Source organism: Streptomyces sp. NPDC004838 (genome assembly GCF_053600955.1).
In genome coordinates, this window is the sequence record NZ_JBSGAW010000013.1 from 1 (window position 1) to 115,343 (window position 115,343).

Sequence of the window (115,343 nt, forward strand, 5' to 3'; positions counted from 1 at the left end):
CGCTGACACGACGTGCTCTGTCTGCCACGGAAACCCCGGCACCATGCCTGACCAGCGACAACACGGCGATCAAGTGCGGAAAGACAACAGCTTCTCAGATGGGCACTCCCGCCCTGCGGACGCCACCGGGCCACCCCGCCTCTTACCGTCCCCCGGTCGCCCGTGGTCCGAATAGAGCCGTGGACGACTCCGCTACCCGCCCATGTCCTCGAACGGCTCGTCCCGCTCAGGGGCGAGGACATCCCCCTCGTCCGCCCGTACGCACCGCTGGACGACACCCTGCGGCTTCGTGCCGTGCAACAGCCGCGGCGACGGGTGCTCGTACAGACGGGCAGTGCGCTCGAACTCTCCTGTGTTCCCCTCACTTACGGAGCCGACCTGTGACCCCCGACGCGCTCACCTCGCCTCCACCCACAGCCTTCACAGCCACCTGCGTCGGCTGCGGGTCCGCGACGGCCGCCCCGGTGAGCGTTCGCTGGATTCCCAGCATCAGCGGGTCCGGAACAACTCTGTACGCGTGCCCCCGCTGCGCACCGACGCTCAGCCACGGACCCACCCCCGGCGAAGAGGCTCTGCGCAGGTACCGCGCGCCGAGCACGGAGTAGGACCCTCGTTCCGGGCCTTCCTGCACTCGATGAGCGAAGGAATGGGCCGGAGCGATCACCCCTCGGGCCGGTGTCGGTATCCACCGGACCGGGGAAGGAGGGGCACCCGTCCTCTCACGGCCCCGGTCGCCCGAGCCCCCGCAGCGGCGACCGGGGCCACATCACGTACTCATCCACGAGACGTTGAAGCGGTGACCCCCTGCCCTCGTTCCCCAGCGCGGCCCTTGCCGCCCGGTCGGGACCGGCGCCCCAGCGCCGCAGCCCGAACCGGACGGCAAGGGCCCGTTGCCTGACCTGGTGTTTAGAAGACGCGTGCGGGGGTTTTCACCACCCGGACTCCGGCTGTTCGTACGGTCGTGGCTGGCCGTGGGCGGTTGTCGCTGTCCGGGCTCGTAGCCCACCTGTCACGGTTTTGTCGCCAGTGGTCACCCGTGAGCGGCCTCGCCCGGCCCAGGAACGGCCCAGTCCGGGGACGCCCAGGAGACGGCTATCAGCGCTAGCCTCAGCCAGTGAGCCAATCGACAATACAGCTCCTTCTCGCAGCCCTTGGGGTGGGCGGAACGCTGACAGCAGCGATCTTGACGCAAGTCCTACAGAAGAGGGCCGAACGCGAACGGAGAACCGCCGAAGACCTCCGAAGATGGCATGCTGAACGGTTCCGTGTCGCGAAGGAGCTGCTTTACAAGATCAAGGAGACAGAACGCATTCTCTGGAGCGCGTGTGCCAGTCTTCCCAATGAAGATGAGTATTCGAGACTTCGGCGGGCCGGGCATACGACGCTGTTGAACGTTCCCCAGACCGATGTTCCTCCAGACTCCGACGATCCGGTGATCTTTGATGTCATTCACTTGGAAATCGTTCGAGAAGCGCTTACGCAGGCGTTCGGACTCCTTGAAGCAGCAGAGCATCTAACAGCCGAGATCTCTATCCTCTCTGATGGGGCTACACCGACTGCGGCAGCGGTCATGTTCGAGGCGGCGTGGGATGCGGTCGGTGCTGTAGAAACAACACGCGGCACACAAGACGCGGCGTTCGAAGCGGTCTTGGCTGTGAAGGAGCCAATAGCCAGGTTTCAGGCGGCCGTGCGGGACGAGCTTGGCGTAACCGGTCCGACTGTAGTTCGGTCCGGTCGTGGTCGGTTGGCTCGGTAGCCCCTAGATCAACTCATCACTCACCCCTGCTCCCATCCCGTCCGCCTTCGACCCACACACCGTGGAGCGGTCGTGGTTCAGGGCGTCAAGGTGGAGCGCGCCACTGCACGAACGACCTTGACGCCCTGGGCCGCGACTGCTCGGCTCTGCCTGGGGCGAAGGTGGTCGGGATGGGAGCTCCCGCGACGCTCGCCATGCTCCGGCGTGCACTTGCGAGCGGTGCCCCGTCCATCCCGGAGTCTGAGCGCCCCCGCCGGAGGCGTCGTCTTGGAGCCGCGGGTTTGGTTCTCGTCTCATGCCTCCGGGCCTATCCAGTTGTGGGCGCGCGTCGGCGGGGCAGCGCCGAGCGGGCCGAAGGCAGGAGCGCGGGCGCAGCCAGAGCCGGGAAGCGCGCCCGGCGGAGCGGAGCGCAGCCGGGTGCCTTGATGAAGTGAAGAAGGTTTGAACCGCCCAACGGGCGTGACGGAATATCAGAAGTCTGTTCCGCCCCCATCCCGTCTCACAGTGGGTACGAGACCTCCAGGTTCTCCCCGGGAAGGTGGAACTCTTCCAGCGCGAGCGGTTTGCCGTCCTCGGTGGTCGTGACCCGGAGGATGTGGAGTAGGGGTACGCCTTCCCCGAGTCGTAGTGCCTGGGCCTGGTCGGGGAGTGGCATTCGGGGGCGGACGTGTTCGGTGAAGCGGAGTTCGTGGCCCATGTCGGCGAGCGCCTGGTATAGCTCGGGCGTTGCGGGCAGGGGCTTGTCCTCGTACGCCGTGCCCACGAGGACCGAGAACGGGACGTAGGTCCTGTGGAGTTGGCGGAGTCGGCCCTGGTCGGCGGTCTGCAAGGCGTCGTGCGTGAGCATGGGCTCGCCCGGGGGGATACGCAGGAGGTCCGCGAGAGCGAGTGGGGCGTCTGTGCGGGTGATCGTCGAGTCTTCCGCGTCGGTCCAGCGGATGCCGTCGGCCTCGACGTACGCGCCATCAGGGGTGCGGCGGACTCCGCGTCGGCGGGTGAGGGTCGGGCGGTTGTGGGGGGAGCGGACGAAGGTGCCCCGGCCCATGATCGCTTCGACGAGACCGGATGCGCGTAGCTCAGTGATGCCCTGGCGCACGGTGGGTCGGGTCACGCTGAACTGCTTGGCGAGAGCTTCTTCCGAGGGGAGCGGCTGGCCCGCGGGGAAGGTGCCGTTGAGGATGCCTTCGCGCAGGTAGTCGGCGATCTGCCGGTACTTCGGCTGCGTCTTCTTCGGCGGCATACGGGCCCTCCGTGCCGTGGCGACTGCTCGGGTGTTCGTCCGGTTGGGCAGGTTGCCCAACGTCGTGGACAGCCTCGCTCATTACCTGCCGCTTGACAACCCGTAGTACGGGATGCACCCTTGAGCCTCAACCCGTACTACGGGTGGTCAGGCAACCCGAAGGGACGACCTTCAGGGTGTGACAGCAGAGGAGTTCAGCAAGTGGCAACCCTTCCGATCGACACTGCGAAGTTCACGGGGATGATCTGCGCGGTCGCGCCGTCCCCGCGTGTCGCCAACCGCGAGACCGGACAGCTCAAGATCGACCGCGAGACCGGCAAGACGATGTATCAGGTCGGCCTGTGCCTCATGAGCGGGGCGACGGCCGAGGTCGTGAACGTGAGCGTTCCCGGCGAGCCGACCGGCGTGCAGCTCGGTATGCCCGTGCAGGTGCGGAACCTCGTCGCCATGCCGTGGGAGAACGACGGACGGCACGGGATCGCCTTCCGGGCCGAAGAGATCAAGCCCCTTTCCGCTGCGGCCGGGAAGGGGGCCGGACAGTGACCGTCCTGGCCACCGACCACGATGCCGGTCCTGTCTGGCTGAGCTGGGTTCTGCTGGTGGCCGTGGTGTCGGGGGCGGGTCTGCTCATCGCGGGCCCGGCCCTGCGCCGCCGCTACCCGATCGGCTGGTGGCTGGTGTTCGGCTACCCGGTCGCCTGCCTTCGGGTCGTACGGACCTGGCGGGCGCTCATGGCCGGGTGCGGCCTGGCCGTGAGCCGCAAGGCCGCGCTGATCGTGGTCTCCGGGCTCGTCGGCAAGGGAGCGCCCCCACCCCAGCCGCACGTCCCCCGGCACGGAATCATCCGGCCGACCGGTGTGGGCTTCTGGATGCTGGTCCGGCTGCTGCCCGGCCAGACCCCGGAGGACTTCGTCAAGGCCGCGCCCGCCATGGCACACGCCTGGGAGGTGCACGCGGTGCGCGTGACCGTGTGGAAGCCCGGTGTCGTACGGATCGCGGCGTCCGCGACCGACCCGCTGCAAGCACCCCGAATAGCCAAACGAGCCGGTGACGGAAGGCTGTTACGTGTCGCCGTCGGAGCCCTGGAGACTGGCGCTCAGTGGGTCGTCGACCTGCGCCGCGTTCCTCACTGGCTGATCGTCGGTGCCACCCGGTCCGGGAAGTCGACGCTCGTCAACGCCTTGGTGGCCGGCCTGGCTCCGCAGCCTGTCGCCCTGGTGGGGATCGACTGCAAGGGCGGGATGGAACTCTCGCTCTACGGTCCCCGGCTCTCCGCACTGGCGACCAACCGTGCGCAGGCGGTCAAGCTCCTGTCGGCGCTCGTGGACCTGACCCTCGACCGGATGGCGGTCTGCCGTGCCGCGCACGTCCGGAACGTCTGGGGCCTGCCGGACACCACGCGGCCGGTCCCGGTGGTTGTGATCGTGGACGAGATCGCCGAACTCTTCCTCATCGCGAGCCGCAGCGAGAAGGACGAAGCGCAGGCGGCGGCCACCGCCCTCATCCGCCTCGCCCAACTCGGCGCGGCCCTCGGGGTCTTCCTCATCGTCGCCGGGCAGCGCGTCGGCTCCGACATGGGCCCCGGAGTCACCGCCCTGCGCGCCCAGCTCGCCGGTCGTGTCTGTCACCGGGTGTCCGATCCGGGCACGGCGGAGATGGCGCTCGGGGACCTCAACCCGGACGCGCTCAAGGCTGCTCAGGCGATCACGCCCGAACAGGCCGGTACGGCGGTCCTCGCCTCCGGCGACGGCTGGGAACGGGCCCGGTCCTTCCTCATCTCGGAAGCGGACGCGGAAGCCATCGCCGCTGAGAACGCGCACCTGACCCCGTGCCTGCCGCAACTGATCGACGCCATGGGCGGAACCCCTGACAGCCCGGATGTCCGTATCGAACGGATCGACCGCCCCGACGGCGAAACCGGCACAGGGGATGCGCCGTGCTGATCACCATGTCGGCCGTGCTCCTGCTCGGCCTGCTGATCTGGTTCCTCCTCCGCATCCGCTATCTGCGGCTGCCCGACGTCCTGATCTCCGGACTCTTCGGCTTCCTGCTGGCCACGACCGCAGCCGCGCCCGTCGTCCAGACGGCCATCGACGGAGTGAGCGGTCTCCTTGCTCAGCTCCGTTTCTGATCAACCACAGCACAGAAAGGAGAGGGGATCCATGCCCCCGTACACCATCCGCTCCGGTGACCGGAACGCGTTCATCACCGGACTCCGGGAGCTGGCGGACTACCTGACCACCCACCCCGGGGTGCTCGTCCCGCGTAACCCGTCCTTCGCCGTCCTGGTCCAAGCCGCTGACACCGCAGCGCGGGAAGAGGGCGCGAACTGGATCGCCATCCCGCTCGGCGTTCCGGTCGACGACATCGGCGAGGGCTACTACACGGCGTGCCGCGACTTCGGGCCGATCGCGTACCGCGTGTACGCGACTCCGCCCGGGGCACGGCAGTGACCGCGATCAAGACAGGTTCCCGACGGGGCGCGAAGTCGCCAAACCCGACCCCGTCAGGAACCCACTCCATCCGCCACGTACGCAGTGAAAGGAGTCGACACACATTGTCCACCAGGAAGCACCCGCGTACGCCCGTGTGCGGGCTGCGCGATGAAGAACGCGCGATGTGCGACGGCCGGGAACAGGTCGTCCTCGTCGCCCTCGACGGCACGGAACAGCGTCTCTGCCCGGCGCACGCTGCCGCGCTCTGGCTGACCGATCCGACGCTCCGCTTCAGCGCCAAGACACGTCCGCAGGCGATCGCTGCCGTCATGGGGCAGGCGTTCGGGGGTCCGCGATGACCGATCCCGTACGCCTTCCCCAGGGCGTGGCCGCTCTCGTCGAGCGCGCGACCACACCCGAGTTCGACGCCTGGCGGCGGAACGTCGTCGCACTCGGCGGCTGCACCAACCCGGTCCATCTCGTCGGCGAGACGGCCGTGTTCGACACGGCCACGGGTCAAGCACTGCTTACCTACTCCTCCGGAACCTACGGCGGTCGGCTGCTGGTCACCTGCGGCAACCGGCGGTCGGCGGTCTGCCCGGCCTGCGCTCATGTGTACCGGGGGGACACGTACCAACTGATCCGGGCCGGGCTCGTCGGCGGCAAGGGCGTCACGGAAGCGGTCGCCGGGCATCCGCAGGTGTTCGCCACGCTGACCGCACCCGGCTTCGGCCCGGTCCACGTACGACGTGACCGCAACGGCCGAGTGCACGCCTGCCGTCCCCGCTCGTCGGCGGACCGCTGCCCCCACGGTCGCCCGGCGGGGTGCCACACCCGGCACGAGCCCAATGACCCTCGGCTCGGCGAGCCGCTGTGCCCGCGCTGCTACGACTACGCCGGAGCCGTGCTCTGGCAGTCCCACGCAGGGCGGCTCTGGCACCGCTTCACCATCGAACTCCGCCGCGACCTGGCCCGGCAGGCAGGCATCTCCCGTACGGACTTCGCAGGGGCGGCCCGGCTCTCGTACGCCAAAGTCGCCGAGTACCAGCGGCGCGGCCTGGTCCACTTCCACGCGGTCGTACGCCTCGACGGCCCGGACGGCCCACACCAGGAGCCGCCCACCTGGGCCACGTACGAACTCCTCGCCGAAGCGGTCCGGACGGCGGCCGAACGAGTACGCCTGACCGCCCCCGGGCCCGGCATCATCGGTCCCCGCGTCCTCCGCTTCGGCGTCCAGACCGACGTACGGCCGATCACCGGCACCGGCAAGGTCGCCGGGTACATCGCCAAGTACGCCACGAAAGGAGCCGAAGCGGCCGGGGCGGTCGACGGCCGTATCCACTCCGGCAGAGACCTCGTCCTACTGCCGGTACGGGCCCATGCGCTCCGCATGATCGGTACCTGCTGGTGGCTCGGCGCACTCCAGCCCTTCGCGCCTCTTCAGCTCCGCCGCTGGGCACACATGCTCGGCTACCGCGGCCACTTCTCCACCAAATCCCGCGCCTACTCCACCACCCTGACCGCCCTCCGCAACGCCCGCACCGAACACCGCGCCCAACGTCAACGCGAAGCCCTCGGCCTGAGCGACCACTCCACCATCACGGTCGGCCACTGGCGCTACGCCGGACGCGGCTACACCCCCGAAGCCGCCCTCATCGCACCCCCGGCACCGCACACGAAGGGGGCCGTTCGATGACGCACACCGTGATCGCACGGAAGTGGCACACCACCGCCGAGGTCGCCGCCATGCTCGGCTTCGGCCTCTCCAAGACCAAGACCCTCGTCCTCACCGGAGAGATCCGCTCCGTCAAGGTCGGCCGCAACCGCCGCATCCTGGCGGCCTGGGTCGACGACTACATCCAGCGCGTCACGACCGACACCGAAGGGGCGCTGGCATGAGCGGCAAGCGTGGAAACGGCGAGGGCTCCATCTACCCGTACAAGAACGGCTACGCGGCCTACGTCTGGGTCACCAAACCGGACGGCACGCGGGCCCGGAAGTACGTCTACGGCAAGACCCGCGATGAGGTCCACAGCAAGTGGATCAAGCTTCACGCGGAGTCCAAGAAGGGGCCGGTGGCGACCTCGACACCGACGCTCGCGACGTACCTCGCCTACTGGCTGCGGGACGTGGTCGAGCCCAACCTCCGGCCGCTGACGGCGGCGACGTACGAGACGGCCGTACGGCTCTACATCGTGCCCTTCCTCGGCTCCCGGCGTCTCGACCGGCTGACCGTGCAGGACATGAGGAGCTGGCTCAACAAGCTCGCCGAAGCCTGCCAGTGCTGCGCACAGGGCAAGGACGAACGTCGGCCCGAGGAGAAGCGCAGGTGCTGCGCCATCGGGAAGTGCTGCCGGGGGACCCTCGCCAAGCGGTCCGTCAACGACGCGAGGACGGTCCTCCGGAGTGCCCTCACCAATGCCGTGGTGGAGGAGCGGATCTCCCGGAACGTCGCCCAGCTCGTCAAGGTCCAGCGTGCCCGGCGCAGGAAGCCCGACCCGTGGTCGGTGGAGGAGGCGTGCGCCTTCCTGGCGAATGCCCAGACCTGGCGGGACAGCCTCTACGCGGCGTACTCCCTGATCCTCGTTCTGGGCCTGCGCAAGGGCGAGGTACTGGGTCTGACCTGGTCGGATGTCGATCTCGAAGCGGGTGAGCTGCGGATCCGGCATCAGCTCCAGAGGGTCCGCCGACGTCTGATCCACACCGACACGGCCAAGACCGAGGCGTCCGAAGCGGTCCTCCCGCTGCCGGGTATCTGCCTGGCTGCCCTGCGGCTCCGCCGACAGGCACAGGAAGCCGCCCGGCTGAAGGCGGGGGAGCTGTGGGCGGAGTCGGATCTCGTCTTCACGACGCGGTACGGCACTCCGGTCGAGCCGCGTAACTTCAACCGCGAGTTCAACCGGCGGTGCGGTCGCGCCGAGGTGCGGATCATCCGCGTCCATGACACCCGGCACACCTGCGCCTCGCTTCTGGCGGCGCTCGATGTCCACCCGCGCATCGCCATGCAGATCCTCCGGCACTCGGAGATCGCGGTGACCATGGAGGTCTATACGCACGTTCCCTCCGCTGCGACCCGGAAGGCGCTCCGGAAGCTCGGCAAGGCCCTGGACGGCAGCAAGCCGAAGCCTGGGAAGGGCAAGGAGAAGAAGATCAAGAAGCGGCCAGGCGGTCGCCGGGAGCCGTAGCGGTTGCTGTACTCCGCTGCTGTATAGACACTCAGAGGGCCTAGCGAATGATCTCGCTAGGCCCTCTGACCAGTGTCGGGGTGGCGGGATTTGAACCCACGACCTCTTCGTCCCGAACGAAGCGCGCTGCCAAGCTGCGCTACACCCCGATGTCACCGGCTTCACGGCGACAACGATTACTTTAGCCCACCCGCGGCCCCAGGCGAAATCCGGTTTTCGTGGGCTGGAGCCGGTCCGGAAGGGGGCTACTCCCTCTCGACCAGGGTCAGGAGGGTCGCCTCAGGGGGGCAGGCGAAGCGGACGGGGGTGTAGCGGTTGGTGCCGCAGCCGGCGGAGACGTGGAGGTAGGCGGTGTTGCCCGATGCGTGGTGGTTGGAGAGGCCACGGGCGCGGTCCGTGTCGAGGTCACAGTTGGTGACGAGGGCGCCGTAGAAGGGGATGCGGAGCTGGCCGCCGTGGGTGTGACCCGCAAGGATCAGGGGGTAGCCGTCGGTGGTGAAGGCATCGAGGGTACGGAGGTACGGGGCGTGGACGACGGCCAGGGAGAGGGCCGCGTCGGGCTCGGGGCCGCCCGCGACCTTCTCGTACCGGTCGCGCTTGATGTGGGGGTCGTCAAGGCCGGTGAACGCGACCTCGCCGGCGTCCAGCTTCAGGCGGCCGCGGGTGTTGCTCAAGCCGACCCAGCCCGCGGCGTCGAACGCGTCCCGGATCTCCTGCCAGGGGTTGTGGACGGCGCCGACCGCGGGAGCGTTGCCGTTCAGGCCGTGGCGGCCCTGGGCCTTCTCCAGCAGGTAGCGGGCCGGGTTGCGGAGCTTGGGGCCGTAGTAGTCGTTGGAGCCGAACACGTACACCCCCGGGAACTCCATCAGCGGGCCCAGCGCGTCCAGGACCTCCGGGACGCCCTCCGGGTCGGAGAGGTTGTCGCCCGTGTTCACGACGAAATCGGGGCGCAGACCCGCGAGGGACTGGAGCCAGGCGCGCTTTTTGCGCTGGCCGCCGACCATGTGGATGTCGGAGACCTGGAGAACGCGGAGGGGGCGCATCCCCGTCGGGAGCACGGGGACCGTCAGCCGTCGGAGCCGGAAGGAACGGGCCTCGAAGGCGGCGGCGTAGGCGATGCCGGCTGCGCCGACTGCCGTGATTCCCAGGGGTACTCCGTAGCGTGCGCGCATGTGTCCATCGTCGCAGACCCGGAAGCCCCGGAAGAGCCAGGAGGCGGACGGGCGTTCGCCCGGCCCGGACGGTTGAGGCGCCAACGTCGAGTGCATGGCCTGGCGGGTCGTGGGAGCCGCGCCAAGTCCGTGCCGGCCGGATGCGGGCGCGATGCGGACCGGGCGGATGCGGACCGGGCCGGATTTTGTACCGGGCGGATGTGGGCCTGGCCCGATTCGTACCGGTCGGATGCGGGTCGCTCGGATCCGCGTCCACGGTTCACGCCCGCTGAGCCCGTGCTCGGACCGTCGGCCGCGTTCTCCGTTCGTACGGTCTTCTGGACCATTCAGGTCGGGGCCGGCCGGCCCCGTGTCGCACCGCCGGGTGGTCCCGCACCGGTCAGCCCGAGTCCCAAGGCGCACATACGGACGCCCCCGCCCGAAATGGTCGGGCGTTCCCGTCTCCCCACCTGCCACACTCCCTGTATGACTACGCTCAAGGCCAAGCTCAAGGAAGACCTCACCGAGGCGATCAGGGCGCGCGACGAACTGCGTTCGTCGACGCTCCGGCTGACCCTCTCCGCCATCACGAAGGAGGAGGTCGCGGGCAAGACGGCCCGCGAGCTGTCCGACGAGGAGGTGCAGAAGGTGATCGCCAAGGAGGCGAAGAAGCGCCGTGAGGCGGCCGACGCGTTCGCCCAAGGCGGCCGGGCCGAGCAGGCCGAGCGGGAGAAGGCGGAGGGGGTTCTCCTTGACGCGTACCTTCCGCAGCAGCTCAGCGACGACGAACTGCGCCAGATCGTGGCCGGGGCCGTCGAGGAGGCTCGGGCGGCCGGTGCGGAGGGGCCGCGGGCCATGGGGGCCGTCATGAAGATCGTCAACCCGAAGGTCGCGGGCCGTGCGGAAGGCGGCCGGGTGGCCGCGGCCGTGAAGCAGCTGCTCGCGGGCTGACGGATTCCGAGCGGCACCTCCATCCGCCGCGCGCATTCGCAGAGCGCACATCCGCAGGCAGGCAGGCAGACCGCACGACCGGAAGGCCAGGCTCCCGGAGATCCCCGAGAACCCGGAGATCTGGCCGAGACGCCGGGTGCCGGGACGCCGAGGCGGCTGGATCCGGGAGCCGATCCGCCCGACCCCGAGTTCCCGGCTCGCCCCGCGCCCCGCGCCCCGCGCCCCGCGCCCCGCGCCGCGAGCGCCGCGCCGCGAGCACCGCGCCGCGAGCACCGCGCCGCTCCGACGCCGAGGGGCCCAGGTCATCTCTCCCGACCCGGGCCCCTCCGCCGTTCTCCGCTTCAAGCCGCGCTCGTCACCGCTGAGCGCCGTCACCTTCGGTGACCGCGGCGCCGATCACCGTCACGGTTCGAAACCGCCGCCGCCGTCCCGGCCCACGCCGCCGGTGAGCAAGCCGCCGGTGGCGCTCGGTCCGCCGTCAGGGGTGCCTGAACCGCCGCCGCCGGTGGGGCCCTGAGCGCCGCCGTTGTCGCCGCCGCCGAGCAGGCCCGGTGCCGTGGAGATGCCGGGGATCGGGTTCTCGCCGGCGCCGCCGTTGCCCCTGTTGCCCCGGCCGCCCTCGCCGTCTCCGTCGCCCTCGCCGTCGCCCCTGTCACCGGGCTTGCCGTCGTCCGGGCGGTCCTCTTCCTCCGGCTGCGGAGGCTGCGGGATCGAGACGCTGTTGAAGGAAGGGGCCTCCTTGCCCGCGAGCGCGCCGGTCATCATGCTCCGCCAGATCGAGCCGGGGACCTCACCACCGAAGACCTTCGGCTTGTACCTGCCGCCGATGGTGATGTTCTCCATCTTCACCTGCTGGCTGGCGCTGCCCACCCAGACCGCTCCGGCGAGGTTCGGGGTGTAGCCGACGAACCAGGCGTTGCGCCGCTCGTCCGTCGTACCGGTCTTGCCCGCGTTGTCACGACCGGTCAGACCGGCCCTCTGGCCCGTACCGGAGTCGATCACATCGCGCAGCAGCGTGTTGATCGAGTCGGCCGTCCGCTCGCTCATCGCCCTCGTGCAGCTGCTCTTGGGCACTTCGAGGTTCTTGCCGTCCGCCGTACGGATCGACTCGATGGCGACCGGGGTGCAGTACGTGCCGCGGTTGGCGAAGGTCGCGTACGCGTTCGCCATGGTGAGCGGGGAGATGCCCCGCGAGCCGAGCGACATGGCCGCGGGCGAGACGGGCAGCTTCTCGCCGTCACCCTGCAGCACGCCGAGTTTGTCGGTCATGTTCACGACTGGGCAGAGACCGATGTCCGCGATCATCTGCACGAAGTACGTGTTGACCGACAGCGCCATCGCTTCCTGGAGCGGGTACGGCCCCTTCTCCGACTCCAGCTCGTTCTCCAGCTTGCTGCCCTCGGAGTTCACCCACGGTTTGCCGCTGTCACACGTCTGGATAGGGCTGGGGTACGGCATGGAGTACGGCGCCGCGTACGACTGGTTCACCGGCTTGCCCTGCTCCAGGGCCGCGGCCGCCACGAACGGCTTGAAGGTCGAGCCGACCGGGAAGCCGTAGTTCGACCCCTCCATCTTCTTGTCGACGGAGTAGTTGATCTGGGTCTCGTTCTTCCCGAAGCCGTACGGCTTGGACTGGCCCATCGCGAGAACCTTGCCGGTCCCCGGCTGGACCATGGTCACCGCGGTGGCGACCTTGTCCCCCTGGTACACGTACTCCTTGATCGCTTTCTGTGCAGACTCCTGCGCCTTCGGGTCCAGCGTGGTCTTGATTGTCAGGCCGCCCTGGTTCCAGAGCTTGACCCGATCCTGCCTGGTCTTGCCGAAGACCGGGTCGGACAGGAAGGTCGCGCGTACGTAGTCGCAGAAGAAGCCCGCGCCCCTGACCGCCGTGATGCAGCCGTTCTTCGGCTCGGTCTTCTTGAGCTGGATCGGGGTGGCCTTCGCCTTGTCCGCCTCGTCCTGCGAGATGTCACGGACGTCGGCCATGCGCTGGAGCACGATGTTCCGGCGCTTGGTCGCCTCCTCCGTGTCGTTGACGGGGTCGTAGCGGCTGGGGGACTGGACGAGGCCCGCGAGCATCGCCGCCTCCTCCAGCTTCAGGTCCTTGGCCTTCTTGGAGAAGTAGCGCTGGGACGCGGCCTCGACGCCGTACGCCTGCTGGCCGAAGAAGGTGATGTTGAGATAGTTCTCCAGGATCTTCTTCTTGCCCAGCTCCTCCTCGACCTGGATCGCGTACTTCAGCTCCTGGATCTTGCGGCCGAGTGTCTGCTGAGTGGCCTGGGCGACCTTGTCGGGGTCGTCGCCGGCCTCCTCCACGAAGACGTTCTTGACGTACTGCTGCGTCAGCGTCGACGCGCCCTGGGCGACACCGCCGGACTGGGCGTTGCGGTTGAGAGCACGGAGCACGCCCTTGAGGTCGATCGCGCCGTGCTCGTAGAAGCGCGAGTCCTCGATCGCGACGATCGCCTTCTGCATGTACGGCGAGATCTGGTCGAGGGGGACCACCGTGCGGTCGCGGCTGTAGACCGTGGCGATCTGGCCTCCGTTGGCGTCCAGGACGGTGGTGCGCTGGCTCAGCGGGGGCGTCTTGAGGTTCGCGGGGATCTCGTCGAACCCCTGGACCGTTCCCTTGGCCGCGAGCCCCAGCGCGCCGGCGGCGGGCAGGGCGATGCCCGCGAGCACCGCTCCCGAGAGCACGCTGACACCGAGGAACTTGGCGGCTTGCTGGGTCCCGGTCAGACCCCCACCCGAGCGCTTCTTCGACATGTAGTGCAGCCTACGTTCTCATTCGCCGGACATAGGTATAGGCCATGGCCTAAGCTGCTATCAACTGTCACAGCAGTGCGGTTGCGTATCAAGGCGATCCCGGAATCCACAGCAAGTTCGTGGCGTGTCCCATAGTCATCGGACGCCTGCGGCAGGGAAAGTGGAATCAAGCCTTCCGTGCCCGAATTCAAGCCGAATCCGCATTTTGTCTCACCCGATGTCTGCTGTGACTCGGCTGGTACGCCCCGAATTGTCGGGAAAGTTCGCTATGCCCTCAGCTCACTCCCCTGGGTGATCTGCCGCGTACCCATAGTCCGTTCGGGCCATTCGAGATTGGGCACGCAGGGGGTGTTGTACCGCGCCCGCCTTCCGTAACGTCCTCAACTGGCAGCGGTGAATATGCCGATGCCGCCGTGGGGGAGCCTCGATTCGGGAGAGGACGGCAGCCGGGATGGGCTGGGTAACCGACTGGAGTGCGCAGGCAGCCTGCCGCACTACCGATCCAGATGAACTGTTCGTACAAGGGGCGGCTCAGAACAGGGCCAAGGCGGTGTGCACCGGATGTCCGGTGCGGACCGAGTGCCTTGCTGATGCCCTCGACAACCGCGTGGAGTTCGGCGTTTGGGGGGGAATGACCGAAAGGGAGCGGCGTGCGCTGTTGCGCAGGCGTCCCACGGTCACTTCCTGGCGCAGACTTCTCGAAACAGCGCGAACGGAGTATGAGCGGAGCGCGGGCATCCTGCCCGTGGGCCTCGACGACGACGAGACGTACGAGGCATACGCGGCTGTGGGATAGCTCACACGGTCGTGAGGTGGTTCAGGGGCTCGTCCGGGGACGGCGCAGGGCCCTGTGGACCGCGTGGGGCGTGCGTATGGGGGCGTACGTACGCCAAGGTCGTCCATGCCCGTGTGTGCACATGGGGCGGGCAGCGGTAACGCGCGACGCGAAGTGGGGCCGTCGAGAGGCGGCGAACACGGGCGTACGCGGCGGTCGTCATGCCCGCGTGGCCGCACGCCCTTGTGCGACATCGTGTTCTGCCGTGACTTCGGGTTTCGCCCGGCGCGGCTTTCTCCGGCCCTGGCTGTGGGCTTGGGCTGCCTTGTCTGTCAACTGCCCTGCCCGCGCCCGTGCCTGTGAACCTGCCCTGACCGCGGGTTCGCGGCGCCCCGCTGGTCGGCGCCCCGGCCTGCCTCGAAGCGGCTGCTGACGAGGGGGCCGCCTTCGCGGTGTCCGAAGGAGCCTGGGTGCCGTGCGGTGTCCGACGGTGTTCTGTACGGCTCGGCCGAGACGGACCGGCCGTCGCCTAGCCGGTAGCGCTCCTGCCGCCGGTCGCCAACTGATCGCCGATGGCCCGCAGACCCGCCAGATCGTGTACGTCGCCTGGCAGGGCGGCTACTTGAGCCACCGCCACTTCGGGGTGGAGCGCGGTGAAGCGGTCGCGCGTCCGCTGCTCGCGCGCGAGCACCTGCATCCGTTCGGCGTGCAGGCGCAGCAGACCGGCCGTCAGCTGTTCAGTGGAGTGTCCGGTGTGATCCTCGGGGTCTTCCGGGTGTTCCAGGTGTTCAGGGGGCTCGGGGGTGCGGCGAAGTTCGGGAGAGTGGTGCGGGGAAGGGCTCACGGACGGGGTTTCGGGAGAGGCGCCCGTGGCCTCACGAACACCAGTCTTCCCCGGCCCCTGATCCACAATGCGGCCCCGTGCAAGATTTTCTGTGGCAGCCGGTGTGGCGTCCGTCTCCTCGTCCGTCGCGTTGCCGGTCGCGTCGTCCGTCGCGTCGTCCGTCTCTTCAGCCGTCGTCTGTACGTCTGTTTCTCCGGCCGGTTGGGCGGCAGGCGCGTCGGTCGCCGCATCGGCCGGTTCCCCGGCGGTCAGCGTCTCCGCGGCCGAGAGCGCCCGTTCGGCGGAGAGCCGGGCGGCGCCGCTGCCGTGGACCCGGTTGAGGACCAGACCGGCCAGGGGCATCCCCTCGTCGGCCAGCCGTTCCACGAAGTACGCCGCCTCCCGCAGCGCGTCCCGCTCCGGTGCCGCCACCACGAGGAAGGCCGTGCCGGGGGCCTGGAGGAGCCGATAGGTGGCGTCTGCCCTGGTGCGGAAGCCGCCGAACATCGTGTCCATCGCGGTGACGAAGGTCTGTACGTCACGCAGCAGTTGGCCGCCGAGAAGCTTGCCGAGCGTTCCCGTCATCATCGACATGCCGACGTTGAGGAACTTCATCCCCGCCCGGCCGCCCATCTTCGCCGGGGTCATCAGCAGCTTGATGAACTTCCCGTCCAGAAACGACCCCAGCCGCTTGGGCGCGTCCAGGAAGTCCAGCGCGCTGCGCGACGGGGGAGTGTCGACGATGATCAGGTCCCACTCGTCGCGGGCCCGCAGCTGGCCCAGCTTCTCCATCGCCATGTACTCCTGCGTGCCCGCGAAACCGGCCGACAGGGACTGGTAGAAGGGGTTCTCCAGAATCGCGCGGGCGCGTTCCGCGTCCGCGTGGGCCTCGACGATCTCGTCGAAGGTCCGTTTCATGTCGAGCATCATGGCGTGCAGTTCGCCCCCCGACCCTTGACCGTCGGCTTCTATGCCCTTGACCCGGCGCGGGGTGTTGTCGAGGGAGTCGATGCCGAGGGACTGGGCCAGCCGGCGCGCGGGGTCGATGGTCAGCACGACGACATGACGGCCGCGCTCGGCGGCTCGTACGCCGAGGGCGGCGGCGGTCGTCGTCTTGCCGACCCCGCCCGAGCCGCAGCACACGATGATGCGGGTGGCCGGATCGTCGATGAGCGGGTCGACTTCGAGGGGCGTGGCCGACGCGTCCAGGGTCATGAACCGGTCCCTTGCTTCCCTTGCTCGATCGCTTGCGGGTTCCCTTGCTTCTGCTGGTCCTGCTTCTGCTTCTGCGTCTGGTCCTGCGTCTCGTTCTGTTCCGGTGTCCGCGCTCGGTTCGGCGTGCGACTCCGTGTCTGCTGTGCCTGGTGCGTCGTTTGGCTGCGGAGTTCCCTCGCCAGCCGGTAGAGCCCCGCGAGGTCCACTCCCTCGCTCAGCAGCGGCAGTTCGTACGACGGCAGATCGAGGCGGTCCAGTGCGGAGCGCTGCTCGCGCTCCAGCTCGACGCGCCGGGCGTGGTCGGCGGCCTGGTGCAGCAGCGGGGTGACGAGCCTGGCCGCGCCGCTCACCCCGGCTCCGGTGAGCGCCTTGGCGATCTCCGTACGCCGGTCGCCCGCGGCGCTGCGTACAGCCTCCTCGTCGAGGATGTGCGGGCGGACCATGTTCACGATCACCCGGCCGACGGGGAGGTCGGCGGCGCGCAGTTCGGCGACGCCGTCCGCGGTCTCCTGGACCGGCATCTCCTCCAGCAGCGTCACCAGATGGACGGCTGTCTGGGGAGACTTGAGCACCCGCATCACGGCCTGGGCCTGATTGTGTATCGGGCCGAACTTCGCGAGCCCGGCCACCTCGTCGTTCACATTGAGGAACCGCGTGATCCGGCCGGTGGGCGGGGCGTCCATGATGACGTAGTCGTACACGTACGAACCCTGCTTCGTCCGCCGCCGCACGGCCTCGCACGCCTTGCCGGTCAGCAGCACATCGCGCACTCCGGGCGCGATGGTCGTCGCGAAGTCGATCGCGCCGAGCTTTTTGAGGGCACGTCCGGCGCTGCCGAGTTTGTAGAACATCTGGAGGTAGTCGAGAAGGGCGCGCTCGGCGTCGATGGCCAGGGCGAAGACCTCTCCACCGCCCGACGCGACGGCGATTTTCCGCTCCTCGTAGGGGAGCGCTTCCGTCTCGAAGAGCTGTGCGATGCCTTGCCTCCCCTCGACCTCGACGAGAAGAGTCCGCTTTCCCTCGGTCGCGAGGGCGAGCGCGAGGGCGGCGGCGACCGTCGTCTTACCGGTGCCACCCTTGCCGCTGACGACCTGGAGCCTGCTCACGCTTTCGAGCCTAACCAGTCGGGCCGCGCGCTACGCACGTGGTCGCGTGCGGGCTGCGTCACTCGGTGCCAGGTAGGTGACGGTGCAGGGGGGGAGGTACTGGGGAGGGGCGGCGCGGGGTTGGCGGGGTCGGGGACGACCGGGAGACGACGGGACCCGACCGCTGCCGGCCCGGCAGCGTCAGGTGACGGACCGCTGTCGGGGCCGGGCTGCGTCATGGGTCCGTCCGGTCCTACGGCTACAGTCGCCCCATGACCAAGTGGGAATACGCGACTGTGCCCCTTCTCGTGCACGCGACCAAGCAGATTCTGGACACCTGGGGCGAGGACGGGTGGGAGCTCGTCCAGGTCGTTCCCGGGCCCAACAACCCCGAGCAGCTCGTGGCGTACCTGAAGCGGGAGAAGTCCTGATGAGCGGAGTCGTCGACGCCAAGCTCGCCGAGTTGGGGCTGACGCTGCCGGAGGTCGTGCCTCCGCTGGCCGCGTACCAGCCGGCCGTGGTCTCGGGGCCGTACGTCTTCACGGCCGGGCAGCTCCCGATGGTGGAGGGAAAGCTCCCTGTCACCGGGAAGGTGGGCGCCGAGGTCACCGCCGAAGAGGCCAAGGATCTCGCCCGCGTCTGCGCGCTCAACGGCCTGGCCGCCGTGAAGTCGGTCATCGGTGATCTGGACCGGATCGCCCGCGTGGTGAAGGTCGTCGGCTTCGTGGCCTCCGCGAGCGACTTCACCGGGCAGCCCGGTGTCCTCAACGGCGCGAGCGAACTGCTGGGCGAGGTGCTCGGCGACAAGGGCGTGCACGCGCGCAGCGCCGTGGGCGTCGCGGTGCTCCCGCTGGACGCGCCGGTCGAGGTCGAGTTCCAGGTCGAGCTGGTCCAGGACTGATCCCGTACCGCCGGCGCCGAGTCGTCGGTCGGCACAAGGAGGTGTGAGGCGGCCGGGTCTCCCGGCCGCCTCACACCTGTAGTTCCTCGGTCTGGCCCGCCGCGTCCATCAGGCCCAATCCACCTGCATGGGCCATCTTCGTTCCACGTGAAACCGGGCGCCCCTCGAACATCTCGGCGGATTTGCATAGCATCCGGCCATGTCCAATGGTCAGTGGTATCCCCCGGAGTGGCCCGACAGGATTCGCGCGCTCGCGGCCGGTGAACTCACTCCCGCGCCGGCGAAACGGGCCGCGACCGTGCTGTTGCTGCGCGACACGACGGACGGCCCCGCCGTTCATATGCTGCGCCGCCGCGCCTCCATGGCCTTTGCCGGAGGTGCGTACGCCTATCCGGGTGGCGGCGTGGACGACCGCGACTCCCGGCCGGTCCGCTGGGCGGGTCCCTCGCGTACGGAGTGGGCAGCCCGGCTCGGTGTGGACGAGGCGTCCGCCCAGGCCATCGTGTGCGCGGCGGTCAGAGAGACCTACGAGGAGGCGGGCGTCCTCCTCGCGGGCCTCACCCCGGACACGGTCGTGGGGGACACGACAGGCGATGACTGGGAGGCCGACCGGCAGGCCCTGGTCGACCGCGAGCTGTCCTTCGCCGACTTTCTGGACCGTCGCGGTCTGGCTCTGCGCTCGGATCTGCTGGGGGCATGGGCCCGCTGGATCACCCCCGAGTTCGAGCCCCGCCGCTATGACACCTGGTTTTTTGTGGCGGCCCTCCCCGAGGGGCAGCGCACCCGGAACGCCTCCACCGAGGCCGACCGCACGGTGTGGATCCGTCCTGCCGACGCGACGGCCGGATACGACAAGGGCGAGCTGCTGATGATGCCGCCGACCGTCGCCACGCTGCGGGCCGTCGCCCCATACGCCACGGCCGCCGACGCGCTCGCCGCGGCGGAGGAGCAGGATCTGGCTCCCGTACTGGCCAGTGCCCGGGTGGAGGCGGGGAGCGGAGAAGTGGTGCTGAGCTGGCCGGGGCACGAGGAGTTCACCAAACACATCCCGAAGGGAGCGAAAGGAGCGACGGAACCTGTACGCCCCCGGGAAGCCGCAGGACATCCGGCAGCCGCAGGACCCCCGGCGCCGACGGGTCCTCTCGGGGGATCAGCAGGGCCGGCAGGGGGTTCGCGATGACCGATGCCGCCTCCCTGCCCGGACAGCCGCGCGGCGGTGCGCTCTCCGGCCCCGCCACCCCCCGCGCGGTCAACATCCTCGCGCCGAACCCGTCGGCGATGACGCTCGACGGCACCAACACCTGGCTCGTCTCCGAGCCGGACTCCGAACTGGCCGTCGTCATCGATCCCGGACCGCTCGACGACGTACATCTCCGTCATGTCATCGACACCGCCGAGCGCGCGGGCAAACGGATCGCGCTCACCCTGCTCACCCACGGCCACCCCGACCACGCCGAGGGAGCGGGCCGCTTCGCCGAGCTGACCCGTACGAACGTCCGCGCGCTCGACCCCCGGCTCCGGCTCGGCGACGAGGGCCTCGTGGCGGGGGCGTCGATCCGCGTCGGCGGCCTGGAGCTGCGAGTCGTCCCCACGCCCGGCCACACCGCGGACTCGCTCTGCTTCCATCTGCCCGCCGACCGCGCCGTACTGTCCGGGGACACCGTCCTCGGCCGCGGCACGACCGTGGTTGCCCACCCGGACGGGCGGCTCGGCGACTACCTCGACTCCCTGCGTCGGCTCCGCTCGCTGACGGTCGACGACGGCGTCCATACGATCCTGCCGGGCCATGGCCCCGTCCTCGACGACGCCCAAGGCGCGATCGAGTTCTATCTCGCCCACCGCGCCCACCGGCTCGCCCAGGTCGAGACGGCGGTCGAGAACGGCCACCGCGCTCCGGCCGACGTGGTGGCCCATGTGTACGCGGACGTCGACCGGTCCCTCTGGCCGGCCGCAGAGCTTTCGGTACGGGCCCAGCTGGAGTACCTCGGGGAGCACGGCCTCATCTGATTCCGCCCCCTCTCGGGAGGGAACCGCTCTCGGCCCCCCCGGCGTCGGAAGCCGCGAACCGTGTCTTACGCTCCGCCTACATCCGGCATTCGTCATGGGGGGCCACCATCGTGTTCGTACTCTTCATCCTGCTCATCATCGCCGCGGCCGTGCTGTACTTCGTGGGCCGGAGCAATGGGAGCGGGAAATTCAGGCTCGGTGCCCTGGGCGCGCTGATAGCGGGCCTCTTCTCCGGGATAGCCAGCTGTGTCCACGTCATCAGCGCCTATGAGGTCGGCGTCCCGGTCACTTTCGGCAAGGTCGGTTCGCCGATGACGTCCGGACTGAATGTGACCTCGCCGTTCACCAACGTCACCACCTTCTCCACCCGTCCCGTAGACCTCAATCTCTCCGACAAGGACGTGGTCGAGGTCCGGTCCCAGCAGGGCGGGGTGATGCATGTGGAGGTCACCGTGAAATGGGCGGTGACCCCGGCCAAGGCCGTCGAGCTGTACCGGCTCGCCGGCAGCGAGGACGCCATCCAGCAGCGGCTGGTCTTCCCGGACAGCCGGGAGATCATCCGTAACGTCTTCGCCCGCCACACCAGCGAGGAGGGCTACTCCTCCGCACGCGAGAAGATCAACACCGAGATCGCGGATCTGGTCAAGGAGCGACTGGCCCCGCGCGGTATCGCCGTCACCACGGTCAATCTGCGCAATGTGAAGCCGTCCGAACAGCTCCAGGAGCAGATCGACCGTAAGATCCAGCAGCAGCAGGCCACCGAGCGGGCCACGGAGGCGGCCCGCACCGCGAAGGCGGAGGCCGAGCGCCGCAGGATCGAGGCCGAGGGCATCGCCAAGGCGAACAGGATCCTCAACGAATCGCTCAGCGACAAGGTCCTGGCGAACCAGTGCATCGAGGCGTTCAAGGAGGCCGCGGCCAAGAACCCGGTGTACGCAGTGCCGTGCGGCAGTGGCGGCGGCAACCCGGTGATCGTGGACGGCAGCAAGCGGAACTGAGCCCCGCCGACCACGAGAGGGCGTCGACAACGAGAGGGCGTCCCCGGTGACCACCGGGGACGCCCTCTCGTACGTAAGTGCCCTCTCGTACGTACGCGATGTGGCGGCACGTACGCGGTTACGGCACGGTCTGTCGGCTGCCGCGCTGTCGGCTATCGCGCGGCCCGGCGGGCGCGCCTTCTCCGGCGTTCCGGTCCGGGTCAGCGCGAGCGCTTGGCCAGGCGTTCCACGTCCAGCAGGATCACGGCACGGGCCTCCAGCCGCAGCCAGCCGCGCTGCGCGAAGTCGGCCAGTGCCTTGTTCACGGTCTCGCGGGAGGCGCCGACCAGCTGGGCCAGCTCTTCCTGGGTCAGATCGTGGACGACGTGGATGCCCTCCTCCGACTGCACGCCGAAGCGGCGCGACAGATCGAGGAGCGCGCGGGCGACCCGGCCCGGAACGTCGGAGAAGACCAGGTCGGACATCTGGTCGTTGGTCTTGCGCAGTCGGCGGGCGACGGCGCGCAGCAGTGCGGTGGCCACCTCGGGCCGGGCGTTCAGCCAGGGCTGGAGATCGCCGTGGCCGAGGCCGAGGAGCTTCACCTCGGTCAGCGCGGTGGCGGTCGCCGTGCGCGGGCCCGGGTCGAACAGGGACAGTTCGCCGATCAGCTCGCCAGGACCGAGGACGGCGAGCATGTTCTCGCGCCCGTCGGGTGAGGTGCGGTGGAGCTTGACCTTGCCCTCGGTGACCACATAGAGGCGGTCACCGGGGTCGCCCTCGTGGAAGAGCGCGTCACCTCGGGCGAGTGTCACCTCGCTCATCGAGCCGCGCAGCTCCGCGGCCTGCTCGTCATCGAGCGCCGCGAAGAGCGGGGCGCGCCGCAGAACGTCGTCCACGAGTTCTCTCCTTGTCGACCTGCTCAGGGACCGTGGCCCCATGATGCCGGACCGCACCGCGCCCGTCCGGGGGACACCGCGTACGAGAGCTTCGTCGCGACGGGCCGGGCACGTAAATGTTCGTGCGATCAATCACAACAAGTTTGACGTACTGGAGTACCTGTTCGTGCGGCAGGGGCTCTATTGGGGCCGGATTGATCGTGGCCGGGGCGGATGTCAGCGGCGGACCGTAGGGTGGCCGGGTGTCCAATTCGCCGGTGAGAGCGCAGGCCAAGGGGGCCGAACGAGTGTCCGGAAAGCAGAGTTCCGCTGTGGGCGAACAGCTGTCAAATGATGCCCGAAATGCCGCAAAACAGACAAAAGTGTCGGCGCGGTTCGGGAAACCCGCGAAGCCCGAATCGCGGCTGGCGATGGTCCGCCGCGCCCGCCGGATCAATCGCGAGCTGGCCGAGGTCTATCCGTACGCCCACCCGGAGCTGGACTTCCGCAACCCCTTCGAGCTGCTGGTCGCCACGGTCCTGTCGGCCCAGACGACCGATCTGAGGGTGAACCAGACGACGCCCGCGCTCTTCGCGAAGTACCCCACGCCCGAGGACATGGCCGCCGCCGTGCCGGAGGAGCTGGAGGCGGTCATCCGCCCCACCGGCTTCTTCCGGGCCAAGGCCAAATCGCTCATAGGACTCTCCACCGCCCTCCGGGACACCTACGGGGGAGAGGTCCCCGGACGGCTGAAAGACCTGGTGACCCTGCCGGGCGTCGGCCGCAAGACGGCGTTCGTCGTCCTCGGCAATGCCTTCGGGGTCCCCGGCATCACCGTCGACACCCATTTCGGCCGACTGGTCCGCCGCTGGAAGTGGACCGAGCAGGAGGACCCCGAGAAGGTCGAGGCGGAGGTCGCCGCGATCTTCCCGAAGTCGGAGTGGACGATGCTCTCGCACCGGGTGATCTTCCACGGCCGCCGTGTCTGCCACTCCCGCAAGCCCGCGTGCGGCGCCTGTCCGATCGCGCATCTGTGCCCGTCGTACGGGGAGGGCGAGACCGACCCGGAGAAGGCGAAGCGGCTCCTCAAGTACGAGCTGGGCGGTCAGCCCGGCCAGCGGCTGAACCCGCCCCCGGACTATCCGGGCGAACCCGCCCCGGCGCTGGGGGAGTCGGCCGCACGGGAAACCGGGTGACGGAACGATCCGTGCGCCCTGGCGCGTTGTGGTACGAGGGGGGTGCCCATGCGGGCAGGAGACGACACGTACGAGAAGTCGTACCGCAGGATCTGTGAGGCCGAAGTGCACAACAGTCAGGTGTACGGCGCGACCGCGCCCGACGGCGGCCCGCGCGGCCATGAGGCGCGGCAGAGCGGTGGCGGTGCGCACGGGCCACAGGGCGGTGCGCAGGGACTTCACGAGGGTGCGCGAGGGTTTCCGGGCGGTCTCCACGGCCTTCCGGACACCGGGCGTCCGGAGACCGCGCACGCGCTTCGGCAGGGTGAGCAGGGCCGACGGGTTCCGCTGGGCCCGCCCCGGCCCTACAGCAGCGGGCACGGTCCGGAGGTGACGGTCTCGGCCGACGGGCTGCCGGGCTGGCTCGACCCGGTCGTACGGGTCATGGACACCGTCGAGCCCGCGCAGCTCAGCCGATTTCTGCCGCCCAAGGGCGGCGGCGGTCGGCAGTCCGCCGTTCTCATCCTCTTCGGCGAGGGCGTGGCCGGCCCCGAGCTGCTGCTGATGGAGCGCGCGGGCAGCCTGCGCTCGCACGCGGGGCAGCCCGCATTCCCCGGCGGTGCGCTCGACCCCGAGGACGGCGACCCGGCCACCACGGGACCGCTCAGGGCGGCGCTGCGGGAGGCCGAGGAGGAGACCGGGCTCGACCCGGCCGGCGTCCAGCTCTTCGGCGCGCTGCCCAAGCTGTACATCCCGGTGAGCAGTTTCGTCGTCACGCCCGTACTGGGTTGGTGGCGCACCCCGAGCCCCGTCGACGCGGTCGACCCCGCGGAGACGGCCCGCGTCTTCACCGTGCCCGTGGCGGATCTCACGGATCCGGCCAACCGTGCCACGACCGTGCACCCGAGCGGTCACCAGGGCCCGGCTTTCACGGTCGAGAACGCGTTGGTCTGGGGTTTCACGGCCGGCGTGATCGACCGCATCCTGCACTACGCCGGCTGGGAGCGGCCATGGGACCGTGCCAGGCAGCTCCCGCTGGACTGGCGTGCATGACAGGCTGACAACCCGGCCCGGCCCGGCCGGAGCGAACCCGGCAAGGAACCGGATCGATCATCCGGAGATGAAAGTACGAGGCGAACGACGGTGAACGTGCTGGACATCCTGTTGCTGGTCGCCGCCGTGTGGTTCGCGATCGTCGGCTACCGCCAGGGCTTCGTCGTCGGCATCCTGTCGGTGATCGGCTTTCTCGGCGGCGGACTGGTCGCGGTCTATCTGCTGCCGGTGATCTGGGCCGAGCTGACCGACGACTCCGAGGTCTCCACCACGGCCGCGGTCGTGGCCGTCGTCCTGGTGATCGTCTGCGCCTCGGTGGGCCAGGCGTTCACCACGCACCTCGGCAACAAACTCCGCCGGCACATCACCTGGTCACCCGCCCGAGCCCTCGACGCCACCGGGGGCGCGCTGGTCAACGTGGTCGCCATGCTGCTGGTCGCCTGGCTGATCGGCTCCGCGCTCGCCGGGACCGCCCTGCCCACCCTCGGCAAGGAGGTCCGCAGCTCCAAGGTGCTGCTCGGCGTGTCGCGTGTGATGCCGAACCAGGCGTCCACCTGGTTCACGGACTTCTCCTCCGTCCTCGCGCAGAACGGCTTCCCGCAGGTCTTCAGCCCGTTCTCCAACGAGCCCATCACCAATGTCCAGGCCCCCGACCCCGCGCTGGCGGGCAGCCCGGTCGCGGCCCGCGCCCAGCGGTCCATCGTCAAGGTCGTCGGCACGGCCAACAGCTGCGGCAAGGTCCTCGAAGGCACCGGATTCGTCTTCGGTGAGCGCCGGGTCATGACCAACGCGCATGTCGTCGGCGGCGTCGACGAACCGACCGTGCAGATAGGCGGTGTGGGCAGGCTGTACGACGCGAAGGTCGTGCTCTACGACTGGCAGCGCGACATCGCCGTACTGGACGTCCCCGACCTCAAGGCCACGCCGCTCGACTTCGCCGAAGCCGACGCGCGTACGGGAGACAGCGCGATCGTCGCGGGCTTCCCGGAGAACGGCGCGTACGACGTGCGCTCGGCCCGCGTCCGCGGCCGGATCGACGCCACCGGCCCGGACATCTACCGCCGGGGCACGGTCGGCCGCGACGTCTACTCCCTCTTCGCCACGGTCCGGCAGGGCAACTCCGGCGGCCCGCTGCTCACACCGGACGGCAAGGTGTACGGGGTCATCTTCGCCAGGTCGCTCGACGACCCGAACACGGGCTACGCGCTCACGGTGGACGAGATCACCGAGGATATCTCGGCCGGCCTGTCGGCGAACCAGGAGGTCGACACCCAGGGATGCGCGCTGTAGCCCTGCGGCGGCAAGCCCGGTGAGATGACCGCGGCCCGGTCCGGCCGCGCCGGGAATATGAAGGAGGCGTCACCCGTGAGGGTGGCCGCCCGTCAGCCGCGGGTATGCCGCAATCGAGCGGAAACCCAGCGTGCGCGACGCCTCAGGATCCGGGGAATCCCGATCCCCTGCGCAGGATGATCATGACCCTGGCCCTGCGGGCCATCGCTGTCATGGGTGCTCGGCCCATTGGCCGAGCGACGGTTGCGTGTCGCGTCACCATAGTCGTACGTCCAGCCCATACCGGGACGTCTGCCCGTGGCCCAAGGTCGGTAACCGTGTCAGGGGCGGCCAATTGGCCTATGCGCCAGGCACTTGGCTGTTCGTAGTACAAGTGTTCCCTGGGGGCTCCGGGGCGCGGGCGGTCGTATGTGTCACACCACGCGGTTCCTGTTCGGGGGCTTTTCGACCTGCCGCCGGTTGCTGACCTCCGGGTAACGATGGCCGGTTGCGGACCACCGGATATCAGCCACTGATCGTCGCTCATCGGCCGCGGGCCGACTTCCGGCCCCCAGCCACGGCCTCCCGCACCTCCGGTCACGGCTACCGGCCTTCCGCCTCCGGACGAGGCGCGGCCTCCGGTGTGCGGCAGCCACCAGCCGAGGGACGACGCGCGGCGGCCCATGCCCGTACGGCAGACGGCTACCGGTCCGGCTCGGGGTCCTTCAGCCAGTTCACCAGCTCCGCCGAGAACGCCACCGGATCCTCTTCGTGCGGGAAGTGACCGAGGCCGTCGAACAGCCGCCAGCGGTACGGCGCTTCCACGTACTCGCCCGAGCCCGCGGCGCTCCGGGTCCGCATCGCCGGGTCCAGAGAGCCGTGCAGATGCAGCGTCGGCACCCGTACCGGCCGTTTCATCCGGCGGTTGAACTGGATTCCGTCGGGCCGTGCCATCGACCGGACCATCCACCGGTACGGCTCGATCGAGCAGTGCGCCGTCGAGGGGATGCTCATCGCCCGCCGGTAGGCGTCCAGCGCGAACTCGTCCGGCGGCTTGGGGCCGGACCACTCCTGGATCAGCTCGCCCACCAGCGCCGCGTCGTCCGCGACGAGCCGGCGCTCCGGCAGCCACGGCCGCTGGAAGCCCCAGACGTACGCCCCCGCGCGCGTCTGCGAGAAGTCGGAGAGCATGGCCGAGCGCCAGCGCCGGGGATGCGGCATCGAGGAGACCGCGAGCCTGCGCACCAGCTTCGGCCGCATCACCGCCGCCGTCCAGGCCAGATAGCCACCCAGGTCATGACCGACGAGCGCCGCGTCCGGCTCCCCGAGCGAGCGCACCACCCCGGTGATGTCGAGCGCGAGGTTGGCGGGGTCGTAACCCCTGGGCGTACGGTCGCTGCCGCCCACGCCCCGCAGATCCATCGCCACCGCCCGGAACCCCGCCTCCGCGAGCGCCGGCAGCTGATGCCGCCAGGTCCACCAGAACTGCGGGAAGCCGTGCAGGAACAGCACCAGCGGTCCATCGCCCATTTCGGCGATGTGGAAGCGCGCGCCGTTGGCCGCCACGTCGCGATGGGTCCAGGGACCGTCGATGCGTACGGGGCTTCCGGTACCGGTATCAGGGGCCGTCATGTTCACGAGCGTGCCACACGGATGCCCCTCGTGTTCGCCGACGCCCGTCCGGCCGGTCGGGGCCGGATCGCCTTACGAGCCCGTACAGGACGGCTACGGGAAACCGGCACGGGAAACCGGAACGGGAATCGCGCGGGACGCGTGCCCACGCCGTACTCCCGCGTGTTCACCCGCCATTATTCGGCCCCGCCCGATGTTCACCGGTTCGTGTTCACCGGTTGGTGTTCACCGCTTCGTGAGCGCCGGGGGCTCGATCGCGAGCTGCTTCTGCGGTGTACGGGGACGCGGTTTGACGGTCTGGAGTACGGCCGCCGTCTCCTTGGCCGAGGCGATGGACTTCTCCGGCGGCTTGACCTGCTTGAACTTGGCGCGGGCCAGTAGCGCCAGCAGCCCCGCCAGCAGCAGAAACGCGACGCCCACGATCAGGAACGACCAGGCGAGGCCGAGCCCCAGATTGTGAATCCCGTACGCCGCCGCGAAGCTGAGCACCGGGAGGGAGAACAGGCCGAACACACCCGCGATGCCGATGGCGATTCCGCCCGTCGCACCGCGCTTGACGTCCTGCCGCAGTTCCGCTTTCGCCAGGGCGATTTCATCGTGCACCAGTCCGGACATCTCGGCGGTCGCCGAGGCAACCAGCTCGCCGAGGCTACGCTCGGCGCTGCTGCCGGGGTCGCTCATCGCTGTTCCCTCTCCTCTGAGGTCTCTCCTGAGGTCCGACACTTCATCTGAACGCGTCATTCCCGCAGCTGCTGAATGATCTGGACCAACGCAATCAACTGATCACCAAAGTCTGACATCAGATCATGCCGGACCTTGGCCATCCGCGCGCGACGCCCCCGCGACTTCCGCGAGACGGCGGTGCTCGGCCGCCTTCTTCTCGTAGATGGCCGCCATCCGCAAGTGGTACGCGGGATTGTCCTGCTCGTAGACGTCGGGGATGCCGTCCTGGTCCTCGTCGCGTTCCTCGTCGTCGCAGAGCGCCCGATAGGTGCGTACGCGCAGCTTGAGCAGCACTCCGGCCAGTACGGCGGCGATCAGCGAGCCCATCAGCACCGCGGCCTTGATCTCGTCCGTGAGCGCCGGGTCGTCGGCGAAGGCGAGTTCGCCGATCAGAAGCGAGACGGTGAAGCCGATTCCGGCGAGGGTGGCGACGGCGAAGACGTCGGGCCAGGCCAGTTCCTCGTTCAGCTCCGCGCGGGTGAAGCGGGCCGTCAGCCAGGTGCCGCAGAAGACGCCGACGGCCTTGCCGACCACCAGCCCGAGGACGACTCCGAGGGTCTCGGGCTGGGTGAAGACACCGCCGATGGCCTTGCCGGAGAGGGAGACACCGGCCGAGAAGAGCGCGAACAGCGGCACGGCGAAGCCCGCGGAGACGGGGCGTACCAGATGCTCGATGTGTTCGCCGGGGGAGCGGTCCTCGCCGTCGCGGCGGTGGCAGCGGAGCATCAGGCCCATGGCGACACCGGCGATGGTGGCGTGGACACCGCTGTTGTACATCAGCCCCCAGATAGTGAGGGCCAGCGGGACGTAGACGTACCAGCCCCGGACGCCCTTTCTGAGCAGCACCCAGAAGACGACGAGGCCGATGACCGCGCCGCCGAGCGCGGCGAAGTTCAGATCGCTCGTGAAGAAGATCGCGATGATCAGGATCGCGAAAAGGTCGTCGACGACGGCGAGCGTGAGCAGGAACGCGCGCAGCGCGGACGGCAGCGAGGTGCCGATGACCGCGAGAACGGCCAGTGCGAAGGCGATGTCCGTGGCGGTGGGGACCGCCCAGCCGCCTGTGTCGCCGCCGCCGACCGTGGTGACGACGAGATAGACGAGTGCGGGCACCGCCATGCCGCAGATCGCGGCGATGACGGGGAGCGCGGCGGCGCGGCGGTCGCGCAGCTCACCGGCGACCAGCTCGCGCTTCAGCTCGATGCCGGCGACGAAGAAGAAGATCGCGAGCAGTCCGTCGGCGGCCCAGTGCTGGACGGACAGGTCCAGGCCGAGGGACTCCGGGCCTATGTGGAAGGACCGCACGGACTCGTAACTGTCGCCCAGCGGGGTGTTCGCCCAGATCAGCGCGGCGATCGCGGCGACTAGGAGCAGTACGCCGCCCACGGTCTCGGTCCGCAGCGCATCCGCCACGAACGTCCGTTCGGGCAGGGAGAGGCGTCCGAGGAATTTACGGGGGCTGGGCGCGGGCATGTCGGGAAACCTCCGGTCGGTCGGGCAGCGCGTAGCACATGCCGACCAGACTTCCCGGCGCACCTAGGTCTTCTTGTCGCGTCCTTGACGCGGCCATTACCTTACCCAAGGTACGCACATGGTTATCCGGCTGCCTCCACTTTAGGGCGTCGCGGACATCGGGCACGTTGAACGCGGAACGGGCATCCGGTCGATCGCACCGGATGCCCGTACACGCTTCAGTCGCCGCTCGCCGCTCGCCGCCCGCTCGCTTGCCGCACGTCGGCTGTCTGGCCGCCTGCCGGCTCTCAGCCGGTCGGCTGCCTGCCGACTGTCGAATGCCGACAGCCGCTCTGGGAGATCAGTCCTCGGAGGCAGCGCCCGGCAGGCGGGACTGGATCAGGTCCATCACCGAGGAGTCGGTGAGGGTGGTGACATCGCCCATCTGGCGGTTCTCCGCCACATCGCGCAGCAGCCGCCGCATGATCTTGCCGGAGCGGGTCTTCGGCAGCTCGGCCACGGGCAGGATCCGCTTCGGCTTCGCGATCGGCCCGAGGGTGGCGCCTACGTGGTTGCGCAGCTCCGCAACCAGACCTTCGTCCTCGGACGCCGTGCCGCGCAGGATGACGAACGCCACGATCGCCTGACCGGTCGTCTCATCGGTGGCGCCAACGACCGCCGCCTCGGCGACCTTGGGGTGCGAGACCAGCGCGGACTCGACCTCGGTGGTCGAGATGTTGTGGCCCGAGACGAGCATGACGTCGTCGACCCGGCCGAGGAGCCAGATGTCGCCGTCCTCGTCCTTCTTCGCACCGTCGCCCGCGAAGTAGCGCCCTTCGAAGCGTGACCAGTAGGTGTCGAGGAACCGCTGGTCGTCGCCCCAGATGGTGCGCAGCATGGCGGGCCACGGCTCCGTGAGGACGAGATAGCCGCCTCCGCCGTTCGGGACCTCGGCGGCCTCGTCGTCGACGACGGTCGCGGAGATGCCGGGCAGCGCGCGCTGCGCGGAGCCGGGCTTGGTCTCGGTGACACCCGGCAGCGGTGCGATCATCATCGCGCCGGTCTCGGTCTGCCACCAGGTGTCCACGATGGGCGTCTTGCCCGCGCCGATGTGCTCCCGGTACCAGATCCACGCCTCCGGGTTGATCGGCTCACCGACCGAGCCGAGGACGCGCAGGCTGGACAGGTCGAACTTGGCGGGGATGTCGTCGCCCCACTTCATGAACGTACGGATCGCGGTCGGAGCCGTGTAGAGCAGCGTGACGCCGTACTTCTGCACGATCTCCCAGAACCGACCCTGGTGCGGGGTGTCGGGCGTGCCCTCGTACATGACCTGCGTCGCACCGTTGGCCAGCGGCCCGTACACGATGTACGAGTGGCCGGTCACCCAGCCGATGTCGGCGGTGCACCAGTAGACGTCCGACTCCGGCTTGAGGTCGAAGACGGCGTGGTGGGTGTACGCGGTCTGGGTGAGGTAGCCGCCGGAGGTGTGCAGGATGCCCTTCGGCTTACCGGTGGTGCCGGAGGTGTAGAGGATGAACAGCGGATGCTCGGCCTCGAACGCCTCGGGGGTGTGCTCGGTGGACTGGCGGTCGACGATGTCGTGCCACCACACGTCCCGCCCCTCGGTGACGGCCGTGTCCTCGCCCGTACGCCGTACGACCAGCACATGCTCGATCTGCGGACACTTGGCGACGGCCTCGTCGATCGCGGGCTTCAGCGCGCTCGGCTTGCCACGCCGGTAGCCGCCGTCGGCGGTGATGACGAGCTTGGCGTCGGCGTCCTGGATACGGGAGGCGACGGCGTCGGCGGAGAAGCCGCCGAAGACCACCGAGTGGGCCGCTCCGATACGGGCGCAGGCCAGCATCGCCACCACGGCCTCGGGGATCATCGGCAGATAGACGGCGACCCGGTCGCCCTTGGTGACCCCCAGCTCGGTGAGAGCGTTCGCCGCGCGTGAGACCTCGTCCTTGAGCTCCGCGTAGGTGATGGACCGGCTGTCGCCGGGCTCGCCCTCGAAGTGGATCGCGACGCGATCGCCGTTTCCGGCCTCGACGTGACGGTCGACACAGTTGTACGCGACATTCAGCTTCCCGTCCGCGAACCACTTCGCGAAGGGCGGGTTGCTCCAGTCGAGGGTCTCGGTCGGCTCGGTGGCCCATGTGAGCCTCCGCGCCTGCTCGGCCCAGAAGCCAAGCCTGTCCGCCTTGGCCTGCTCATACGCCTCCGCCGTGACATTGGCGTTCGCGGCCAGCTCGGCGGGCGGCGCGAACCGCCGCTCCTCACGAAGCAGGTTGGCCAGGCTTTCGTTGCTCACGACATCTCCCTTTCCCAGGGCGTCCTATGTGCCTATGTATCCCAGGCCATAGCTCACCAGCCGAAGGGCCGGGTGACAAGTGCCTTCCGGTAAATGGTTTAGACCTTTCGAGGTTTGACCGGCGGAGACTCGGGAGCTATGGGCGGCCCCTCTTTCCCGGGCGGCGGGAACGAGGGGCCATACCTTCCCACGGACAGCGCGAAGGATCGGTTCAGCCACATTCGCCGAGATCTGTCCCCGGCCGGTTCCCGGCTTGCTCCGACTCTGCCCGGCGCCCTGCCCTGCCGCCCAGCCGGGACACCTGTTCCCGGCTTGTTCCGGACCCGCTCGGGGCTTGTCCTCGGCCGGTTCCCGGCCTGGTCCCGGCTTGCTCCGGCCCGGTCCGCCCTCTGGGATCCTGCTCGGGGCCTTCCTCGGTACCTGTTCCGGAGCTGCGCCGGGCCCGCGAGCGTGGGACGCGGACCCGGCACGGTGAGGGGACGAGCCCGTGAGCGTGGGACGGGCCCTGCGGGCCGGCTCGGGCGCGAGGTTCACCCGCGCCCGACGGCGGGCGGACGGCGATCTCTCAGGCGCTGGATCCGGCGCCTCGCCGACCGTCTTCCGGTTGCCCGTTCACACCAAGGACTGCGCCAGGGGCGACCCCGAGGGCACGACCCGGTCGAAGACCGCGTCGAACGCGAGCTCGTCGCTGCTCGCGAGCAGATACGCCTGGGCCTCCCCGACGTGGAAGTACATGCCGTGCAGCTCAAGCGTGCCTTCGGCAAGCCGCCGGGCGACCGATTCATGGGCGCGCAGATGCTCCAGCTGCTGCACCACATTGGTCAGGCAGAGCTGTTCCATCGCATCGGCGGGCAGCCGCCCGGAGATCCTCGCCCAGGAACGGTGCCGGCTCCCCATCCGCTCCAGGCTCGGCAGTCCATGCCGCAGCCATCGCCACAACGGGGTCTGCCCTTCGGCGAGCGGAGTGCTCAGCAGCGCTTGCATCGCGCCACAGCCCGAGTGCCCGCAAATAGTGATTGATCCCACTTCCAGCACGTCGACGGCGTACTCGATGGCCGCCGCCACCGAGTCCTCACCGCTCTCCGCGCCCGGCAGAGGCACCAGATTGCCCAAATTGCGCACGGTGAACAGATCGCCGGGACCGCTGGCCGTGATCATGCTGGTGACCAGCCGGGAGTCGGCGCAGGTGAGGAAGAGCTGTGAAGGGCGCTGTCCGTCCCGGGCCAGTCGCGCCAGCTCGTCCCGTACCAGCGGAGCGGTATTGCGCTGGAAGGAGCTGACACCGTTCGCGAGCCGGTGTGCCGTGCTGGGCTCGGGCCGGTCGTCGCAGTGATGGTTGCGCCATGGCGTCCAGGGCCGGCAGCAGCCGTGTGTCTCCGAGGCGGGCTCGCTGATACGTCCCCCGGACCGGCCGGTGAACTCCACCGTCCCGCCCCTCGCCACATGCGACGACTGCCAGTCGTGCAGCGCCTCGTAGGCGGCATGATCCATGAAGGACCCGTCCAGCTCGACGACACAGTGGGAGTCCTGGGGCACGAGCCCCAGTGCCCTGGTCAGCCGGGGAACGGCGAGGAACGTCAACTGGCCGCGGACCCGCACCCGGTGCACGCCCTCGTGCTGCTCCTCGGTGATCCGGGTCCTGGTCAGCCGGTGCAGGGCGACGGCGACCGCCACCGCGATCCCGATGACGACGCCCTCCAGCACCCCGGTGGCGACGACGGAGCCCAGCGTCACCGCGTACACCAGCATCTCGCGGTTCCGTCGGACGGTGCGCATATGCGTGAGGCTGACCATCTGGATGCCGACGAACATCACCAGCGCGGCGAGCGCGGCCAGCGGAATCAGATCGAGCACGGATACCAGCAGCAGCGCCGCGAGCACGATCCACAGGCCGTGGAGCATGGTGGAGTGGCGGCTCACCGCCCCCGCGGAGACATTCGCCGAACTGCGCACGGCCACCCCGGTGATGGGCAGCCCGCCCAGCGCGCCGGAGACCACATTGGCCGCGCCCTGTCCGGCCAGCTCCCGGTCCAGATCGGCGCGCGGAATGCGTACGTCCGGCGGGTCTTTGCGGGCTGCGACCAGTTTGTCGACGGCCACCGCCGACAGGAGCGACTCCACACTGCCGACCAGGGTGATGGTCAGGACCGCGGCGATCAGGCCGAGCACCGGACCCTCGGGCATCGCGGGCAGTGCGTGGCTGGACCACGAAGGAAGATCGACGCGCGGGAGCTGGAGCGCGGCCACCACCGCCAGTGCGGTCGCCGTCGTCACCGCGGCGAGCGCGGCCGGGACCTTCCGGAGGATCCGGCCCGTGCGCCCGGGGATGCGCGGCCAGATCAGCAGCACGGCGATGGTCAGAGCACTGGCCGAGACCGCGTCCGTGTGGAGGCTGGTGAGCTGGGCGGGCAGCGCCTGGATGTTGTCCAGGGCGGAGCTCTGCGGGGTGCCGCCGAGCACGATGTGGAGTTGTGCCAGGGCGATGGTGACGCCGATGCCGGCGAGCATCCCGTGCACGATCGCCGGGCTCACGGCGAGGGCCGAACGTGCCACCCGCAGGGCGGCGAGCCCGAGTTGGGCGAATCCGGCGAGGACGGTGATGGCGCAGGTGATGCGCCAGCCGTACTGCTGGATCAGATCGGCGGTGACGACGGTGAGTCCCGCCGCCGGGCCGCTCACCTGGAGCGGGGACCCGCCGAACCGGCCGACGACGAGGCCGCCGACGGCCGCCGCCACCAGCCCGGCCTGAAGGGGGGCGCCGGTGGCGAGTGCGATGCCGAGGGAGAGCGGCAGCGCGATCAGGAACACGGAGACCGACGCGGAGAAATCGGTGCTCGCGATGCGGAAGCGGCGGCTGCCGCTTCCGCCGGGTGGGGGGCTGTGTGGTCGGCCCTGACGGGTCTTGCGGGGTCTGCGGGGCTTTCGGGATTTTTCGGGTGGGGTGTCGGTGCGGGTGGGGACGCAGGCGGACATGGTTCCCGTCTCCTCCGGGGCAGCGCGGTCGCGGAAAGTGGGGGGACGCGGCCGTGGGTCACGGCGTGCAGCGGCGGGATCATCAACTCTCAGTAAATTGATCGTAATGGAGAGTAAAGATCGAGTGGGAACCGGCCAGGCAAATAGGGCAATCTTTCACTCATTCCAGTGATTAGTGCGGTTTTATGCGGCCCGTCGCACATCTCTCTCCGCTATGCAATGCGACCTTTTCGATTCGGTTCATGCCGGTCGTAAAAGCGCAAGGTCGTATGAAAGTTGGTGGGCGGATGAAGGCCGTCACAAAACGGGTCGCCGTCGGCGCGGTCGCCACGGCACTGATCGTGGGACTGGCGGGCTGCTCAGGCTCCTCTGGCCAGGAAGCGAAGGAAGCAAAAGAACCGAAGGAAGCCAGGGAAGTCGCGCCCAAGGGCGAGAAGGGGCCCGCCCCCAAGGTCATGCCACAGCTCATCGGCGACGGCTCCACCTCGTTCACCGGGGCCCAGCCCGGCCAGCTCAAGCCGGAACGGCTGAAGCCCGGTCAGAAGCCGCCGCAGTTCGTGGTGTTCTCATGGGACGGGGCCGGTGAGGACAGCCAGAAGCTGTTCTCCCACTTCCGCAAGGTCGGCAAGAAGTACGACATGACCATGACCTACTTCCTCAGCGGCGTCTACGTTCTCCCTGAGAACAAGGCGTCCCTCTACCGTCCGCCGAAGCACGCCGCCGGCCGTTCCGACATCGGTTTCAACGACACCGAGGGCATCAAGAACACCGTGCGGGAACTGCGCGGCGCCTGGCTGGAGGGCAATGAGATCGGCACCCACCTCAACGGCCACTTCTGCGGCAAGGACGGCGGCGGGGACTGGTCCGTCGACGAGTGGAAGAGCGAGATCGGCCAGGCCAAGACCTTCGTGAAGAACTGGAAGACGAATTCCGGTCTGACGGCCGAGCAGCCGTTGCCGTTCGACTACGACAAGGAACTCATCGGTGCCCGCACCCCCTGTCTGGAGGGCCGGACGAACTTCGTGAAGGCCGCCTCCCAGCTGGGCTTCCGCTATGACACCAGCGGCGTCAACAACCAGGTCTGGCCCAAGAAGGACTCCGGCATCTGGGATCTGTCGCTCCAGATGGTCCCGTTTCCGGGCCGAGCCTTCGAGACCCTGTCGATGGACTACAACTTCATGGTCAACCAGTCCGGGACGGTCAAGGGCGACCCCGCCCAGCACCAGTACTGGGGCAACCAGATGCGTGACGGTCTCGTGCGGGCCTTCGACCGCTCCTACACCGGGAACCGGGCCCCGCTGATCATCGGCAACCACTTCGAGTCCTGGAACGGCGGCACGTACATGCGCGCCATCGAGGAAACGATCGCCACCGTCTGTGTGAAGGAGGACGTGAAGTGCGTGTCCTTCAAGCAGCTCGCGGACTGGCTCGACGCCCAGGATCCGCAGGTCCTGGCGAAACTGCGCACACTCAAGATCGGCCAGACGCCGAACGGGGGCTGGTCGACCCTCTTCGACGTGCAGCCGGCGGGTGCGGCCGGCCAGCCCGCCCAGCCTTCGGCCGAGCCGACGACGTCCCCCGAGGGTGAACCGTCGGCGAGCCCCGAGGCCGATCCGACGTCGGGCTCTGAAGGCGTACCGTCGGCGGGCTCCGAGGGCGTACCGGAGACCGGGCCCGGCACCGGGTCCGAGTCCGGGAAGCAGCCCGAGTCCCTCACCGGTTCGGGCGCCGAGTCCGAGGCATCACCGGCGACGGACCCCGGGAGCGCGCCGGAGGCCAGGAATCCCGTTCAGCCCCGGCAGGTCGACTGACACGGCCGAGCCCCCGTCCCGGCCGTGCGGTCCGCGGCCTCGGCCGTCCCGTCCGGAGTCAGGCCGGAAGCGGAGCGCTGACGTCCGCGGCCCACTCCCCGAGTACGAAGGCGGGGTCGACCTGCGCTGCCAGGTCGACCCCCGTCTTCGCGTTCCCCCAGCTCTCCGCGTTCTTCAGATGGAAGTGCACCATCTGACGCGTGTACCGCTCCCAGTCGCGCCGCTCGTACATGTCCTCCGCCGCGTCCTGGAGCGTCTGGAGCGACATCCGGTTCTCCGCCTCCAGCAGCTCGAAGCGCTGCGGCCGACCCTTCTCCATCGCCTTCACCCAGTCGGAGTGCCCGACGGTGACGAGCAGGTCCTCGCCGACCTCGTCCCGTAGGAAGTCCAGGTCGTCCCGGCTCTGCACCTTGTTGCCGACGACCTTCAGCGTGACGCCGAAGTCCCGGGCGTACTCCTTGTACTGGCGGTAGACGGAGACGCCCTTGCGGGTCGGCTCGGCCACCAGGAACGTCATGTCGAAGCGGGTGAACATCCCGGAGGCGAAGGAGTCGGAGCCGGCGGTCATATCGACCACCACGTACTCGTCGGGCCCGTCCACCATGTGGTTGAGGCACAGCTCCACCGCGCCGACCTTGGAGTGGTAGCAGGCGACCCCGAGATCCGAATCGGTGAAGGGGCCGGTCGCCATGAGACGGATGTCCTCGTCGTCGAGGCGGACCGTACGCGCACAGGCGTCGTAGACCGGGTTGTTCTCCTGAACGCGCAGCAGCCGGGACCCCTCGCCGGGAGGCGTGGTCTTGATCATCGTCTCGGCGGACGCGATCCGGGGATTGGAACCCCGCAGATAGTCCTTGATCAGCGGCAGATGCGCGCCCATGGCGGGCATCGCGGCGGCCTCGGCGTCGTCGAGCCCGAGTGCGGCCCCCAGGTGCTGATTGATGTCCGCGTCCACCGCGACGACAGGGGCTTCATTGGCGGCCAGATGGCGGATGAAGAGCGAGGACAGCGTGGTCTTGCCGCTGCCGCCCTTCCCTACGAAAGCGATCTTCATGTTCATCTACGGTAGCGGTTCGATCGCCGAGGATGGCCTAGGTGCGTGAAGAAGACCACTCCAAGGTGGGGTGTGCACCGAGGGCGCGTAGCCTCGCTGCCTATGAGCACGAACGCCACTCCCGCCTCGTCCGCCTCGCCGGACGACCCGCTCGCGGCTCTCGGCGCGCTGCCGGGTGTCGCCGACTCCGTGGACTCCGTACGCAAGGCGGTGGACCGCGTCTACGGGCACCGGATCATGCGCAGACGGAGCAACGAGATCACCGCGGAGGCGGCCCTGCGCGGGGCGCGCGGCTCGGCGGCGCTCTCCGGCGCGGACTGGGCTCTGGAGGAGGTCCGCAGGCGCACCGACTTCAGCAGTGACCCCGAGGCCCGGACGCTCGGTGCCGCCCTGCGCCTCACGGCCGAGGCCGGTCAACTTCTCTCCGTCTGGCGGCAGTCGCCGCAGCGCGTGCTGGCGAGGCTGCATCTGGTCGCGGCGGGCGGGGTCGGGGACGACGAGACCGTGGGCCGTCCGAGACTGGCGGGTGAGACGGTCACCGAGCCGCTGATCGAGGCCCCGCTGCCGGACGTGGCCGAGATGAACGGCCGGCTGGAGGGTCTGACCGGGCTGATCGTCGAGGGCGGTTCCGCCCCGGCGCTGGTGAGCGCGGCCGTGGTGCACGGCGAACTGCTGGCGCTGCGCCCCTTCGGTTCGTACAACGGCCTGGTCGCGCGTGCCGCCGAGCGGATCGTCCTGATCGGCAGCGGGCTCGATCCGAAGGCGATCTGCCCTGCGGAGGTCGGGCACGCCGAGCAGGGCAGGGCGGCGTATGCGGCGGCCTTCGACGGGTATCTGTCGGGGACCCCCCAGGGCATGGCCGCGTGGATCGCGTACTGCGGTCGTTCGGTGGAACTGGGGGTCCGGGAGTCGACCGCGGTCTGCGAGGCGCTTCAGCGCGGGGCCGCCTGACGGTGCCTCGGGTTCCCTCGGCCGTCGGCGCGGCGGTTTTCCGCCGACTGCCTCGGCTGTCTGCTTCTTCCCGACTGCTTCCGGCGTGATTTTCCCCGGGTGGTCGCGCCGCGACTCGGCCGGGGACTCCACCTGGGCCTCGATGGGGGCTCCGCTGGCTGGCGGTCAGCCAATGGGCCGGGCGGGCTTCGGTGGGCAGGCGGTCAGAGGCTGAACAGGGTTGCGGCGGTACCGGAATTGGTACCGCCGCTGGCATGTCCACCGAGTTACCAAGCGTCCTCGAACTTATGCCCATCAGGCCGGGAACTTCAGCCCGTAACCTGGTGCGGCTGGCCCGTATTCGACGGGTCGACGTCGCGTGGGTGCTCAGTTTCCATGCTCGGTCCGTGGGGCCTTCTTGCGTGTATTAGGTGATCCTTTCGGATGTCCTTGGTCTCGCGGGCCGTTGAATCCTTTGTACTCCAGCGCACAGGGAAGCGGAAGCCCTCCCTGCACTTCTTTACTTTTAGGTTCAAATACGGGCGAGATGCTCCAGGGTCTGGCCGATGGCCCGCGACGCTCCTGTCCGAGCCGCGGCGTTCCTCCGGCGGCTGGCGTACCAGACGAGGCCCGCGGTCGCGGCGGCCGCGCCCACGGCCGCGGCCGCCACCAGCGCGGGGCGCGGTGGCAGGGAGAAGGCGGGCAGCCGCTGCTTCAGCCGAACCGGCCGGTTGAAGACGAGAATCGGCCAGTCCCGCGCGGTCGCCTCACGTCGCAGCGCGCGATCCGGATTCACGGCGTACGGATGACCGACGGATTCCAGCATCGGCACATCGGTGACGGAGTCGCTGTAGGCAAAGCAGCGCGAAAGGTCGTATCCCTCGGACTCCGCCAGTTCCGCGATGGCTTCCGCTTTCGTCGGCCCGTATGCGTAGTACTCCACTTCGCCGGTGAAGCAGCCGTCGTCGCCGACGACCATGCGTGTAGCCACCACCCGGTCCGCGCCGAGAAGCTCGCCGATCGGCTCGACCACCTCCGCGCCCGAGGTGGAGACGATGACGACATCGCGGCCCGCGGTGTGATGTTCCTCGATGAGGGACGCGGCCTCGTCGTAGATGATCGGGTCGATCAGATCGTGAAGGGTCTCGGCGACGATCTCCTTCACCTGCTGGACGTTCCAGCCCTTGCAGAGAGCGGAGAGGTACTCGCGCATCCGCTCCATCTGATCGTGGTCGGCGCCGCCGGCGAGAAACACGAACTGGGCATAGGCGGTGCGCAGTACGGCCCGGCGGTTGATCAGACCGCCTTGGTAGAAGGACTTGCTGAAGGTCAGCGTCGAGGACTTCGCAATGACCGTCTTGTCCAGGTCAAAGAACGCGGCTGTGCGAGGCAAGGAGTGGTTTTCCACGAGCAGAGCATAGGTGGCCGCCATTCGGCGTACGCTGGGGCGTGTGGGTTTGCCTGAGAAGGCTCTCGGGTACACCATGGAAGTCACGGATCGTTCGCGACCGTGCTAACCCGGTCCGGCTCCTCCCCCCCCGAGTCGGCCGGAGAGACGACCCCCGCTCTCCCCCCCGGCGGGGGTCGTCGCATGTCCGGACCGGTTTCCGTCCTCCGGGCGAGATCCACTTCGATCGCACTCCCTTCCGCGGGTTCCGCTTGCAGTGATCTCCCACCACTCTGCATCGTCACTGTGAGTAGCGGAAGGGGTGCTCTCCGGGAGTCACTGGTATGAGCTACGGAGATATTCACAAGTAGCCGGTTGTCCACAGTTTTTCAGCAAGATCCACATGATTTTCCAGTGCGCTGCACCGTGATTCCAGCCGCGTAGTTCGCGGAAGCCGGGAATCACCGATCTCGCGACGAAGCGAGATCGCAGATAGCGAGGAGCGGAGATCGTGGCCGGATCCATCACATCGAAGAGGGACTCCGTCGTCGAAGGGCGGCGGGACGGACCTCTGATCGTCACCGAGGACATGGAACTGCTCGACGATCTGCTGCGGCTGTGCGCCGCCGCGGGAGCCGAGCCGGACGTCCACCACCGGGTGCCGGAGCAGAGGGGCAGCTGGGAGGACGCGCCCTTGATCCTGGTCGGCGACGACGCCGCGGCGCGCTGCCGTGGAGCCACTCGCAGGCGCGGGGTGCTGCTCGTCGGACGGGACCAGGACGACCCCGACGTCTGGCGGCACGCCGTGGAGATCGGGGCCGATTCCGTATTACGGCTGCCCGACGCGGAGAGCTGGCTCGTCGACCGTATCGCCGATGTCGTCGAAGGCGTCGGGGAGCAGGCGCTCACCGTCGGGGTGATCGGCGGCCGGGGCGGGGCCGGAGCGTCCACGCTGGCCTGTGCCCTGGCCGTGACCGCCGCACGGACCGGCCGACGGACCATGCTCGTCGACGGGGACCCGCTCGGCGGGGGCATCGACGTCCTGCTCGGCGGCGAGCGGGCCGAGGGCAGGAGGTGGCCGGATTTCGCCGCCTCCAAAGGGCGTGTGGCGGGCGGGGCGCTGGAGGAGTCCCTGCCCGAACTCCACCGGCTGCGGGTGCTCAGTTGGGACCGGGGCGACTCGGTCGTCGTTCCGCCGGAAGCCATGCGGTCGGTCCTGGCCGCGGCCCGCAGGCGGGGAGGAGCCGTCGTCGTCGATCTGCCGCGCCGGGTGGACGAGGGCGTGGCGGAGGCGCTGGCCCAGCTGGATCTCGGGCTGCTGGTGGTGCCGGGCGAGCTGAGAGCGGTCGCCGCGGCCAACCGGGTGGCTTCCCTGGCGGGCATGGTCCTTCAGGACCTGCGTGTCGTGACCCGGGGCCCGTATGCCGCCGGGCTGGACGACCAGTGGGTCGCCGCCGCTCTGGGGCTGCCGCTCGCGGGTGAACTTCCCTGGGAGACGGGACTGTTGTCCGCCCAGGACGAGGGTGCGCCGCCGGGTGCCGCGCGGGGACCGCTGGCGAGGTTCTGCACGGCCTTCTGGGAGCGTGCGCTGGCGGGAGGCGCGGTCTCATGAGCACCGGACTGCTGGACGCCGTGCGGCAGCGCCTGGCCGAGAGCGGAGCCGAGCCCACTCCCGCACGGGTCGCGGCAGCCCTGCGGGCGCAGGGGCGGCTGCTGGGGGACGCCGAAGTCCTCGGCGGCACCGAGAGGCTCCGCTGCGAGCTGGTGGGGACGGGACCGCTGGAGCCTCTGCTGGCCGATCCGTCCGTGACGGACGTCCTGGTGTCCGCGCCCGACCGGGTGTGGGTGGACCGGGGCCGAGGGCTCGAACGGGCCGGGGTGACGTTCGCCGACGCGGCGTCCGTTCGCAGGCTGGCCCAACGGCTCGCCGCTGTGGCGGGCCGGAGACTGGACGATGCCCGGCCGTGGGTGGACGCCCGACTGCCGGACGGCACCCGTATGCACGCCGTGATTCCCCCGGTGGCGGTCGATTCGACCTGCCTGTCGCTGCGGGTGGTGCGACCCAGGGCGTTCTCCCTGGAGGAGTTGGAGGCCGCGGGGACGATTCCGCCCGGTGGCGACCGGGTGCTGCGGGCGCTGATCGACGCCCGGTTGTCGTTTCTGATCGGCGGCGGTACCGGGACGGGGAAGACCACACTGCTGTCGTGTCTGCTCGGGCTCGTGGGGGAGCGTGAGCGGATCGTCCTGGCCGAGGACTCTGCGGAGCTGCGGCCGGACCACCCGCATGTGGTGCGGCTGGAGTCCCGCACGGCGAACCAGGAGGGCGCGGGCCGGGTCACCCTGCGGGATCTGGTGCGCCAGGCCCTGCGGATGCGACCGGACCGGCTGGTCGTAGGCGAGGTCCGCGGCCCTGAGGTGACCGAACTCCTCAGCGCCCTGAACACGGGTCACGAAGGAGGCTCCGGGACCGTCCACGCGAACGCGGCGGCGGACGTCCCGGCCCGGCTGGAAGCCCTCGGAACCGCCGCCGGCCTCGACCGGGCCGCCCTTCACAGCCAGTTGGCGGCAGCCCTCTCGGTGGTGATCCATCTGGTGCGGGACCGGACCGGCCGTCGGCGGATCGCCGAGGTCCATGTGCTGGAGCGGGACCCGGCGGGAGTGGTGGTGACGATGCCGGCGCTCCGCTGGGACGCTGACGGCTTCGCGCGGGAGCAGGGCTGGGAGCGGCTGCGCGCCCTCCTCGGAGGTGCGCTGTGATCCCCAGAGAGCCGATGTACGCGGCGGCCGTGTGCGTGGGAGCGGCGGCCTGGCTCACCGCCGGCCGGGAACGGGGCCTGACGCGCGCGACGCTCCTCCTCGCCGACGGCGGGGCGCGGGAAGCGCCGCGATGGTCGTGGGAGCGGCTCGTGCCGCTGGTGCGCCTGCGGCGGGAGTGGCTGAGTCTGCCGGTTTCCGTGCTCCTCGCCGTGCTGGGGAAGTCGGTGCTGCCGCTGATCGCCGGCGCGGCCGCGGTCCCCCTGCTGAGGCGATGGCTGCTGGCCCGCGAGCGGACGCGCGACCGGGAGCGACGGGCCGAAGCGGTGATCACCCTGTGCGCGGGGATCGCGGGGGAGCTGAGAGCGGGTCTCCAGCCGGGACAGGCGCTGGTCGCCGCCGCCGGAGCAGCCGGAGCAGCCGGAGCGCTGGGCCCTGCCGAAGGAGCCGTGATCGCGGCGGCCCGCTTCGGCGGCGATGTGCCCCGGACACTTCGGGTGGCGGCCCGGGAGCCGGGCGCTGAAGGACTGGCCGGAGTCGCGGCCTGCTGGCGGGTGGCCGTGGACAGCGGGGCGGGACTGGCGGCGGGGCTCGACCGCCTGGAGGCGGCCCTCCAGGCGGAGCGGGACCAACAGAACGACATGTCGGCCCAGTTGGCGGGCGCGCGGTCCACGATCGTCCTGCTGGCGCTGCTCCCCGTCGCGGCCCTGGCCATGGGCTGGGCCATGGGCGCCGATCCGCTGCGGATCCTGCTGCACACTCCCGCCGGCCTGGTGTGCCTGTCGATCGGCGGGGCACTGGAAGCCGCAGGGCTCTGCTGGGCCGCGCGGATCGTGAAGAGCGGAACGAGCCGATGACCGGGGACCTCCTCCACCGGCTGGGGCTGGTGGCCCTCCTACTGGCGCTGATCGCCTGCCTGGTCTTCACCGTCGCTGTACGACGCTGCGAACACCGGGTACGCCGACGCGTCGAGCTCCTCCTGGCCATGGAGCGGACCCGCCGCCGGTGGCGACCGCGCTCCGGGAAGCGGGCCTCACGCTGGGCGCTTCCGCTGGGCGCGGCGATCACCGGCTACGTCCTCGTCGGAGGGGTGCTCGGCCTGGTCGCGGGGGTGGTGGCGGCTTATGGCGTACGGCGTAGGCAGGGCAGGCGTGGACCAGCCCTCACGCCTGCGGACGACGACCGTCAGCTGGCCCTCGCGGCCGACCTGCTCGCGGCCTGCCTCTGGGCGGGGGCGGGCCCCCGTGAGGCGGCGGAGGCGGTTGGCGAGTCGCTGGGAGGCCGGGTCGGCCGACAGTTGGTGAGAGCGGCGGCCGAACTGCGGCTCGGCGGCGAACCGACGCATGCGTGGGGCGAGTTCGCCCGGATCCCGGGCGCGTCGGAACTGGCCCGCTGCCTGGAGCGGGCGGACTCCACCGGCGCTCCGGCCGGGGAGCCGGTGTCACGGCTGGCCACCCGGCTGCGGGCCGCCCGGTCCCGTGCGGCGGCGGCACGGGCCCGCAGGACCCAGGTTCTGATCACGGCTCCGGTGGGGCTGTGTTTCCTGCCCGCGTTCCTGGCGGTCGGTGTGGCCCCCGTCGTGATCGGGCTCGCCGGCGGACTGCTCAACGGCGACTGAACGAGAACCGAGAGATCCCGAGAGATCCCGAGAAACCTGAGAAACCTGAGAAACACGGAGGTCGGAATGCTCAATTCGGTACGGAATCCGGTACGGACATGGCTTCGCGCGCTCGCTCGCAGGGCGCGTGGCCAGGACGCGGGGATGACCACGTCCGAGTACGCGATGGGAACGATCGCCGCATGCGCCTTCGCGGCGGTTCTGTACAAGGTCGTCACCAGTGGGGCGGTCTCGGACGCGCTCCAGTCGTTGATCGGGAAGGCGCTCGATGCGCAGTTCTGAGGCCGCGGACCGGGGATCCGTGACGGCGGAGGCGGCCGTCGCGGTACCGGCCCTGGTGGTCTTCGCCATGGCGTTGGTGTGGGCGCTGATGGCCGCCTCGGCCCAGATCCGGTGCGTGGACGCCGCGAGTGCCGGTGCGCGGGCGGCGGCGAGGTCCGAGCCGCACGAGACGGCCCTGGCCGCTGCCCGCTCGGCCGCCCCCGAGGGCGCCCGTGTCTCTCTGCGGCGCGAGGAGGATCTCTGGCGAGTCCGGGTGGAGGCCCCGGCTCCGGGCCCCGGCGCCCTCGCTCTGACCCTGACCGCCGAGGCGGCGGCCGTCGCGGAAGAGGTATCGCCATGACCCGTCGCTCCGATCGCGGTTCGGCGACCGTGTGGGTGGCCATGGCGGCTACCGCCCTGTCCGCCGTGTTCGCAACGATCCTGATCATGGGTCAGGTGGTGGTGGCTCGTCACCGGGCCGGCTCCGCGGCCGACTTGGCGGCACTCGCCGCCGCCGACAGCGCCCTCGGCGGCCCGCTCGCCGCGTGCGCGAAGGCGACGAGTGTGGCCCGTGCCCAGGGCGCGACGATCGTGCGCTGCACGGTCCACGGCGAGGTCGCGGAGGTGACGGCCCGTTTCCGCCTCGGCCCCTACGGACCGACGGTCAGATCCAGAGCGGGTCCTCCAGACCTCCTGAACCCCGCTGTACCGTCCCCTCAGCCCCTTCCGGGCCAACGGGGCGGCCCCGCTCCTCCCAAGCCCCTGACGGCCACGGAGCCCTCCGTCCAGCCGCCTCCTGCCCCTGGCCCCTCCCCATCCGACACCCGAATGCCCCACTCACAGCCCGCCAGGGCCCTCACGCCTCCGACTCCAGCTCCCGAATCCGGCGAAAGAGCCCCTGAATCCCGCGGAAACCGGAAGGCCGAAACGCCCCCGCCTTCCCGTGCGAAGGCCCCGGCCGACCCGCGGCCACGAACCCGACCAGGGGCCCGGGTCTCGCGGGGCGCCGGAAAGCCCGAGGCCGCAGCGGTCTCGCTCGGCCTCCGGGCCCGAGCGTCGCGTTCCGACAGGTCCTTCGAGTCCTTGCGGGACACCGCACCATATGCGACGACAGGGCACCCCGCGCCCGAACGGACGCCGACCGACCCGCGGCACGCGCCCCGGACCGTACGCCCGGCGACACCGTCTGCGGCGAGCGGCAGCCCGCCCCTACCGCGCCGCTTCCCTCAGCAGTTCCGTCAGCAGCCGTACCGCTCCCCGCTTGTGCAGCGGCTCGTTGCCGTTGCCGCACTTGGGGGACTGGATGCAGGACGGGCAGCCCGCCTCGCACTCGCACGCGGCGATGGCCTCACGCGTCGCGGTCAGCCATTCGCGGGCCGTGCGGAAGGCCCGCTCGGCGAAGCCCGCGCCGCCCGGATGGCCGTCGTACACGAAGACCGTCGGCAGCAGGGTGTCCGGGTGCAGGGGCACGGAGACCCCGCCGATGTCCCAGCGGTCGCAGGTCGCGAAGAGCGGAAGCATCCCGATCGAGGCGTGCTCGGCGGCATGGAGGGCGCCGCCCAGCTGCTCAGGGTTGATCCGTGCGGAGTCCAGCTGGTCCTCGGTGACCGTCCACCAGACGGCCTTGGTGCGCAGCGTGCGCGGCGGCAGATCGAGTTTGGTCTCACCGAGCACCTCGCCCGTCATGAGCTTGCGGCGGAGGAAGGAGACGACCTGATTGGTGACCTCGACGGATCCGTAGCAGAGGCGTCCGTCGCCCCACGGGATCTCGGTGTCGGTTTCGATGACGGAGACGGAGGTGGTGTCACGGGCGGTCGTGGAGTACGGCGGGACGGCCTCCTCGACCAGGGCGACCGGGCCATGGGGATCGTCGAGATCCAGCTTCCGGACGAGATACGTACGGCCTTGGTGGAGGTGGACGGCCCCTTCGTGGACGGTGGTGTGGGAGGCCGGCTCGTCCACGGTGCCCAGCAGCCGGCCGGTCGCTTCCTCGACGATCTGTACGGGACGGCCGCCGCCGCCCCGGATGTCGGTCAGGTCGGCGGCCCGTTCTCGGCGGGTCCAGTGCCAGCCCGACGGCCGCCGCCGCAGCAGCTTGGCGGCCTCCAGCTGGGGCATGAGGTCGCCGGTCGCGGGGCCGAAGAGTTCGAGGTCGGCCTCGGTGAGAGGCAGCTCGGCCGCGGCGGCGCACAGATGGGGGGCGAGGACATACGGATTGTCGGGGTCGAGGACCGTGGACTCCACGGGCCGCTGGAACAGGGCCTCCGGGTGGTGGACGAGGAAGGTGTCCAGCGGATCGTCACGGGCGACGAGGACGGCCAGGGCGCCCCGGCCGGAGCGTCCGGCGCGGCCGGCCTGCTGCCACAGGGAGGCCCGGGTCCCCGGATACCCGGCGATCAGTACCGCGTCGAGGCCCGAGACGTCCACGCCCAGTTCCAGGGCGGTGGTGGCGGCCATGCCCAGGAGTTCGCCGGAGTGCAGGGCCCGTTCCAGCGCGCGGCGCTCCTCGGGGAGGTAGCCGCCGCGGTAGGCGGCGACGCGCCGGGGCAGGGAGCGGTCCACCTCGGCCAGTCGCTCCTTGCTGATGACGGAGACCAGTTCGGCACCTCTGCGGGAACGTACGAAGGCCACGGTGCGGACGCCCTGGACGGTCAGATCGGTGAGGAGGTCGGCGGTCTCCGCGGTGGCCGTGCGGCGGACGGGCGCGCCCTTCTCGCCGTGGAGTTCGGTGAGCGGGGGCTCCCACAGGGCGAAGACGAGTTCACCGCGCGGCGAGGCGTCGTCGGCGACCTCGCGGACGGGCAGCCCGGTCAGCCGGCCCGCGGACACGGCGGGTTCCGCGGAGGTGGCGGAGGCGAGGAGGAAGGCGGGATTCGCGCCGTAGCGGGCGCATATACGGCGAAGGCGGCGCAGTACCTGGGCGACATGGGAGCCGAAGACCCCCCGGTAGGTGTGGCACTCGTCGATGACGACATAGCGCAGGGCGCGCAGAAAGGAGGCCCAGCGGGGGTGCGAGGGCAGGATCCCCCGGTGGAGCATGTCCGGGTTGGTGAGGACGTACGTGGCGTACTGGCGGACCCACTCGCGCTCCTCGACGGGGGTGTCGCCGTCGTAGACGGCGGGCCGGATCCGGTTGCCCAGCGGCGCGGCGAGTTCTTTCACGGCGCGGCACTGGTCCGCGGCGAGGGCCTTGGTCGGGGCGAGATAGAGGGCGGTCGCGCCGCGCCCGTTCGGGGCCTCGGCGCCGTCGAGGAGGGTGGTGAGCACGGGGGCGAGATAGGCCAGTGACTTGCCCGACGCGGTTCCGGTGGCGATGACGACCGAATCGCCGTCCAGGGCGTGCTCGGCGGCGACCGCCTGGTGGACCCAGGGATGGTCGACACCGGTCCGCTCGATGGCGTCGATGACTTCCGGCCGGATGCGATCGGGCCAGACGGCATGGCGGCCGGGTCTCGGGGGCAAGTGCTCCGTATGAGTGATGCGCGCAGCCCGGTTCGCCCTCGCGGCGAGCTGGTTGAGGACCGCACCGGGGGAGGGGCGGGTTTCCTCGCTCTCGGGCGGTCGTCCGGGACGGAGATTCTTGGCCATCGGCACCGAGTGTGTCACTGGAGTGACGGACAATGGTCCCAAGGCGTCGTGCATGGCTGTTGGTAAGTGATTGAATGCCATCGCGGCTGGCGACCGTCCTCCGCTCCGCCGGGGAGACCTGAGGGGGCGGCCGCTCGATAGCAAGGTGCTGGAGGATCCGTGGACCTGTCCCTGTCGACTCGCAATGTATCCGGACCTGGTGGCGACCGTACGGTCGTCGAGGTCGGTGGCGAGATTGATGTGTATACCGCGCCCAAGCTGCGCGAGCAGTTGGTCGAGTTGGTGAACGACGGCAGCTACCACCTGGTTGTCGACATGGAGGGCGTGGACTTCCTCGACTCCACCGGACTCGGTGTGCTGGTGGGCGGCCTGAAGCGCGTGCGCGCGCATGAGGGTTCGCTGCGCCTGGTCTGCAATCAGGAGCGCATTCTCAAGATCTTCCGGATCACGGGGCTCACCAAGGTGTTCCCGATCCACACCACGGTCGACGATGCCGTCGCGGCCACCGACTGAGGTCGGCCCGAGACTGTCGAAGACCGCCGGAAGAGGAGGGGTCCGGGCATCCAGCCCGGGGCCCCGGAGATGCACGCCCGTACGTCCGAGGGGGATGGTATGACCACCGTCGAACTTCGTTTCAGCGCTCAGCCCGAGCACGTGAGGACGGCCCGATTGGTGGCCGCTGCCGTGGCGCGCCGGGCCGGGGTCGACGAGGCCGTGCTGGACGAGGTCCGGCTCGCGGTCGGTGAGGCGTGCAGCCGGGCGGTGGGGCTGCATCGCAGTCATGGCCTCACGGCCCCCATCAAGGTCGTGCTGACCGAGGAGGACAAGACGTTCTCCATCGAGGTGGCCGACGAAGTTCCCGGCACGGGTGCCGACGGGTCCCGCGATGGATCCGGGCACGCCGACGCCGACGAGGAGACCGAGGGCGAGGATGAGATGGGCCTCGCGGTGATCAGCGGTCTCGTCGACGACATGGAGGTCTCCTCCAGCGACGAGGGCGGCGTGATCCGGATGAGTTGGCCGTCGGCGCCGGTCAGCATGCTCCCCTGACGGACCTCGATAGATCCCGACGGAATCCTGACGGACTCAGACGGCCCCAGACGGACCGAGTTGGATCGCGACTGCGCCCGACTGGCCCGGATCGGCCTCGACCGTCGTTGCTCGCCCTGTTTCACCTGTTCGGCTCCTCGGGCTTGTTCGGGCCTCCGCCCCGCCGCCGTCCTCGCGCGGCGGTCCGGTCGGCGATCCGAATAGCGTCCCCATGGTGAAGAGGCCCTGCTCAGCAGGGCCTCTTTCTTTTATCGCCAGATCATTTCATAGATCATCGATCATGTGTCAATGCCTTTGCCCCGTTACTTCTTCCAGGGGTATTTTCGAAACCTGATCATTTGCCGGATGGCAACCGAAGGTCAATTGTATTTGTCGCGCACTGTTTAGATCAGGTTTCCACTACCTACAATCCGTCCACATCTTGAGCTCTGAACGACGTCAAGGAGGACGAATGGCGGGGCTCTTCAGTTCGGAAATGATCGATCACCCGACTTCCCTCTCGGCCGCGGTACTGACAACCGACAATCGACTGATCGTCGTCGTCATCGCCGTGGTGGCGCTGTCGGCGCTCGTCGTGGCCCAGCTGCTGGTACGCCAGGTGCTGGCGGCGGACGAGGGCACCGACTCCATGAAGAAGATCGCGGCGGCGGTGCAGGAAGGCGCCAATGCCTATCTCGCCCGGCAGCTGCGCACTCTCGGCGTCTTCGCCGTCGTGGTGTTCTTCCTGTTGATGCTGCTGCCCGCCGACGACTGGTCGCAACGCGCCGGACGTTCCGTGTTCTTCCTGGTGGGTGCTCTTTTCTCGGCGGCCACCGGATACATCGGCATGCGCCTCGCCGTACGGGCCAATGTACGTGTGGCGGCAGCCGCGCGTGAGGCGACTGTTCCGGACGAGCCGACTGTTCCCGACGGGCAGGCTGTTTCCGGCGGGCAGGAAAGGGATCTGACGGCCGTCGCGCACAAGGCCATGAGAATCGCATTCCGTACGGGCGGCGTGGTCGGCATGTTCACGGTGGGCCTCGGTCTGCTGGGCGCCTCCTGCGTCGTCCTCGTCTACGCCGCCGACGCCCCCAAGGTCCTCGAGGGCTTCGGTCTCGGCGCCGCGCTGATCGCCATGTTCATGCGAGTCGGCGGCGGTATCTTCACCAAGGCGGCCGATGTCGGCGCCGACCTCGTCGGCAAGGTCGAACAGGGCATCCCCGAGGACGACCCGCGCAATGCCGCGACCATCGCCGACAACGTGGGCGACAACGTCGGCGACTGCGCGGGCATGGCGGCCGACCTCTTCGAGTCCTACGCCGTGACCCTGGTCGCGGCGCTCATCCTCGGCAAGGCGGCCTTCGGCGACGCCGGACTCGCCTTCCCGCTGATCGTCCCGGCCATCGGCGTGATCACCGCGATGATCGGCATCTTCGCGGTCGCCCCGCGGCGCGCCGACCGCAGCGGTATGACCGCCATCAACCGCGGATTCTTCATCTCCGCGGCGATCTCCCTGGCCTTGGTGGCCACGGCGGTCTTCGTGTACCTCCCCTCCTCCTACGCCGACCTGAAGGGCGTCGGCGAGGCCGCCATCCGCACCCACAGCGGCGACCCGCGGATACTGGCACTCGTCGCCGTGGCCATCGGCATCGTGCTGGCGGCCCTGATCCAGCAGCTGACCGGGTACTTCACCGAGACGAGCCGCCGCCCCGTCAAGGACATCGGCAAGTCCTCGCTGACCGGACCGGCCACCGTCGTCCTCGCCGGCATCTCCATCGGCCTGGAGTCCGCGGTCTACACCGCGCTGCTGATCGGCCTCAGCGTGTACGGCGCGTTCCTCCTCGGCGGCACGTCGATCATGCTGGCCCTGTTCGCCGTGGCGCTGGCCGGCACCGGACTGCTCACCACCGTCGGCGTCATCGTCGCCATGGACACCTTCGGGCCCGTCTCCGACAACGCCCAGGGCATCGCCGAGATGTCCGGCGACGTCCAGGGCGCGGGCGCGCAGGTGCTCACCGACCTGGACGCCGTCGGCAACACCACCAAGGCCATCACCAAGGGGATCGCCATCGCCACCGCCGTACTGGCGGCGGCGGCGCTGTTCGGCTCGTATCGCGACGCCATCGCGATCGCGGCGGACAAGGTCGGCGAGAAGGTCGGCGAAGGCGGACCCATGAACCTGGTCATGGACATCTCCCAGCCCAACAATCTGGTGGGCCTCGTCCTCGGCGCGGCGGTCGTCTTCCTCTTCTCGGGTCTGGCGATCAACGCCGTGTCGCGTTCGGCGGGCGCGGTGGTCTACGAGGTGCGGCGGCAGTTCCGCGAGCACCCGGGGATCATGGACTACAGCGAGAAGCCGGAGTACGGCCGGGTCGTCGACATCTGTACCAAGGACGCACTGCGGGAACTCGCCACTCCGGGTCTCCTCGCCGTGCTGACCCCGATCGCCGTCGGGTTCTCGCTCGGCGTCGGGGCGCTCGGCGCGTTCCTGGCGGGCGCGATCGGCACCGGCACCCTGATGGCAGTCTTCCTCGCCAACTCCGGAGGCGCGTGGGACAACGCCAAGAAGCTCGTCGAGGACGGGCACCACGGCGGCAAGGGCAGCGAGGCCCATGCCGCCACTGTGATCGGCGACACCGTCGGAGACCCGTTCAAGGACACCGCGGGACCCGCGATCAACCCGCTGCTCAAGGTCATGAACCTGGTGGCGCTGCTGATCGCGCCCGCCGTGGTCCAGTTCAGCTACGGCGACGACGCGAGCGCCGGGATCAGGGCCGTCGTCGCGATCCTCGCCATGCTGATCATCATCGGAGCCGTGTACATCTCCAAGCGGCGGGGTGTCACCGTCGGTGACGACGAACCCGACTCCGCCGAACGCAACGCGCAATCACCCGACCCGGCGGTGGTGTCCTAACCCCCTGCTCCACACATCTTTTCCATCGTCAGACCTGCTCAGGATGTTGACGGACGGCGTGTGCTGATACGCCGTCCGTCTCCCTTTCCCGGCTCGGGTGAGCCTTCTCTCCCTTGGTGCAAATGGCTACAACAGTGCGTGAACCGGCTGCCCGGCATGCGTTCGCCGCCCGGTCGACGTGTATGTTCCGGGGCGCAGGGAGCCTTGGAAGGGACCGATCCGGTGAACAAGAAGCTTGCGGCCGCACTCTCCGGCGGCGCGGTACTGGTGCTGGCGATGTCCGGTTGCGGCAGTGGCGACGACAAGGAGTCGGTCGACGACTGGGCCAAGAAGTACTGCGACCTGGCCAAGCCGCAGATCCAGAAGCAGGCCGACGTCGAACAGCTCATCCGTTCGACCGCCACGGACGGCAAGCCGGGCGATATCCAGGCCGCCGACTCCAAGGCGTTCCAGGATCTCTCCGCCGTGAACAAGGCATTCGCCGCCGCCCTCAGGGGCGCGGGGCAAACACCCGTCGAGGGCGACCGGAAGCTGGTCGAGGCCAACGCCGTCGAGCTCGACGCCAACTCCAAGGCGTACCTCGATCTCAAGAAGCAGATCGACGCGCTCGACGCCCAGAACCAGCAGAAGTTCGCCGACGGTCTCGACCCCGTGGTCGAAGGGCTGACGAAGATCGAGCAGAACCAGAACGCGTCGAAGAAACTGCGGGCCAGTGACACGGGCAAGGCGATGGCGAAGCAGGCGGGCTGCAAGCCGGTGACGGCGTCGACGCCCGTGCCGGGGCCCTCCGCCTGACCCCTTCGTCCGTCCTGCCCCCTTCGTCCGTAGGCCGCCACGCGTGCCGCGTACGCGTCAGGCCGCCTCGGGGACGGCTCCGCGGAGCCCTCGGGGACGCGTTCGCGCAGGGGCGGCCCGCATGCTCTCGCGGCCGGACCCCTACACCCTCGGGGACGGCTTCGCGGACCACCCGCGATCACGCCCGATCGCCTCGCCTCGCACCGGTTCTCGGTGACGCCGCACGGATGACTCGCCGCCCCCGGACCCGGGTACTCCCGGACCGGGGGCGGCGGGCGTTTCCGGAGCGTCGGGCCGGGGCGGCGATTGTCAGTGGCGGCGGCCACAATGGGCGGGTGAGTACGACCAGCGCCACCCCAGGCATCCCCTCGCCCGACCAAGCGCCACGGCTGCGCGAGTCCTTTCTCGCCGGCGACTTCACCGCCGACGGGCTCCTCGACCTGCTCGGCGCCTCCGCGTACGCGGCCCTGGCCCGCAGCGAGACCGTGCCCGCCCTGCGTGCCACGCGCGGAGACGGCGTTCTCGACACGCTGGTGCGGCTGTTCCTGCTCCAGCAGCCGGTCGCGTACGGGAGAGCCGGCGCCGCCCTGCCGCTGGACGCGGCCCTCGCCGACGGCTGGGTGGTGCGGGACGGCGACTCGGTCCGCGCCACCGTGGATGTGCGGCCCTATGGGGGGCCCGAGGGTCAGGACTGGTTCATCGTCTCCGACCTCGGCTTCGCCGTCGGCGGCGCGTCGGGCGCGGGCGGCCAGGACGAAGCGGTCGTCCTCGGCGTCGGCGGCGCCTCCACCACCCTCGCCGGTATCACCGTCCGCTCGCCGGTGGCCTCCGCGCTCGACCTCGGCAGCGGCTCGGGAATCCAGGCGCTGCACGCGGCACAGCACGCGACCCGCGTCACGGCCACCGACCTGAATCCGCGCGCCCTCGGCTTCACCCGTCTCACCCTCGCGCTCTCCGACGCCCCGGAGCCCGATCTGCGGGAGGGCTCCCTCTTCGAGCCGGCCGGCCAGGACACGTACGACCTGATCGTGTCGAATCCGCCGTTCGTGATCTCTCCGGGCGCCCGCCTGACGTACCGGGACGGCGGAATGGGCGGGGACGACCTGTGCCGCTCACTCGTCCAGCAGGCCGGAGACCGGCTGAACCACGGGGGATACGCCCACTTCCTCGCCAACTGGCAGCAGGTCGAGGGGGAGGAGTGGCAGGACCGGCTCCGCTCCTGGGTGCCGCGCGGCTGCGACGCCTGGATCGTGCGGCGCGAGGTGCAGGACGTCACGCAGTACGCGGAGCTGTGGCTGCGCGACAGCGGCGACCACCGCGGCGACCCCCGGGAGTACGCGGCGCGGTACGAGGCATGGCTGGACGAGTTCGAGGCGCGTAAGACCAAGGCGGTCGGCTTCGGCTGGATCACCCTGCGGAAGTCGGATTCCGAGCGGCCCTCGATCGTCACGGAGGAGTGGCCGCACCCGGTGGAGCAGCCGCTCGGCGAGAGCGTACGGGCGCACTTCGCCCGTCAGGACTATCTGCGGACGCACGACGACGCGGCCCTGCTCGCCGACCACTTCACCCTCGCCGCCGAGGTCGTGCAGGAGCAGGTCGGGCTGCCGGGGGCTGAGCACCCCGAGCATGTCGTGCTCCGGCAGAACCGGGGGATGCGGCGGGCGACGAAGGTCGACACGGTCGGCGCGGGGTTCGCCGGGGCGTGTGACGGGACGCTGAGCGCGGGCCGCATCCTGGACGCGATCGCCCAGCTCATCGACGAGGACCCGGTCCTGCTCCGGGACCGCACCCCGCAGGCGCTCCGGCTCCTGGTGGGGGAGGGCTTCCTGGAGCCGGTGCGGTAGGGCGGGGCATGGACGAGGCGCTCGGGCGGGCGGCGGGGGTGGTGCGCCCGTGCGGGGCGTGCGTGCGGGCGCCGGGTGCGGCTCCTTGCCGGGGCTCCACCCCGGACTCCGCGCCTCGAACGTTGGTGGGGCCGGATGTGCGGGGCTGGGTGGCACACGGGGGTGGTCGGCGGGGCTGGATTCGCGGGCGGACCTCGCTCCTCCTGTGCTGGAGCCGGTGGGGTGCCCGTCGGTCGGAGGGCAGCGGTTCGAGCCCTGCCATGGGGTGAAATCGGCCAATGTTCGGTTTACGTGCCTTATGCAGCCCGAGGCAGTCCGTCCGGGCTGCCGGGTCGGCCCCTCGTCCTATGCGGTCGGCCTATGCGGTCGGCCTGGCTCTCGCCGTAATGGCTCACCGCGTCATGGCTCGCTCGTCCCGGTGCTTCCCGGTGCTTTCCGGTGCTTCGCGGGTTCCCCGTCGGCCCGCTGCCCCGGTCCCGCCGCTCAGCGCTTTGCGCGTCCCGGCCGAGTCCCCTGCCCGCTCGCCGTGGCCCCTTGCCGTGCCCGCGCCCTCCGGCCCCTTGCCGTGACGCGTACCGCCCCTGCCCGCTCGCCGGGCCCGATCCGCTCCGCGTGGGTGAACCCACGCGGCGTTCACCCGGAATTCGTGTCTCCGATGCTCGGATCTGTCAGCCTCGGCCTCCGGGGAGAACCCCGTATCGCCTCGGCGTCGACGAAGGTCAGAGAAGGACGGGTGCGGCTGTGGAGAGCGGGCCAGCGATCTTCGCCGGAGTGGCGTTCGCACTGTTCGGAGCCGGGCTGCTGCTGTGGACGGGAGTGCGCGTGATGCACCGCGCACCGGTCGCCCAGGGAGTGAGTCCCGCCACGGCCATCACCCTCACCGCGTTCGCCGGAGTGGCCTTCCTCGCACTCGGCGTGTGGTGCTTCGGCCGCATCTGAGCGGGGTTCTCGGGCATCGTCGTGCCGGTCCGGGCGGCAGGAATGCCCGGACTCGGGTTACCGTTCGAGTGGCCGTTGCGGGCTTTTGCCGTTTGACACGGGGGCGGGTTGTACCGTCACACTCCGCAGCGGCAGCACCACCACGCAGAAGCACCACACGGAATCTGCGGCACCACGGCAGCGTTCACAGCAGTGAGCGCGACCCGCGCCGTACCCCCGTGTCTGCCCACCGAGCGTCGACCGGAGAGAAGAGCGAAGTTGTCCCCGACCAGCGAGACCGCACAGGGCGGCCGCCGACTCGTGATCGTCGAGTCGCCTGCCAAGGCGAAGACGATCAAGGGGTACCTCGGCCCCGGCTATGTCGTCGAGGCGAGCGTCGGGCACATCCGCGACCTGCCCAACGGCGCCGCCGAGGTCCCCGAGAAGTACACCGGTGAGGTCCGCCGCCTCGGTGTCGACGTCGAGCGTGACTTCCAGCCCGTCTATGTCGTCAACGCCGACAAGAAGGCCCAGGTCAAGAAGCTCAAAGAGCAGCTGGCCGCCTCCGACGAGCTCTACCTCGCCACCGATGAGGACCGTGAGGGCGAGGCCATCGCCTGGCATCTGCTCGAAGTCCTCAAGCCCAAGGTCCCCGTCCACCGGATGGTCTTCCACGAGATCACCAAGGACGCGATCCGCGACGCCGTCGCCAACCCGCGCGAGCTGAACAAGCGCATGGTCGACGCCCAGGAGACCCGCCGGATCCTCGACCGTCTCTACGGTTATGAGGTCTCGCCGGTCCTGTGGAAGAAGGTCATGCCCCGGCTCTCCGCGGGCCGGGTCCAGTCCGTCGCGACCCGGCTCGTCGTCGAGCGGGAGCGCGAGCGCATCGCGTTCCGCTCCGCCGAGTACTGGGATCTGACCGGCACGTTCTCCACCGGCCGCGCCGGAGACCCGTCCGACCCCCCGTCGCTGAGGGCCCGCCTCAACACGGTCGACGGACAGCGCGTCGCCCAGGGCCGCGACTTCGGCTCCGACGGCCTGCTCAAGTCCGGCCAGGTGCTGCACCTGAACGAGGCGAACGCCCGTGCCCTGGCCGCCGCGCTGGAGCACGCCTCGTTCGGCGTCCGCTCGGTCGAGTCCAAGCCGTACCGCCGCTCGCCGTACGCCCCGTTCCGTACGACGACGCTCCAGCAGGAGGCGTCCCGCAAGCTGGGCTTCGGGGCCAAGGCCACCATGCAGATCGCGCAGAAGCTGTACGAGAACGGCTTCATCACCTATATGCGTACGGACTCCACGACGCTCTCCGACACCGCGGTGTCGGCGGCCCGTGCGCAGGTCACGCAGTTGTACGGGTCGGACTACCTGCCCGACAAGCCGCGGGTGTACGCGGGCAAGGTCAAGAACGCGCAGGAGGCGCACGAGGCGATCCGGCCCTCGGGTGATCGTTTCCGCACCCCCGGCGAGACGGGTCTCAGCGGCGACCAGCTCAGGCTGTACGAGCTGATCTGGAAGCGGACCGTCGCCTCCCAGATGAAGGACGCGGTCGGCAACTCGGTCACGGTGAAGATCGCCGGCACGGCGTCGGACGGCCGGGACGTGGAGTTCACCGCGTCCGGCAAGACGATCACGTTCCACGGCTTCATGAAGGCGTACGTGGAGGGGGCCGACGACCCGAACGCGGAGCTGGACGACCGCGAGCGCCGGCTGCCGCAGGTCGCCGAGGGCGACGCGCTCGCCGCCGAGGAGATCGCGGTGGACGGCCACGCCACCAAGCCGCCCGCCCGCTACACCGAAGCCTCGCTGGTCAAGGAGCTGGAAGAGCGCGAGATCGGCCGCCCTTCCACATACGCCTCGATCATCGGCACCATCCTCGACCGCGGTTATGTGTTCAAGAAGGGGACGGCGCTGGTGCCGTCGTTCCTGAGCTTCGCCGTGGTCAATCTGCTGGAGACGCACTTCGGCAGGCTCGTCGACTACGACTTCACCGCCAAGATGGAGGACGACCTCGACTGCATCGCGCGGGGCGAGGCACAGGCGGTGCCGTGGCTGAAGCGCTTCTACTTCGGCGCGGGCGACGACAGCGGAACCACGGCTTCCGGGTCCTCCGGCGCTTCCGGAGGAAATGACGGCGGCGACCACCTCAGCGGTCTCAAGGCCCTGGTGACCGACCTGGGCGCGATCGACGCCCGTGAGATCTCCAGCTTCCCCGTCGGGGAGGGGATCGTGCTGCGCGTCGGCCGGTACGGCCCGTACATCGAGCGCGGCGAGAAGGACACGGACGGCCATCAGCGCGCCGATGTGCCCGACGACCTCGCGCCCGACGAGCTGACCGTCGAGTACGCGGAGGAACTGCTGGCCAAGCCGAGCGGGGACTTCGCGCTGGGCACGGACCCGGTGTCGGGGAACGAGATCGTCGCGAAGGACGGGCGGTACGGCCCGTATGTCACCGAGATCCTGCCCGAGGGCACCCCGAAGACCGGCAAGAACGCGGTCAAACCGCGTACGGCCTCCCTCTTCAAGTCGATGTCGCTGGACACCGTCACCCTGGACGACGCGCTCAAGCTGATGTCCTTGCCCAGGATCGTCGGCACCGACGCCGAGGGCGTGGAGATCACCGCGCAGAACGGCCGGTACGGCCCGTATCTGAAGAAGGGCACGGACTCACGCTCTCTGGAGACCGAGGACCAGCTCTTCGGCATCACGCTGGAGCAGGCGCTCGCGATCTACGCGCAGCCCAAGCAGCGTGGGCGTGCCGCGGCCAAGCCGCCGCTGAAGGAGCTGGGGACCGACCCGGTGAGCGAGCGGCCGGTGGTCGTCAAGGACGGCCGATTCGGTCCGTATGTCACCGACGGCGAGACGAACGCGACTCTGCGGACCGGCGACAGCGTGGAGGAGATCACTCCGGAGCGCGGGTACGAGCTGCTCGCCGAGAAGCGGGCGAAGACACCGGCCAAGAAGACAGCCAAGAAGACGGTGAAGAAGACGGCGGCGAAGAAGGCTCCGGCCAAGAAGGCCGCGCCCGCCAAGAAGGCCGCTCCGGCGAAGAAGACGGCCGCGAAGACGACGGCCGCGAAGAAGGCCGTGGCCAAGAAGGCTGTGGCGAAGAAGACCGCGGCCGGGAAGACGGCGACTGTCGGCGACGAGTAGGTCGACGGAACCCCCGTCGCCGAACGTTACCTGCGAGTACATGCGGTTGCGCCGGGCGCACTACGGGCGCTCTGTGGAGAGGGCAGGGAGCCTCTGTGCAGAGCGTCCGTATGTTCGGACGGCCCTTCGGGGAGTCCGGCGCTCCGGATAGGCTGGGCGGATGACGCGAGCCGAGCAGCCAGCCGAGCAGCAGGGGGTCGTGAGCACCGCCTCAGAGACTGCCTCGGACTCCGGCGCATCTGCACCCCCTGCCTCACGCGCCTCACATGACCCTCATGACGATCTGGTCGCGGAGTCCCGTGAGCGCGCCCTGCGCGCCCTGTTGCGCTTCCCGCCGCTGAAGCGGCTGTGGAACGCGCAGGTGGTGGGAGGCATCGGAGACGCCCTCGCCGTGTTCGTGCTGCTGCTGCTGACCTTGCAGGCGGCGGTGACCGAGGGAACCTTCGGGGACGGCTACCGGGGAGCGGCCTTCGCCGTGGCCGCCGTGCTCGGGGCCAGGGTTCTCGCCACCCTGCTCTTCGGGGCCGTGCTCCTCGGCCCGCTGATCTCGCTGACCTCGCCCAAGGGGCCGCTCGACCGCCGCTGGACCATGATCGGGGCCGACGGGCTACGGCTCGTACTGCTCATCGTGGCACCGCTGTGGATCGACTGGACGCCCGGCAACGCGCCCTTGATCCTGCTGATCACGGTGTTCGTCACCGGAGCCGCGGAACGTTTCTGGACCGTCTCCCGCGATGGCGCCGCGCCCGCGCTGCTGCCCGCCCCGCCGCCGGAGGGCACGTCCGTACGCCCCCTGCCGGACCATCTGGACGCGCTGCGCCGCCTCTGGCTGCGCACCTCCTTCGCGGTGATCCCCCTCGGGGCCGTCGTCCTGCTCGTCTCCGCGCTCCTCGGCGAACTGCTCGGCAAGGGCGTCGACTGGTTCTCGCTGCACCAGGCGGCCCTCGGGTCGTACATCGCGGCCGGTCTCTTCGCGGCCTCCATCTCGGTGCTGTACTTCATCGAACTGCCGAACTCGCCGACCCCGAGGCCGCGCTCGCCGCTCGAAGGACTGCGGAGGCCCTCCGTGGGCGCTCCTGTCGGCACGGACCAGGGCGGTGCCCCGGAGCGCGGCACGGACCAGGCCCGCCCGGGCAAGGGTGGCGCTCCGGGTAAGAACCGCGGTCCGGACAAGGGGCGTGATTCCGGCAAGAAGCGCACATCCGACAAGGGCCGTACGGGTGCCGTGCCCCTGCTCGTCATCGGCTGCGCGGCGGTCGCGGGCGCGATCTCGTCGGCCGTCGCCGTCTCCGTACTGCACGCCATCGACCTCGGAGGCGGACCCGCCGCTTTCGCTCTGCTCGTCATCGCGCTGACCGGCGGTACGGCACTCGGCATCCGTGGCGCCGCGTCCGTCCTGCCGGCGCTGTCCCGCAGGCGGCTGCTGGCGCTCGCCCTCGCGTTCACCGGGGTCGCGCTGCTCGCGATGGGGCTCGTGCCGGACACGGCGACCGTGCTGTTCATCGCGCTCGTCGCCGGTGTCTCCGCGGGCGTCGCCGCGAGCACCGGGCATGTACTCATCGACCAGGAGACGGAGGAGTTCCGGCGTGGCCGGATGACCGACCACCTCCAGGCGACCGTACGTCTCACCATCGGCCTCGGCGCGATCGCCGCGCCACTGCTCGCCGCGGCGATCGGGCCGCACCGTCTGGCCAGCGGTGACTTCGTCTTCGCCCACGGCGGGGCGGCGTTCACCCTGATGCTGGTGGGCGCGCTGCTGCTGCCCGTCGCCGCGGTCGTCCTCGCGAAGACGGACGACCGGTCGGGCGTGCCGCTGAGGCGCGACCTCGGCGACGCCCTGCGCGGTGGCGCCGATCCGGCGCAGGCTCCCGCGCCGACCGGGTTCTTCATCGCCATAGAGGGCGGCGACGGTTCCGGGAAGTCCACCCAGGTCGAGGCGCTCGCCGAGTGGATCCGGGCCAAGGGCCACGAGGTCGTCGTCACCCGTGAGCCGGGTGCGACGCCCGTCGGAAAGCGGCTGAGGTCGATCCTGCTCGATGTCTCGTCCGCCGGGCTGTCCAACCGCGCCGAGGCGCTGCTGTACGCCGCCGACCGCGCCGAGCACGTCAGTTCGGTCGTCCTGCCCGCCCTGGAGCGCGGTGCGATCGTCATCTCCGACCGGTACATCGACTCGTCCGTCGCCTACCAGGGCGCCGGGCGCGATCTGGCCCCGACGGAGATCGCCCGTATCTCGCGGTGGGCCACGGGTGGACTCGTACCGCATCTGACGGTGCTGCTGGACGTCGCGCCGGAGACCGCGCGCGAACGCTTCACGGAGGCGCCGGACCGGCTGGAGTCCGAGCCCGCGGAATTCCACCGGCGGGTGCGCGCGGGCTATCTGACCCTGGCGGCCGGCGATCCGGGCCGGTATCTGGTCGTGGACGCGGGCCAGGAGCCCGAGGCCGTCACCACCGTCGTACGCCACCGGCTCGACCAGTTGCTCCCGCTCTCCGCCGCCGAGGTGAAGGCGCAGGAGGAAGCCCGGCGCAAGGCCGAGGAGGAGGCGCGGCGCAAGGCGGAGGAAGAGGCGGCGCGCAAGGCGGAGGAGGAGCGCCTTGAGCGTGAGCGCGAGGCGCAGCTCGCGAAGCTCCGCGCCGAGGAGGAGGCCCGTCGCAAGGCCGAGGAGGAGGCCGCGCGCCAGCGGGAGGCCGAGCGGCAGGCGGAGGAAGCCCGTCAGCGCGCCGAGGAGGCGCGCCGGCTCGCGGAGGAGGAGCGCCGCAAGCGGGAGGCGGAGGAGAAGGCGCACAGGGAGGAACAGGAGCGCCTGCGGAAGCTCGCCGAGGAGCAGGCCCGACTGCGCGCCGAGGCGGAGGAACGCCGCTTGGAGAAGCAGCGCAAGGCGGAGGAGGCGCTGCTGAAGGCGGAGGAGGCGCGCCGGGCTGAGGCGGCCGCGGCTGCTGCTGCCGCTGCGGCGGAGGCTGCTGCTTCGGCCTCGGACGCGGTTTCCGCCGACGAAGAGACGGTCGTGACGCCTGTCGTGCGCCCGGACGAGGTGACTCAGGAGGTTCCGAAGGTCTCGCCGCCGCCGCAGCCGTCCCAGCAGCCGCGGTCGCCCGGGTCGTCTCAGCAGAAGCGCCCGCCGTCGCAGACGCCGTCGTCGCAGTCGCCGTCGTCGGACGTGGCCGAGACGGCGGTTCTGCCACAGGTCCCGGAGGACGCCGACAAGCCGGCGAACCCCACGGGCTCGGCGAATCCAGCCACGGCGGAGACGGCAGTCCTGCCACCGGTCCGTGACGAGTCTCCGGCGGACAGGGTCCCGCCGGGCATCTTCCGTGAGGAGCGGACGGGAGCCTCGGGCGCTTCAGGTCCCTTGGGCGCTTCAGGTCCTGTCGGCTCCGGTGGCCCTGCCGGTGCTTCGGGCTCCGCTGGGTCGTCTCGTTCCGACGGCTCCCCCGGTCTCGTCGGCCCGAACGACCGTACGCGGGAACTCCCGCAGGTGGACCCGAGCACAGGTCGCCCCCGCCGCCGCTCGGACTGGGCGGAGGAGACCCCGCTGGACGACCTCCCGACTCTGGCGGACGAACTGCTGGGCCCGCACGACGAGGACGACGAGGGGCGCAGGAGAAGGCGCTGAGACCGTAGGAACGGACCTGGGGTACGGGTCCGGGCGCGCACGGACCCGTACCCGTCCGGACCCGGACCCGTCTCGGGAAGACCGTCCGCCGCCACGAGGCGAGAAGCCGGCCTCGCGACGCGATGAGGCCGTCGCCCGCTCGCCCCCGCGGGGTCGGGAACCTCCGTTGTCACACCCCTGCCCCACAATGGGACTCCAGCACAGAAGCCAGAGGCACCAGAGGCAGGTGACGGCGTATGGCCGTATGGGACGACCTCGTCGGGCAGGAGCGCGTCCAGGCGCAGCTCGCTGCCGCCGCCCGGGACGCGGACGCCCTCGTCACCGCGGTTGAGCAGGGGGAGGACCTCCCGGACGCCTCCAAGATGACGCACGCCTGGCTCTTCACCGGCCCGCCGGGCTCCGGGCGCTCCACCGCCGCCCGCGCCTTCGCCGCCGCGCTGCAGTGCGTCAGCCCCGACAGAGCCCTCGGCGGCGCGCCGGGCTGCGGATTCTGCGACGGCTGCCATACCGCGCTCGTGGGGACGCACGCCGATGTGCAGGTCGTCCGTACCGACCTGCTCTCCATCGGCGTCAAGGAGACCCGCGACCTCGTCCGCCGCGCCCAGCTGTCCCCGGCGGTCGGACGCTGGCAGGTGATCATCCTGGAGGACGCCGACCGTCTCACGGAGGGCGCGGGCAACGTCATCCTGAAGGCCGTCGAGGAGCCCGCGCCCCGCACCGTATGGCTCCTGTGCGCCCCGTCGCTGGAGGACGTGCTGCCGACGATCCGTTCGCGCTGCCGTCATCTCACGCTGCGTACGCCGTCCGTCGCGGCGGTCGCCGACGTACTGATCCGGAGGGACGGCATCGAGCCCGACGTGGCCGCGGCAGCGGCCCGGGCCACACAGGGCCACATCGGCAGAGCCCGCCGGCTGGCGACCGACGAGCGGGCCCGCGCGCGGCGGGCGGCCGTGCTGAAGCTGCCGCTGCGGGTCGACGACATCGGCGGCTGCCTCAAGGCCGCGCAGGAGCTGATCGACGCCGCGGCCGACGACGCCAGACAGGGCGCCGAGGAGATCGACGCGAAGGAGACGGATGACCTGAAGGCGGCGCTCGGCGCGTCGCAGGGCGGCCGGATGCCGCGAGGGACGGCCGGGGCGATGAAGGAGCTGGAGGACAGGCAGAAGCGTCGCAGGACGCGCACCCAGCGCGACAGCCTGGACTTGGCGCTCAGCGATCTGACCGGGTTCTACCGCGATGTGCTCGCCCTCCAGCTGGGCAGCGAGGTCGCGCTCGCCAACGGCGACGTACGGGACTCGCTCGACCGCATCGCCCGCGCCTCGACCCCCGAGGGAACCCTGCGCCGGATAGAGGCTGTGGTCGCCTGCAGAGGCGCCCTGGAGGCGAATGTCGCTCCGCTGCTGGCGGTCGAGGCGATGACGGTGGCCCTGCGCGCGGGGTGACTCCTTCGTGATCGACCGTGTACGGATGGGCGTTCTTCCGTGCCGTCGCCTACGCTCCGGGAATGGACCCAAGGCGCCTGCTCCGAAGCTCCGCCCTCGCACTGGCCGCGACCGCCGTGCTGATCTCAGGCTGCACCGGCGCGGGGTCGCCGCCCAGCGCCGCCGCGTCCTCGTCGGGCGGTTCGGGCGCCGGGGCCACAACGGCGCCGACGGCCGGGCTGAAGCCGTACTACGCGCAGAAGTTGTCGTGGCGGGACTGCGGTGCGCCCGGTTTCCAGTGCTCCACGCTGAAGGCCCCGCTCGACTACGACAAGCCGGGCGGCGACTCCGTTCAGCTCGCCGTCGCCCGCAAGAAGGCCACCGGCCCCGGTAAGCGCCTCGGGTCGCTCCAGGTCAACCCCGGCGGCCCCGGAGGTTCGGCCGTCGGCTACCTCCAGGCGTACGCGGGCATCGGTTATCCGGCCCCGGTCCGCGCCCGCTACGACATGGTCGCGATGGACCCGCGCGGTGTCGCCCGCAGCGAGCCCGTCGAATGTCTCGGCGGGAAGGAGATGGACGCGTACACGCAGATCGACCAGACCCCCGACGACGCCGCCGAGACGACCCGTCTCACGACCGCGCTCAAGGACTTCGCGGCGGGCTGCCAGAAGCGTTCGGGCAAGGTCCTGCCGCATGTCTCGACCGTCGACGCGGCCCGTGACATGGACATCCTGCGCGCGGTGCTGGGCGACGAGAAGCTGTCGTATGTGGGCGCTTCGTACGGCACGTTCCTGGGCGCGACCTACGCCGAACTCTTCCCTAGCCGCACCGGCCGCCTCGTACTCGACGGCGCGCTGGACCCCTCCCTCCCGGCCCGGGAGCTGAATCGCGACCAGACGGAGGGGTTCGAGACGGCGTTCAAGGCGTTCGCGGCGGACTGCGTCAAGCAGCGGGACTGTCCCCTCGGCACCGCCACCACGGCGGATGCCTCCGACCGACTCAAGACCTTCTTCGCCGAACTGGACGCGAAACCCGTCCCCACCGGCAGCCGTCCGCTGGGCGAATCCCTGGCCACCACCGGAGTCCTCACCGCGATGTACGACGAGGGCGCCTGGCCCGGGCTCCGCACCGCCCTGACGAGCGCCATGAACGGCGACGGCGCCCCACTCCTCGCTCTGGCCGACAGCTACTACGAGCGCGAGAGCGACGGCACGTACTCCAATCTGATGATGGCCAACGCGGCCGTGAACTGCCTGGACGCGCCCCCCGCTTTCACCGGCCCGGACGCCGTGCGATCCGCGCTTGCCGAGTTCGAGCAGGTGTCACCGGTCTTCGGCCGGAACTTCGCCTGGGCCGCCCTCAACTGCGCCTACTGGCCCACCCCGGCCACCGGTACCCCCCACCGCATCGAGGCCAACGGCACACCCCCCATCCTCGTGGTCGGCACCACCCGCGACCCCGCGACCCCCTACAAGTGGTCCCAGTCGCTGGCCGGCCAGCTCTCCTCCGGCCGCCTGCTGACCTACGAGGGCGACGGCCACACGGCGTACGGCCGGGGCAGCGACTGCGTCGACACCGCGATCAACACCTTCCTCCTCGACGGCACCCCTCCACCGAACGGCAAACGCTGCCGCTGACCCCCCTCCCCACCCCTCGCGCGCGCCATCCCGCACCCGGACGGCTCAGGGTGCGGGATGGTCCGGGGCACCCGGATCAACCCTGTAGACTTGGCGCCGCTGCTGATGCGAACGTGTTCTCGGGAGGACGCGTATATCCGCAGCTCGCCGCCTTAGCTCAGTTGGCCAGAGCAACGCACTCGTAATGCGTAGGTCTCGGGTTCGAATCCCGAAGGCGGCTCATCCGGAGCCCAGCTCAGACCGTGTCTGAGCTGGGCTTCTTCGTTCAGCGGATGCGTCGTCGGCGTCGGGCGCGGGCTGTGCGGGTGTCGGTGGTCTCGGTTCTGGTCTCAGGTGGCGGTTCGGGGCGGGGCATGAAGGTGACTCCCATGCGGCGCATGGCGTCCCTGGTGAGGGTGGAGCGTCCTTTGACTTACCGCCGTGTCTGGCTGATCTGGGTGTGCCGCAGGAATGGCGAAGATCAGGCATCGTGCGGTGGCCCATAGGACGGACCGAAGTGGGACCACCAGGCGGGCCCCTACCTACAGCAACCCGCACCGCGGGATGGAGCTCGCGGACCAGCTCGTCAAGCGCGTGAAGGTTCACGACGTCGGCCTGTTCGTGACGATCTCGACGTGCAAGACCGACCAGAGCGGCAAGGACACCGGCCGTTTCATCCAGGGCCGGACAATAGCCACCAGTGTGACAACGCCAGGTCGTGCCGCCGAGGCTCCGGCGTTGGGTCCGCTGACCCTGGCCGGTCTGGGCGACGGCGAAGTTCCAGGTCGCTGACCTGTGGCTTCGTGCACGCAATGGAGGCTGACCTCAAGCCCGGATCTCGATGGTGAGGCGGGCCCGGGTGCCCTGGGCGAGCCAGCGATGGACGACCTGCTCGTTGACGGTCACCACCTGCTGGGTTGCCCCTTGGGCGGTCTCCCGGTCGGGATAGGAGGCGGTACGGGTCAGCACGGGGACATCCTCTCAAATGACCTGGTCAGGAACTACGTCCGCAGGGGATCGAGATCAGCAGCCGGGTCACAGGCCGTTGAAGTTCCAGAACAGGCCGACCTCGGTGTCCGAGACGACGACGAGACCGCAATCCTCAGTGAAGACGCTCATCGGGCTGTATCCCAGGCTCTCCAGAGTGAAGTCGAGTGTGCCGGGCGCGCTGCCCGCCATCGCCCTCAAGTCGTCCGCATACTCGTCGAAGTACCCGAGGTTGGACAGGGTGCAGCCGCCCCCGGTGAGGGCCAGGAGCAGATCCTCGGCACTGTCCCGGTCGATCTTCTTGAGACGGGGCGCGACGTACTCCGGGGGGTGGATGGCGAAGGGCCACATGGGGTTCCCCAGGCGCTCGGGGTCCTCCTCCGCGTCGTCGACGCGGGCCCAGCCCCAGGGGTCCGGCATGGCCCGGGCCATCAGCGCGAGGACATCGAGCATCCAGTCCTCGTGGCGGCGCGGGCCGGTGGCGATGTACGCGAACGCGTCCCTGTACAGGTGGCGTACCGCGGCTTTCCAGGAGGTCTGGTCGACGGACATATGGTGCTGGCTTTTGCTCGGTGGACGCTAGGACTTGGAGGGCATCGACGTCATGACGGTGAACGGCGGGTTCGGCTGCTGTCGTACCGGATCCGCGTGTCGATGCCGGTGCTGTCGTACGCCTTGGCGTTCATGCCGCCCTGCTTGTCCCCGGAGAGCGGGTCGTTCGGGTCCATCGGCTGCTTGCTCACGCTGCGGCCGCTGGTCTCGCCGTTCGGCGCGGTCGAATGGGAGCCTTTGACGTCTCCCTCTCCCGGCGGCGGCGGGCCCTTGAGCCACGCCTCGATGGCGGCCCGGTTCTTGTTGAGGTTGTACTTGGTCAGGTCCTCCGCCCGCTGGTAGTCAGGGAAGGCCGAAGTGCTGCTCGGGTACGGCTTGCCGTACGGCCAGGCATGGTTCGGCCCGTTCGTCTGCTGGTCACGCAGGCGCTGCGCGAGCTGTTCGTCCGTCTTGCCGACGTGCTTGTCCAGGCCGTCGGCCGCCAGCGTGTCAGCGGCGTACGCCTCCAGCGGCCACGTTGGGCGTGCGCGCGGTGAACACCCAGATGCCGTGCGACTGCGTTGCCCCCATTACCCGACCCTTGGTCAGTAGCCACGGACTGTCCTTCTGGAACGGTGCGAAGTTGTCGTTGGAGACGATGACTCCGCCCACTTCCTCGGCGATGCTGATGACGAGTGCGTCTCCTCGTCCCTCTGTGCCCGCCGGAGGCTGTACGACGTGGCCGTCCGCGATGGCCTCTTCGACGAGGGGGCGTTCCTCCGCGCTGACTTGGTGTCTCAGAGAGGCATCCACGACGACGTGGATGTCGCGCTGTGGATGCTTGAAGCGCAGTGCTGTCACGGCGGCCTGGAGTGCCGTGAAGCTCGGCTGTCCGCCCTTGTGCCGCGGTGGCCTTCCGTTCCATGCCAGGTTGGATCCGTCCACGACGAGCGGTTCGGTGGGACCGCCCGACCGAGGGAGGCGAGAGGACGGCTGCTGAGGGTGTGTCGGTTTCGGTGTGGGGCGTGTGGCTGGGGCGAGGGCGAGAAGCCGCTCGAGTTCCTTCTTCACTTCCGGCTCCACGGCTCCGTCGCCAAACACCTTGATCTCGCCGTTGAGGACGGGCTCGCCGGTTCGCTGCAAGGTTGCCTTGACCGACAGCAGTCCTTCCTTGCTGTAGGTGAACTCGAGGTCGAAGACGCCCTCATTCCTGTCCTTGCAAGGCTCGGGGTAGCGCAGTTCAAGTTCGGTCAGTTTGACGTTGTCCGGGTGGTCGACCGGTCGATCGGGGGTTCCTTCCCATACCTCCACCGTCAGTTTGGAGACGTTGTCCTTGTTCGGCTCATAGGCCTTCACACGCTGCTGTGGGAGCCGGAGATTGCGCGGGATCAGGGTGCTGAACTGCCTCTTGCCATCCCGTCCCGTGGTGACCGTTCCAAGCGCGTGCGTGTTGACGACGCGGATGATGCTGGTCAGTTCGCCCGCCATGGCGGCCGCGCAGATGGCCGCACCCTCGGCGACGACGGTCATGGGGTCGAACGCGTCGACGGAAACCAGCTCTCGGTCGAGAGCCTCGGCGACGGCGGCGCGGACGGCCGGAATCTGGCTGCTGCCTCCGATCATCAATACGGCGGCCAGGTCCTCCGGCTCGATGCGGGCCTGCGCAAGGCACTTTTCCACGGGTTCCAGCGCGCGAGTGATGAGGTCCTGGATCTCGTACGAGAATTCGTGCTGGCCGATCTCGATCGGTATGCCGTCCGGAGTGATCACGTTGACGGACTCCTGCTGGGAGAGCAGGATCTTGCTGCGTTCGATGTCGAGCCGGAACTGACGTTTCTCCGAATCGGTCCAGGGTCGCTGGGCGGGTGCCCGGTCTAGGACCATGCGCCGCAGCCGTTCGTCGATCTCTAGGCCGCCGAGCCGGTTGACACCGCGGCTGGCCTTCTCGTCAAAGAAGCCGTCGTCGTGGAGAAGGAGGGTGGCGTCCATGGTGCCGCCGCCCCAGTCGAAGACCAGGAACTCACCCTCTTTTTCCAGGTAGTGAGCGTAGGCGATTGCCGCTGAGGTGGGCTCGTTGAGCAGGGTGCGCACGGTGATTCCGGCGGCACGCGCCGCTTCCCGTGTGCGGAACCGGGCTGCGCCGGTGGCGTTGGCGGGTACGGTGATGACTGCTTCGTCGATGTCCGTAGCCGCCTCGTCCTGTGCGGCGAGAACCATCGAACGGAAGACAGCTGCTGCGGCAGTGGTGGCGGCGAAGCGTTCGCCTCCGATGGTGACGAGGGGTTCCTCGCGCAGCATGCGCTTGCACGCCTCGACGGCGCGCTCGGAGCGGAGCTTGGCCTCCCAGCCGAACAACGTGCTGGCGCGCAGGGAGCTGGTTCCAACCACCGATGGGTACAGGCGCTCGAAGCCCGGGCGTCTCCAGTTGGCGTCCAGGCCCTGGCTGCCGATTTCGAGGACCTCCGCGAACTCGCCGCCATTCCACTGTGCGGCGACCGAGTTCGTGGTTCCGAAGTCGATCCCGGTGGCCGTCATGCTTCTTCTCCCGTGTGGTTCTGTGCACGATCCGCGGCGATCCGGCGGAGTTGCCCGGCCAGGATGACCTTGCCAGTGAGGTCGTCGACGTAGGCGGGGCTGAGAAGTTCGAACGCCTCGCCGACGCCTTCGGTGACGACGAACGCGTCTGCGTTCGCGGGTGTTTCGAGCCGGTGGATGCCAAGTGCGCTCAGATGGTCCGCCATGGCGGTGCGTACGGCTGGCCCAATACGGTCCGGCTGTGTCCACAGCACGGCATCGATCTCGGCGAGTCGGCCGACGAAAGTGGCGCGAGTGCGGAACTCCTCTAGTACGGCCTTCCGTACGGCGGCGGTGAACTGGGCGGGCAAGAGCGGACTGTCATCGTGACGCATACCGAGCGCGGCTGGGAGGCGCTCGACGATTCCCTTGACCAGGGTTGGGGCGTCCACCGGTTCACGCGCAGGTGCTGACGTGGCATCGGCTGTTGCTGAGCGTTCGTCGCCGTCCGTAGCACGGGCGGCGGCTGCGCGTGTTGCCCCTTGACGTGAACGCAGGCCGGTGGGCCTGTGCGTCTTGGCGCGCTTCTGCGCCCCGGGCTGGATACCACCGCATGCCGGGCAGATTCGGCCGGGACGATCGGCTTTCACCACCTTTTTTCTGGTTTTGGCCTTCTTCGGCGACGCCCTCTTGCCAGGCGGCCGGCCTTGGGAGTCGGATGATCGCGCTGGTTGCATTCCGGGAGACATGGCAGACGGTTACCTATGGGGATGAGGAGGGGCAGGGGAGAGGCATCAGGCCCGTTGGCCGTGGTGGCGGTCGAGGCGTGGGGGAGTGGTCCGCAGGTCGTCGAGAAGTTCGACGGCGGCGCGCGCCCGGATCTGCTCCAACTGCTCGCCGCTGAGGGAGGGAGTGCGGCGGGCCAGTCCTTTGACGGGCGGCACGAGCGTCGTGGGAACCGTGTCCGGCATCAAATACCGCTCCGGCTCCAGAGGGATGCGGAAGAACACCGAGAAGCCTGCGTCACCGCCCTGCGCCGCGCGGATTCGCCCCTCGGCTTCGTTGATCCATGCCTGCAGTGCTTGATCGCCCTCTGCCTGGCGGAATAGTTCTCTGCAGTACTTCTCCCAGCGGAACGAGGCGTGGTCCAGGCCGAGTTCAATGAACGGATTGGTCGCCCGATCACGCCGGTTCTTCGGCGTGGCCTTCCAGGAACGCACCAGCGCGACGTTGGGTGCGGCCTGCTCTCCGAGGCCGGCGGCAGCCCGTGCGTGGGTATCCGCGGTGTCGAGGTTGCCCTCTACCGCGGCGACGTAGGCCCGTATGGTGAGCGCCTCCTGGCGGATTCCCGCGTCGGCCCGCCTGCCGGTCGCGCCCTTCTCGAACCGCTCTGTCTGCTTGGCCGCTTGCTCCAGTCGGCCCGCCTTGAGCAGGTCGTATGCCCGGTTGAGCGCCACCAGGGCGTGAAGGGGGCTGAGCTGAGGATTCACGCTCTGCTGTGGCTGCCAGAGGGTGGCCATCAGCAGCCACAGTCCGTTGTCCACGACGGTCTCACGAGGCCACTCGCCGTTGACAGCGCCGGACCTGATGTCCCGGAGCTGGATCTGCTGAGTGCGGGGTAAGAGAGCGTCCAGTTCGTTGATGCGCGTAATGTTCCCGTCCGCGACGACGTCATACAACAGGTCCCACACGTCTGCGGGCTCCAGCCGTTCGAGACGCGCGCCGTTCAGGAAAGCCTCGCGTCGAAGGTAGTCGGCCCACTCCAACGTGATCGCTTCCTCGGACGAGATCGTTTCCGGCGCGAGGCGTGCGCGCAGATACAGGGCCTCGTCCTCGTCCCGCCGTTCCCAGGGAGTGTCCTCGGGCAGTAGTCCACCGTGGTCGACGAGATCGTCGAGGGCGGACATCGGTGCCCAGAGCAGAATCTCTGGCAGGTGGCGTGTGGGCACGGGCACGGCGCCTTGCGTAGCTGCAGCGGCGAAAAGAGAGAAGGCCGGTCCGCCGGACACGCCTCGCGACCTGCCGCTGACGAGCAGGAGACTCGGCGCGCTGGAACAGATCACCCGGGAGCGCTCCGCGCCGGCGGCTGTCAGCCAGGGAATCCCGACCTCCCACATACTCCGTATCTGCGCGAGAACCTCCTGGGGAGTCATGCGCTCCAGAGCGGCCCGCACAGCTGGCAGCAGCGCCTCGCGATCGAGGGTGCCGGCCGCAGCCGCCCGCAGAACGGCCCGCGGCTCCTCGGCGAGACCGTCGGCGCGGAAGAGTTCGTCGAGGATGCCGTGGATGGCGGTGACGGCGTCGTCGCCGTCCACTCCCAGCCAGCCCCACTTCCGGCGGAGGAAGCCACTGACAGCCGTGCGGCCTCGGGACTCGCGCCGTTCACGGTCGCGCGCCAGACGGTCCCTTTCTACGGCGATCGCGGCGCGTCTGCGCGCCACGGGGTCCTCAAGCTCGAACTCCTCGTACACCCCGGCAGAGTAACCGTGAGCACTGACATCAGCCACAAGTCCGCCAGTTTCCCCAACAGTTCGGTATTTTGCGGGGCGCATGTATCAGGCGGCCTGCTGCGGAAGAGAGGGACGTGTGTACACCGGGCTGACGCCTCCTCCTGGCGCTCTGTGAGCGATGGTGAGTGCGTCTGGCGACTCGTGGGGTGGTGTAGGGGCCGTGACGCCGGGGAGGAAGCGATCGAAAGCGACGTACGGGCATTTCCAGGTCCGGGGCAGAAGCGCAGCTGGTCGCTGGGGTGAGGTGCTGCAAGGGCAGGGTCCACGGAGGAACTGCCCGGACCGCGCGGCCGGCGCTGCTGCCGATCGGAAGCTGCGGAGATTGTGCACGCTGCGGGGGCCCATCTCGCGGTACGCTCCGATGGTTGTCCTGACCCCCGTGAAGCTGTACAGGCACACGGATACGCACTGCTGGTCCGACCGTTCTTACCCGTCCAACGGGCAGCGGGCTACTCGTCTTCGGGCAGGGGGGCTCCCGCCGCCCGCAACTGCTCGCGGACGCCCCAGCCGTAGGTATCAGCCAGGTCCTCGCCCGCATAGTTCAGCACTTCTTCGCCGTCGTATGCGCCCTCGCATGCGGCGAGTCCGTCAAGCACGCCCAGAGCGATCTGGCGGGCCGCACCGGTAAGCCCGAGGCCCAGGCGGCGTGTGATGTCGTGCTGGTACGGCTCGAGGGCTTCTCCCACCATGCTGCCCGCCGCCTCGTGCACGTCGACGTATCCGAATCCCGGCTGGTATCCGGTACGAAGGGCGCCGATCTCCAGTCCCCGGAGGGCGTCTTCGACCGTGACCGCGGTCTCCCGCCGCAGTTCTTCCGCGTCCACCCGCCGCCCACGGCCGTGCCGTGCCGAGCCGGGGCTGTCGAGAAGGGCGACCGCCAGGCGCCCCACGTCCGCCTGCAGCCCAGGCTGCTCGGCGAGCAGGGACTCGAGTACCCGCCCCTTCTCGGCCACGGTCAACTGACCGTACGCGTCCTGCGGATCGACCGTGTCTGCGTCCCGCGCGGGAGCCGGCGCCCAGCGGAAACCGGAGGCGATGGCGTCGAGGGCGAGTGCCACCGCGTGCGGGCAGAGCGTGGTGGCCCTGGCATCCGTGCAGCGGCATTCGCCGGTCAGGCGGTGGTTGACCACGCCTACCCAGACGTCGTATTTTCCCTCGTTCGTGGTCACCGAGCCGCTCGTGCCGCCGTCGTCGGCCACGCTGTCGGAGACCGTGTCCGCGTCCCGCAGCCGCTCCCCGGCGCGGAAGAAATCGCTCGTTGTGGACGCCTTCACGACTGGCTCGTTCACTACTGCTGCCATGTCCGCCATTCAACAACACCGACATCGCGCGACGCTATCGTGCCCGGTGCCCAGAGCATGACGATGCGAAGTGTGTCGGTGGAAGTCCCGGGGTCGGAGCCGACCGCGTTCCGCCGCTGCGATTCCGGTGGACGCCTCGCGGGCCCTGCGGCTCGTTCTGCTACGGCTGCGTGCGCGAGCACGGCAACAGTTCCTACTACCCGCCCCTGGACCGGAGCTTGGCCGTGCGACTGTCGGACCTGCTCACCGGCGCCGGTTTTGGCCTTGCCGTAGACGACGAATACGCGCTCAATCGCGCCCAGGAGTCCACCGGCAGCTTCTCGCACTGGATGCCGTGTGTCATCGACGGTCTCCCCGTCCTGACTGAGAAGAAGCATGAGGACGTCGCTGTCATGGGTGAGTTCGAGGGCCTGAGCACGTTGTCGAGCTGAGGAACTCGGCCGGCAAGTGGCTGCGATGGCGGTACTACCGTCGCGGCCGACGCTCCGGCGTCGGCCGCCGACCTCCGGCCCGCCGCTGGACCCTGCCGCCGCGAATGTGACCAGAGCCGGCGGCCTGGGAGGCTTGCGCGCTTGATCTGGACGACGCCGGGCACACAGTAGTGCTGCGCGAGAACCCGAACTCCCGCGGTGCCGGTCCTCGCTGCCACGGCGAGGATGATGACCCTCTGCCGCGATGGCGAGATGACGCTCCTTTCAATAAGTGTTCTTCTGTGCGCCGGTAGGTTGGCGGGATGTCTGATGGAATTGGATGGATTGGCGAGTACGCCTATAAGGCCCCGTCCGGGCATGGTCCGGGGATGCTCGGAAGGATCTCGCTGACGGCGGCTCGTGGTGTGGAGCCGGAGGAGTTCCTGGTCCGTCTCGGTGCGGACCGCGAGCAGCTCCTGTGCCAGGACTTGTTCAAGGATCGGTTGGAGCTGGCCCTGTCCCCCGGTTCGGGGCATGCCAGTTGGGCGATGTACGGCGTCTGCGGGGACTGGGTGTACGTGCTGGAGAACGATTTCGCCGCCACCTGGTTCTTCGGCTACCGGGGCGTTCCGGAGATGGCGCCCCTCGTCGGCGAGGAGATCATCTGCCTCACGCTGAACCGCCATGACGCGCCCCCTCTGATCCTCCATGCTCCCGGGGACGACGGGCGGACGTGGGAGGCCGAGTTCCGCGACGGCGCGGACTGGTCGCCGGAGCTGGACGCCGCGCTGCGGGCGGCGGGGGCGGTGTTCCCGTCCCCGTACGACGGAGTGTCCACCGCGGAGGAGGCGGAGCTGTACTTCGAGGAGCATGCGCACGAGATCCCGGCACGTGTGTTCACCGGCGTCGGCCGCTACAGCGGCCTCACGATCGACCGCGTCACGGTGGAGGCCGGACTGCTCCCGCTGGCCCTCCTCCCCATGCCGGTGACCTGACCCGGTGGCCGGTGGGGGACGCCACCCGTCCGTTCCACCCAAGCCAAGCGAGTGTCGACATCGCCCACCACGTTCATGGACGTCCACGGTCTTTGAGCAGCTGATGGATCTCATCCTCGAAGTCACAAGCGGCTTCCGCCCTCCAGCCGGCGTGTGAGAACACCTCCAGCATCGAGGCGACGGCGGAGACGATCGAGGGTGGGGCGGCTCCGCTGAGAGCTTCGCACTCAAGAACCGTCGGCCAGTCGAGGAAGGCGGGTGCATCTCCGCGGAGACTGCCTTCATAGTCGTTGTGCGCCACATAGGCCAATATCTCTCCATACCGCAGCAGGCCGTCACTCGTCCTGGACGCGCCACTCCTTTCCAGGACCCCTGTGACGTCTTCACGGTCTGCGCGGTTCACGTAGATCGAACAGTCGGAATAAGCATTCAGGGGTTTGTCCGAGCTGAATGAATGGTCCATTGTCAAAGGCTCCTCCCATCTGGATCACGGATGCGTCGACAGACCCCACAGTGTCACCGAGGATCGCTTCGATGTCTGTTCGGGGAGGACTCGGTTTCGGTCGTGTGTCACCGGTAGTTGTTTTTGCCTTTTCCATGGCGTGTGCCGGGCTGGGGGCGGTGGGGGAGCCGGTCAGGGGGAGTTCTGGTGTCCCGTGCGGGAGCGGCGCGTGGACGGGGCTGGGCTGGGGTGGTGGGGATGGGCGGCGCATCGGGGCGTGTTCGCGGTGTCCGGGAGCAGTTGTGCGGCGGGAAATTTCCACTCGGGCTTATGACGCAGCTCACAGAGCGGCACAATGTTGCTGTCTGCGTGAGCACTTGGCTACGCAAGGGGATCAACAGGGGGGCGGGTGGCCATGTCGCCGACCGGCGGTGAGGACGGGGCGGTGTACGCGCGGGCGAGTGATCTGCACCGCCGGGGACGGCCGGAGGAAGCGTTACCTCTGTTGGAGGAGCTCCTGCGGCAAGAGCCCGACCATGTCGCCGCGCGCTACGCGTACGGGATCTGCCTGACCGACACAGGCAGGCACGGCGAAGCGCGAGTGCAGTTCCGACGCATCCTGGACGGTGATCCGCGGCACTACGAGGCCGCGTACCGCCTCGGTCGGCTCCTCCAGGCCGACGCCGATCCGCAGGGGGCGGCGGAGGCGTACCGCAAAGTCCTCGACGCCGCCCAGCGAGTCCTGGGAGTCGCGGAGTTCCGCGACACGGCGATCCGGCTGAGGGCCTGTCAGGAAGCTGACGGCGCCATCGCTCCCGTGCCTCCGGCTGCCGCCGCGGTTCAGCCTGTCGTCGGCAGGCCCATCACTCCGGGTCCGCCGACTCTGAGGGCCCAGTCCGACACCCACCGTGCCGCCGACCGGGGTGCGCCGAAGTTCGAGGTCAGACTCAAGGCACGGCACTTGCTGTCCATGCTTGCCAAGCGCTTCCTGATCGCCGCCGTACTGACGCTGGCCGTGCCGCTGGTCGCCACACACGTCGGCCTCCTGGGGGAGGCCGTGCTCATGGTGGTTCCCGCGTTCGTGGCGTGGATCTTCTTTCTCTCCTCCCTCGTCCTCCTGCTGGTGAGGCCACGGACCGACGGCGCGGACTTCTACGAGTACGGAGTCGACGTGAAGTCCGGCTTCATCCGGCGCAAGGTCCAGTTCGTCTGGTACTACCAGATCGTCGAATCACCCAGCTATGTACGGACGTTCGGCACCTACTTCACCCATACGGCCTCGCTCGGCCTGCGCTACAACGAGTCGGGGGCCTACTCCACGGCATACGTGGAGCTGCCCGGCATCGGCTCTCCGGAGCAGGTCAGGGAGATCGGCCGGTACGTCGAATCGCGGATCTTCCCCGAGCGTTACGACGTCCGGAGGTTCGTGACCTGATCCGAACGAGAGGCCCTACGCCATCGTCTCGGGTGGGGCGACAGCGGCGAAGCTCTCGAAGCCGCCCGCTCCGGCGTCACCGTCCGGGGCGGCGGCGCCGTCCGCACCGGCATCCGCGAGCGGTGCGTCGGGCAGCCCTCCGTCGAAGTCGAACGCGATCGCTCCGAAATCCGCCCCGGGGAGATGGTGCCCGGCCTGCGCGCTGTCGCCGGACGCGGAGGGCTGCTGGGCCGATTCTTCGGTCTTGCCCGGCTGAGCCGTGGAGGGGGCGGAGTCCGTCTTCTCGGCCGAGATGACAGGGACCCACGTCCCGCCCACCGGCACGAAATCCTCCGGTCCCTGCCCCGCGTCTCCGCTCCCGTCGGTAACGGCGGCGTCGGGACCAGCGGGCACGGCGGCACCGGGACCAGCCGGAGCCGGGACCGTGCTTGCGTCGCCTTGCGAGGCATCGCTCTCTTCCGCCTCTTCCGCCGCCGGATCCGTGCCGTCCGCGTTGTCGGAAGCGGCTCCCTGGGAGGCGTGGTGTGAAGCGGGGGATGGCGGCTTCGAGGGGGGTCCTCCTGCCGTGCCGGCGTGTCCCCCGTCGTGTGGGGGCTGCTGGGAGTCGTGTGGCGCTCCCTGGACCATCGGAGCCTTGGCCGGTACGGCATACGGGTGCGCCGCCCCTGAAGCATTCGTCTCCGTGGCGGCGTCGCCGTGCGGGTGCGCCGTCTCCTTGCCCGGCACCGCATGCGGCGTCTTCTCCGGCCATTGCGTCGCGGATTCCTGCATCATCTTGATCGTCGGCCCTTTGGGGTGCGCGGGAGCCGTCGGCGGAGCGCCGGGCGCCGGGGTTTTCGTGCCGGCGTCCGCCCCGGGCGCACCCGCGTCCTGGGGCTGCGGGAGGGGTTGCCGCGCCGCACCGCTCACGCCCTCGCCGGGGCCGGCGTCCGGGTGGGAAGGCGGAGAGTGATCGCCGGGCGCGCCGCCACCGCCTTGCGGGGTCGGGCCGTTGTGAAACGTGGCGGCGTTGACATCCCAGACGGAGCCCGTACCGGCCCCGGCATGCGGGTGGCCCACGCCGTCTCCGTCACCCCTGCCCGAACCATGTCCGGGCGGTGTGGATCCCGTGCCCTGGCTCGGTGCGTTACCGGTCCCCTCCGCTCCTCGCGGCCGGGGGCCGAAGAACGGGCCGCGACGGCCTCCCGACCCGCCTCGCCTGAGCCCTGGGAGCCGCCAGCGCCCCGACGGCCCCGCGCCACCGGAACCGCCCCGTCGCCGTCCGGACGACCCCGAGCCCCGGTTGCCGTCCTGCGGCCCTCCGCCCATCGACCCCACCCCCGGTGATACGCCTCTCTGACTGCTCATCCCAATTGTCGTAAGCGCGAACCGAGTTGTCACCACGGCGCACAGCGCACACCGCGACCCGCGAGGAGCACGCCCGGAGCGACCCGGCTGTCCGGCGGAGGCGCTGAAGGACGGCAGGGCCGTGGTGTCGGGTTCTGCCGGCGGCTCGGCCGGATCACCCCCGTCACATCGCTCCCGTCACTACGGCAGCACGGTCCACCACGTGCTCCCCGCCCAGGTTCTGGGCGCGGTCCCGGATGGCCGACAGGGGATCACCGCAATGGGTCCGCACGACGTGCCGTCGAGCGAGCGTCGGTCTCAGGGTGGTGTCTGACACGCGGTTTTTCCCGTTCCGTACCTCCCTCAGGAGGAACCCCATGAGCGCACCTTCACCGGCCGTCGCGACCTCGCGGGACAGCGGCCCTGCCGAGGACCAGTCACCGATCCACATTCTGTGGATCAACGCCGGGCTCAGCTGCGACGGCGACTCGGTCGCGCTGACCGCCGCGACCCAGCCGAGCATCGAGGAGATCGCCCTCAGCGCCCTTCCGGGCCTGCCGAAGATCGCCGTGCACTGGCCCCTGATCGATTTCGAGAGCGGGCCGGTGCAGGGCGCGGACGTGTTCATCGAGTGGTTCTTCAAGGGGGAGCGAGGGGAGATCGACCCGTTCGTTCTGGTGATCGAGGGTTCCGTCCCCAACGAGGCGATCAAGGCCGAGGGCTACTGGTGCGGCTTCGGCGACGACCCCGAGACCGGTCAGCCGATCACCACCAGCGAGTGGATCGACCGGCTCGCGCCCAAGGCCCTCGCCGTCGTCGCGATCGGCACCTGTGCCACGTACGGCGGCATCCACGCGATGGCGGGCAACCCCACGGGCGCGATGGGAGTGCCCGACTACCTGGGGTGGGACTGGAAGTCCAAGGCCGGCATCCCGATCGTCTGTGTGCCGGGGTGTCCGATCCAGCCGGACAACTTCTCGGAGACCCTGGTGTATCTGCTCCACCAGGCGGCCGGCGCCGCCCCGATGATCCCCCTCGACGAGCATCTGCGTCCGGCGTGGCTGTTCGGCGCCACCGTGCACGAGGGCTGCGACCGGGCCGGGTACTACGAGCAGGGGCAGTTCGCGTCCACGTACGACTCGCCCAAGTGCCTGGTCAAGCTGGGCTGCTGGGGTCCGGTCGTCAAGTGCAACGTGCCCAAGCGCGGCTGGATGAACGGCATCGGCGGCTGTCCGAACGTCGGCGGGATCTGCATCGCCTGCACGATGCCCGGCTTCCCCGACAAGTTCATGCCGTTCATGGACGAGCCTCCGGGCGGCAAGGTGTCCAGCACGCTCAGCGAGGTGTACGGCTCGGTCATCCGCAGGCTGCGTCTGGTGACCGAGCACACCGCGGACCGGGAGCCGAAGTGGCGGCGGCGCGGGGAGGCGCTGACCACCGGCTACCGGCCGCCCTGGTGACCCGGTACCGGCCGCCGCCGTGGCGGCCGGATACCGCCCGACCTCTCAGCAGAATCCCCCTCCCGTACGACGAAGGGCTCGGCAGACACCATGAGTTCCCCGACGACGAAGGCCGCCCGCGACGACAGCGGCCTCGTGGAGATGGCCTGGGACCCGATCACCCGGATCGTGGGCAGCCTGGGCATCCATACGAAGATCGACTTCAAGCGGAAGAAGGTCGCGGAGTGTTACAGCACCTCCTCGGTCTTCCGCGGCTACAGCGTCTTCATGCGCGGCAAGGATCCGCGTGACGCGCACTTCATCACCAGCCGGATCTGCGGAATCTGCGGCGACAACCACGCCACCTGCTCGGTGTACACGCAGAACATGGCCTATGGCGTGAAGCCGCCGAACCTCGGCGAGTGGATCATCAACCTGGGCGAGTCGGCGGAGTACATGTTCGACCACAACATCTTCCAGGAGAACCTGGTCGGAGTGGACTACTGCGAGCGGATGGTCCGCGAGACCAATCCCGGTGTGCTCGAACTCGCCGAACGCACCGAGGCCCCGCACGCCGGTGAGCACGGCTACCGCACGATCGCCGACATCATGCGGTCGCTCAACCCGCTCGAAGGCGAGTTCTACCGCGAGGCGCTCCAAGTCAGCCGGTACACACGGGAGATGTTCTGCCTGATGGAGGGGCGCCATGTGCATCCCTCCACCCTCTATCCGGGCGGCGTCGGAACCGTCGCCTCCGTCCAGCTCTTCACGGACTACCTCAGCCGGCTCATGCGGTACGTGGAGTTCATGAAGCGGGTCGTCCCGCTCCACGACGATCTGTTCGACTTCTTCTACGAGGCCCTCCCCGGCTACGAGGAGGTCGGCCGACGTCGCGTCCTGCTCGGCTGCTGGGGCGCGCTCAACGACCCCGAGTACTGCGACTTCACGTACCGCAACATGACGGACTGGGGCCGGCGGATGTTCGTCACGCCCGGCATCATCGTGGACGGCAAGCTGGTCACCAACGATCTCACCGAGATCAACCTCGGCATCCGGATCCTGCTGGGCAGCTCCTACTACCAGGACTGGGAGGGCAAGGAGCAGTTCGTCACGCAGGACCCGCTCGGCAACCCGGTCGACCCGCGCCACCCGTGGAACCAGCACACCATCCCCGCCCCGCAGAAGCGCGACTTCGACGACAAGTACAGCTGGGTGATGTCCCCGCGCTGGTTCGACGGCAAGGAGCATCTGGCGCTGGACACCGGCGGCGGACCCCTCGCCCGGCTCTGGTCCACGGCGCTGTCGGGACTGGTCGACATCGGCTACGTCAAGGCGACCGGTCACAGCGTGGTGATCAACCTGCCCAGGAGCCTGACCAAGCCCGAGACCAGCTTCGAGTGGAAGATCCCGAAGTGGAGCAACGCGCTCGAACGCAACCGCGCGCGCACCTACTTCCAGGCGTACTCCGCCGCCGTCGCCCTGCACTTCGCGGAGAAGGGGCTTGAGGAGGTCCGCGCCGGACGCACCCAGACCTGGGAGAAGTTCGAGGTACCGGACGAAGGGATCGGCGTCGGCTTCACCGAGGCGGTCCGCGGCATCCTCTCGCACCACATGGTGATCAGGGACGGCAAGATCGCCAACTACCATCCGTATCCGCCGACTCCGTGGAACGCCAGCACCCGCGACACGTTCGGCACTCCGGGCCCGTACGAGGACGCCGTCCAGAACACGCCGATCTTCGAGGAGAACACCCCGGACGACTTCAAGGGCATCGACATCATGCGCGCGGTACGCAGCTTCGACCCCTGTCTGCCCTGTGGCGTGCACATGTACGTCGGCGGCGGCAAGACCGTGCGGACGATGCACGTGCCCACCGGTCTGAGCGGAATGGGCGGATGAGCGCCGGGACGACGGCGCTCGACGCCGAACAGGCCGGCCGGCGGGTCGAAGAGGTGCTGGACCGGCTGGCTGCCTCCGGCGACCGGGAGGTCTGCGGGGCGGCCGAGGAACTGGTGCACGCCCTGATGGAGTTCTACGGAGCCGGGCTGGCCCGGATCGTGGCGCTGCTGCTGCGAACCGAGCCCAGGGCGCTGGAACGGCTGCTGTGCGACGAACCGGTGTCGGGGATGCTGGTCCTGCACGATCTGCACCCGGATCCCCTCGAAACCCGGATCGGCCGCGCGCTGGAGCGTCTGCCCGGACGTCCCGTCGAGCTGGTCGGCTTCGAACCGGACACCGGCGTTCTGCGGGTGCGTTCCACTGCCGCGGGCGGCTGCGGCTGTCCCAGTACGAACGAGGCGGCGCGGAAGTCCGTGGAGGAGGCCCTGGCCTGCTTCACCACCGAGGTCAGCTCGGTGGAGCTCGAACCGTCCAGGGCCTCCGGCGAGCCGACGCTGCTTCAGATCTCCTCGCGCCGGGACGCGGTGGACGCGCCGTGAGCGGGCAGCGGGGCGGGGGCGGGGGCGCAAGGGTGGGGGTGGGTTTGGGGGTGGTACCGGGGGGCGGGTTGGGTGCGGGTGCGGGTGCCGTTGTCGGTTTGGGTGGCGGTACGGGTTCGGGCGGCGGTACGGGTTTGGGTGCGCGTTTCGGTGCGGGTTCGGGTTCGGGTGTCGGTTTGGGTGCCGGTGCGGGTACGGGGTCGGGTGCCGGTGCGGGTTCAGGCCGGGCCGCTGGGGCGGGGCCGGGGCGGACCGGGCTGCGGCGGTTCGTGGGGCCGGTGCCGCCCAGGCCCGAGCGATGCGAGCTGTGCGCCGTGGAAGTGCCGCCGGGCGATCACCGCCACCTGGTGGACACCGAGAAGCGCGCGCTGGCCTGTGCCTGCACACCGTGCGCCCTGCTCTTCGACGGGCCGGGAGGCGTGGGCGGACGGTTCAGGGCCGTACCGGACCGGTATCTGACCGACGCCGGGCACGGCCTGGACGACCGTGCGTGGGAGCGGTTGCAGATCCCGGTCGGTGTGGCCTTCCTCTTCCGCAACGCCTCCTTGGACCGCCTGGTCGCGCTCTATCCGAGCCCCGCGGGCGCCACGGAAAGCGAACTGGACCCCACGACCTGGGACGACGTCCTCGGCGCCAGCCCGCTCACCGAACTGCTCCGGCCGGACGTGGAGGCCCTGCTGCTGCGCAAGACGGACGGCGGATACGAGTGCTTCCTGGTGCCGATCGACATCTGTTACGAACTGGTCGGCCGGATGCGGCTGCACTGGCAGGGGTTCGACGGCGGAGCCGAGGCGCGCGCCGACCTGGCGGAGTTCTTCGCACGGGTCGCCCGGCGGGCCCGGCCGGTCGCGGAGGGCGAGCGGGCGGGCGCGCCCGTTCCGGAGAGGGAGCGGTCGGCGCACCTGGTCGCGGAGGGTGAGCGGTCGGCGCACTCGGGCGCGGAGGGGGAGCGGTCATGACGGAGTTTGCGTTCTCCTGCGACGCCGTGCGCGCCGACCGGTACGCGGTCGGTCCCACCCTCGTCTTCCGGCTGCGCATCACGGCGACACCGGGCGTGCGGGTGCACGCCATCGCCCTGCGCTGCCAGATCCGCATCGAGCCGGCCCGCCGCGGCTACGGCCCCTCCGAGGCCGACGGCCTGGCCGATCTCTTCGGCGAGCGGGCCCGCTGGGGCAGCACGATGCTGCCGTTGCAGTTCGCCCAGGTCTCCCTGGTGGTACCGGGGTTCACCGACGAGACGGAAGTGGACCTCCCGGTTCCCTGTACATACGACCTGGACATCGCGGCCACCCGGTACTTCCACGCCCTCGACGAGGGAGAGGTGCCGCTGCTGATGCTCTTCTCCGGTACGGCCTTCACCGGCGCCGGCGGATTCCATGTCGAACCGGTGCCCTGGGACCGCGAAGCCTCGTACCGGATGCCGGTCGCGGTCTGGCGGGAGATGGTCGAGCAGCACTTTCCCGGCTGCGGCTGGCTGAGGCTGCCCCGCGACACCATGGACCGGCTTCTCGCCTTCCGCTCGCGGCGGGCCCTGCCCTCCTGGGACGCGACCGTTCGGGAGCTCTTGCACAGCGCGGGGCCGCCGGGGCTGCCGGAGTCGGGGGAGGTGGGGGAGCCGGGGGAGGCGTCGGCGGGCGTTGAATGCGCTGAGGCCGTGGAGCCCCCTGAGCCCGGTGAGTGTGCTGAGTCCGCTGATCCGGTTGATCCAGGCGGGTCCGCCAGGTCCACCAGGTCCGTCGGGTGCGTCGGGGCTGCCGAGCGCGTGGGCCGTGCCGGGCCCGCCGAGCGACTCCGCGGGCCCGCTCTGACACCCGACAGGACGATCCCGTGACGACATCCGCTCTCCCGCCCGCGTTCGAGGCCCGTTTCGCCGCCGCCCGCAAGGTCGCGGACGCCGTGCTCTTCGAGGGCTATGTGCTGTACCCGTACCGTGCGTCGGCCGCGAAGAACCGGCTGCGCTGGCAGTTCGGCGTGCTCGTACCCCCCGACTGGGGTACGGACAGCGGTGAGCACTCCTTTCAGCGCACCGAGTGCCTGATGGAACCCCGACGCGAGGCGACGCTGCTGGTGGAGCTGCGTTTTCTGCACACCCAGCGGAGGATCGTGCAGGAAGTCCGTGCCGACGGCGGCCATCTGACCGTTCCCCGGCTCGAACTCGCCGACCGGGTCCTCACTCCCTGGGACGAGGGCGTCGAGGAGCGCGTTCAGCTGGCCGTGCCGGTCGATGAGCTGATGGGCCAACCGATCGGTGAACGGGGCGGTGAGCGGGTCGGTGAACCGGAGGGCGAAGGGCTGGAGTTCCCGTTCGCCGTCGCCGCGCGCGATGCCACCGAAACGGTACGGGACGAGGCCGGGCGGCCGGTCGGGCGGCTGCTCCTCCGCCGTGAGGCGGTGAGCGGCCTGATCCGGCTGACGGCGACCGCGCTGCCGGGCCCCTATGCCGTACAGCGCCTCACCGCCGTGGTGGAGAACACCAGCGCCTGGCCCTCCCGCCCGGTGGACGCCGATCGGGAGGCGGCGCTGCCGCGCTCCCTGGTCTCCGCCCACCTGGTGCTCGGCCTCAGCGCCGGGTCCTTCCTCTCCATGGCCGATCCGCCCGAGTGGGCCAGGGCCGCCGCCGCGGAGTGCCGGAACCTGCGCACCTGGCCGGTGCTGGCCGGCGAGGACGGCCGCCCGGATGTGATGCTCTCGTCCCCGATCATCCTGGAGGACCACCCCGCCATCGCTCCGGAGAGCCCCGGCGCGCTCTACGACGCGCTGGAGATCGACGAGATCCTGACGCTGCGGACCTCCGCCCTCACGGATGAGGAGAAGCGCGAGGCCAGAGGAACCGATCCACGGGCCGCCGCCGTGATCGACCTCGCCGACACGATGCCGCCGGAGGTGCTGGAGCGCCTGCACGGTGCCGTACGGTCCCTGCGGGAGATCACCGGAACGACACCGACGCCGACACCGTCGTTCTCGTTGTCGCCGTCGTCGTCACCGCCTCGGCCGAACGACCTGGCGGGCCTTCCCGGCCTTCCCGGCACCGGAGACTCTCCGGACTTTCCGGACTCCGTGGGCTTCGCGGACCGTGCCGAGGAGCCGATGAGGCCGGAGAAGCCCTGGTGGGACCCGGAGAGCGACGGCGGCTTCGACCCCGACCGGGACCGGGTCGTGGTGGACGGGCGGCCGGTGGGCGCGGGCAGCCGTGTCCTGCTCCGTCCGGGGCTGCGCCGTACCGACGCGCAGGATCTCTTTCTGCACGGCCGCAACGCCCTGGTCGAAGCGGTCCTGCACGATGTGGACGGCGGAGTGCACCTCGCCGTCACGGTGGAGGGCGATCCGGGCGCGGACGTCCGGCGGGAGCAGGGCAGATTCCTCTACTTCCGGCCCGACGAGGTCACTCCGCTGCCCGACGGGACTACTGGGCTGTCCGACGGGGTCACTCCGTTGGAGGACGCGTGAACACCCCCGTACAGCCTCGGCGGACCCTGGTGGCCGGAGTCGGCAACATCCTTCTCGGCGACGACGGCTTCGGCGTGGAGACCGTACGCCGACTGACCGCCGAACCCCTGCCGGAGCACGTCGAAGCCGTGGACATCGGGGTACGCGGCGTGCATCTCGCGTACCGACTCCTCGACGGATACGACACCTTCGTGCTGGTCGACGCCACCGCTCGGGGCGGCGACCCCGGAACGCTCTATCTGATCGACGCGAGCGGCCCCGGCACGGCCGGGACCGCGGAGACCGCGACGGGACAGGCACTCCTCGACGGGCACCGGATGTCTCCGGACGCCGTACTCGCGCTGCTCGGCGACCTGTGCGCCGGTACGGGTGGCGCCCCGCCGCGTCGGACGCTGGTCGTGGGCTGCGAACCCGCCTGCGTCGAGGAGGGCATCGGACTCAGCGCCCCGGTCGCGGCGGCGGTGCCGGACGCCGTACGGCTCGTACTGAGCGTGCTCGAAGAATCGCGAGAACCGCGAGAACCCCGGGATCCGGGGGCCACCCAGGAGAGGAACACATCACCATGCTGAAGAAGATCGTCGTTGCCGGGGCCGTGGTGGCCGTCGGTGCGCTCGTGGCGCAGATGCTGCCGGATCTCAGGCGCTACCTGCGGATTCGCGCCATGTGAACCGCCGCCGTCACGGGCTCCGCCGCTGTGTGCCGTCGCTGTGTGCCGTCGCCGTGTGCGCTGACGGCACGGACCTTCTCGGACCTTTTCGGACCGTTTCGGACCGGCGCGGGTCGCCGTGGACCGGTGTGGACCGCCGATCCACCGATCGAGTCACCGCTGTGCGGCCCGGCGGCGTGCCGGTACGGAGCCCACCGGCGTACCGCTGTTAATGGAGCCGGGCCCAACCGACAGCCGGGAAGAGGACGAGGCGATGCACGAGATGTCCATCGCGCTGGCGGTCGTCGGCCAAGTGGAGGACGCGGCGCGGACCGCGGGCGCCACGACCGTACGGTCCGTGCGCCTGCGGGTGGGAGAACTCGCCGGAGTCGTCCCCGACTCACTCGCCTTCTGCTTCGAACTGGCCTGCGCAGGAACGGTTCTGGAAGGCGCGGAACTCATCACCGTACCGGTGCCCGCCCGTGCGCGTTGCGAACCCTGCGCGGACGAGTGGGCGGTCGGGATGCCACCGGACCTGTGCTGTCCGGCCTGTGGCACGGCGACCGCCGAGCTGCTGGCCGGGCGTGAACTCCAGATCGCCGGTGTGCGGTGGGACGAGGGACTCCCGCCCGGATCGGACCAGGGACCCCCGCCCGGATCCAGCCGCTTACCCCAACCCGAGGAGCGCTGAACCATGTGTCGTGTGGCCGATCTGCAACAGGCCGTACTCGCCAAGAACGACGACTGCGCACACCGGTTGCGGGCCGACCTCACGGCCCGGGGCACCACGGTGGTCAATCTGCTCTCCAGCCCCGGCAGCGGGAAGACCGCCCTGCTGGAACAGGAACTGCTGCTGGCCCGTCGGCGTGATGTGCCCGTCGCCGCACTGACCGCCGACCTCGCGACCGAGAACGACGCTGTACGGCTGGCCCGTTCGGGTGTGCCCGTCAAACAGGTGCTCACCGACGGCCTCTGCCATCTGGAGGCGTCGATGCTCGGCCGTCACCTGGACGGCTGGCTGCCCGATGACACCCGGCTGCTCTTCGTCGAGAACGTCGGCAACCTCGTCTGCCCGGCCTCGTACGACCTCGGTGAGACGCTGCGGGTCGTCCTCGCCTCGGTGACCGAGGGCGAGGACAAACCGCTGAAGTATCCGACGGCGTTCGGGCTCGCGCAGCTGGTGGTGGTCACCAAGACCGACATCGCCGACGCGGTCGGCTTCGACGAGGCGGCGTTCCGCGCCAATGTCCAGCGGGTCAATCCCGGCGTCGGGCTGGTGCTGACCTCCGCGCGTACCGGAGCCGGGGCCGGGGCGCTGCTCGACAGGGCGCTCGCGGCAGCGGACGGCGCGCACGTCCACACCCCGGTCATGGCACAACAGCCGCACCAGCCCCATGCGCACGGGTCTCACGCGCATGAGTCCCACGTGAACGGGTCCGATGCGAACGAGTCCCATGCGCACGGGTCTCACGCACACGGGTCTCACATGCACGAGTCCCATGCGCACGAGTCCCATGCGTGTGGAACCCACTCCCACGGGGACGAGCCGCAGCCCGTGGCCCTGCCCCGGTCATGACGGGGCCCGCGCTCTCCCCCCAGCCGGACGCAGGGGCGGATACGGCCGACACGGCGGCCCCGGAGGACACCCGGCGGCGAAGCACCGCGACGACCGCGGCCAAAGAAGTCACCGCGGTCAAAGAAGTCACCGCGGTCAAAGGGGCTGCGGCGGACACGACGGCCATCGCCGACGCCTCCCGTACGGTGCTGCGCCGCCGGGTGACCGTCCGGGGCGTCGTCCAAGGGGTGGGCTTCCGCCCCTTCGTCTACGCGCTCGCGACCCGCCTCGGACTCGTCGGTCATGTCACCAACACCGGCGAGGGCGTGATCGCGGAGGTGGAGGGCGGGGCCGAGGCCGTGATCCGCTTCTGCGAGCGGATCGCGGACGAGGCACCGCCCCTCGCGGTCGTGGACTCCGTCGACCATCGCGAACTGGTCGCCGTGGGCGGTTCCGGCTTCACCATCGTCGCTTCCCGTGGCGACGGTCCCGTCCACACTCTGGTCTCACCCGACATCGCCACCTGCGCCGACTGCCTCGCCGAACTCGGCGACCCCGCAGACCGCCGCTACCGTCACCCCTTCATCGTCTGCACCAATTGCGGCCCCCGCTTCACCGTGGTCACAGGGCTCCCGTACGACCGGGCCCAGACCACTATGGCCCGCTTCCCGATGTGTGCCGTGTGCTCCGCCGAGTACGCGGACCCGGCCGACCGGCGCTTCCACGCCCAGCCCATCGGCTGCCACGACTGCGGTCCGCGCCTGCGCCTGGTGTCACCCGGCGCGACGGAGCCCGGCGACCCCGTCGCCGCGGCCCGGAAGCTGCTGGCCGACGGGGCGGTCATCGCCGTCAAGGGGATCGGCGGCTACCACCTGGCCTGCGACGCGACCAACGCCGAAACCGTCGCCTTGTTGCGGCGGCGCAAGGCCCGCGGAGACAAGCCGTTCGCCCTGATGGCCAAGGACCTCACCGATATCGAGCGCCTCGCGTGCGTCGGCCCCGAGGAACGCGAGCTGCTCACCGGGCCGTTGCGGCCCATCGTCCTGCTACGCCGCCGCCCGGACGCTTCCGTTCGTGCTTCCGGTGACGACTCCGCGGATCCCGGAGACCTCGGAGGTCCCGGAGGTCTCGGTGACCCTGCGGATTTCGTACGGTCCGCGGACTCCGTACGGTCCGCGGATTCCGGACGCGACCGTGCCGCGCCTCCCGGCCGCGAGCGTGCCTCGTCCGTCTGCGACTCTGTCGCACCACGCAGCCCCGACCTCGGGTTCATGCTTCCGTACACACCCCTGCACCACCTTCTGCTGGGGCTGCCCGGCGACCCGCCCGGACCGCGATTGCTCGTCATGACCAGTGGCAATGTCTCCGGCGCGCCGATCGTCACCGACGACGCCGAGGCGCTCGGCCGACTGGCGCACATCGCCGACGCCTGGCTCACCCACGACCGTGCGATCGAGGTGCCCTGCGACGACTCGGTCGTACGCGTCTGCGACGGGGAGCTGCTGACGATCCGGCGCTCCCGTGGCTATGCCCCGCTGCCCGTACCGCTGCCGGTCGCGGTCAACCCCTCGCTCGCCGTGGGCGGAGACCTCAAGAACGCCTTCTGCCTCGCCGAGGGGCGGCGGGCCTGGCTGTCGGCGCACATCGGCGACATGGACGATCTGGCCACCCAGCACGCCTTCGAACGGGCCGAGCGACAGCTGGAGTCGATCACCTCGGTACGACCCGAGCTGCTGGCCGCCGACCTCCATCCGGGCTACCGCTCCGGGCAGTGGGCCGGGCGTCGGACCGGCCGCCGGCCACTGGTCCGGGTGCAGCACCATCACGCCCATATCGCCGCGGCGATGGCCGAACACGGCCTCGACGGCACTCACCGGGTCATCGGGATCGCCTTCGACGGCACCGGATACGGCGACGACGGAGCCGTATGGGGCGGAGAGATCCTGCTGGCGGGCTACGACGGCTACCGCCGCTTCGGCCGGCTCGGCTACGTACCACTGCCCGGCGGGGACGCGGCCGTACAGCGTCCCTACCGGATGGCGCTGGCGCATCTGCGGGCCGCGGGCATCGACTGGACGGACGATCTGCCGTGCGTGGCGGCCTGCCCCGCCGAGGAACGACGTCTGCTGGCCAGGCAGTTGGAGCTGGGCCTCAACTGCGTGCCGACATCGAGCATGGGGCGGCTGTTCGACGCGGTGTCCTCCGTCGCCGGGGTGTGTCAGCTGGCCGGTTACGAGGCGCAGGCCGCGATCGAACTCGAAGCCGCCGCGCTGCTCGCCGCTCCTGGAGCCGTCGCACCGCTCGTCTCTTCCGAAGACGCGTCTGCCTCTGCCTCCGCTTCTGTCTCCGCTTCTGCCCTTGCCCCTGCTCCGGACGGCGGTCCGCACCCTGCCCCGGCCCGGTACCGGTTCGCACTCCGGGAGGGCACCGCTCCGGACGCCGAGCTGATCGCCGACCCCGCGCCGGTGCTGGCCGCCGTCGTCGCCGACGTGGGGGCGGGAACCGAACCGCCCCGGATCGCGGCACGGTTCCACACGGCCGTCACCGCGCTGGTACGCGACGGTTGCGCACTGGCGCGCGAGAGGCACGGGCTGGAGACGGTCGCCCTGACGGGCGGGGTGTTCGCCAACACCCTGCTCTCCTCGGCCTGCGCCACCGCGCTGCGCGCGGACGGGTTCACCGTCCTGCGCCACCACCGTGTGCCGCCCAACGATGGAGGGTTGGCACTCGGCCAGATCATGATCGCCGCCCGGTCGGTGAACGGGCCGGTGAACGGGCCGGTGAACGGGCCGGTGAACGGGCCGGTGAACGGTCCGGCGGGCTGAGTCGGCGACCGGCGTGAAGAGTCGCAAAGAGTCCGGGAACAGGCCGCGGCAGACCGGGCACAGGCCACCGACACGCCGCCGACAGACCACGAACGGACCGAGCACAGACCGAGCACAGGCCACGAACGGACCGAGCACAGACCGCGGACAGACCGAGTGCGGATCGCGAACAGGCCGATCGCACCCCACCCCACGACGGCCCCACAGTGAGGAGATTCCCCATGTGCCTGGCGGTACCCGGCAGAGTGCTGGAGATCGAGGAACGGGACGGCACCCGCATGGCCAGCGTCGACTTCGGCGGTGTCGTCAAAGAGGTGTGCCTGGAGTATCTGCCCGACCTTCAGGTCGGAGAGTACGCCATCGTCCATGTGGGGTTCGCGCTACAGCGCCTGGACGAGGAGTCCGCCAAGCAGACCCTTGAACTCTTCGCCACCCTCGGTCTGCTCCAGGAGGAGTTCGGCGACCCCTGGGAGCAGGCGGCGGAGGCGAGTGGTCATCCCTGGACCGACGACAGCGGTGCAGCGGCGCCGCAGGAGGCACGGCAGTGAAGTACATCGACGAATTCCAGGACCCGGAGCTGGCCCGGCGTCTGCTCGACGAGATCCACTCCACGGTGACCAGGCCGTGGGCGCTGATGGAGGTGTGCGGCGGACAGACCCACACCATCATCCGGCACGGAATCGACCAACTGCTCCCGGACCGGATCGAGTTGATCCACGGTCCGGGCTGCCCGGTCTGCGTCACCCCGCTGGAGATGATCGACAAGGCCCTGGAGATCGCGGCCCGCCCGGAGGTGATCTTCTGCTCCTTCGGGGACATGCTGCGCGTGCCCGGCACCGACCGGGACCTGTTCCGGGTGCGCAGCGAGGGCGGTGACGTACGGGTCGTGTACTCGCCGCTGGACGCCCTGAAGATCGCCCAGCAGAACCCGGAGCGGCAGGTGGTGTTCTTCGGCATCGGGTTCGAGACCACCGCCCCGCCCAATGCCATGACGGTGTATCAGGCCCGTAAGCTCGGCATCCGCAACTTCAGCATGCTGGTCTCGCACGTACGGGTGCCTCCCGCGATCGAGGCCGTCATGCAGTCACCGGACTGCCGCGTACAGGGGTTCCTGGCGGCAGGGCACGTATGCAGTGTGATGGGCGTCGAAGAGTATCCGCGGCTCGCCGAGCGGTACCGGGTTCCCATCGTCGTCACCGGGTTCGAGCCACTGGACATCCTGGAGGGCGTACGCCGTACCGTGCTGCAACTGGAACGCGGCGAGCACACCGTCGACAACGCCTACCCGCGCGCGGTGCGCGCCGAGGGCAACCCGGCCGCCCGGACCATGCTGGCGGATGTCTTCGAGGTCGGCGACCGGGCCTGGCGCGGTATCGGCGTGATCCCCGACAGCGGCTGGAGACTGGCCCCCCGCTACCGTGAGTTCGATGCGGAGCACCGCTTCTCCGTCACGGACATCCACACCCTCGAACCGGCCGCCTGCCGATCCGGCGAAGTCCTTCAGGGCCTGATCAAGCCGCACGAGTGCGAGGTGTTCGGAACCACCTGCACCCCTCGCAATCCGCTCGGCGCCACCATGGTCTCCACCGAGGGCGCGTGCGCCGCGTACTACCTCTACCGGCGGCTCGACACCGCTTCCGAGCGTCTGGAGGCGAGCCCCGTTGCCTGAGACCACCGAAGTGTCGTCCCCACGCGCCGCAGGCGTCAGCGCGGCCGGAACTGTCGACGCGGCCGGGAACGGGACCGTCGGCAAGGCCGGAACTGTCAACGCGACCGCGACCGCGACCGCGACTGTCGGCAAGGCCGGAACCGTCAACGCGACCGGGACTGGGACCGTCCCCGACATGCTGTCCTGGACATGCCCGGCACCGCTGCGCGATCAGCCCCGTGTGGTGATGGGCCACGGCGGTGGCGGCGCGCTCTCCGCCGAACTCGTCCAGCACATTTTCGCGCCGGCTTACGGCGGCGAGGTCCTCGGACAGCTCGGCGACGCCGCCGCCGTCTCGCTCGGCGGCGTCCGGCTGGCCTTCTCCACCGACTCCTACGTCGTACGGCCGCTGTTCTTCCCCGGCGGCAGCATCGGCGACCTGGCCGTCAACGGCACCGTCAACGACCTTGCCATGAGCGGCGCCAGAGCCGCCTTTCTCTCCTGCGGCTTCATCTTGGAGGAGGGCGTCCCGATGCCGGTCGTCGCGCAGGTCGCCGAGGCGCTGGGAGCCGCCGCGCGCGCCGCCGGCGTCGAGATCGTCACCGGTGACACCAAGGTCGTCGAGGCCGGGCACGGAGACGGCGTCTACATCAACACCGCGGGCATCGGCCTCATCCCGGAGGGCGTCGATCTGCGCCCTCAGCGGGTCGTGCCCGGTGATGTGGTGATCGTCAGCGGTGAGATCGGCGTTCACGGTGTGGCGGTCATGAGCGTCCGCGAGGGCCTTGAGTTCGATGTGGAGATCGAGAGCGACTGTGCTCCGCTCGGCGGCCTGGTGGACGCCATGCTCGCGGTCACCCCCGATCTGCACGTCCTGCGCGACCCTACCCGTGGCGGCCTGGCCGCCGCCCTCAACGAGATCGCGACGGCCAGCGGCACGGGCGTCGTGATCCAGGAGCGCGGTGTTCCCGTACCGCCCACGGTCGCCAACGCGTGCGCCATCCTCGGGCTCGACCCGATGTACGTCGCCAACGAGGGCAAACTCGTCGCGTTCGTCCCCCGTGCCCACGCCGATGCCGTCCTCGCGGCGATGCGCGCCCACCCCCTGGGCGCGGAGGCCCGCGTGATCGGCGAGACGGTGACGGACCACCCCGGAATGGTCGTGGCCCGCACGGGCCTGGGCGGCACTCGCGTCGTCGATCTGCCGATCGGGGAGCAACTGCCCAGGATCTGCTGAGGGATGAGAGAAGACGGAGGGCCGGGGGCCGGGAATCGTGGTTGCGCCCGTTTTCCGGCTTTCCCGGCTTCCCTGACCTTCCCGCCTTCCCGCGCCTTCCCCGGCCTTCGCCCGCCTTCCCCCGGCCTTCCCGCTTTCGGGTTTCCGGGTTCCGGGTTCCGGCTCTCCTGCTCAACGGCTCTGACCCGGCTCACCGGTGTGGTGCGATGTGCACCGGACGGGCGGGGAATGCGCGGGAGCGGTCACGTGCGCGTCGTCTTCCGCCGAGCCGAAACCCCCTCGGCCGCTGACACAGGCGGCTGTTACTGTCCCGCTCATCGTGGGGGGCCATGCCGGGGGATTCTCACAGGGCCGGTGACCTGTCACTGTGTCCCCTTCATGCACACAGCAGCTAACAGCAGGTAGCTGGAGGAATTTTGAGAAGTAACGTTCACCCTCGGCGTGCGACCGTACGCCGGTTGCTTGGCGCATCGCTCGTCCCCGTACTGGCGCTGGGCGCCGTCGGCACGGGTGTGGTCGGTGCCTCCTCGGTCGCCGTGGCGGCGCCCGGTGACGTGGCCGGGCCGTGGAGCAGTCCGACGGCGCTGACGGGAACGACGGACATCGTGAATGTCATCGATGTGCGGACCGCGGCCGACGGCACTGTCGTGGCCGCGATGTACCGGGAGCTCGCCGGAACCTCCAACCTGGAGCTACGCGTGGCCGTGCGGCCGGCGAACAGCGCCACCTGGGGACAGCCGACGGTGCTCGACACCATGTATATGGGGCGGGAGAGCGTTCAACTGCTGCCCGCGCCGAACGGTTCCGTCCACCTGACATGGATACGGCCGGGGGGTCCGTCGGGGGCGGGGAACACCGTCCGTACGTCGACACTGGAAGCAGGGGCCACGAACTGGTCCGCAACGGTTGACATCGCCGAGGGCCCGAATCTGCGCTCCGCGTTTCTGGCGATCGGCCCGTCGGGCAGGATGGCGGCGACGTGGAGCCAGGGATCCGGCCGGGCCACCCAGATCTTCGTCTCCGAGCGCGATGACTCGATCGGCACCTGGTCAACGGCCCAGCGCTTGGACGACACGCCTGCCGAGACGCTCGAAGGCGGTTCGCAAATCCTCATTGCGGCGGATGGATCGCTGACGGTCGTCTGGAGCGAGAACGGCCCCGATCATCAAGCTGTCATCGCTGTCGACAAGGCGCCCGGCACCTCCCGGTGGAGTGCCCCCCGCCGACTGTCGGCGCCCTCGTCCTGGGCCGGCGATGCCCGGGTCGGCACAGGTTCGGACGGCAGGGCCGTGCTCGTGTGGATCGCCTCCGAGGCTGGAGGCGGTCCCACCGTGATGGAGGCGGTCGTCCGCCCGGCCGGCAGCACGCAGTGGGGTCCGATCGAGGCCGTCGGGCCGGTCGACAGCCCGGTCACCACACAGCCTCTCGTCGCCCCGAACGGCGAGGTCACCCTTGTCTGGGTCGGTTTCATGCCGAGCGGAGGGTACGCCACCCTCACCTCCACCCGCTCCGCCGCGGGCGCCTGGTCCGCCGTTCGGACGCTCTCGACGGAGTACGTCCCCGAGCAGTTCGACGCGGAGATCGGCCCCGACGGCACGGTCCACGCGGGCTGGGTGCAGAACGCCGCGCCGGGCTCGGACTCCGGCAGGATCTTCCGGCACGCCGCCCGCGTCAACGGCGTCTGGACCGCGCCGACGACGCTCAGCAGAAAGCCGTCGAGCGTGGCCATCGGCCAGGTCGCCGGTGGTCCCCAGGGCCGTACCACCGCGGTGTGGCACGAGTCGACCGGGGACTTCATCGGTCAGCTGTGGACGGCCGGGACCGGGCTGACCAAGCCCGAACCGCCGGTCGTGCCCGCCGTCCGCCGTGACTATGTCGGCGCCGGCGGTTTCGTGGACCTCTTCGCGCGGACGTCCTCGGGGGCGCTCACCGTCTACCAGGGCAACGCCTCGCGTGTCTTCTCCGCCAAGGCCCCAGGCGGCACTTGGCCCACCACCTCGACGTTGATTCCGTTCGGTGACCTGAACGCCGACGGCGTCAACGACGTCCTGGTGCGCGACAGCGTCGGCGGACTGCGCGCCTACTATCCCGAGAAGGGGAAAGCGGTCACCCCGACCAGCCGCTCCGCGGTGGTGGGTTCGGGCTGGACCGGCTTCAACGCCTTTGTGGTGTCCGGCGACTTCACCGGCGACGGGCGTACGGACCTGGTGGCCCGCCAGACGTCCACCGGTGATCTCTATCTGTATGCGGGCAACAGCAAGGGCGGGCTGACCAGAACCGGTCGTATCGGCACCAAGTGGAAGCCCATGACGATCGTCGGCGCCGGTGATCTGAACGGAGACAAGCGCGCGGACCTGCTGGCCAGGGACGCGGCGGGCGTGCTGTGGCGGTACTACGGCAACGGCAAGGGCGGTATCGGAGCGGGTGCCAAGGCCGGTTCCGGCTGGAACGGCTTCACCGCGATCGTCGGTGTCGGGGACCTGACCAAGGACGGCAAGGACGATTTGGTCGGCCGGGACGCCGCGGGCACCCTGTGGCGTTACGACGGCACCGGCGCCGGAAGGTTCAGCGGTGCGGTGAAGATCGGAATCGGCTGGAACGGCTTCGCCACGCTGAGCTAGCCGATGGGCCGACGACCCAACGGGCGAACGAGCTGACAAGCCGACGACCCGACGGGCCGACGGGCGGACGAGCTGACGCCCGTCCGCAGACAGGGCCGTGATGCTTCGTCACGCAGGACGAAGCGCCGCGTTGCCGAGGTGCGCACCCCTTCGCGGGCGCGCACCTCGGCCGTTTCCGCCCGACGCGGCAGACAGGCCCCGCCGCGAGGGGGGATACGCGGCGGGGCCTGATACGCGGGTGCCCGGTTGAGGCTCGGGTATGCCGCGTGGGCGGAGACTCCTGGGCCTTGACGCCGGGGAGCGGCAGGATCGCGAGGTCGGCCGTCGTCACCGGCCGCCGCCCGTTGCCGTCCTGGCGGTGGGCCTGCGGCCAGGCGGTCGGGGGAGCTTGCTGAGCCGGTTCGGTGCGGTTGGCCGCCATGTCGTCCGACCTGTCCGGTCTGTCCGACCCGTCCGGTGGGCCAGGTGCGCCCGGTGTGCCTGATGTGGCGGGGGTGGGGTGGTGACTGCCGATGTCCCCTCCCCACCCTCTCTCGGATCGATCGCGGAGAGTGCGTACGCCCGCACGCGCCCCCGCGACATCAGCTTTCGAACGTTTCTTCGAAATTGGTCTATCGTGAGGTAGGAGGAGTTCGCGAGGGTCGAATCGACTGGAGGCGACTGGAGGGAACGTTGTGGCTGGTGAGAGGAGGTGCGTATGTCGTTTACGCATCTCCGTACGGCCTCCGGGTACTCCCTCCGCTACGGAGCCAGCCATATCGAGGATCTGGCGGAGAGAGCCGCGGAGCGGGGCCTCGACGCGCTCGCGCTGAGTGACCGCGACAGCCTCGCGGGCGCGGTGCGTCACGCCAAGGCATGTGCCAGGGCCGGGGTCCGGCCGCTGTTCGGGGCCGATCTCGCCGTGCCTGCCGTGCCTGTGCCCGTGTATCGGACCGGGTACGGGACCGGCTCCGAGCGCGACGGGCAGCGCGACGAACGGCATGACGGACAGCGCGACGGATGGCATGACGGGCACCGCGACGGACGCCCCGGCGGACAGCGAGACGGGTGGCCCGACGGACACAGCGGACGCGGCGGACGCGGCAGGCCCGGTGCCGCGCCCGTCGGCGGCACCGGCCGTGCCCGTACCCCGGCGAAGGGCGGCCCCTTCGTGGTGGAGGCCCCTCAGCGGGCGACCGTGCTGGCGCGGTCGGCGGCCGGCTGGGCCCGGCTGTGCCATCTGGTGTCGGCCGCCGCCGCGGACGGGATCACCTGGGGCGATCTGGAGCACGCGGCGGTCGGCGAGGAGCTGTTCGTGCTGCTCGGGGCTGACTCCGAGATCGGGCAGGCGCTGGCCCGGGGACGGCCGGACCGGGCGGTGCGGCTGCTGGAGCCGTGGCGGGAGCTGTTCGGCGAGGCGCTGCGGCTGGAGGTCGTCTGCCATGACCGGCCGGGGACCGGGCCGGGGTCGCTGCGGCTGGCCGCGCGGCTGCTCGGATTCGCGGCCGAGCAGCAGGTCACGGCGGTGCTGACCAACGCGGTCCGGTACGCGGACCCCGGTCAGGGCGAGATCGCGGACATCCTCGACTCGGCGCGGCTGCTGGTGCCGGTCGACGCCCGTGACGCCGTGCTGCTGGACGGTGGTGAACGGTGGCTGAAGGACGCCGGAAGCATGGAGCGGATCGCCGAGCGGATCGCCGAGGCGGCCGGGCGCTCCACCGGAGAGGCGCGGCGGCTGCTGGCGGCGACCGAGGAGACGGCGGCGGCCTGTGTGGTCGATCCGGCCGAGGCGTTCGGGCTGGGGCGGCTGCATCTGCCGGAGCCGCATCTGATCGGCGCGACGCAGGAGACGGCGGACCGGGAACTGGCCGCCCGGTGCGCGGGCGCGATGATGCACCGGGGCTACCACCGCGACCCGAAGCGCTGGGACCGGCTGGAGAGCGAACTGCGGATCATCGCCGGACGCGGGCTCGCCGGGTACTTCCTGACCATGGCGGAGATCGTGGAGGTCACCCGGGGTCTGGGAGTACGGGTGACGGCCCGCGGCTCCGGCGTGGGCTCGCTGGTGGTGCATCTGCTGGACATGAGCCCGGTCGACCCGGTCGCGCACAACCTGGTGATGGAACGTTTCCTCTCCTCGTACCGCACCGCCATGCCCGATATCGACCTGGATGTGGAGAGCGCGCGGCGGGTGGAGGTCTATCAGGCAGTGCTGAAACGTTTCGGCACTGAGCGGGTGGCGACCCTCGCCGTATACGAGACCTATCGGGCGCGCGGTGCGATCGAGGCCGTGGCGCGGGCGCGCGGCATCGAGCCCGAAGAGGCCCGACGGCTGGCCAAGAGCTTCCCGCAGATCAGGGCGGAGGACGTCCGCGCGTCCCTGCGGGAGCTGCCGGAGCTGAAGGGGATCGCCGGTGAGGACCACGGACGGCTGTGGACGCTGGTGGAGGCGCTCGACGGGCTGCCGCACGGGATGGCGATGCACCCCTGTGGCCTGCTGATCTCCGACGCCGGGCTGCTGGACCGTACACCCGTGGTGCCCACCACCGTCGACGGCATCTCCATGGCGCAGTTCGACAAGGAGGACGTGGAGGACACCGGACACATCAAGGCGGACCTCATCGGCGTACGGATGCAGTCCGCGCTCGCGCACGCCGTCGCCGAGATCGAGCGCGCCACGGGCGAACGGCTCGACATCGACGACCCCGCGCAGGTGCCGCTGGACGACGCGGCCACCTACCGGCTCATCCAGTCGGCGCAGACCATGGGCTGCTTCCAGATCGAGAGTCCGGGCCAGCGGGATCTGGTCCGCAGGCTGAAGCCGGAGTCGATCGACGACATCACGCTGGACATCAGCCTGTTCCGGCCGGGGCCGGTCGCCGCGAACATGATCGATCCGCTCATCTCCGTACGCGACGGGCGTACGCCGGTCCGCTACCCGCACCGGGATCTGGAGCCGATCCTGGCCGAGACCGGCGGTCAGGTCGTCTTCCACGAGCAGGTCATCCGGATCATCGAGAGGATGACCGGCTGCGACCTCGGGCAGGCCGACGAGGCGCGCCGGGCGCTCTCGGACCGGGACCGGCAGGGGCGGCTGCGGGCCTGGTTCGCCGACCAGGCGCGGCGGCGCGGCTATACGGCGGCGGTCGTACGGGAGGTGTGGGCCGTGCTCGAGGGCTTTGGGGCGTACGGGTTCTGCAAAGGGCACGGCGCGGCCTTCGCCCGGCCCACGTACCAGTCCGCGTGGCTGAAGCAGCACCGTGACGCGGCCTTCTACGCCGGGCTGCTCACCCACGATCCGGGGATGTACCACAAGCGGGTGTTCGTCGCGGACGCCCGCCGCCGGGGAGTGCCGATGCTGCTTCCGGACGTCAATCGGTCCCACTCCGACTCCAGAATCGAACTGGTATCCGGAAGGTGGGGGGTGCGGATCGGATTCGCGCATGTACGGGGCATCAGCGAGGCGGAGACAGGGCGCATCACCGTCGGGCAGCCGTATGTCTCGCTTCAGGACTTCTGGCAGCGCGCCCGGCCCAGCAGACCGACCGCCGATCGCCTGGCCAGGGTCGGCGCGCTGGACTGCCTGAGTGCGGGTCCGGGCGCGGGTTCGGGTTCCCATGAGGGTTCGGGGGCGGGCTCGGGCTCGGGTACGCACGCGGGTTCGGGGGCGGGGCGGCGGGATCTGCTGCTGGAGATCGCCGAGCTGCACCGGCAGGGCCGGGCGTCCCTGGACTCCGGTCAGCTCCCCTTGAGCGGAGGCGACGGCGACGGCGGCGACGGCGTCGGCAAGGGCGGGGGCGGCAAGGGCGGGGGCGGCTGGGGCGGTCTCGACGACGGCCCAGGAGGCGGTGGTGCCACCAGCGGTACCGGCCGGGGCACCGGCCACGGCGGCAGCCGGGGTGGCGACGACAGAGCCGACAACCGAAGAGGCGACGACAGAGGCGACAACCGAAGCGACGACGACAACAGAGCCGACAACCGAAGAGGCGACAACCGAGGCGACGACGACAACCGAGGCGACGACAGCGGCCGGGAATCCGTCACGGGACTGCCCGCCATGGACGCATGGGACCAACTGGCCGCCGAACTCGACGTGCTCGACATGGACGTCACCCGCCATCTCCTCGATGACCATCTGGCCCTGCTCACCGATATCGGCGCCACGCCCGCCGCCCGGCTCGACCGGCTGCCGAACGGCGCCACCGTCCTGGTCGCCGGGGTGAAGACCGCCACGCAGACCCCGCCGATACGCGGCGGACGCCGGGTCATCTTCGCGACCCTCGACGACCCCACCGGCCTGTCCGACCTGGCCTTCTTCGAGGACAGTCACGACCGGTGCGCCTCGACCGTCTTCCACAGCGCCCTGCTCCTGGTACGCGGTACGGTCAGCCGCCCCCGGAACAGACCGCGCAGCCTGAGCGTCACCGGGCTCGCCGCGTGGGACCTCGCCGAGCTGATCGACCTCTACCGCGACGGCGGAGCCTCTGCCGTCGCCGACCGGCTCACGCGCCCCGACCCGGCGGGACGGGGAGCGTCCCGCAAGGGCCGGACGCTCACCGAGCCCACCGGTTACGTCATGAACGCATGGGCCGATCTCCGGCCGCCCGGCGTCCCGCTGGTCGGCGGTCGCACCCTCCACCACGCCAGCCGGGGGAGTGCGGGATGATCCTCTACCTCCACTTCGCCCCCTCTCGTGCCGGCCTCTCCCGACCCGGAGCCTCTCGCACCGGAGCCTCTCGCCCCGGTATTCGAGCCGAGCAGGACTACCGCCCGCTCCTCGGCCTGCTGGGCGAGATCACCCCGGTCGTCCAGGCCGTGCCGCCCGACGCGGCGCTCGCCGACGTCTCCGGCGCCCGCCGCTACTTCCGGCGGGACGCGGGCGACCTCGCCGCCCTCGTCCGGATGCGTGCCGCCGCCGTGTACGGCGTCGACTGCACCATCGGCGTCGGCCCCAATCCGCTGCTCGCCCGGATCGCCGCGCAGTCGGGCCCGCCCGGCGCGATCCGCACCGCGCCCACGGACCCGGACGCGATCGCCGCGTATCTCGCCCCTCTGCCCGTCGCCGCGCTGCCCGGTGTCGGGCCCGCCACCGTACGCACCCTCGCCCCCTACGGCCTCCACACCATCGGCGACATCGGCCGCCTCCCACCCCTCACCCTCCAGCGCATCCTCGGCGCGCCCACCGGACGCCGGCTCCAGCAGTACGCCCACGGCATCGACCCGACCCCGGTCACCCCCACCGCGCCACCCCGCGCCCTCACCGCCACCCATGACTTCGGCCGGGACGAACTCAACCCCGAGCAGCACCACCGCGCCCTTCTCGCGGGAGCCGAGGAACTCGGCTGGCGGCTCCGGAGCGAGGGACAGGTCGCCCGTGTGCTCGTCCTCGCCGTCGGTTACGCCGATCGGTCCGTGACCACCCGCTCCCGTACGCTGCCCGAGCCGACCGCGCACTCGCCGGCGCTCGCGGACGCGGCGTACCGGCTCCACTCGGCGCTGGCGCTCCAGCGGGCCCGCGTCCGGAGCATCACGCTCCGGGCGGAGGACATCGGCCCCGCCGACCTCGCCACCCACCAGCTGTCGTTCGACCCGGTCGATGACGCGGCCCGCAGGATCGAGGCCGCCGCGGACCGGGCCCGCGCCAGGTTCGGACCGGCGGCGGTCCGCCCTGCCGCGCTGGCCGGACCGCCGGGGCCGCACTGAGCGGGCCGGGGGCGGAGGAGGGTGGCTCGGTGAGACCCGCACGCCTCCGGAAGAGTGCCGGACCGTGCTGACACGCATCGCTGACAGGGCATCACACCGGGCCGGGATGTCGTTCGCCCGTCCCACGCCCCGACGTGCGTGAATCACTCCATGCGCGTCTCAACCGCCCCGGTCGCCGCCATCCGCAGCGGTGTACGCCATGTCGCCGTGTATGTGCGCAGCGCCCCGGGCACGTACATCTGGCTGGCGCTCCTCTTCGTCACCACGGTCCTCCTGGGCCGTATGTCGCCCGAATTCGAGGCGGACTTCCTGCGGCAGCGCTCGACCAACATCCACGAACTGTCCACCAATCCGATCAGAGTGCTGATCTCCAGCGCTCTATGGATCGACGGGGGCGGCTGGCTCTCGTACGCCGTCCTCTACACCGTCTTCCACGCCCAGGCCGAACGCTGGCTCGGCACCCTCCGCTGGCTGACGGTCGCCGTCACGGCCCACGTCCTGGCCACCTACATCAGCGAGGGCGCGCTGCTCTGGGCGATCCGGCACGACCTCGCCCCCGATTCCGCCGTCAACACACTCGATGTGGGCGTGAGTTACGCCCTCGCGGGCGTGGTCGCCGTACTCACGTACCGCATCGCCTCGCCCTGGCGGTACGTGTATCTGGCGGGTGTCCTCGCCGTCTACACGCCCCCGCTCTTCGCCGGCCGCACCTTCACCGACCTCGGCCACTTCACCTCGGTGCTGATCGGGCTGGCGTGCTATCCGCTGGTATGGGGGCGGGGAGCGCCGTGGAATCCGGCGGACGCGGTCAGGCGGGTGCGGAGCCGGGTGGCGGCTCGCGGAGAAAAACGTTCAATGTGAAATAGTGCTTCGATAAGACGGTTTGAGGCGCTCGGGTGCAGCCGGAACGTCCCTCGCTATTCGCCGGACGGAGTGGAACCGGGGCGTATACGGACGGCGAACAGCCCCACCCGGTCGAACGGATGGGGCTGTTCTGGCCGACGGGAGAGCGGTTCCCGTCGGCCGGTGTGTGGAAGATCGGAACCGGTGTGCGGAAGATCAGAAATCGTGTACCTGCTCCCGCTTCGGGTTTTCGCCCCACTTGTTCACTCCCGGCTCGCCGTCGGTGGCCAGGAAGACGATCAGGATGATGGCGCCCACGAGCGGCACCACGACGATCAGGAGCCACCAGCCCGAACGGCCGACGTCGTGCAGACGGCGGACGGCTACGGCGAGGCCGGGGATGAGAACGGCGAGGGAGTAGACGAACGAGATGACGGAGCCGAGGTCGCCCGCCCTGTCGATGATGTTCAGCACGATGCCGATGACCATGTTGAACAGGAAGAACATCCAGTATTCCTGACGGCGTGCCCGCCCGCTGAATACCGCGTACTTCTTCAGAACGTCCACGTACCAATGCATGTGTCCCCCCAAAGGACGTGATGGGTTTCATCCTCATAGATCAAGCCAGGGGCAGAACTTATGCTTCTTGAAGTGTTCCGGTCAAGCCGATCGGTCTGTCAAGGTCAAGCTGCCATAAGAGGGAAATCGATACCTCTTGTGATCTTCTCCAGCTGTTCACATTCGGCCATCGGTCCTCCGGGTCCGGCCCCTCGCTCGGCCCTCGGCTCGGCCCCGCGCCCGGATTCCTGAAGGCTGCCCGCGGACGGCCGCGCGCGAACTACCTCTCCCGGATCGTCTCCGTCCGATCGTGAAGCGCTCCCGGCCTCCCGACGCGATCACGCCCGAAATGCGGGAAATGCCCTTCAGTGTTGGGATGGGTGGCAGTGCGCGACCGCAGCACCACTGCTCAGCCGGAGCCGCCCAGTGGGCTGCCCGGCCGTTCCAGAAGGAGACATTCTTGGCCACGCTCACTGCCTGGAAGTTCCCCACACCCGAGGGCGCCGCCCAGGTCGAGGACACTCTGAAGGCGCTGCAGAAGCAGGACCTCATCCACATCCACGACGCCGCCGTCGTGACCTGGCCGTCCGGCCGTAAGCAGCCGAAGACCAAGCAGCTGCACAACCTCACCGCCGTGGGCGCCCTGTCAGGAACCTTCTGGGGGATGCTCTTCGGGCTGATCTTCTTCGTGCCGCTGCTCGGTGCGGCGATCGGTGCCGCGGCCGGTGCCATCAGCGGATCCCTCTCGGACGTCGGCATCGACGACGACTTCATCGCGAGTGTCCGCAAGGAGGTGGAGCCGGGCACCTCCGCGCTCTTCCTGCTCACCACGGACGTGGTGATGGACCGGGTTCACGACGCGTTCCCGGACGGGACCGCCGAGCTGATCAGCAGCAACCTCTCCAAGGACGACGAGGCCAAGCTGCGCGAGATGTTCGAAGCCTGAGCCGCCTGAGCCGCCTGAGCGGACCGAGTCGGCGCAGCCGGCTCAACTGACTAAGCGTCGTGGCGAGACGACGCCTGGCCCGGTCTCCCGACGAGGAGGCCGGGCCGTTCCGCGTACCGGCGTGAACCGGAAGCGCGGGTCTCAGTCGGTCTGGACCGGGGTCCCGGCCTCGTGGGGCCGCCTGATGGACGGTACGGCCGCCCCGCCCCCGTACCCGTGCTCGTACTGGCGCGACTGGATCAGGAACATCCGCCGGAACGTGCCGACGCCCCCGCCCGCGGCCTTGCCCGTGCTCCCACCCGCGTGCGCGCCCCCGTCTCCGTCCTCGCCTGCGTGCGCGTCCCCGCCCCCGTCCCCGTCCTCGTCCGCGTCGTCCCGCATCAGTTCGTCGAACGAGCCGTGCTCGATGACGCGGCCCTTCTCCAGTACGTAGATCTCGTCGGCGTGCCGGACGCTGTGCAGCCGGTGCGTGATCAGGATGACGGTCTGCCCCTCGGCCGCGAGGCTGCGGATCTGGTCGAAGATCCGCTGCTCGGCCTCGGCGTCCAGCGCGCTGGTGGGCTCGTCCACGATGAGGATCCGCGCGTCGCGGTGGCGGGCGCGGGCGATGCCCAGGCGCTGCCACTGGCCGCCCGAGATCTGGTGGCCGCCCTTGTAGCCGCGCGCGAGGAGGGTGTCCCAGCCGTGCGGGAGCGAGCCGATCGTCTCGTCCGCGCCGGCGTACTCGGCCGCCGCGTCCAGCAGCGGTTCGTCGTGTGGAGCGTCGGCGCGGCCGATGGCGACATTGATACGGGCGGTGAACGGCCAGCGGTAGAAGTCCTGCGCCACGACGGCGATCCGGTCGAACAGCTCGGCCCGGTCCGCCTCGGCCGCGTCCACGCCGTCCCAGAGGATCCGGCCTGAGTCGGGTCCGTACAGACCGCAGAGCAGTTTGGCGAGCGTGGACTTGCCGCTGCCGTTGTTGCCGACGAGCGCGATGATCCGGCCCGTCGGGATGGTGATGTCCACACGGTCGAGTGCGGGCTCGCCGCTCTCTCCGGGGTAGGTGAAGGTGACGTTCTCGAAGCGGATCGCGCGCAGGTCCTTCGGCAGCGGGACGCCCGTCTCGGGGATCAGACGGCGGTCCGCCTCCCGGCAGAGCCGGTCCAGGTCGGCGACGAACAGGCTCTCCTCGTACAGCAGGTTCAACTGGACGACGAGTCCCTCCAGATTGGCGGAGCCGGTGCGGATCGCGATGACGGCCGTGCCGGCGACGGCCAGATCCATCGCTCCCGTCCACAGCAGGAGACCGAGTGCGCCGTAGGTGGCGGCCGAGGCGAGTCCCGTCCAGCCGGAGGCGAGCAGTCCGGTACGGGCGGCGAGGGAGGCGAGCCGGGTCTGCTCACGCTCTCCCGTCTCGGCCATCGTACGGAAGTGCCGTAACAGGAACGGGCCGATGTTGTGGACCCGCACCTCCGGCGCGGCCTGAGTGTCGATCAGGAGCCGGCCGATGAGCTGGCCCGCGCGGGCGTGCTGGACCCAGGTGTGGAAGGAGATGTATCGGCGGCGGGCGATCGTCAGCGAACTCCACGCGCTCGGCAGCGTCATCAGCGCGAGCAGCGGCAGCAGGGCGGGATGCAGGATCGTCAGCACACCGGCCGCCGCGATCAGCGAGATGGCGGCGTTCACCACCGATGTACAGATCCGGATCATCCGCCGGGCCGACGCGGCGCCCCACTGCGCCGAGTCCATCAGCTTGTGGAACTCCTCGTCCTCCACCGCCTCCAGTTCGACCCGCGCCACCCGCTCCAGATACTGCTCGGTGGCCACGCGGGACACCTTGGGTTCCAGCCGTCCCGTCCCGGCGGTGGAGGCCGACCGCAGCAGCGCGCCGATCAGCGCGGTGATCGCCACGGCGATGAACGCGGGCGCGGCGGCGGCGAGACGTTCACCGGTCCCGCCCGTCCCCAGGATGTGGACGAGGACCTGGTTGACCGCGACCAGACCGACGGCCTGCGCGATACCGCCGCCGAACTCCGCGCCCGCCACCTGGCGCAGGGCGCGCGGGTCGGCGCGGTGGGCGAGCCCGATCGTGGAGGCGATCAGCCGGGGCGTCCGCGCGATCATGGCGCGGAGGTCCAGTTCGAGGAACGAGCCGTCGTGTTTGCTCCAGCCCATGTCGTAGCGGAGGGGGCCGCCGAACAGCAGCCGCTCGGACTCCGAGACCTCGCCGGGGTCCTCGCCGGGGTTCTGGCCGGGGTCCTGGCCGCTCCGGGGGTCTCGATCGCTTCCGGGCGCTCGGCCGTCCCCGGAGCCGTTGCCGTCTCCGTTGCCGGTGCCTTTGCCGTCCCTGGAGCCCTGATCGGCTCCGGACTCCTCGCCGGCTTCGGACTCCTGGCCGGTTTCGCGCTCCTCGCCTGTTCCGGGGTCCTGGCCGGTTCCGGTATCCGCCCCCTGAGCCTCCTCGGCACCTCTCGCCGCCTTGTCGCCTGTTCGATTCTCCGTGCTCTTTCCGCGCTCTGCCATACGAGCCACTCCGCCTCGGTAGTACGTGCGCCCGACGTTCCGCAGCATGTACAACGCTGCTGATCAGCGATCCGTAACGGTCGGAGAATCGCTCAAAAGTTTGGGTTTCCCGGTGGCTCGTGAGGGGGAGCGGGCGTGGCCGCCGTGATCCGTCGTTCGAATCAGCGGGGTGCGCGGCATCCGTGGGGAGCGCGCGCCATGGCCGAGCGCCTGACTCACGGCCCCGACCACGGCAATGGCAACGGCCGTGTCTACGGGCAGGGCGTACGCGCGCCTACGACGGCATGGGCGTACGCCGCAGCAGAAGCACCGCCACATCGTCGTATCCGGGATGCGTGAAAGTGTCCGAGACGAGAGTGTCGGCGAGTGCCTCCAGATCGGCCTTCCCGTAGGTTCCGTCGGCGCCCAGCATCTTCACCCACTGGCCGAAGACGGTGGCCACGGCGGCGACGGCTTCGTCGTACGGCCGGTCCGGGCGGTCCACCAGCCCGTCGGTGAAGAGCAGCAGCGCGGCACCCGGCTGGAGTTGGCCGTGGAAGACGGGATACCTGTCGTTCGCCGAGTATCCGAGCGGGAGCGCGCCGGGCACCGCCAGCTCGTGGACGGTGCCGTCGGGCTCGGCCTGGAGCGGGTTCGGATGTCCGGCCCGTACGATTTCGAGATGCCCGGCGCGCGGCGACACGTCGACGATGCAGCAGGTGGCGAAACGATCGGTGTCCAGTCCCCACAGGGTCTGATTGCCACGCGCCATCAGATGCTGGGCCCGGTAGCCGTCCGCGGCGTGCGCCCGCAGGGCGGTCCGCAGCTGTCCCATCACACCGGCGGCCTGCGCGCTGTGTCCCTGCACATCGCCGATGACGAACGACGCGCCACCGTCCTCGCGCGGCAGCATGTCGAACCAGTCGCCGCCGACCTGCATGCCCTCGGCGGACGGGAGATAGCGTGCGGCGATCTCGAAGCCGGGCAGCCGGGGGAGGGCACGCGGCATCATCAGATCCTGGAGGTCCGTCATCCGCCGCCGGAACAGATCGGAGAGGCGGGCGCGGGCCAGGGACTGGGCGAGGATGCCGGAGATGGCGGCGGTGATGATCTGGTCGTCGGAGCTGAACTCGCGGGGCTCCCGGTACGAGATGAGACAGGTGCCGACCGCGCCGTCCGCCGACGCCAGCGGCAGGAAAACGAACGCGTGATGATTCTCGGACGGCCGGACCCCCGGATCGGGGAAACACTTCAGATACTCGGCGCGTGAACCGAAGAAGAGCGGCTGGCCCTCCCGGAGGACCTCGGCCATCGGGTTGTCCTCCTCCGTGCCGATCAGCCGCAGCCGCGCCATCGTCTCGTCGGGGTAGCCGACCGCGCCCGCGAGCACGAGCCGTCCCTCGCGCTCGATGTGGATGGCCATCGCGGTCGCGCCCAGTTCGGGCAGGACGGTTCCGGTCATGGTGTCGAGGACGTCCTGTGTCGACAGCGCCGCGGTGAAGGCGTTGGTCACCTTGAGGACGAACTCCCTGCGGGCCTCGCGCCGGATCGTGCGCACTCGCTGGTCCGTGACGTCCCACACCACACCGATCATGACCAGGGGTTCGCCGTCGGGGGAGTACTCGACGGTGCCCCGCGCCTCCACCCAGTGAACGGAGCCGTCCTGCCACACGACCCGGTTGACGGTGTGTTGCTCCCCCGCCACCAGGCTCCTCTCGATCGCCTCCCGCATGAAGTCGCGGTCGTCGGGGTGCACGGCCTCGAAGAAGGTCTCGATCCGCGAGTCGAAACTCTCCGATTCGAGGCCGAACAGTTTGATCGTGCGTTCGTCCCAGACGACCGTGCCGGACGTGATGTCCCACTCGAAGGCCCCGATGTTCCCGCTGGACATGGCGAGTTCGAGGCGGGTCCGCCGGGACTGGCGGTTCCGCCGGCTCTGCCAGAACTCGATCGGGTTGGTTCCCGGCTTGGAGGAGCGCACGGGGGCGGTGGGGGCCGGGGTGCCGAACGGCTCGGGCAACTGCAGATGCTCCAGCCGGAGGGCGCACACATCGGCGAGCGTCCTGAGCGACTGCTCCTCGTCCGCGGAGAGCGGGTCGGTTCGGGCGTATCGAACGCCCAAGGCGCCGAGAGCGCGGTCGTCGATCAGCATCGGTACGACGATGTAGTCGATCGGGGCGTTGAGGAAATCCAGGTCGGGGAACCGCTTGTAGAGGTTCTCGGCCAGTCCGCGAACCGGCCGCCGTTCGCGTAGGGCGGTGGCGAGGGCCAGCGGGGAGTCCGGGGCGAGGGCGGGGACCCGCTCCATCATCTCCATCTTCGTGCCCGTGTACTCCGCGAGCCGGATCCATCCGTCGTCCTCGGCGACGTACACGACCCCGGCGTCCGCGCCGACGGCCGCCAGTGCCACGTCGAGGGCGGTGCTGAGCAGGCTGTCCAGGTCCGGGCAGGCCAGCAGCCGGGCCACGGCGTCCCGGACACTGATCCTGGGGGCGGTCCTGGGTTCGGTCCGGGGGTCGGTCGCGACGGTCGAAGCCGTCTCGCCGGCGACGGCGTCGTCGGCGGTCGCCGGTGTGGGCATGGTGCTTTCCACGGCGGGTCCGGAGGTCGCCGCGGGGTCTGTGCCGCTGACCGCCTGATCCGCGCCGCAGTCGCGCTCGCGGTCCTCCGCCGCCACCGCTCACCTCCTCGCCCACGTGCTCACCGGGGCGACGGTCCGGAACGACCGGGCCGCCGTGTCTCCTCGCGGGCGGCAGCTCCGGACCGGACAACAGCCCCGCAGGGGCGGCTCGCGCCCCGGTGGGCCCGCTCGTGAGCTGTCCTCACTGACCAGTCTCCTCCCAGTCTCCTCCCGACCGGCCTTTTCGCCGACCGGGAGCCGTCGGAGCGCGGGTCCGGACGGCCCGGAGCGCCGGGCCCGCGAGGTCTTGGCACTCCGCGTGGCACAAGCGGCGGCCGCGTGGCACAAGCGACGGCTGGAGGGAACTCCCTCACGCGCGCTATCCCACCCCTGATGGTAAAAATATTACAAAAAGGTTTTTTTGTGAGTTTCATTGCAATATAAGACTTTTGGCCCTCCTTTTGTGTGCGGGTAACCGGGACCCTGGAACCCGAGGAGGACAGAGACCGGACGTGGAAGCGCCGTGAAGGCCGTGAAGGGAAAACGCGCGCACCGCGCGGTGCGCGATGCGCTGACACCCCCAGCGGCATCCCCGCCACGCACTCCGTCCCGAGTCCTTCCGAACCGCGCCCGCCTCAGTCCGCCCACCGGCGGCACGGCTGGACCCTCTCAAGAGGAGGTTACGGAATCCGTGCACACAGCAAACAGGGCATCTGACACGGCACCCCAGAGCACACCCGACCCGGTGACCGCCTTCGACGGCGCGACCATCGCGTCTCTCGTCGGGGACGCCGTCCTGGCCCCTTCCCTGCACAACGCACAGCCTTGGACATTCCGCTTCGACCCCAGGACGCGGACGTTCCGGATACGCGCCGATCTGACGCGCCAGCTCCCGGAGACCGACCCCGACCGAAGGGCCCTCCACCTCAGCTGTGCCGCCGCCGTCTTCAATCTGCGGGTCGCCGTCGTGCACGCGGGCTGGGAACCGGTCACCCGGCTGCTCCCCGACCCCTCGGACCCCGCGCTCATGGCGGAGATGGAGATCACCGGGCCTCGTGAGACGTACGACGAACTCGCCGAGCTCTACCCCGCCCTCCACCGCAGACACAGCAGCCGTGCCCCCTTCCGCGAGGAGCGGATCGAGGAACCGCTGCTCGACGTGCTGCGGCGGGCCGCGCTCCTCGAAGGCGCCCGGCTCGCCTTCCCCGACGAGTTCCACCGGCAGACCGTGGTCGACCTCGCCGGCGAGGCGGGTTTCCGCGACTTCCAGGACGCCGGGCACCGGGATGAGGCGGCCCACTGGACCGGTGAGCGCCCGCGCGAAGGGGAGGAGCCGCGCGGCGACGGCATCCCCGCGTACGCCTTCGGCCCGCGTCCGCGCGGCGGTGACGCCCTCGTACGGGACTTCGGTGCCACGCAAGACGATGCCACGCGCGAAACGGCCGTCTTCGAACACTCCCCGCAGCTCGCCCTTCTCGGCACCGCTCACGACCGGCCGGTGGACTGGCTCCGGGCCGGGCAGGCGATGGAACGCGTCCTCCTCGAAGCCACCCTCGACGGGCTCGCCACCTCGGTCGCCTCGCAGGCCCTGGAGTGGAGCGACCTGCGCTGGGCGGTACGCGATCCCGCGTCGGCGATGGGCCATGTGCATATGGTGATCCGGCTGGGATACGGCCCGGCGGGGCCGATGACCCGTCGCCGGTCGGTGGCCGACGTGCTGTCGATCGACTCCTTCGAGGAGTGACGGCACCCGCCACCGGAACGCGCCACCCCGTCGGCCCGCGCGACCCCACCGGGCCGCGAGGGGCCGTGTGCCCCCCCGCCGGACCACGGCCCCACCGGACCCCGGCCGCACAGTCGCGCCCGCACCCCACCGAACCGCGCCACACCGTAGGACCGCGGCACCGCACCGAACCGCGGCCGCTCAGCCGTGCTCGCACCCCATCCGCGGCGGAGCCGCGCTCGCCCTCCCGCTCTCTGTCACTTCGCGTCGGCGTAGCACTCCACCACCGCCGTCGTGAACGGAAACCGCACCGGCGTCTCCCCGAAGGCGATCCGTCCCGCCCGTTCCCCCGCCTCCCGGATCGCCTTCACCACCGTCTCCGCCTCCTCCGCCGGGCAGTGCACGATCACCTCGTCGTGCTGGAAGAAGACCAGCTCGGCCCGCATCCCCGCAGTCGCCTGTCGGAGCGCGGCGAGCAGCAGCAGCGCCCAGTCCGCTGCGCTGCCCTGCACGACGAAATTACGGGTGAACCGGCCGCGCGCCCGTGCGTCCGACGACGCGTACCCCGGAGTGAACCCGCCCGCCGCCGTATCACCGTCCGCCGTACGACCCTCCATCGCGCCACCGTCCGCCGGTGCGGGCCCCTCCTCCTGGGGGATGCCCGCCTCACCGTCGCCGTCCTCCGCCCCGGCGGCCCGTGGACTGGTGCGCCCCAGCCAGGTGCGTACGAGACGGCCTTCCTCGCCCGCCCGCGCCGCCTCGTCCACATACGCGACCGCGGCGGGGAACCTGCGCCGCAGCGCCGCCAGGTTCTTGAGGCCGTCACCCGAGGTCTGGCCGTAGACCGCGCCGAGCAGCGCCAGCTTGGCGTGCTCACGGTCGCCGGAGAAGGCCCGGTCGGACAGGACGGTGTACAGATCGCCCTCATGACCGGCCACCTCCATCAGACCGGGATCGCGGGAGATGGCGGCCAGCACCCGCGGCTCCATCTGGTCGGCGTCGGCGACCACCAGCCGCCAGCCCTCGTCGGCCACGACCGCGCGCCGGATCACCTTCGGTATCTGAAGGGCCCCGCCGCCGTTGGTGGTCCAGCGGCCCGAGACGGTACCGCCCGGCAGATAACCGGGACGGAAGCGCCCGTCCCGCACCCAGTCCTGGAGCCAGCTCCAGCCGTGCGCGACCCAGATCCGGTACAGCTTCTTGTACTGGATCAACGGCTTGACCGCCGGATGGTCGATCTCCTCCAGCTCCCAGCGCCGCGTCGACCGCACCCGGATCCCGGCTCCCGCGAACGCCTTCAGCACATCCGCGGGCAGATCCGGCCGCACCCGCCGCCCGAACGCCGCCGACACCTCGTCCGCCAGCTCCGCCAGCCGCCGTGGCTCGCCCCCGCCCGCATACCGCTCTCCCAGCAGCTCGTGCAGCACCTGCCGGTGGACATCCGCACGCCAGGGCAGCCCCGCGCGGTTCATCTCCGAGGCCACCAGCATCCCCGCCGACTCCGCGGCCGTCAGCAGCCGCATCCGCGCGGGGTGCTCGGCGGCCTCGTGCCGACGCAGCTGCTCCCCGTACACCTCCAGCAGCGACTCCAGCGGAACGGGCACGGGCTGCGGCTCGAACAGCGACGACTGCGATCCGGGCTCGGCAGCCCGCGGCGGAGGGTCGGGCGGCACCGGCCCCCGCCGCAGACGGGCCAGCGCCGCCGCGGCCGACCGGGGCTCCCCGAGCCGCCCTTCGTGCCCGAGCAGCAGCGACTCGGCGTCCTCGATGTCGTAACACCGCTCGACCCGGACACCGGCCGCCAGCAGCCGGGGATAGACCTCGGAGGTGGACCGCCACACCCACCGCTCCACATCCGGCCGCGACCGGACCGCCTCGACCAGATCGGGCTCCTCCCGCACGGGCCCGGCGGGCATCCCGTCGGAGCCGAGGGGGACGAGCCGCGCCCCGTCGCCCTCCGCCGCCGCCAGAGCCCACCGTCCACTCATGTCCCTGAGTGTGGCACCCAGGTCTGACAGCGGCCCTGACCTGCCACGATCCGGGTGTCGGGGCACGCGCCGATCACGGAGGCCACACCCCCGGAGCCCACACCCGTGGAGCCGACTCCGGAGCTGACCCGGTCGCCCAGTGGACCAGGGTGGCCCGGTCGCCCGCTGGGCCGGGTATTTGGTCCAGCGGTCCGGCCCGGCGAATCCGGCGGTCCCGGATGCCCGGTCCGGCGTGCCGGGCACCCGGTCCGGGCACCCGCACCCGGCCTCCCGCACCCGCACCCGCCTTCGGCCTCCCGCCTCCGGCCTCCGGCCTCCCGCCTCCGGCTTCCACTCAGTTCAGCTCGCGGATCACCCGTGCCGGATTCCCCACCGCCAGCACCCCCGCCGGCAGATCCTTGGTCACCACCGCCCCCGCGCCCACCACCGTGTTCTCGCCGATCGTCACCCCGGGGCAGACGATCACCCCGCCACCCAGCCAGACGTTGTCCCCGATGGTGATCGGCTCGCCCTTCTCCCACCCCGCGCGGCGACGCTCACTGTCGAGTTCATGGGTCGGCGTCAGCAGCTGCACATTCGGCCCGATCTGGACGTCCGAGCCGATCCTGATGGGCGCGGCGTCGGCGAAGACGGCGTTGAAGTTGACGAAGACCCGGTCGCCGATCGAGATCTGGGAGCCGTAGTCGCACTGGAACGGCGGCCGGATCCGTACCGCCTCACCCACCGCTCCCAGCAGCTCGGCCAGAATCGCCGCCCGCTCCTCGATGGGCGCGCCGCCGTTCCCGTTGTAGGCGGCGCACAGTTCGAAGCGGCGGACGGTGTCCGCCGCCAGTTCGGGATCATCCGGGATGTACCACTTGCCGGCCAGCATCCGGTCCTTCTGTTCGCCCACTCCGCAGCCCTCCCGCGTCCCGTCACTCGCATCAGCCTCTCTAGGATCATCTCCAACCGACCGGCGAAGCCAGGGCGAAGGGGGAACACGGGCATGGGGACGAGGGCTCTTGCGAGAGGTCTGATGCGGGGCGCTGTCCCGGTGGCGCTGGCCGTCGGAGTGCTCGGCGGCCTGCTGAGCGGCTGCTCCTCGGAGACCGAGCCGGAGCCGGACAAGGCGGCCTCCGCCGGGCAGACCGGGGGCGGGGAGGGGAGCGGGACCCCGAAGGCCGGAGACACGGCCGGCACCCCGGAGGCGAAGAACGCGGCCGAGCCTCCCGCCGCCGCGAAGGGCGGCTCCGTCGGTGGCAAGGGCACCCCCTGTGAGCTGCCCGTCACCTTCGACCTCGCCGCGGATTGGCGACCGGAAGCGGTCAAGGCCCAGGGCGAAGCGGCGCTGCCCGCCATGGGGCCGGTCCGCCTCGTCTGCGAGATCGACGCCAAACCGGCCGGGAACATCGGCTTCCTCCGCGTCTGGACGGGCGGCGCGAAGGGCGACGACCCGCGCAAGGCGCTCGAAGCCTTCCTCACCGCGTACGTCGAGTCCTCCGAGGACGTCGTCTACACCGGCGCCAAGGCGGGCGAGTACCAGGCCGCCGAGGTGACGTACGTCGAGAAGAACGAACTCCTCGACGAGAAGAAGAGGGCGCGGGCACTCGCCTTCACCACCCCGAAGGGGATCGTCCTCTTCGATCTCGGCGGCCTGGACTCCGCCGAGCACGATCAGATGCTTCCCGCGTACGCGCTGGCGAAGAAGTCCGTACGAGCGGTGTGAGCCCGGACGCCGACAGCCCGGAGGACGTCAGCCCGGACGCCGACAGCTCGGAGGACGTCAGCTCGGACGCCGACAGCTCGGACGCCGGCAGCACGGATGCCGACGGCCTGAACGCCGACAGCCCGAGGACGCCAGCCCCGGCGGAGCCGTGCGGACGGTTTGCGGCCACCCACGGACGAAAGCGATACCGACCCACCTGGGATGATCGGGCGAGGAGGTGACCCGATGACCACGGTGGACGACGCGCTGGCCGGTGCCTTGTACGTGGACGGCGACGCCTCCCTCGACGCCGCCGCGTCGCTGCTCGCCGCCCATCCCGGCGCGGACGCCGAACTCGATCGGCGCGGTGAGGAGTACCTCCGGCGGGCATGGGAGCGCGGCTGGCAGCCGGCCGACGTCGCCCGTCTCGTACGGCGGGACCTGGACCCCCACCATGTGCGCCTGGTCTCCGGCCTGATCCTGGCCGAGACGCGGCGGTACGAGGGGCTCCCGCCGCGCTGGTCGGCCCAGCTCGCCGAACTGGAGGCGCGGGCGGAGCCGGAGGCATCGAGGGGAACGGTCGCGTCCGGTCGGCGGGGGGACCGCTTCTCCCATGCCTCGGCCGTGCTGGAGCTGTACCGCGTACTGATCCGCCTCCCGGCGATCGAGCCGGTGGGCCCCGTGCCGGGCACGCCCTTCGCCGACGCGCCGGTGCACGAGCCCCGGACGCTGACCCGGATACGCGCCCTGCTCGCCAAGGCGGAGGCCACGGACTTCCCGGAAGAGGCCGAGGCCCTGACCGCCAAGGCCCAGGAGCTGGCGGCCCGCCACAGCCTGGACGAGTCGGCCCTCGCGGCACGGGCGGACCGTACCGCGTCGGCGGGCTCCGCCGTGCCCGCCGCCTGCCGTATCGGTGTCGACCCGCCGTACGAGACGTCGAAGGCGATCCTTCTCGACGCCGTCGCCTCCGCGAACCACTGCCGGGCCGTCTGGAACGAGAGCTTCGGCTTCTCGACCGTCGTCGGCTTCGCCCCCGACCTCGAGGCGGTCGAACTGCTCTACACCTCCC

91 protein-coding genes, 2 tRNA genes and 5 pseudogenes (1 of these 98 running past the window's edge) are annotated in these 115,343 nt (G+C 70.1%); 66 read left to right on the forward strand and 32 right to left on the reverse strand.

The features are described from left to right. Positions 1-162: 162 nt before the first annotated feature. Together ACWEFL_RS16665 and ACWEFL_RS16670 are read left to right on the forward strand one after the other, a co-directional pair. The gene (locus ACWEFL_RS16665; RefSeq protein WP_451712642.1) at positions 163-384 is read left to right on the forward strand and encodes a hypothetical protein; all 222 of its coding nucleotides are present in this window, start codon (positions 163-165) and stop codon (positions 382-384) included. A 730-nt stretch (positions 385-1,114) separates the two neighbouring features. After that, a complete protein-coding gene (locus tag ACWEFL_RS16670) occupies positions 1,115-1,756 on the forward strand; it encodes a hypothetical protein (RefSeq protein ID WP_451712645.1) in 642 nt (213 codons plus the stop codon). A 499-nt stretch (positions 1,757-2,255) separates the two neighbouring features. On the opposite strand, the gene ACWEFL_RS16675 is transcribed toward ACWEFL_RS16670, so the two are convergent. Continuing rightward, entirely contained in the window at positions 2,256-2,996 is a 741-nt protein-coding gene (locus tag ACWEFL_RS16675; RefSeq protein ID WP_451712647.1) for a GntR family transcriptional regulator, read from the reverse strand. Between the two features lie 201 nt (positions 2,997-3,197). Between ACWEFL_RS16675 and ACWEFL_RS16680 the strand changes: the two genes are divergently transcribed. From ACWEFL_RS16680 to ACWEFL_RS16715, 8 genes are all read left to right on the forward strand, one after another. Next, a complete protein-coding gene (locus ACWEFL_RS16680) occupies positions 3,198-3,539 on the forward strand; it encodes an SCO3933 family regulatory protein (protein ID WP_451712649.1) in 342 nt (113 codons plus the stop codon). Continuing rightward, positions 3,536-4,939: an FtsK/SpoIIIE domain-containing protein gene (locus ACWEFL_RS16685; RefSeq protein WP_451712651.1), complete on the forward strand. Its 1,404-nt coding sequence runs from the start codon at positions 3,536-3,538 to the stop codon at positions 4,937-4,939. The genes ACWEFL_RS16680 and ACWEFL_RS16685 overlap by 4 nt, the downstream gene beginning before the upstream one ends. Beyond that, the gene (locus tag ACWEFL_RS16690) at positions 4,933-5,127 is read left to right on the forward strand and encodes a hypothetical protein (RefSeq protein WP_451712654.1); all 195 of its coding nucleotides are present in this window, start codon (positions 4,933-4,935) and stop codon (positions 5,125-5,127) included. Before ACWEFL_RS16685 ends, ACWEFL_RS16690 begins: the two co-directional genes overlap by 7 nt. Positions 5,128-5,158: 31 nt before the next feature. Further along, a complete protein-coding gene (locus tag ACWEFL_RS16695) occupies positions 5,159-5,449 on the forward strand; it encodes a hypothetical protein (RefSeq protein WP_451712657.1) in 291 nt (96 codons plus the stop codon). Positions 5,450-5,553: 104 nt separating this feature from the next. Further along, positions 5,554-5,790, forward strand: coding sequence for a hypothetical protein (locus tag ACWEFL_RS16700; protein WP_451712659.1), 237 nt, complete (start codon positions 5,554-5,556; stop codon positions 5,788-5,790). Beyond that, positions 5,787-7,127 carry a replication initiator gene (locus tag ACWEFL_RS16705; protein ID WP_451712662.1) on the forward strand — a complete coding sequence of 447 codons (1,341 nt, stop codon included), beginning with the start codon at positions 5,787-5,789 and terminating at the stop codon, positions 7,125-7,127. Before ACWEFL_RS16700 ends, ACWEFL_RS16705 begins: the two co-directional genes overlap by 4 nt. Continuing rightward, entirely contained in the window at positions 7,124-7,330 is a 207-nt protein-coding gene (locus tag ACWEFL_RS16710; RefSeq protein WP_451712665.1) for a helix-turn-helix domain-containing protein, read from the forward strand. The genes ACWEFL_RS16705 and ACWEFL_RS16710 overlap by 4 nt, the downstream gene beginning before the upstream one ends. Further along, complete coding sequence (locus ACWEFL_RS16715; RefSeq protein WP_451712667.1) at positions 7,327-8,616, forward strand: site-specific integrase; 1,290 nt, start codon at positions 7,327-7,329, stop codon at positions 8,614-8,616. The genes ACWEFL_RS16710 and ACWEFL_RS16715 overlap by 4 nt, the downstream gene beginning before the upstream one ends. A 75-nt stretch (positions 8,617-8,691) precedes the next feature. On the opposite strand, the gene ACWEFL_RS16720 is transcribed toward ACWEFL_RS16715, so the two are convergent. Further along, a tRNA-Pro gene (locus tag ACWEFL_RS16720) sits at positions 8,692-8,765 on the reverse strand. 96 nt (positions 8,766-8,861) lie between these two features. Beyond that, complete coding sequence (locus ACWEFL_RS16725) at positions 8,862-9,788, reverse strand: metallophosphoesterase (RefSeq protein WP_451712668.1); 927 nt, start codon at positions 9,786-9,788, stop codon at positions 8,862-8,864. Positions 9,789-10,253: 465 nt separating this feature from the next. Between ACWEFL_RS16725 and ACWEFL_RS16730 the strand changes: the two genes are divergently transcribed. Beyond that, a complete protein-coding gene (locus ACWEFL_RS16730; RefSeq protein WP_451712670.1) occupies positions 10,254-10,718 on the forward strand; it encodes a GatB/YqeY domain-containing protein in 465 nt (154 codons plus the stop codon). Between the two features lie 402 nt (positions 10,719-11,120). Here ACWEFL_RS16730 and ACWEFL_RS16735 read toward each other — a convergent pair whose 3' ends face one another. Further along, positions 11,121-13,484: a transglycosylase domain-containing protein gene (locus tag ACWEFL_RS16735; RefSeq protein ID WP_451712672.1), complete on the reverse strand. Its 2,364-nt coding sequence runs from the start codon at positions 13,482-13,484 to the stop codon at positions 11,121-11,123. A 451-nt stretch (positions 13,485-13,935) separates the two neighbouring features. On the opposite strand from ACWEFL_RS16735, the gene ACWEFL_RS16740 reads away from it, so the two are divergent. Next, on the forward strand, positions 13,936-14,280 hold the full coding sequence (locus tag ACWEFL_RS16740; RefSeq protein ID WP_187283156.1) for a WhiB family transcriptional regulator: 345 nt from the start codon (positions 13,936-13,938) through the stop codon (positions 14,278-14,280). 508 nt (positions 14,281-14,788) lie between these two features. Here ACWEFL_RS16740 and ACWEFL_RS16745 read toward each other — a convergent pair. Next, the gene (locus ACWEFL_RS16745) at positions 14,789-16,297 is read right to left on the reverse strand and encodes an ArsA family ATPase (protein WP_451712675.1); all 1,509 of its coding nucleotides are present in this window, start codon (positions 16,295-16,297) and stop codon (positions 14,789-14,791) included. Continuing rightward, the gene (locus ACWEFL_RS16750; protein ID WP_451712678.1) at positions 16,294-17,403 is read right to left on the reverse strand and encodes an ArsA family ATPase; all 1,110 of its coding nucleotides are present in this window, start codon (positions 17,401-17,403) and stop codon (positions 16,294-16,296) included. The genes ACWEFL_RS16745 and ACWEFL_RS16750 overlap by 4 nt, the downstream gene beginning before the upstream one ends. A 251-nt stretch (positions 17,404-17,654) precedes the next feature. Between ACWEFL_RS16750 and ACWEFL_RS16755 the strand changes: the two genes are divergently transcribed. The 5 genes from ACWEFL_RS16755 (at position 17,655) to ACWEFL_RS16775 (ending at position 21,288) form a co-directional block, all read left to right on the forward strand. Further along, a complete protein-coding gene (locus tag ACWEFL_RS16755; protein ID WP_017947820.1) occupies positions 17,655-17,813 on the forward strand; it encodes a DUF4177 domain-containing protein in 159 nt (52 codons plus the stop codon). Next, positions 17,813-18,283 (forward strand): RidA family protein, encoded by a 471-nt coding sequence (locus ACWEFL_RS16760; RefSeq protein ID WP_451712681.1) that lies wholly within the window; start codon positions 17,813-17,815, stop codon positions 18,281-18,283. Before ACWEFL_RS16755 ends, ACWEFL_RS16760 begins: the two co-directional genes overlap by 1 nt. A gap of 199 nt (positions 18,284-18,482) precedes the next feature. Continuing rightward, a complete protein-coding gene (locus tag ACWEFL_RS16765; RefSeq protein WP_451712684.1) occupies positions 18,483-19,463 on the forward strand; it encodes an NUDIX hydrolase in 981 nt (326 codons plus the stop codon). Continuing rightward, positions 19,460-20,290, forward strand: a complete 831-nt coding sequence (locus ACWEFL_RS16770; protein ID WP_451712687.1) for an MBL fold metallo-hydrolase — start codon at positions 19,460-19,462, stop codon at positions 20,288-20,290. Before ACWEFL_RS16765 ends, ACWEFL_RS16770 begins: the two co-directional genes overlap by 4 nt. A gap of 110 nt (positions 20,291-20,400) precedes the next feature. Further along, a complete protein-coding gene (locus tag ACWEFL_RS16775) occupies positions 20,401-21,288 on the forward strand; it encodes a prohibitin family protein (protein ID WP_451712690.1) in 888 nt (295 codons plus the stop codon). A gap of 200 nt (positions 21,289-21,488) precedes the next feature. Here the strand turns inward: ACWEFL_RS16775 and ACWEFL_RS16780 are convergent, their stop codons facing one another. Next, the gene (locus ACWEFL_RS16780; protein ID WP_003956804.1) at positions 21,489-22,163 is read right to left on the reverse strand and encodes a Crp/Fnr family transcriptional regulator; all 675 of its coding nucleotides are present in this window, start codon (positions 22,161-22,163) and stop codon (positions 21,489-21,491) included. A gap of 287 nt (positions 22,164-22,450) precedes the next feature. On the opposite strand from ACWEFL_RS16780, the gene nth reads away from it, so the two are divergent. The 3 genes from nth (at position 22,451) to ACWEFL_RS16795 (ending at position 25,660) form a co-directional block, all read left to right on the forward strand. After that, positions 22,451-23,338 carry an endonuclease III gene (nth, locus tag ACWEFL_RS16785; protein WP_451713021.1) on the forward strand — a complete coding sequence of 296 codons (888 nt, stop codon included), beginning with the start codon at positions 22,451-22,453 and terminating at the stop codon, positions 23,336-23,338. A 327-nt stretch (positions 23,339-23,665) separates the two neighbouring features. Then, on the forward strand, positions 23,666-24,370 hold the full coding sequence (locus ACWEFL_RS16790) for an NUDIX hydrolase (protein ID WP_451713024.1): 705 nt from the start codon (positions 23,666-23,668) through the stop codon (positions 24,368-24,370). 90 nt (positions 24,371-24,460) lie between these two features. Then, positions 24,461-25,660, forward strand: coding sequence for a MarP family serine protease (locus tag ACWEFL_RS16795; protein WP_451712695.1), 1,200 nt, complete (start codon positions 24,461-24,463; stop codon positions 25,658-25,660). A 92-nt stretch (positions 25,661-25,752) separates the two neighbouring features. Here the strand turns inward: ACWEFL_RS16795 and ACWEFL_RS16800 are convergent, their stop codons facing one another. The 6 genes from ACWEFL_RS16800 to ACWEFL_RS16825 form a co-directional block, all read right to left on the reverse strand. Next, positions 25,753-25,941 carry a hypothetical protein gene (locus ACWEFL_RS16800; protein WP_451712697.1) on the reverse strand — a complete coding sequence of 63 codons (189 nt, stop codon included), beginning with the start codon at positions 25,939-25,941 and terminating at the stop codon, positions 25,753-25,755. A 400-nt stretch (positions 25,942-26,341) separates the two neighbouring features. Continuing rightward, positions 26,342-27,271 (reverse strand): alpha/beta fold hydrolase, encoded by a 930-nt coding sequence (locus tag ACWEFL_RS16805; RefSeq protein WP_451712699.1) that lies wholly within the window; start codon positions 27,269-27,271, stop codon positions 26,342-26,344. Between the two features lie 225 nt (positions 27,272-27,496). Continuing rightward, positions 27,497-27,952, reverse strand: a complete 456-nt coding sequence (locus ACWEFL_RS16810) for a phage holin family protein (RefSeq protein WP_451712701.1) — start codon at positions 27,950-27,952, stop codon at positions 27,497-27,499. 123 nt (positions 27,953-28,075) lie between these two features. After that, positions 28,076-29,467, reverse strand: coding sequence for a Na+/H+ antiporter NhaA (gene nhaA, locus ACWEFL_RS16815; RefSeq protein WP_451712704.1), 1,392 nt, complete (start codon positions 29,465-29,467; stop codon positions 28,076-28,078). Positions 29,468-29,807: 340 nt separating this feature from the next. Beyond that, positions 29,808-31,763 (reverse strand): acetate--CoA ligase, encoded by a 1,956-nt coding sequence (gene acs, locus ACWEFL_RS16820; protein ID WP_451712706.1) that lies wholly within the window; start codon positions 31,761-31,763, stop codon positions 29,808-29,810. Positions 31,764-32,375: 612 nt separating this feature from the next. Beyond that, positions 32,376-34,736 carry a bifunctional SulP family inorganic anion transporter/carbonic anhydrase gene (locus ACWEFL_RS16825; protein ID WP_451712709.1) on the reverse strand — a complete coding sequence of 787 codons (2,361 nt, stop codon included), beginning with the start codon at positions 34,734-34,736 and terminating at the stop codon, positions 32,376-32,378. Between the two features lie 287 nt (positions 34,737-35,023). Here ACWEFL_RS16825 and ACWEFL_RS16830 point away from each other — a divergent pair, with 287 nt between their 5' ends. Then, on the forward strand, positions 35,024-36,547 hold the full coding sequence (locus ACWEFL_RS16830; protein WP_451712711.1) for a hypothetical protein: 1,524 nt from the start codon (positions 35,024-35,026) through the stop codon (positions 36,545-36,547). 58 nt (positions 36,548-36,605) lie between these two features. On the opposite strand, the gene ACWEFL_RS16835 is transcribed toward ACWEFL_RS16830, so the two are convergent. Beyond that, complete coding sequence (locus ACWEFL_RS16835; RefSeq protein ID WP_451712713.1) at positions 36,606-37,601, reverse strand: ATP-binding protein; 996 nt, start codon at positions 37,599-37,601, stop codon at positions 36,606-36,608. A 102-nt stretch (positions 37,602-37,703) separates the two neighbouring features. Between ACWEFL_RS16835 and ACWEFL_RS16840 the strand changes: the two genes are divergently transcribed. Next, on the forward strand, positions 37,704-38,552 hold the full coding sequence (locus ACWEFL_RS16840; protein WP_451712715.1) for an oxidoreductase: 849 nt from the start codon (positions 37,704-37,706) through the stop codon (positions 38,550-38,552). Between the two features lie 511 nt (positions 38,553-39,063). Here ACWEFL_RS16840 and ACWEFL_RS16845 read toward each other — a convergent pair. Next, entirely contained in the window at positions 39,064-39,963 is a 900-nt protein-coding gene (locus tag ACWEFL_RS16845) for an HAD family hydrolase (RefSeq protein ID WP_451712718.1), read from the reverse strand. Positions 39,964-40,429: 466 nt separating this feature from the next. On the opposite strand from ACWEFL_RS16845, the gene ssd reads away from it, so the two are divergent. The 7 genes and pseudogenes from ssd to ACWEFL_RS16880 form a co-directional block, all read left to right on the forward strand. Beyond that, positions 40,430-41,530, forward strand: a complete 1,101-nt coding sequence (gene ssd, locus ACWEFL_RS16850) for a septum site-determining protein Ssd (protein ID WP_451712720.1) — start codon at positions 40,430-40,432, stop codon at positions 41,528-41,530. Then, complete coding sequence (locus ACWEFL_RS16855) at positions 41,527-42,675, forward strand: TadA family conjugal transfer-associated ATPase (RefSeq protein ID WP_451712722.1); 1,149 nt, start codon at positions 41,527-41,529, stop codon at positions 42,673-42,675. The genes ssd and ACWEFL_RS16855 overlap by 4 nt, the downstream gene beginning before the upstream one ends. Before the next feature lie 14 nt (positions 42,676-42,689). After that, positions 42,690-43,529: a type II secretion system F family protein gene (locus ACWEFL_RS16860; RefSeq protein WP_451713027.1), complete on the forward strand. Its 840-nt coding sequence runs from the start codon at positions 42,690-42,692 to the stop codon at positions 43,527-43,529. Then, positions 43,526-44,290, forward strand: a complete 765-nt coding sequence (locus ACWEFL_RS16865) for a type II secretion system F family protein (RefSeq protein ID WP_451712723.1) — start codon at positions 43,526-43,528, stop codon at positions 44,288-44,290. Before ACWEFL_RS16860 ends, ACWEFL_RS16865 begins: the two co-directional genes overlap by 4 nt. Positions 44,291-44,356: 66 nt before the next feature. Continuing rightward, positions 44,357-44,572 carry a DUF4244 domain-containing protein gene (locus ACWEFL_RS16870; protein ID WP_451712726.1) on the forward strand — a complete coding sequence of 72 codons (216 nt, stop codon included), beginning with the start codon at positions 44,357-44,359 and terminating at the stop codon, positions 44,570-44,572. Beyond that, positions 44,559-44,912, forward strand: coding sequence for a TadE family type IV pilus minor pilin (locus ACWEFL_RS16875; protein WP_451712729.1), 354 nt, complete (start codon positions 44,559-44,561; stop codon positions 44,910-44,912). Before ACWEFL_RS16870 ends, ACWEFL_RS16875 begins: the two co-directional genes overlap by 14 nt. A 41-nt stretch (positions 44,913-44,953) precedes the next feature. Beyond that, positions 44,954-45,175 (forward strand): annotated as a pseudogene (locus tag ACWEFL_RS16880) (Rv3654c family TadE-like protein); the annotation flags it as partial. A 585-nt stretch (positions 45,176-45,760) separates the two neighbouring features. Here the strand turns inward: ACWEFL_RS16880 and ACWEFL_RS16885 are convergent. Continuing rightward, on the reverse strand, positions 45,761-48,220 hold the full coding sequence (locus tag ACWEFL_RS16885; protein ID WP_451712730.1) for a DEAD/DEAH box helicase: 2,460 nt from the start codon (positions 48,218-48,220) through the stop codon (positions 45,761-45,763). A gap of 78 nt (positions 48,221-48,298) precedes the next feature. Between ACWEFL_RS16885 and ACWEFL_RS16890 the strand changes: the two genes are divergently transcribed. The 11 genes from ACWEFL_RS16890 to ACWEFL_RS16940 all read left to right on the forward strand — a co-directional run bounded on the left by ACWEFL_RS16890 (position 48,299) and on the right by ACWEFL_RS16940 (position 65,680). Continuing rightward, positions 48,299-48,652: an STAS domain-containing protein gene (locus ACWEFL_RS16890; protein WP_328318827.1), complete on the forward strand. Its 354-nt coding sequence runs from the start codon at positions 48,299-48,301 to the stop codon at positions 48,650-48,652. Between the two features lie 99 nt (positions 48,653-48,751). Further along, complete coding sequence (locus tag ACWEFL_RS16895) at positions 48,752-49,189, forward strand: ATP-binding protein (RefSeq protein WP_451712733.1); 438 nt, start codon at positions 48,752-48,754, stop codon at positions 49,187-49,189. Positions 49,190-49,640: 451 nt separating this feature from the next. Further along, positions 49,641-52,082, forward strand: coding sequence for a sodium-translocating pyrophosphatase (locus ACWEFL_RS16900; protein WP_451712735.1), 2,442 nt, complete (start codon positions 49,641-49,643; stop codon positions 52,080-52,082). 222 nt (positions 52,083-52,304) lie between these two features. After that, positions 52,305-52,877, forward strand: coding sequence for a small secreted protein (locus ACWEFL_RS16905; RefSeq protein ID WP_451712738.1), 573 nt, complete (start codon positions 52,305-52,307; stop codon positions 52,875-52,877). Positions 52,878-53,212: 335 nt separating this feature from the next. Beyond that, positions 53,213-54,721, forward strand: coding sequence for a DUF7059 domain-containing protein (locus tag ACWEFL_RS16910; protein WP_451712741.1), 1,509 nt, complete (start codon positions 53,213-53,215; stop codon positions 54,719-54,721). 741 nt (positions 54,722-55,462) lie between these two features. Continuing rightward, a complete protein-coding gene (locus ACWEFL_RS16915; RefSeq protein WP_451712744.1) occupies positions 55,463-55,660 on the forward strand; it encodes a hypothetical protein in 198 nt (65 codons plus the stop codon). A 258-nt stretch (positions 55,661-55,918) separates the two neighbouring features. Then, entirely contained in the window at positions 55,919-58,789 is a 2,871-nt protein-coding gene (gene topA / locus ACWEFL_RS16920) for a type I DNA topoisomerase (RefSeq protein ID WP_451712746.1), read from the forward strand. Between the two features lie 160 nt (positions 58,790-58,949). After that, positions 58,950-62,402 (forward strand): dTMP kinase, encoded by a 3,453-nt coding sequence (gene tmk / locus ACWEFL_RS16925; RefSeq protein WP_451712749.1) that lies wholly within the window; start codon positions 58,950-58,952, stop codon positions 62,400-62,402. A gap of 236 nt (positions 62,403-62,638) precedes the next feature. After that, positions 62,639-63,844, forward strand: a complete 1,206-nt coding sequence (locus tag ACWEFL_RS16930; protein WP_451712751.1) for a DNA polymerase III subunit delta' — start codon at positions 62,639-62,641, stop codon at positions 63,842-63,844. 62 nt (positions 63,845-63,906) lie between these two features. Further along, a complete protein-coding gene (locus tag ACWEFL_RS16935; RefSeq protein ID WP_451712753.1) occupies positions 63,907-65,460 on the forward strand; it encodes an alpha/beta hydrolase in 1,554 nt (517 codons plus the stop codon). Between the two features lie 146 nt (positions 65,461-65,606). Continuing rightward, positions 65,607-65,680 (forward strand) — tRNA-Thr (locus ACWEFL_RS16940). Positions 65,681-65,725: 45 nt separating this feature from the next. Here ACWEFL_RS16940 and ACWEFL_RS16945 read toward each other — a convergent pair. Then, a pseudogene (locus tag ACWEFL_RS16945) lies at positions 65,726-65,908 on the reverse strand (tyrosine-type recombinase/integrase); the annotation flags it as partial. A 95-nt stretch (positions 65,909-66,003) separates the two neighbouring features. Here ACWEFL_RS16945 and ACWEFL_RS16950 point away from each other — a divergent pair. Next, positions 66,004-66,231 (forward strand): hypothetical protein, encoded by a 228-nt coding sequence (locus tag ACWEFL_RS16950; RefSeq protein ID WP_451712755.1) that lies wholly within the window; start codon positions 66,004-66,006, stop codon positions 66,229-66,231. Between the two features lie 45 nt (positions 66,232-66,276). Here ACWEFL_RS16950 and ACWEFL_RS16955 read toward each other — a convergent pair. From ACWEFL_RS16955 to ACWEFL_RS16990, 8 genes and pseudogenes are all read right to left on the reverse strand, one after another. Further along, a pseudogene (locus ACWEFL_RS16955) lies at positions 66,277-66,408 on the reverse strand (RNase A-like domain-containing protein); the annotation flags it as partial. A 66-nt stretch (positions 66,409-66,474) separates the two neighbouring features. After that, a complete protein-coding gene (locus tag ACWEFL_RS16960; RefSeq protein WP_451712758.1) occupies positions 66,475-66,978 on the reverse strand; it encodes a hypothetical protein in 504 nt (167 codons plus the stop codon). 50 nt (positions 66,979-67,028) lie between these two features. Further along, positions 67,029-67,169: a hypothetical protein gene (locus ACWEFL_RS16965; RefSeq protein WP_451712760.1), complete on the reverse strand. Its 141-nt coding sequence runs from the start codon at positions 67,167-67,169 to the stop codon at positions 67,029-67,031. Further along, positions 67,170-67,487, reverse strand: a pseudogene (locus ACWEFL_RS16970) (RNase A-like domain-containing protein); the annotation flags it as partial. Next, positions 67,468-69,492 carry an Hsp70 family protein gene (locus tag ACWEFL_RS16975; RefSeq protein WP_451712763.1) on the reverse strand — a complete coding sequence of 675 codons (2,025 nt, stop codon included), beginning with the start codon at positions 69,490-69,492 and terminating at the stop codon, positions 67,468-67,470. The gene ACWEFL_RS16975 and the pseudogene ACWEFL_RS16970, both read right to left, overlap by 20 nt. Next, positions 69,489-69,923 (reverse strand): hypothetical protein, encoded by a 435-nt coding sequence (locus ACWEFL_RS16980; protein ID WP_451712765.1) that lies wholly within the window; start codon positions 69,921-69,923, stop codon positions 69,489-69,491. Before ACWEFL_RS16980 ends, ACWEFL_RS16975 begins: the two co-directional genes overlap by 4 nt. A gap of 342 nt (positions 69,924-70,265) precedes the next feature. Continuing rightward, positions 70,266-71,942, reverse strand: a complete 1,677-nt coding sequence (locus tag ACWEFL_RS16985; protein ID WP_451712767.1) for a hypothetical protein — start codon at positions 71,940-71,942, stop codon at positions 70,266-70,268. A 488-nt stretch (positions 71,943-72,430) separates the two neighbouring features. Next, complete coding sequence (locus tag ACWEFL_RS16990) at positions 72,431-73,282, reverse strand: hypothetical protein (RefSeq protein WP_451712769.1); 852 nt, start codon at positions 73,280-73,282, stop codon at positions 72,431-72,433. Between the two features lie 170 nt (positions 73,283-73,452). Between ACWEFL_RS16990 and ACWEFL_RS16995 the strand changes: the two genes are divergently transcribed. Both ACWEFL_RS16995 and ACWEFL_RS17000 read left to right on the forward strand, forming a co-directional pair. Then, positions 73,453-73,713: a hypothetical protein gene (locus ACWEFL_RS16995; protein ID WP_451712772.1), complete on the forward strand. Its 261-nt coding sequence runs from the start codon at positions 73,453-73,455 to the stop codon at positions 73,711-73,713. Between the two features lie 368 nt (positions 73,714-74,081). Beyond that, positions 74,082-74,687, forward strand: a complete 606-nt coding sequence (locus tag ACWEFL_RS17000) for a hypothetical protein (protein WP_451712775.1) — start codon at positions 74,082-74,084, stop codon at positions 74,685-74,687. Positions 74,688-74,760: 73 nt separating this feature from the next. On the opposite strand, the gene ACWEFL_RS17005 is transcribed toward ACWEFL_RS17000, so the two are convergent. Further along, complete coding sequence (locus tag ACWEFL_RS17005; RefSeq protein WP_451712777.1) at positions 74,761-75,150, reverse strand: hypothetical protein; 390 nt, start codon at positions 75,148-75,150, stop codon at positions 74,761-74,763. 394 nt (positions 75,151-75,544) lie between these two features. On the opposite strand from ACWEFL_RS17005, the gene ACWEFL_RS17010 reads away from it, so the two are divergent. Then, positions 75,545-76,564, forward strand: a complete 1,020-nt coding sequence (locus ACWEFL_RS17010; RefSeq protein ID WP_451713029.1) for a tetratricopeptide repeat protein — start codon at positions 75,545-75,547, stop codon at positions 76,562-76,564. A 15-nt stretch (positions 76,565-76,579) separates the two neighbouring features. Here ACWEFL_RS17010 and ACWEFL_RS17015 read toward each other — a convergent pair whose 3' ends face one another. Further along, complete coding sequence (locus tag ACWEFL_RS17015; protein WP_451712780.1) at positions 76,580-76,882, reverse strand: hypothetical protein; 303 nt, start codon at positions 76,880-76,882, stop codon at positions 76,580-76,582. 1,385 nt (positions 76,883-78,267) lie between these two features. Here ACWEFL_RS17015 and ACWEFL_RS17020 point away from each other — a divergent pair. From ACWEFL_RS17020 to ACWEFL_RS17105, 18 genes and pseudogenes are all read left to right on the forward strand, one after another. Next, positions 78,268-79,350: an NADH-quinone oxidoreductase subunit B family protein gene (locus ACWEFL_RS17020; protein ID WP_451712783.1), complete on the forward strand. Its 1,083-nt coding sequence runs from the start codon at positions 78,268-78,270 to the stop codon at positions 79,348-79,350. 90 nt (positions 79,351-79,440) lie between these two features. Continuing rightward, a complete protein-coding gene (locus ACWEFL_RS17025) occupies positions 79,441-81,228 on the forward strand; it encodes a nickel-dependent hydrogenase large subunit (protein ID WP_451712784.1) in 1,788 nt (595 codons plus the stop codon). Beyond that, the gene (locus tag ACWEFL_RS17030; protein WP_451712786.1) at positions 81,225-81,767 is read left to right on the forward strand and encodes a hypothetical protein; all 543 of its coding nucleotides are present in this window, start codon (positions 81,225-81,227) and stop codon (positions 81,765-81,767) included. Before ACWEFL_RS17025 ends, ACWEFL_RS17030 begins: the two co-directional genes overlap by 4 nt. 257 nt (positions 81,768-82,024) lie before the next feature. Next, positions 82,025-82,726 carry a DUF5947 family protein gene (locus ACWEFL_RS17035; protein WP_451713032.1) on the forward strand — a complete coding sequence of 234 codons (702 nt, stop codon included), beginning with the start codon at positions 82,025-82,027 and terminating at the stop codon, positions 82,724-82,726. Then, a pseudogene (locus ACWEFL_RS17040) lies at positions 82,723-83,352 on the forward strand (DUF6084 family protein); the annotation flags it as partial. The gene ACWEFL_RS17035 and the pseudogene ACWEFL_RS17040, both read left to right, overlap by 4 nt. 242 nt (positions 83,353-83,594) lie before the next feature. Further along, complete coding sequence (locus ACWEFL_RS17045) at positions 83,595-85,214, forward strand: hypothetical protein (protein ID WP_451712789.1); 1,620 nt, start codon at positions 83,595-83,597, stop codon at positions 85,212-85,214. Next, entirely contained in the window at positions 85,211-85,783 is a 573-nt protein-coding gene (locus ACWEFL_RS17050) for a hydrogenase maturation protease (RefSeq protein ID WP_451712792.1), read from the forward strand. The genes ACWEFL_RS17045 and ACWEFL_RS17050 overlap by 4 nt, the downstream gene beginning before the upstream one ends. After that, a complete protein-coding gene (locus ACWEFL_RS17055) occupies positions 85,777-85,881 on the forward strand; it encodes a DUF6893 family small protein (RefSeq protein WP_451712795.1) in 105 nt (34 codons plus the stop codon). Before ACWEFL_RS17050 ends, ACWEFL_RS17055 begins: the two co-directional genes overlap by 7 nt. 253 nt (positions 85,882-86,134) lie before the next feature. Further along, positions 86,135-86,551, forward strand: a complete 417-nt coding sequence (hypA, locus tag ACWEFL_RS17060) for a hydrogenase maturation nickel metallochaperone HypA (protein WP_451712798.1) — start codon at positions 86,135-86,137, stop codon at positions 86,549-86,551. 3 nt (positions 86,552-86,554) lie between these two features. Beyond that, positions 86,555-87,436, forward strand: a complete 882-nt coding sequence (gene hypB, locus ACWEFL_RS17065; protein ID WP_451712800.1) for a hydrogenase nickel incorporation protein HypB — start codon at positions 86,555-86,557, stop codon at positions 87,434-87,436. Further along, positions 87,433-90,240 (forward strand): carbamoyltransferase HypF, encoded by a 2,808-nt coding sequence (locus tag ACWEFL_RS17070; protein ID WP_451712801.1) that lies wholly within the window; start codon positions 87,433-87,435, stop codon positions 90,238-90,240. The genes hypB and ACWEFL_RS17070 overlap by 4 nt, the downstream gene beginning before the upstream one ends. Positions 90,241-90,461: 221 nt before the next feature. Then, positions 90,462-90,788, forward strand: coding sequence for a HypC/HybG/HupF family hydrogenase formation chaperone (locus ACWEFL_RS17075; protein WP_451712804.1), 327 nt, complete (start codon positions 90,462-90,464; stop codon positions 90,786-90,788). Continuing rightward, a complete protein-coding gene (gene hypD, locus ACWEFL_RS17080) occupies positions 90,785-91,909 on the forward strand; it encodes a hydrogenase formation protein HypD (protein ID WP_451712807.1) in 1,125 nt (374 codons plus the stop codon). Before ACWEFL_RS17075 ends, hypD begins: the two co-directional genes overlap by 4 nt. Before the next feature lie 175 nt (positions 91,910-92,084). Further along, a complete protein-coding gene (hypE, locus tag ACWEFL_RS17085) occupies positions 92,085-93,125 on the forward strand; it encodes a hydrogenase expression/formation protein HypE (protein WP_451713034.1) in 1,041 nt (346 codons plus the stop codon). 458 nt (positions 93,126-93,583) lie between these two features. Then, entirely contained in the window at positions 93,584-95,746 is a 2,163-nt protein-coding gene (locus ACWEFL_RS17090) for an FG-GAP repeat domain-containing protein (RefSeq protein ID WP_451712809.1), read from the forward strand. A 697-nt stretch (positions 95,747-96,443) separates the two neighbouring features. Next, positions 96,444-100,391 carry a PHP domain-containing protein gene (locus ACWEFL_RS17095; RefSeq protein WP_451712812.1) on the forward strand — a complete coding sequence of 1,316 codons (3,948 nt, stop codon included), beginning with the start codon at positions 96,444-96,446 and terminating at the stop codon, positions 100,389-100,391. After that, the gene (locus tag ACWEFL_RS17100; protein WP_451712814.1) at positions 100,388-101,428 is read left to right on the forward strand and encodes a DNA polymerase Y family protein; all 1,041 of its coding nucleotides are present in this window, start codon (positions 100,388-100,390) and stop codon (positions 101,426-101,428) included. The genes ACWEFL_RS17095 and ACWEFL_RS17100 overlap by 4 nt, the downstream gene beginning before the upstream one ends. A gap of 150 nt (positions 101,429-101,578) precedes the next feature. Continuing rightward, complete coding sequence (locus tag ACWEFL_RS17105; RefSeq protein WP_451712817.1) at positions 101,579-102,289, forward strand: rhomboid-like protein; 711 nt, start codon at positions 101,579-101,581, stop codon at positions 102,287-102,289. Between the two features lie 198 nt (positions 102,290-102,487). On the opposite strand, the gene ACWEFL_RS17110 is transcribed toward ACWEFL_RS17105, so the two are convergent. Continuing rightward, positions 102,488-102,850, reverse strand: a complete 363-nt coding sequence (locus ACWEFL_RS17110; RefSeq protein ID WP_451712819.1) for a DUF805 domain-containing protein — start codon at positions 102,848-102,850, stop codon at positions 102,488-102,490. A gap of 439 nt (positions 102,851-103,289) precedes the next feature. Here ACWEFL_RS17110 and ACWEFL_RS17115 point away from each other — a divergent pair, with 439 nt between their 5' ends. Next, positions 103,290-103,775, forward strand: coding sequence for a DUF1269 domain-containing protein (locus ACWEFL_RS17115; protein WP_451712822.1), 486 nt, complete (start codon positions 103,290-103,292; stop codon positions 103,773-103,775). A gap of 141 nt (positions 103,776-103,916) precedes the next feature. Here ACWEFL_RS17115 and ACWEFL_RS17120 read toward each other — a convergent pair whose 3' ends face one another. Beyond that, entirely contained in the window at positions 103,917-105,932 is a 2,016-nt protein-coding gene (locus ACWEFL_RS17120; RefSeq protein WP_451713036.1) for an ABC transporter ATP-binding protein, read from the reverse strand. A gap of 622 nt (positions 105,933-106,554) precedes the next feature. Continuing rightward, positions 106,555-108,936 carry a SpoIIE family protein phosphatase gene (locus ACWEFL_RS17125; protein WP_451712824.1) on the reverse strand — a complete coding sequence of 794 codons (2,382 nt, stop codon included), beginning with the start codon at positions 108,934-108,936 and terminating at the stop codon, positions 106,555-106,557. A 634-nt stretch (positions 108,937-109,570) separates the two neighbouring features. Between ACWEFL_RS17125 and ACWEFL_RS17130 the strand changes: the two genes are divergently transcribed. Next, positions 109,571-110,623 carry an Acg family FMN-binding oxidoreductase gene (locus ACWEFL_RS17130; RefSeq protein WP_451712826.1) on the forward strand — a complete coding sequence of 351 codons (1,053 nt, stop codon included), beginning with the start codon at positions 109,571-109,573 and terminating at the stop codon, positions 110,621-110,623. 236 nt (positions 110,624-110,859) lie between these two features. Here the strand turns inward: ACWEFL_RS17130 and ACWEFL_RS17135 are convergent, their stop codons facing one another. Both ACWEFL_RS17135 and ACWEFL_RS17140 read right to left on the reverse strand, forming a co-directional pair. Beyond that, positions 110,860-112,590 carry a bifunctional 3'-5' exonuclease/DNA polymerase gene (locus ACWEFL_RS17135; protein WP_451712829.1) on the reverse strand — a complete coding sequence of 577 codons (1,731 nt, stop codon included), beginning with the start codon at positions 112,588-112,590 and terminating at the stop codon, positions 110,860-110,862. Positions 112,591-112,924: 334 nt separating this feature from the next. Then, the gene (locus ACWEFL_RS17140; RefSeq protein ID WP_451712831.1) at positions 112,925-113,482 is read right to left on the reverse strand and encodes a sugar O-acetyltransferase; all 558 of its coding nucleotides are present in this window, start codon (positions 113,480-113,482) and stop codon (positions 112,925-112,927) included. Between the two features lie 123 nt (positions 113,483-113,605). Here ACWEFL_RS17140 and ACWEFL_RS17145 point away from each other — a divergent pair, with 123 nt between their 5' ends. Together ACWEFL_RS17145 and ACWEFL_RS17150 are read left to right on the forward strand one after the other, a co-directional pair. Beyond that, on the forward strand, positions 113,606-114,295 hold the full coding sequence (locus ACWEFL_RS17145; RefSeq protein ID WP_451712833.1) for a lipoprotein: 690 nt from the start codon (positions 113,606-113,608) through the stop codon (positions 114,293-114,295). Between the two features lie 225 nt (positions 114,296-114,520). Then, on the forward strand, positions 114,521-115,343 hold the 5' portion of the coding sequence (locus ACWEFL_RS17150) for a DUF2786 domain-containing protein (RefSeq protein WP_451712837.1). It continues 410 nt past the right edge of the window; the window shows 823 of its 1,233 coding nt (coding positions 1-823); it begins with the start codon at positions 114,521-114,523; its stop codon lies beyond the right edge, outside the window.

Coding starts and splice junctions, on each gene's coding strand:
- ACWEFL_RS16835 (WP_451712713.1), bottom strand. CDS start 37,601: ATGAAGATCGCTTTCGTAGGGAAGGGCGGCAGCGGCAAGACCACGCTG.
- ACWEFL_RS16745 (WP_451712675.1), bottom strand. CDS start 16,297: ATGACCCTGGACGCGTCGGCCACGCCCCTCGAAGTCGACCCGCTCATC.
- ACWEFL_RS16960 (WP_451712758.1), bottom strand. CDS start 66,978: ATGTCCGTCGACCAGACCTCCTGGAAAGCCGCGGTACGCCACCTGTAC.
- ACWEFL_RS16975 (WP_451712763.1), bottom strand. CDS start 69,492: ATGACGGCCACCGGGATCGACTTCGGAACCACGAACTCGGTCGCCGCA.
- ACWEFL_RS16695 (WP_451712657.1), top strand. CDS start 5,159: ATGCCCCCGTACACCATCCGCTCCGGTGACCGGAACGCGTTCATCACC.
- ACWEFL_RS16885 (WP_451712730.1), bottom strand. CDS start 48,220: ATGGCATTCAATCACTTACCAACAGCCATGCACGACGCCTTGGGACCA.
- ACWEFL_RS16865 (WP_451712723.1), top strand. CDS start 43,526: ATGACCGGGGACCTCCTCCACCGGCTGGGGCTGGTGGCCCTCCTACTG.
- ACWEFL_RS16755 (WP_017947820.1), top strand. CDS start 17,655: ATGACCAAGTGGGAATACGCGACTGTGCCCCTTCTCGTGCACGCGACC.
- ACWEFL_RS16730 (WP_451712670.1), top strand. CDS start 10,254: ATGACTACGCTCAAGGCCAAGCTCAAGGAAGACCTCACCGAGGCGATC.
- ACWEFL_RS17030 (WP_451712786.1), top strand. CDS start 81,225: ATGAGCGCCGGGACGACGGCGCTCGACGCCGAACAGGCCGGCCGGCGG.
- ACWEFL_RS17135 (WP_451712829.1), bottom strand. CDS start 112,590: ATGAGTGGACGGTGGGCTCTGGCGGCGGCGGAGGGCGACGGGGCGCGG.
- ACWEFL_RS16725 (WP_451712668.1), bottom strand. CDS start 9,788: ATGCGCGCACGCTACGGAGTACCCCTGGGAATCACGGCAGTCGGCGCA.
- ACWEFL_RS17025 (WP_451712784.1), top strand. CDS start 79,441: ATGAGTTCCCCGACGACGAAGGCCGCCCGCGACGACAGCGGCCTCGTG.
- ACWEFL_RS17075 (WP_451712804.1), top strand. CDS start 90,462: ATGTGCCTGGCGGTACCCGGCAGAGTGCTGGAGATCGAGGAACGGGAC.
- ACWEFL_RS16765 (WP_451712684.1), top strand. CDS start 18,483: ATGTCCAATGGTCAGTGGTATCCCCCGGAGTGGCCCGACAGGATTCGC.
- ACWEFL_RS16950 (WP_451712755.1), top strand. CDS start 66,004: ATGGAGCTCGCGGACCAGCTCGTCAAGCGCGTGAAGGTTCACGACGTC.
- ACWEFL_RS16760 (WP_451712681.1), top strand. CDS start 17,813: ATGAGCGGAGTCGTCGACGCCAAGCTCGCCGAGTTGGGGCTGACGCTG.
- hypA (WP_451712798.1), top strand. CDS start 86,135: ATGCACGAGATGTCCATCGCGCTGGCGGTCGTCGGCCAAGTGGAGGAC.
- hypB (WP_451712800.1), top strand. CDS start 86,555: ATGTGTCGTGTGGCCGATCTGCAACAGGCCGTACTCGCCAAGAACGAC.
- nhaA (WP_451712704.1), bottom strand. CDS start 29,467: ATGCCCGCGCCCAGCCCCCGTAAATTCCTCGGACGCCTCTCCCTGCCC.
- ACWEFL_RS16830 (WP_451712711.1), top strand. CDS start 35,024: ATGAAGGCCGTCACAAAACGGGTCGCCGTCGGCGCGGTCGCCACGGCA.
- ACWEFL_RS17120 (WP_451713036.1), bottom strand. CDS start 105,932: ATGGGCTGGAGCAAACACGACGGCTCGTTCCTCGAACTGGACCTCCGC.
- ACWEFL_RS16845 (WP_451712718.1), bottom strand. CDS start 39,963: ATGGCGGCCACCTATGCTCTGCTCGTGGAAAACCACTCCTTGCCTCGC.
- ACWEFL_RS16810 (WP_451712701.1), bottom strand. CDS start 27,952: ATGAGCGACCCCGGCAGCAGCGCCGAGCGTAGCCTCGGCGAGCTGGTT.
- ACWEFL_RS16875 (WP_451712729.1), top strand. CDS start 44,559: ATGCGCAGTTCTGAGGCCGCGGACCGGGGATCCGTGACGGCGGAGGCG.
- ACWEFL_RS16870 (WP_451712726.1), top strand. CDS start 44,357: ATGCTCAATTCGGTACGGAATCCGGTACGGACATGGCTTCGCGCGCTC.
- ACWEFL_RS16895 (WP_451712733.1), top strand. CDS start 48,752: ATGACCACCGTCGAACTTCGTTTCAGCGCTCAGCCCGAGCACGTGAGG.
- ACWEFL_RS17055 (WP_451712795.1), top strand. CDS start 85,777: ATGCTGAAGAAGATCGTCGTTGCCGGGGCCGTGGTGGCCGTCGGTGCG.
- ACWEFL_RS16930 (WP_451712751.1), top strand. CDS start 62,639: ATGGCCGTATGGGACGACCTCGTCGGGCAGGAGCGCGTCCAGGCGCAG.
- ACWEFL_RS17105 (WP_451712817.1), top strand. CDS start 101,579: ATGCGCGTCTCAACCGCCCCGGTCGCCGCCATCCGCAGCGGTGTACGC.
- ACWEFL_RS16990 (WP_451712769.1), bottom strand. CDS start 73,282: ATGGCAGCAGTAGTGAACGAGCCAGTCGTGAAGGCGTCCACAACGAGC.
- ACWEFL_RS16710 (WP_451712665.1), top strand. CDS start 7,124: ATGACGCACACCGTGATCGCACGGAAGTGGCACACCACCGCCGAGGTC.
- ACWEFL_RS16840 (WP_451712715.1), top strand. CDS start 37,704: ATGAGCACGAACGCCACTCCCGCCTCGTCCGCCTCGCCGGACGACCCG.
- hypE (WP_451713034.1), top strand. CDS start 92,085: ATGCTGTCCTGGACATGCCCGGCACCGCTGCGCGATCAGCCCCGTGTG.
- ACWEFL_RS16805 (WP_451712699.1), bottom strand. CDS start 27,271: ATGACGGCCCCTGATACCGGTACCGGAAGCCCCGTACGCATCGACGGT.
- ACWEFL_RS17070 (WP_451712801.1), top strand. CDS start 87,433: ATGACGGGGCCCGCGCTCTCCCCCCAGCCGGACGCAGGGGCGGATACG.
- ACWEFL_RS17020 (WP_451712783.1), top strand. CDS start 78,268: ATGAGCGCACCTTCACCGGCCGTCGCGACCTCGCGGGACAGCGGCCCT.
- ACWEFL_RS16715 (WP_451712667.1), top strand. CDS start 7,327: ATGAGCGGCAAGCGTGGAAACGGCGAGGGCTCCATCTACCCGTACAAG.
- ACWEFL_RS17100 (WP_451712814.1), top strand. CDS start 100,388: ATGATCCTCTACCTCCACTTCGCCCCCTCTCGTGCCGGCCTCTCCCGA.
- ACWEFL_RS16900 (WP_451712735.1), top strand. CDS start 49,641: ATGGCGGGGCTCTTCAGTTCGGAAATGATCGATCACCCGACTTCCCTC.
- ACWEFL_RS16855 (WP_451712722.1), top strand. CDS start 41,527: ATGAGCACCGGACTGCTGGACGCCGTGCGGCAGCGCCTGGCCGAGAGC.
- ACWEFL_RS16740 (WP_187283156.1), top strand. CDS start 13,936: ATGGGCTGGGTAACCGACTGGAGTGCGCAGGCAGCCTGCCGCACTACC.
- ACWEFL_RS16935 (WP_451712753.1), top strand. CDS start 63,907: ATGGACCCAAGGCGCCTGCTCCGAAGCTCCGCCCTCGCACTGGCCGCG.
- ACWEFL_RS16770 (WP_451712687.1), top strand. CDS start 19,460: ATGACCGATGCCGCCTCCCTGCCCGGACAGCCGCGCGGCGGTGCGCTC.
- ACWEFL_RS17005 (WP_451712777.1), bottom strand. CDS start 75,150: ATGGACCATTCATTCAGCTCGGACAAACCCCTGAATGCTTATTCCGAC.
- ACWEFL_RS17010 (WP_451713029.1), top strand. CDS start 75,545: ATGTCGCCGACCGGCGGTGAGGACGGGGCGGTGTACGCGCGGGCGAGT.
- ACWEFL_RS17110 (WP_451712819.1), bottom strand. CDS start 102,850: ATGCATTGGTACGTGGACGTTCTGAAGAAGTACGCGGTATTCAGCGGG.
- ACWEFL_RS17000 (WP_451712775.1), top strand. CDS start 74,082: ATGCTCGGAAGGATCTCGCTGACGGCGGCTCGTGGTGTGGAGCCGGAG.
- ACWEFL_RS17095 (WP_451712812.1), top strand. CDS start 96,444: ATGTCGTTTACGCATCTCCGTACGGCCTCCGGGTACTCCCTCCGCTAC.
- tmk (WP_451712749.1), top strand. CDS start 58,950: ATGACGCGAGCCGAGCAGCCAGCCGAGCAGCAGGGGGTCGTGAGCACC.
- ACWEFL_RS16860 (WP_451713027.1), top strand. CDS start 42,690: ATGTACGCGGCGGCCGTGTGCGTGGGAGCGGCGGCCTGGCTCACCGCC.
- ACWEFL_RS16735 (WP_451712672.1), bottom strand. CDS start 13,484: ATGTCGAAGAAGCGCTCGGGTGGGGGTCTGACCGGGACCCAGCAAGCC.
- ACWEFL_RS16825 (WP_451712709.1), bottom strand. CDS start 34,736: ATGTCCGCCTGCGTCCCCACCCGCACCGACACCCCACCCGAAAAATCC.
- ACWEFL_RS17145 (WP_451712833.1), top strand. CDS start 113,606: ATGCGGGGCGCTGTCCCGGTGGCGCTGGCCGTCGGAGTGCTCGGCGGC.
- ACWEFL_RS16675 (WP_451712647.1), bottom strand. CDS start 2,996: ATGCCGCCGAAGAAGACGCAGCCGAAGTACCGGCAGATCGCCGACTAC.
- ACWEFL_RS16800 (WP_451712697.1), bottom strand. CDS start 25,941: ATGGGCTGGACGTACGACTATGGTGACGCGACACGCAACCGTCGCTCG.
- ACWEFL_RS16705 (WP_451712662.1), top strand. CDS start 5,787: ATGACCGATCCCGTACGCCTTCCCCAGGGCGTGGCCGCTCTCGTCGAG.